A 113,121-nucleotide genomic window follows, 5' to 3' on the forward strand; every position below is an offset into this window, starting at 1 on the left:
ATCGAGGCGATGAAGCTGCTGAACGAAATCGAAGCAGACCAAGGCGGCGTCATCAAGGCCATCCTGGTCGAAAATGGTCAGCCGGTGGAATACGGCGAACCCTTGTTTGTGATTGCTTGAGGAAAGGATTCAGGGACCAAGGATCCGGATTCAGCGAACGAGCGGCTTTGCCGCGCCTTTGAACTCGGCGCGCAGCACCTTCCCTGACCCCGGTCCCCTGGCCTCTAGCCCCTAAACCATGTTTGAGAAAATCCTCATCGCCAACCGCGGAGACCGGCTGCCGTCAGGCAGCGCAGCGGCGAAGCCAAAACGCGCAACGGCCGTAGGCCGTCAGGGCGATTTCGCCGCGGAGAACCAAAATGTTTGAAAAGATTCTGATCGCAAACCGCGGCGAAATTGCGCTGCGCATCCAGCGCGCCTGCCGCGAAATGGGCATCAAGACGGTCGCCGTGTATTCCGAGGCCGACCGCGACGCCAAGTATGTAAAGCTGGCCGACGAATCGGTATGCATCGGCCCGGCGCCGTCGGCGCAGAGCTATCTGCACGTGCCGTCGATCATCGCCGCCGCCGAAGTCACCGACGCCGCCGCCATCCATCCCGGCTACGGCTTCCTGTCGGAAAACGCCGACTTCGCCGAGCGCGTGGAGTCGTCCGGCTTCACCTTCATCGGTCCGCGTCCCGACAATATCCGCCTGATGGGCGACAAGGTCGCCGCCAAACAGGCAATGCTCGAGGCCAAGGTGCCCTGCGTGCCCGGCTCCGACGGCGCCCTGCCGGACGATCCCGACGAAATCGTACGGATCGGCGCCCGCATCGGCTACCCGGTCATCATCAAGGCCGCCGGCGGCGGCGGCGGCCGCGGCATGCGCGTCGTGCATACCGAAGCTGCGCTGCTGAATGCGGTGACCATGACCAAGACCGAAGCGGGCGCCGCCTTTGGCAACCCCATGGTCTACATGGAAAAATACCTGCAGACGCCACGCCACATCGAGATCCAGATCCTCGCCGACGAACATGGCAACGCCGTCCACCTCGGGGAACGCGACTGCTCAATGCAGCGCCGCCACCAGAAGGTACTGGAAGAGGCGCCGGCCCCCGGACTCGATCCCAAGCTCAGGGACAAGATCGGCGAACGCTGTGCCGAAGCCTGCCGCAAGATCGGCTATCGCGGCGCCGGCACCTTCGAGTTCCTCTACGAGAACGGCGAGTTCTACTTCATCGAAATGAACACCCGGGTGCAGGTTGAACATCCGGTGACCGAACTCATCACCGGCATCGATATCGTGCAGACGCAGATCCGCGTCGCTGCCGGCGAGAAACTGCCGTGGAAGCAGAAGGACATCCAGTTCAAGGGCCACGCCGTCGAGTGCCGCATCAACGCCGAGCATCCGACGACCTTCGTCCCCAGCCCCGGCAAGCTGACCAACTACCACGCGCCCGGCGGCCCCGGCATCCGCGTCGACTCGCATGTGTACCACGGCTACTACGTGCCGCCGCATTACGACTCGATGATCGGCAAGCTGATCGCCTACGGCGATACCCGCGACCAGGCCATCGCCCGCATGCGCGGTGCGCTGATGGAAATGGTGGTCGAGGGTATCCACAGCAATATCCCGCTGCACCAGGAACTGATGAACGATGCCGCATTCATCGCCGGCGGCACCAGCATTCATTATCTGGAGCACAAACTGGCGGCGGAGAAGGCTGACAGGTAAGCGGCGAGCGGTGAGCAGCAAGCGGAAAAAACCCTCCCTGTCGCCCTTTACCGCTTACTGCTCACCGCTAACCACTTGTTACCATGCCCTGGCAATCCGTTCGCATCCTCGTCGAATCCAAACAGGCCGAGCCGTTGTCCGACGCGCTGATGGATGTGGGTGCGCTGTCGGTGTCACTGGAAGACGCTGACGCCGGCACAGTGGACGAAACCCCGCTGTTCGGCGAACCGGATCATCCGACTGCCGAATTGTGGCCGCACAGCATCGCGGTGGTGCTGCTGGACGAAAACGCCGACGTGGCGGAAACGCTGGCCGCCGCGGCAAAGCAGGCAGGCATTTCCGTTCCGACCGACTATACGATCGACATCGTGGCCGAGCAGGACTGGGTACGCCTCACGCAATCGCAGTTCGATCCCATCCCGATCTCGCCACGCTTATGGATCGTGCCGACCTGGCACGACGCGCCCGACAGCCGCGCGATCAACCTCAAGCTCGATCCCGGCCTGGCATTCGGTACCGGCAGCCATCCCACCACGCGCCTGTGCCTGCGCTGGCTTGACACGCAACTCGCTGGTAGCGAAACGCTGCTGGACTATGGGTGCGGCTCCGGCATTCTCGCCATCGCGGCGGTCAAGCTGGGCGCCGCGCGCGTCGACGGCGTCGACATCGATAGCCAGGCCGTCGCCGCGTCGCGCGACAACGCTACGCTAAACGAAGTTTCCGCCCATTTCTGCCTACCTGGCGAACTCGCGCCGGGCCAGTACGACGTCGTCGTCGCCAACATCCTCACCAATCCCCTCAAGGGCATGGCGCCGCTGCTGGCCGGCCGGGTGCGCGCCGGCGGGCGGCTGGTGCTGTCCGGCATCCTGGCCGAACAGGCAGACGAGGTCATGGCGGTCTATCGTGATTGGTTTGACTTCGACCCGCCCACAATCGACGAGGGCTGGGTGCGTCTGGCTGGCATCAAGCGGTGAATTACCGCACCACCTGCCCGCACTGCGCCAGCGTATTCCGTCTCGGCGCCGACCAGCTCGACGCCGCGCAGGGCTGGGTGCAGTGCAGCGTGTGCGGCACGGCCTTCGATGCGCGCCTGAGCCTGCTCATGGAAGACGGCTCGCCGCTGCCCCAGCCCGCGCCCGAACTGGTCGAACCGCCTGCGCAGCCTGAAACCCGCCCGCCCGCCGAACAAGAAGCCTCGTCGGCCGTCATCCCGGACACGGCCGACGAGGCGCAACCCGTCGCACCGTCGCCAGAAGAGGATATCGCCGCAGCCGATATCCCGCGCGGGATCGTCCAGCGCGAGACATCGTTCGAGCTGGATTCGATCATCCTGATCGACCCGGACATTCCGGTTCCGGACGACCCCGGCCCACTGCCGCAGATTCACACCGCCCCCAGTTATCCGCCCGAACCCGCCACGCCCCTGCGCCGGCCCACCGCTGCCGAAGCCCCCCCCGCCGCACGCATCGAATATGCCTCCCCGATGCCCGGCAAGGCACGCATACCGTCCTCCCCCCGCCGCACCAGCCCCTGGGTGTGGGGAACGGCCAGTCTGTTGCTGTTTGTCGTGCTGCTGGCACAAACCGCTTATTTTCTGCGCGACACCCTGGTGAGCCGGCTGCCGCAAACCCGACCCGCATTCGAACAAGCCTGCGCAGCGCTCGGCTGCACGCTTTCGCTTCCCAAAAACGTGGCACTGTTGCAGATCGTCGGCTCCGACCTGCAAACCGAGGCCAGCGGGCGCCTCAAACTCACGCTCACCCTGGGCAACCGCGCCAATCATGTCCAGGCCTGGCCGGTACTCGTGCTGACCCTGACCGACCAGCACAACCGTCCACTGGCGCGCCGCAGCTTCGCCCCCAGTGAGTACCTCGGCGACACGCAGCGCATCGCCGCCGGCATCCCCGCACGCAGCGAACAGCCCTTGAGCCTGCCACTGACCGTGCACGACCTGACACCAATGGGCTTCAACCTGCAACTGACATATTGAATAGCGTCAAGCTAGCCGGCCCAGCGCTTCTTCGGTATAGTGCGCTCTCCCGTTGCGGGAGAGCGCACGAATAGCGTGCCGCCGAAGGCGTAACCCACCCGGAATCGCTCAGGCAGAAGGACCGCAACAACCGGAACACTCTGGAGAGCGCAGTCGCGGACTGGATCAGATCCGCGCAACTGCCACCGAAGGGGCAGCAGCCCGCTGGTTCATAGGATCAGCCGCTGTAATCTCTCAGGTACCAAGGACAGAGGGGTGGAGCGCATCCTCGCTTCACCTTTTTTATTTTTGGTGCCCCATGCTCAAACACACCCCGCTCAACGCCACCCACCGTGAACTCGGCGCCAAAATGGTCGATTTCGGCGGCTGGGACATGCCGGTCAACTACGGCTCACAGATCGAGGAACACCACACCGTGCGTTCCGGCTGCGGCCTGTTCGACGTGTCCCACATGCTGCCGCTCGACATCAAGGGCGCCAACGTGCGCGCCTTCCTGCGGCGGCTGGTAGCCAACAACGTCGACAAATTGCAGGTCTCGGGCAAGGCGCTGTATTCCTGCATGCTGAACGAGGCCGGCGGCGTCATCGACGACCTCATCATCTATTTCATGGACGAGTCCTGGTTCCGCCTGGTGGTCAACGCCGGTACCGCAGAGAAGGATCTGGCCTGGATGGAAAGGATGAACACCGACTGGGGCATGGGCCTCACACTGACGCCGCGCCGCGACCTCGCCATGATCGCGATCCAGGGGCCCGACGCCACGCGCGTCCTCAATGAAGCCCTGCCCGGCGTCGACCAGATCACTGCCAGCCTCAAGCCCTTCAACGCCGCCGCCATGGGCGAGATGTTCATCGCCCGCACCGGCTATACCGGCGAGGACGGCTTCGAGGTAATGGTGCTGGCGAAATCGGCGCCTTTCTTCTGGAAGGCGCTGATGGAAGCCGGCGGCAAGCCGATCGGCCTTGGCGCGCGCGACACCCTGCGTCTGGAAGCGGGGATGAATCTCTATGGCCAGGACATGGATGAAACCACCAGCCCGCTGGAATCCGGCCTCGCATGGACAGTGGATCTGAAGACCGCGCGCGACTTCATCGGTCGCAAGGCCCTGGAAGCCAGCGAGGTGACAAAGCAGCTCGCCGGCCTGCTTCTGCTCGACAAGGGTGTATTGCGCGGCCACCAGAAAGTCCACACCAAAAACGGCGACGGCGAAATCACCTCCGGCACGTTTTCGCCTACGATGCAGCAATCGATCGCGCTCGCCCGCATCCCGCTCGGGATCGCCCCGGGCGAGGAAGTCGAAGTCGAGATCCGCGACAAGAAACTGAAAGCCAAAGTGGTGAAATATCCGTTCGTGCGCAACGGCAAAGTTTTGATTTGAATTTCGTCCACGAAGAACCCGAAGGCTGCAAAGCATGTCTTCATGTCCTGCGTGGATAAAACCATAATTTATTTGGAGTAAACCATGAGCATCCCCGCTGACCTCAAATACACCCCCAGCCACGAATGGGTGCGCGTCGAAGCCGACGGCACGTTGACCGTGGGCATCACCCATCACGCGCAGGATCTGCTCGGCGATATGGTTTTTATCGAAAATCCGGCTACCGGCCGCACGCTTGCCAAGGGTGAGGAATGCGCCGTGGTCGAGTCGGTCAAGGCCGCATCCGACGTCTACGCGCCCGTGGCCGGCGAAGTGATTGCTGCCAACGGCGACGTGGAATCCAGCCCCGAGTCCGTGAACAAGGACGCCTACAGTGCCTGGATGTTCAAACTCAAGCCCGCCAATGCCGGCGATGTCGCCGAACTGCTCGACGCCGCGGCTTACCAGAAGCTGGTCGAGTCCGAAGCCCACTGACTTTTTCTCCACGAAGAACACGAAGGACCATGAAATTTTCTTCGCGTGCTTCGTGCCCTTCGTGGACGAGGTTTTTAAGCCATGCCCTTCATCCCCCACACTGAAGAAGACGTTTCCACCATGCTCGGCGCCATCGGCGCCGCCAGCATCGAGGACTTGTTCGATGAAATCCCGCCCGCACTGAAGACCGGCAAGCTGAAGGCCGTACCCGACGGCCTGCCCGAAATGGCAGTAACGCGACTGATGCAGGAACGCGCGTCGCAGGACGGCTTCTGGTCCAATTTCATCGGCGCCGGCGTCTACGAGCACCACATTCCGGCAGCCATCTGGCAGATCACCACGCGCGGCGAGTTCTACTCCGCCTATACGCCCTACCAAGCCGAGGCAAGCCAGGGCACGCTGCAGCTGATCTACGAATACCAGACCATGATGACCCGGCTGACTGGACTCGACGTCTCGAACGCCTCGCTCTACGACGGCGCTTCGGCGCTCGCCGAGGCGGTGCTGATGGCGGTCCGCTCGCACAAAACCTCGCGCCGCGTGCTGGTGCCGAAGACTGTCCATCCGATCTACCGCCGCGTGGTTGACACCACCGTCAGGAACCAGGGCATCGAACTGGTCGAGCTCGACTACGACCTCGCCACCGGCCAGACCGTGCTGCCGGCCGATCCCGGCAGCTTCGCCGGCCTCGTCATTCCGCAACCCAACTTTTTTGGCGTGCTGGAAGACGTGCACGCGTTGACCGACTGGGCACACGACAAGGGCGCGCTGGCGATCGCGCTAATCAACCCGACCACGCTGGCGGTACTGGAAGCGCCCGGCAAATGGGGCACCAAGGGCGCCGACATTGCCGTGGGCGAAGGTCAGCCGCTGGGTGCGCCGATGGCTTCGGGCGGCCCCTATTTCGGCTTCATGTGCTGCCGCCAGGAGTTCGTGCGGCAGATGCCCGGGCGCATCGTCGGTCGCACCGTCGACCTCGACGGCAAGCCGGGTTTTGCGCTGACGCTGCAGGCCCGCGAGCAGCACATCCGCCGTTCCAAGGCCACCTCCAACATCTGTACCAACCAGGGCCTGGTGGTTACTGCGGCGACGCAATACATGTCGCTGCTGGGCCCGCAGGGTTTGGCGAAAGTCGCCGCCAACAGCCACGCCAATACCGTGGCGCTGGCCGACAAGCTGGCGGCGATTCCCGGCGTCACACGTGCATTCGCTTCGCCCTTCTTCCACGAGGTGGTGTTGAAGCTCAACGACAATACCCTGAAGGGCACAAGTGCGAAGGACGTGCTGCGTGCCCTGCGCGCGCAGGGCATCCTCGGCGGCCTGGACCTCTCCGGCTGGTATCCCGAACTCGGTCAGGCGATCCTGGTGTGCGTCACCGAAACCAAGACCGCCGCCGACATCGACCACTACGCGCAACAAATGGAACGTATCCTGTCGAAACGGCGCGAAGCCCCGCCGTGTGCGTACAAGAGCTAATTGGAGTCAAGCATGAGCGATGTACTGCGGGACAAGCAGTTCTGGGATATGACCGACTCGTTCATTCAACTGGCCAATACCCACCTGAACGAGGTGAAGCCCAGCCGGGTCAGCGCATGCGCGCTATTTGCAGCATCGAGATTCAACGCCTTCGTCATCACGGCGGCATCAGAGAGCAAGGAACAGCTGATCGCGGAAAAAGAGGCTGCGATCGCTTATTTTCTGGACCAATACGAAAAAATGCTGCGCGAAAATCTGGATGAGCATCTGGCGCGCTATGACCAGCACGGCAGTTAATTGGCAGGAAATGGATCGGGCGCTATCGTTCTAGTGCCCGGCATTTAATTGATTTATTCAAGGAGAGCAATCATGGCAGTGACTCTAGGCGGCAACCCCATCGACGTCGCAGGCAGTTTCCCCAAAGTCGGCGACACCGCGCCCGATTTCAAGCTGGTCAACAAGGATCTGGCCGACGTCTCGCTGGCCGATTTCGCCGGCAAGAAGAAAATCCTCAACATTGTGCCGAGCCTCGACACCCCGGTGTGCGCGACGTCGACCAAGAAATTCAACGACGCGGCCGTCGGCAATACCGCCGTGCTGATCATCTCGGCCGACCTGCCGTTCGCGATGAGCCGCTTCTGCGGCGCCGAAAGCACCAACAACGTGACCACGCTGTCGACCATGCGCGGCGCCGATTTCATGAAGAACTACGGCGTCGCCATCACCAGCGGCCCGCTTGCCGGCATCACCGCACGCGCGGTCGTTGTGCTGGATGAGAACAACAAGGTGCTCCACGCCGAACTCGTTCCCGAGATCAAGCAGGAGCCGAACTACGATGCCGCGCTGGCTGCACTGAAGTAAACGCAACCCTCCGCGGAGCCATGCCTCCGCGGACACCAGGTTTTGACCATGCTGATATTCGACCATTCCCGTTCCGGCCGCACCGCCGCCGCCCAGCTGCCGGCTGCCGGCGGCAGTCTCGACGACCTGCCTGCTGCGCTCCTCCGTAAGGACAGGCCTGCCCTGCCCGAAGTCTCCGAGCTCGATGTGGTGCGCCACTACACACGCCTGTCGCAAAAGAATTTCTCGATTGACACGCAGTTCTACCCGCTTGGCTCGTGCACCATGAAATACAACCCGCGCGCGTGCAATTCGCTGGCGATGCTACCGCAGTTCCTGGCGCGCCACCCGGCCAGCCCGGACGAGACCGGACAAGGTTTCCTGGCCAGCATGCACGAGCTGCAGGAAATGCTGAAGGACGTGACCGGCATGGCGGGCGTGTCGATGGCGCCGATGGCCGGCGCGCATGGCGAATTCGCCGGTGTCGCGATGATCCGTGCCTACCACGACGCGCGCGGCGACGCTGCGCGGCGCGAGATCATCGTGCCGGACGCGGCGCACGGCACCAACCCGGCCACCGCAACGATGTGCGGCTACACGGTCAAGGAAATCCCCACCGACGCCACCGGCAGCGTCGATCTGGTTGCACTCAAGGCCGCAGTCGGCCCGCAGACCGCGGGCCTGATGCTGACCAACCCGTCGACGCTCGGCGTGTTCGAGAAGACCATCGCCGACATCCAGAAGATCGTCCACGACGCCGGCGGCCTGCTGTATTACGACGGTGCCAACCTCAACGCCATCCTCGGCAAGGTACGCCCCGGCGACATGGGCTTTGACGTCATCCACATGAACCTGCACAAGACCTTCTCCACGCCGCACGGCGGCGGGGGGCCGGGTGCCGGGCCGGTGGGTGTATCGACGCGGCTACTGCCTTTCATGCCGATTCCGCTGGTACTGAACGAAAACGGCTTCTACCGGCTGGCGACCGAGGCCGACCTGCCGCAGTCGATCGGCCGCATGTCGGCCAACATGGGCAACGCCGGCGTGCTGATGCGCGCCTACATCTATGCGCGCCTGCTGGGACGCGAAGGCATGCACCGCGTCGCCGAATACGCCACGCTCAACGCCAACTACCTGATGGCCAAGCTGCGCGAAGCCGGCTTCGACCTGGCCTACCCCGAGCGCCGCGCCAGCCACGAGTTCATCGTCACGCTGAAAAAACTGAAGGACGCCACCGGCGTCTCGGCGATGGACTTCGCCAAGCGCCTGCTCGACTATGGCTACCACGCCCCGACGACTTATTTCCCGCTGCTGGTGCCGGAGTGCCTGCTGATCGAGCCGACCGAAACCGAAAGCCGCGAAACGCTCGACGGCTTCATCGAGGCGATGAAAGCGATCAAGCGGGAGGCCGAGACCACCCCGGATCTGGTGAAGGGCGCGCCCTACAGCCTGCCGGTGCGGCGGCTGGACGACGTCAAGGCCGCACGCGAGCTCGATCTGGCCTACAAACCTGTCGCCTCCGCCCAGGCATGACCCAACCCGTCAGCCCTTACAAGGGCAAGACCGGCCTGCGGCGCGTGCTGAACGCGGCGGGCTATTCGTGGGCCGGTCTCTCGGCCGCATTCCGGCACGAGGACGCATTCCGCCAGGAGGTGTTTCTCGCGCTGCTGCTGATTCCGCTCGCACTCTATCTGGGGGAGACCGGGATCAGCCGCGCACTGATGATCGGCGCAGTCCTTCTGGTACTGATCGTCGAACTGCTGAATTCCGCGCTCGAGGCGGCGGTGGACCGGATTTCCCTCGAACACCACCAACTCATCAAACGCGCCAAGGACATGGGCAGTGCAGCCGTGATGATCGCGCTGGCCAACGTAGTCGTCGTGTGGGCGCTTGTACTATTGGGTTGAGTGAACAACAAAAACCATGCCAATATGGCGCTGCACCCTAAAGTTGTGGCGTTCTTAGCCGGAATAGAGGTGTACACCCCTTATCGTTTTCCGACTGTGTGAACTTCAAAACTGTTTGCCTTCTTCTGAGTCTGTGCCAGGCCGGCTCCGCCGCAGCCTTGGGCATGGGTGATATCGCTGTACATTCGCAGCTGGGCCGATCCCTGAACGCGACCGTCACCCTGCTCGGCGCGACCGCCGACACGATGGCGGATTGTTTCAGCCTCGGCACCAGCGCAAACAACATCGCACCGCCGCTCCGCGCAAAACTGAGTATCGAACGGGCTGGGGATCAGACACGCCTGCTCATCCGTACGTCCTACCCGGTGAACGATCCGATCGTACAGTTCGTGCTGGTTTCGGACTGCGAGGTGCGCTTGCAACGCGAGTATGTCGTGTTGCTCGACCCACCTGTGGCGACGGAAGCCCCTCTCAATGAGAATGCCCCCGCTGCAAGCGCGCAAACCGGACCGGCACCCGCCGCCGCCCCACCCCATCCCGTTTCACCTCGGCGCGCCCATCGACCTTCCCATCGCGCAGCCGCATCCATCGCACGGCCGCCGAACGCGGCTGCGCGGACACCGACCCCGCCCCGGGTGCATGCCGCGCCGAAGGAAAGCGTCCCACGCTTGGTTCTGTCCGGAAAGCACGAGCTATCCAGCCAGAACGATCCGGTGGCGCTGCGTCTCGACACACGCCTACCTGACCTGACGCAGCCGCGCCCCGATGGGCTGACCGCCACCGAACTGTCCGATGAAAACACGGCGCTGGGCCGCAAACTTGCGCACCTGGAGGCCCAACTCGCCGCGCTGCAGCGACGCAATGCCGAACTCGAAGCCGCACGACATGCCACCCTCACGGCGACACTTGCGCCTGCCGCTCCCTCGCAACCCGTCCAGTGGCCGTTATATCTGCTGGCGATGGCGATCGTGGCCAGCTTGATTGCGCTGGCCACCTGGCTGCTGCGCCGCAACCGCTCCCTCCGGCCCACGCTTGGCAACACGCCCTGGACGCAAACAGGAATGCCGGAGAAAACGCTGTCCGAATTGAGCGCCGACATGCCGGCTGACCCGCCGTCCGTCTCCCCGCGCATGCCTGAAATCGCTCCGCCCCAGCAAATCAGCGGCACTGAGGTCAAGGAAGATGTTCTCGACCAGGCCGAGGTGTTCATGGCCTTCGGGCATGGCGACCTGGCCATCCACCTGCTGCAGGAACATCTGCGTGCTACGCCGACCGAGTCGCCGATACCCTGGCTGCTGCTGCTCGATCTGTTGCACCGCGAAGGCGATACCGCCGGCTATGCGGCCGCCAGCGCCGAATGCCGCCGCTATTTCAACGTCAATCTCACCGACCATCCGATTTCCCAGGACAACGAAGTCGGCCAGGGGTTGGAAGCCTATCCTCACCTGCTGGAACAGTTGGTGAAGGTATGGAATACCCCGGATATCGAGGCCTTCTTCCACGATCTAATTTACGACAACCGGGGCGGCACGCGCATAGGTTTCGAGCCGGGCGCCTACCGCGACATCCTGCTGCTGCGCTCGATCGCGCAGGACGCATTGCCGCTCGCGGCCTGAGTAACCACTTCACCAAACCATCACTTCGGCGTCATCTGTTTGTCGCATGGCAGGGGCATGCTGCGCCCTATGGATGCCGCCGAATTCACCTGCCAGACGCTTCCGTCCATGCGCCCGCAGTTGCGCATTGCGGTGGTGACCGAAACCTATCCGCCCGAAGTCAACGGCGTGGCCATGACGCTGGGCCGACTGGTCGACGGCCTGCAGGTGCGCAACCATCAGGTGCAGCTGATCCGTCCGCGCCAGCATTCGGACGACCAGCCGCAGCCCACCGCCACCCTCAGCGAACACCTGCAACGCGGCATAGCGCTGCCGCGCTACGAAGGCCTGAAGATGGGCCTGCCGGCGAAAGCCGCGCTGACCCGGTTGTGGGCCCGGCAGCGCCCGGACGTGGTACAGATCGCCACCGAAGGCCCGCTCGGCTGGTCGGCCCTGGCTGCCGCCAACAAACTGCGCCTGCCGGTGGCGAGCGACTTCCACACCAATTTCCACAGCTACAGCAGCCACTACGGCTTCGGCTTGCTGCGCCGCGCGATCGTCGCCTATCTGCGCAAATTCCATAACAAGGCCGCCGTCACGCTGGTGCCGACCGAGGGCATCCGCCGCGAACTGTTGGCGCATGGCTATGAGAACATCGAGATCATCGGACGCGGGGTGGATACGCAGCTGTTCCACCCCGGTCGCCGCGATGCGGCCTTGCGCGCGCAGTGGGGCGTGGGCGAATACGAGACTGCGGTGCTGTACGTAGGTCGCCTGGCGGCCGAGAAGAACCTGTCTCTGGTGTTCAGCGCCTTCGATGCCATGCATCAGGCACGCCCGGCCACCCGCCTGGTGCTAGTGGGTGACGGCCCGGAACGCGCCGGCTGGCAGGCCAAACGTCCCGATGCGATATTCTGCGGCACCCAGGTCGGCGAGGCGTTGGCCGCGCATTACGCCTCGGGCGACGTGTTCCTGTTTCCCAGCCTGACCGAGACCTGGGGCAACGTGACAATCGAGGCGATGGCCTCCGGTCTCGCAGTGGTGGCCTACGATTGCGCGGCTGCCGAGGAAATCATTCGGCACGACGAAAACGGCCTCAAGGTAGCGCCCGAGGATCAGGCGGCGTTCATTGCCCAGGCGGTATCGCTGGTCTCCGATGTCGCACGGCAACGCCGCCTGGGCACTGCCGCCGCCGCGCGTGCCGCCCAATTGTCGTGGGATGCCATCATCGATAGTTTCGAGCGGGTGCTGCTGCGTCTCGCCCACCCCGAACCCGCGACCGAACCCCAGTTGGATTGGCCTGCCGCCGCCCCGACGGTCCGTTCATGAGGAACCCGCCATGCAAAATCGTCTGAGTCTGGTTGCCCACCACGGCCTAGATCGACTGGCCGCACGCGAACATGCCTGGCTGGAGCGCCTCAACGGCGTGCGCCTGCCCGGCTGGGAGGTCGGGCTGCTGCGACTCGCCAGCCGGCTCGGAGACGGCGTGTTCTGGTATGCGCTGATGCTGGCGTTGATCGCGTGGAACGGATGGGACGCCCTGCCGGCCGTGCTCCACATGATCGCGGCGGGCCTCGTCGGCACGCTCGTCTACAAATGGCTGAAGGGCGCCACCGAACGTCCGCGTCCCTATCAGGCCTGTCCATCGATCTGCTGCCTGACCGCGCCGCTCGACCGCTTCAGCTTTCCCTCCGGCCACACCCTGCATGCGGTGGTCTTCAGCGCGGTCGCTACCGCCTATTATCCGGCACTGGGCTGGCTGGTATGGCCGTTCACGGCGCTGGTTGCGCTGTCACGGCTGGTCCTGGGACTGCACTACGTGAGCGATGTCCTGGTAGGTGCGCTGCTCGGCGGCACGATTGCCGCCCTCTCGCTGGCGTTCTAGACACCCAATCACAGCCCTCAGGCTGCGTTGCGGAAACGCGACTGCACTTCGGCTTCGAATAGATCCCCCGGCAGCGGCAACCGGCATGCCACCAGTTCCGGCGCGTGCGCGGCGATACGTTCGCGTGCCACCGCCACTGGCGGACAATCCGGCAACCAGGCGGGCGCCTCGCCGGCCAGCACCCGGTTCATCTGCGGCAACCGGGCCGTCACTTCCTCGATGTAGTAATCGAAACGCGCCGCAAGCTTGCGATCCAGCACGCATCCCACGCCATGCAGCGCATGGGGCAGGCGGCTCTGCCGCAACAGGCGTTCTGCGCCCGACAGCTGGCGGATCGCACGGCGACTGACAGCAGGCGAGCAATCGAAGTTGCGCGCCACATAGTCAACCAGCCAGTCATCAGGTTTCAGCAAGGGCGCGGCGGATGGTTTGAACAGATGCTGCCCGATGTGGCGGTCCATCGCCCATTCCGCCGCAGCGTGCGTCAGCATCGGCACGTTCCACCACAGATGCTCGTGCGCGGGCACGAAGTGATTGTGCGCAATGATGTCAACCCACAGATGGCTCATCGCACCGACCGCGCAGGCCCGCGACTCGTCGTCGCGCGCCGCATCCAACAGCGCATGGGCGGTCTCCCAGTGGTGGCTTGCATCGAATGCCCGGGTGCCTGCCGTGGTACCCATCAGTGCCAGATCGGGCAGGCAGGCGCCGGCCATCAGGCGCTGCGGAAACCGCCGTACCGCGCGGCGCAGCATGGGATCGGCCAGCGGTATGGCCCAGACGAACAGTTGCGCAAAATACACATGGGTCGTCAGTCCCCATGCCAACGCATCGGCGGCAAACAGGCTTGCCGGAATCGACCACCAGAGAGCGAGGCGCTGTGCATACATGCGCGCAGCATGGCCGCGCTGCGTGAACCTGCGCTGTCAGGTGCATGAATCTTCCGTGAATCCCGGCCAACCGGCTGCGTATAATCCGGGCTGTCGTTTTCATCCCACACCCATCATGCGCACCCTCATCTGCGGTTCCCTCGCCTTCGATTCCATCATGGTGTTCCAGGACCACTTCAAGCACCACATCCTGCCCGACAAGATCCACATGCTGAACGTGTCGTTCCTGGTGCCGGAGATGCGCCGCGAGTATGGCGGCTGCGCCGGCAATATCGCTTACAACCTGAAATTGCTGGGCGGCGAGCCGCTGATCATGGCGACCGTCGGCGACGACTTCGCCGCCTATGCCGAACGCCTCGACGCCTTGGCGATCCCACGCGACTACATCCACCATGTCGCCGGCACCTACACCGCCCAGGCTTTCATCACCACCGACCTCGACGACAACCAGATCACCGCCTTCCATCCCGGGGCGATGAACTACTCGCACGAGAACGACGTACGCCAGGTACCGGACGTCAAGCTGGGCATCGTCGCCCCGGATGGGCGAGACGGCATGCTGCGCCACGTGCGCGGTTTCCACGAGGCCAACGTGCCGTGCGTGTTCGATCCGGGCCAGGGCATGCCGCTGTTTTCCGGCGATGAATTGCTGGAATGCGTGCATAAATCCAGCTACGTCATCCTCAATGATTACGAAGCCGAGCTGCTACAGAGCCGCACCGGGGAAAACCTGGCCACGCTTGCACGCCACGTCGAGGCGCTGATCGTGACGCGCGGCGGCGAAGGTTCGGTGATCCACACGGCTGCCGGACAGATCGACATTCCTGCCGTGCGGCCGGCAGCCATCCTCGATCCCACCGGCTGCGGCGATGCCTACCGCAGCGGCATTCTGTACGGCATCACCCACGGACTCGACTGGGAAACCTCCGGCCAACTGGCGAGCGTAATGGGCGCGATCAAGATCGAGCACCGCGGTGGCCAGAACCACGCGCCAAGCCGGCAGGAAATCGCCGGGCGGTTCAAGATCGCGTTCGGCAAAACGCTCTGAACCACGCCGAAAATCGACGGTCACACCGCCTATAGTGAAACGTGTGCAACTACAGGACCCGCATCATGAAGAACACCCCAACCATCGTTGCCGTAACCCTGATGACAACCAGCTTGGCTTTACTTGGCGGCTGCGCCAGCGGCGTTGGCGGCAAGGACTACAGCCGCGACCAGACCCGGGCCGTCCAGGAGGTCCAGATGGGCGTGGTGGAATCGGTGCGTGAGGTGAATATCGAAGGTACCAAGACGCCGATTGGGGCCGGCGCTGGCGCCGTCGTCGGCGGCGTGGCCGGCAGCACGGTGGGCGGCGGCAGAGGCAGCGTGGTCGGCGCGGCGGTCGGCGCGGTACTGGGGGGACTGGGGGGCGCAGCCGCGGAAGAGGCAACCACTCGCCAGAAAGGCGTGGAAATCACGGTCAAGCTCGATTCGGGGCGGATGCTCGCCATCACCCAGGCTGCGGATGAGGAATTCCGGGTAGGCGATCGCGTACGGGTATTGTCGGGCGGGGGGGCGACACGCGTATCGCATTGAAGCCGGAACAGCCCGGTCTTCTTCGGGGGTATTCCCATGATTCGCAGGTCATCGTTCCGAAACCTGAACGTCACGTCGGGTTAACACCCGATCTCTAAGCTGGGCGCATTTCATCAATGGGAGTGCCCCCATGCTCGACGTTCTCAGCACCCAACCATCCCTCTCTGCCAGCCGCTACCACGTCTCGCTGGCGGTGGACGACAACGAAATCCGCGAAGCGCAGCGCCTGCGTTACAAGGTGTTTGCCGAGGAGATGGGGGCGCGTCTGTCCTCCGTTCTGCCGGGGCACGATATCGATCTGTACGATCCCTTCTGCGACCATCTGCTGGTACGCGATCTGGCCAGCGGCGAAGTCGTGGGCACCTATCGCATCCTGCCGCCCGACGCCGCCAAGCGCGTCGGCAGCTATTACTCCGAACAGGAATTCGACCTGACCCGGCTGCAATTCCTGCGCCCGCGCATGGCCGAACTGGGACGTTCGTGCGTGCATCCGGTGCACCGCAGCGGCGCCGTCATCGCCCGTCTGTGGATGGGGCTGGCCGACTACATGACGCGTTATGGCTACGAATACATCGTCGGCTGCGCCAGCATCGGCATGGCGGACGGCGGCCATGTCGCGGCCAGCGTGTACCGCCAGATCATCCAGCGCCATCTCGCGCCGGTCGAATGGCGCGCCACACCGCGCTACCGCCTGCCCGTCGAATCACTCGACGAAGGCCAGACCGCAACGCTGCCGCCGCTGATCAAGGGCTACACCCGGCTCGGCGCGATGGTATGCGGCGAACCGGCGTGGGATCCCGATTTCAACACCGCCGATCTCCTGATGCTGCTGCCGCTGGCGCAGCTCAACCGCAACTATGCCCGCCGTCTCATCGGATGAGTCTTACAATGAACGGGTGAGCCTTGCCTATTTCCCCCCTTCTCTGCGCCGCGTCCTCCGCATCAGCCTGCTGGCCCTGCACCTGGTCTGGGGCGTCATCCTTGCAGGGCTGATTTTCCCCCTGCTCAACCCTGCACAGCGAGACCGCCGCATCATGGCCTGGGCCCGCCGCCTGCTCCGTGTACTTGGCGTACGGCTGAAGGCGGATGTCGCGCCGCGCCTGCCTGGCGGCGCACTACTGGTATGCAATCACGTGTCGTGGCTGGATATCTACCTGATCTATGCGGCCCAGCGGGTGCACTTCGTCTCCAAGGCCGAAGTGCGCAACTGGCCGGTGGCAGGCTGGCTGGCACACAAGACCGGCACGCTGTTCATCGAACGCGGCCGCCGTGCCGACACGGCGCGCATCAACACCGAAATGCGGGCGCTGATGCAGTCCGGCGCCTGGGTCGCCGTGTTTCCCGAAGGCACCACCGGCGACGGGAAAGGGCTGCGGCGCTTCATGCCGTCGCTGCTGCAGCCGGCGGTCGAGCTGAATTGCCCGATCGTGCCGGCGGCCCTGCGCTACCGCACGCTGGACGGCGAATACAGCGCTGCACCCGCCTACATCGACGACCTCAGCATGTGGCAAAGCCTGAAGCAGATCGTCAGCGAGCCCGGCCTCATCGCCGAACTGCATGTCGGCGAGCCCATCCTGCCCAACGGCCACCGGCGCGAACTGGCGGCGCAGGCGGAAGCCGCCACCGCCAGGCTGTTGGGCCTCAGGATTTCGGAAGCCGAATCTGCGGGCACTGTACCGCATACACCTGCCGGTCCTCCAGCCTGACGGCGGTCAATCTGCCGCCCCACAGACAACCCGTATCCAGCGCGATCAGGTTGCCGCGGTTGATCAGCCCAAGCGTCGACCAGTGACCGATGACGAGGGTCGCCTCGGCGCTCCGGCGTCCCGGCACCTCGAACCACGGCAGCCAGCCGGCCGGCTGTGTGCCCGGCGCGCCCCTGTGGTGGAATTCCATCTCGCCCGCCGCCGAACAGTAACGCAGCCGGGTGAAGGCGTTGACGATCACCCGCAGGCGCTCGACCCCATGCAGCGCCGCATCCCACGCCACCGGCGCATTGCCGTACATCTGCGCGAAGAATTCCCGGTAATGCGGGCTTTGTAGCGCAGCTTCCGCCTCCGCGGCATGCTGCATCGTGTCGTCCACCGTCCAGGCCGGCAGCACGCCCGCGTGCACCATGAGGAACTCGCCATCGCGCCAGGCCAGTTTCTGCTGCCGCAGCCAATGCAGCAGTTCGTCGCGATCAGGCGCATCGAGGATCCCGTCGAGCGTATCGCCCTTGTGCACCCGCCCGAAGCCTTCGGCAAGCGCCAGCAAGTGCAAATCGTGGTTGCCGAGCACACTGATGGCGGCATCCCCCAGTTCCCTGACGGTCCGCAACACCGCCAGCGAATCCGGTCCGCGATTGACCAGATCGCCGACAAGCCACAGCCGGTCGGCGCCCGGGTCGAATCGGATCGCATCCAATAAACGCAGCAGGGACGTGTGACACCCCTGAAGATCGCCAATGGCATAGATAGACATATAAAATACGGCTTCTTTGTGTGCTGTGCTGACCTGCATCATAGCGCGCCCGCCCGAACCTCTTGTGACGCCTGCGCCATGAAACCCCTGATCCGCCTGTTTTTCCGTACCCTGCGCCTCATCCTCGCCCCCTTCATGCTGCTGGGCTACTGGCTGACGCGCCCGAAGGGCATCGTGCGTCCCGCTGCCGCGCAAGCAGTCGTCGACGCGCGCACGCGCAAGCTGGCGCTGTACCATTACCCCACCTGCCCGTTCTGCCTGAAGACCCGGCGCACGATGCAGCGCCTGTCGCTCAACATCGAGTTGCGCGATGCCCAGCACGACGCAACGCACCGCGCTGCGCTGATCGCCGGCGGCGGCAAGCCGCAGGTGCCGTGCCTTTTGATCACCGACGATCAGGGCAAGCAGACCTGGCTGTATGAATCGGACGCCATCAATGCCCGGCTGAACCGCGAATTCGGCGCGGCATGAGTCTGCTCGCCGCATTGAATCCGCCGCAACGCGAGGCGGCGAAATACCTCGACGGCCCCTTGCTCGTGCTGGCTGGCGCCGGTTCGGGCAAGACGCGCGTCATCACCCACAAGATCGCCTACCTGATCGGCGAATGCGGCTACAAGCCGGCCTCAATCGCCGCGATCACCTTCACCAACAAGGCGGCGCGCGAGATGCAGGACCGCGCCGCCAAGCTCACGCAGGGCGTCAACACCAAAGGCCTGATCGTCACCACCTTCCACTCGATGGGCCTCAGGATGCTGCGCGAGGACGCGAAATTCGCCGAACTGAAACCGGCGTTTTCCATCCTCGATTCGGCCGACGCCGCGGGCATCGTCTCGGAAATCCTCAAGACCACCGACAAGCAGGAAATCCGCCGCGCGGTGTCACGCATCTCGCTGTGGAAGAACGAACTGAAGTCGCCCGCCGCCGCGCTCGCCACGGCCGAGGACGACAACGCGCGTGCCTACGCCAAGATCTACGACCGCTACGACGCCACCCTGCGCGCGTATCAGGCGGTCGACTTCGACGACCTGATCCGCCTGCCTGCAGAACTGCTCGACACCCACGCCGAACTACGCGAGAAATGGCAGAACCGCCTGCGCCACATCCTGGTCGACGAATACCAGGACACCAACGTCGCGCAGTACCGTCTGCTGCAGAAGCTCACCGGCGTGCGCGCCGCGTTCACCGCGGTCGGCGACGACGACCAGGCGATCTACGGCTGGCGCGGCGCCTCGGCCGACAACCTGCGCCAGCTGAACGAGGACTACCCGCACCTGCACGTGGTCAAGCTGGAGCAGAATTACCGTTCGAGCGTGCGCATCCTGAAGGCCGCCAACAGCCTCATCGCCAACAACCCCAAGCTGTTCGAGAAGCGCCTGTGGAGCGACCTCGGCCTCGGCGACGCGATCCAGGTGATGCCGACGAAGGACGACGAGCACGAAGCCGAATCGGTAGTGATGCGGCTCTTGTCGCACAAGTTCCAGCACCGCACCGAATGGCGCGACTACGCCATCCTGTACCGCGGCAACTACCAGGCGCGCATCTTCGAGCAGGCGCTGCGCAACGAAAAGGTGCCGTACCAGCTGTCGGGCGGGCAGTCGTTCTTCGACCGCGCCGAGATCAAGGATGTGATTTCCTACCTGCGCCTGATCGCCAACAGCGACGACGATCCCGCCTTCATCCGCGCGGTCACCACACCCAAGCGCGGCATCGGCGCGGCCACGCTGGAAAAGCTCGGCCAGGTCGCCGCCACCCTGCACGTGAGCCTGTTCGAGGCGGTGTTCTCGGCAGCCGCCATGTCCCAGATCGGCGAGCGCCAGCTGGCGCCGCTGGTCGAGTTCTGCAACTTCATCAACCGCATGGAGGAGCGCGTGCCGCGCGAGCCGGCCGGCGAACTGCTGAACGACCTCCTGAAAACGATCGACTACGAGGTGTATCTCTTCGACCAGGACGACCAGCGCGCGGCGCAGAACAAGTGGAACAACGTGCTCGAGTTCGCCGCCTGGATCGCCAAGAAGGGCGAGGAAGACGAGAAGGATCTGCTTCAGCTCACGCAGACCATCGCGCTGATCACCCTGCTGGAAGGCCGCGAGGAGGAAGAGCCCGATGCCGTGCGGCTGTCCACGCTGCACGCCGCCAAGGGACTGGAGTTCGGTCACGTGTTCCTGGTTGGCGTCGAGGAGAACATCCTGCCGCACCGCGACGCGGTCGACGAAGGCCGTCTGGAAGAGGAGCGCCGCCTGATGTACGTCGGCGTCACCCGCGCGAAGAAGTCGCTCACGCTGTCCTACTGCAGTCGCCGCAAGCGCGCCCGCGAAACGGTAGCCTGCGATCCGTCGCGCTTCATTGACGAGCTCGGCGACGATGTCCGCCAGCCGGAAAAACCCTCCAGTGCCGATGCCAAGGCGAGCGGCAGTGACCGTCTGGCGGCGTTGAAGGCCATGCTCGGCTGACGCCGGCCTGACGGCGTTGCCACTTGTCAGGAAACAAAAAAGGGACACCACGGCGTCCCTTTTTTGATTACTGCAATCCGGTGATCAGTTGACCTTGGGATCCAGTTCGCCCTTGTCGTAGCGCTTCTGCATTTCTTCCAGGTTGAAAACCTTCTTGATCTTGCTGGCCTGGCCGGCGGCGCCGAAGGCTTCGTAGCGCGCCTTGCAGATGTCGCTCATGCCCTTGGTGGCTTCCTTGAGGAATTTGCGCGGGTCGAAGTTCGACTTGTTTTCGGCCAGGTGCTTGCGGATCGCGCCGGTGGAGGCCATGCGCAGGTCGGTGTCGATGTTGACCTTGCGCACGCCGTTCTTGATGCCTTCGACGATTTCGCTGACCGGCACGCCGTAGGTCTGGCCCATGTCGCCGCCGTAGCTGTTGATGATGGCGAGCCAGTCTTCCGGCACCGAGGAGGAGCCGTGCATCACCAGGTGCACGTTGGGAATGCGGGCGTGGATTTCCTTCACGCGGTCGATGCGCAGCACCTTGCCAGTGGGTTTCTGGGTGAACTTGTAGGCACCGTGCGAGGTGCCGATAGCGATCGCCAGGGCATCGACCTTGGTCTTGGACACGAAGTCGGCAGCTTCGTCGGGATCGGTCAGCAGGGCGGAATGGTCCAGCACGCCTTCGGCGCCGTGGCCGTCTTCCTCACCGGCCTTGCCGGTCTCGAGCGAGCCCAGGCAGCCCAGTTCACCTTCAACGGACACGCCGCATGCATGCGCCAGCTCGGACACCTTGGCGGTGGTGGCGACGTTGTATTCGTAGGTGGACGGGGTCTTGCCGTCGGTACCGAGCGAGCCGTCCATCATCACCGAGCTGAAGCCGGACTGGATGGAGCGGAAGCAGATGGCGGGCGACGCGCCGTGGTCCTGGTGCATGCAGATGGGAATCTGTGGGTACATTTCGATCGCGGCCAGGATCAGGTGGCGCAGGAAGGGCTCGCCAGCATAGGAACGGGCACCGGCGGAACCTTGCAGGATCACCGGCGAATCCACTGCGGCGGCGGCCTGCATGATGGCATGGACCTGTTCCATGTTGTTGACGTTGAACGCAGGCAGGCCATAGCCGTTTTCGGCGGCATGGTCGAGCAATTGACGAAGGGAAATCAGGGCCATTTACAGTCTCCTAGGTTAAAAATGTGCAGCAAGCTGTTTTCAAAATCAGGATTTTTTCGATCCGCCCACGCGGACGATTTTCATGGTGTTGGTGCCGCCCGACTGGCCGATGGGTTCACCGATGGTCAGCAGGATCAGGTCGCCGTCACGTACCGCGCCACGCCGCCGCAACTCTTCCTCGGCTTCGGCCAGCAACGCATCGCGCTCCTTGCTGGCGGTTTTCAGGTTGATCGGATAGACGCCGCGGAATAGAGTGACTTTTCTACGGGTTTCGACCTGCGGTGTCAAGGCATAGATCGGCACCCGGGTGGACAGACGGCTCATCCACAGACAGGTGTTGCCCGACTCGGTCAGGGCGGCGATCGCCTTGATGTTGAGGTGGACCGACGTGAACACGGCCGACATGGCGATCGCCTCGTCGGCACGCAGGAAGCTGTGGTCGAGCCGCTCCTTGGTGAATCCGGGTTCGGCTTCCTTTTCCGCTTCCAGGCAGACGCGGTCCATGGCCTGCACCGCTTCGACCGGGAACTGGCCCGCCGCCGTTTCGGCCGACAGCATCACCGCGTCGGTACCGTCGAGCACGGCGTTGGCGACGTCGGACACCTCGGCACGGGTCGGGATCGGGCTGGAGATCATCGACTCCATCATCTGCGTGGCGGTGATGACCACCTTGTTGCGTTCGATCGCCATGCGGATCATGCGCTTCTGCAGCGCAGGCACCGCCGCGTCGCCGACTTCCACGCCGAGATCGCCGCGCGCCACCATGATGGCGTCGGAGGCCTCGAGAATCTCTTCCAGATTCTCGATCGCTTCGGTCCGCTCGATCTTGGCCACCAGCTGGCTCTTGCCGCCGGCCGCACGCAGCAGTTCGCGCGCCTGGCGCATGTCGGCGCCGGAACGCGGGAACGACACCGCCAGGTAATCCGCCTTCAGTGCAGCGGCAGTCTTGATGTCTTCGATGTCCTTCTCGGTCAGCGCCGAGGCCGACAAGCCGCCTCCCTTGCGGTTGATGCCTTTGTTGTTCGACAGCACCCCGCCCTGCACCACCTTGCAGATGATCTCCGCGCCCTGGACGTCCTCGACCCAGAACTCGATGCGGCCGTCGTCCAGCAGCAGGGTCACGCCCCGCTTCACGTCATTCGGCAATTCCTTGTAGTCGAGGCCGACGCGGGTCTGGTCGCCCAGCGCGCAGGCGGCATCGAGGATGAAGGTATCGCCCTTGGCCAGCGTGATCTTGCTGTCCTTGAACTTGCCGATGCGGATTTTCGGGCCTTGCAGGTCGACCAGCACGCCGACCGCGCGGCCGCGTGTGCGTGCCAGCGACCGCACCAGTTCGGCACGGTCGATATGGTCTTGCGCAACGCCATGTGAGAAGTTGAGGCGCACCACGTCCAGGCCGGCCTCCATCATGCGATCCAGGGTTTTGGGATCGGAACAGGCGGGGCCGAGGGTGGCGACGATTTTGGTTCTGCGAATCATATGTGGGTGAGCAGTGAGCGGTAAGCAGCAAGCGGTACAGAAACAAAAAACGGTGAGCGTAGTCCGCTCACCGTTTGCCGTTTGCTCCTTAGCCTTTCGCGCGTTCCTCCAGGATCGCCACGGCGGGCAGCACTTTACCCTCCAGGTATTCGAGGAAGGCGCCGCCGGCGGTGGAAATGTAGCTCACCTTGTCGTAGATGTCGTACTTCTGGATCGCGGCGATGGTGTCGCCGCCGCCGGCCAGGGTGAAGGCATTGGTGTTGGCGATCGCCATGGCGATGGTCTTGGTGCCTTCGCCGAACTGGTCGAACTCGAACACGCCGACCGGGCCGTTCCACACTACGGTGCCGGCCTTCATGATGATGTCGGCGAGTTGCTGCGCGCTCTTCGGGCCGATGTCGAAAATCATGTCGTCATCGGCGACGTCGCCGGCGTCCTTCAGCACGGCAGGCTCGTTGGCGTCGAATTTCTTGCCGCACACCACATCGACGGCGATGGGAATGGTTGCGCCACGGGCGGTCATCTTCTCGATCAGCGCCTGCGCGGTGGGAACCAGGTCGTCCTCGCACAGCGACTTGCCGACGTTATGGCCGGTGGCCTTGAGGAAGGTGTTGGCGATGCCGCCGCCGACCACCAGCTGTTCGCATTTCTCGGCCAGCGCCTCCAGCACGGTCAGCTTGGTGGAAACCTTGGAGCCGCCGACGATGGCGACCATCGGGCGCGCCGGGTTGGCCAGCGCCTTGTCGAGCGCGTCGAGTTCTTCGGTCAGCAGGATGCCGGCCGCAGCGGTCGGCGCGAACTTGGCGATGCCGTGGGTCGAGGCTTCGGCACGGTGGGCAGTACCGAAGGCGTCCATCACGAACACATCACACAGGGCGGCGTATTTCTTCGCGGTCTCGTCGACGTTTTTCTTCTCGCCCTTGTTGACGCGGCAGTTTTCCAGCACCACCAGTTCGCCGTCGGCGACGTCAAAGCCGCCGTTGGTCCACTCGCGAACCAGGCGCACATTCTTGCCGAGCTTCTGTGCGATCACGTCGACCACGGGTTTGAGCGAATCCTCTTCCTTGAACTCGCCTTCGGTCGGACGGCCGAGGTGGGAGGTGACCATCACCTTGGCACCGGACTTGAGGCAGTGCTCGATGGTGCGCATCGACGCGGTGATGCGGGCGTCGGAGGTGACCTTGCCGTCCTTGACGGGCACGTTCATGTCGGCGCGGATGAAGACGCGCTTGCCTGCCAGATCGAGATCGGTGACGCGGATGAATGCCATAGCTAGTTTCTCCAGAAAATTAAGCGGTAAGGGTTGGGCAGCGTGCCGCCCAGGCCTTACAGCTCAGTCGGGTGAGCAGTAAGCGGAATCCGCTGGCTGCTCACCGTTTACCGAATTACTTCGCGACGTGTTGCACGAAGCGCAGCATGTTGCAGGTGTAGCCGTACTCGTTGTCGTACCAGGACACGACCTTGACGAAGGTGTCGTCCAGGGCGATACCGGCTTCGGCGTCAAAGATGGAGGAGAAGCCGTTGCCGCGGAAGTCGGTCGAAACGACCTTCTCATCGGTGTAGCCCAGCGTCTTGCTGATGTCGCCGGACTGCGAGGCCTTCTTCATCGCGGCACAGATGTCGGCGTACTTGGCGGGCTTTTCCAGCTCGACGGTCAGGTCAACGACCGACACGTCGGAGGTGGGAACGCGGAACGCCATACCGGTCAGCTTGCCCTTCAGTTCCGGCAGTACCACGCCGACAGCCTTGGCGGCGCCGGTCGAGGACGGGATGATGTTTTCCAGGATGCCGCGGCCGCCGCGCCAGTCTTTTGACGACGGGCCGTCGACGGTTTTCTGGGTGGCGGTGGCAGCGTGCACGGTGCTCATCAGGCCGCGCTTGATGCCCCAGTTGTCGTTCAGCACCTTGGCGATCGGCGCCAGGCAGTTGGTGGTGCACGAAGCGGCCGAGACGATAGCTTCGCCCTTGTATTTCTCGTGGTTCACGCCGTACACGAACATCGGGGTGTCGTCCTTCGAGGGGGCCGATTGCACGACTTTCTTGGCGCCCGCGTCGATGTGCTTCTGGCAGGTTTCCTTGGTCAGGAAGAAGCCGGTGCACTCGATCACGATGTCGGCGCCCACTTCGTTCCATTTCAGATTGCTCGGCTCGCGCTCGGCGGTCAGGCGGATCTTCTTGCCGTTGACGATGAGGTTGTTGCCTTCAACGGCGATGTCGCCTTTGAAGTTGCCATGCACGGAATCGTACTTCAACATGTAAGCTAGGTACTCGGGATCGAGCAGGTCGTTGATCGCGACCACTTCGATATCCTTGAAATCCTTGGCGATTGCGCGGAAAGCCATGCGGCCGATGCGGCCAAAACCGTTGATGCCAACTTTGATTGCCATGAGTCAGTCTCCAGTGAGTTGAAAATCTTTTAGGATTTAGAAACCGGGAGTCGGGGTGAGGGGGAGCGGGCTGAGACCGCACTTCCCCTTCATTCCTGGCCCCTTGGTTCCTCGTCCCTTATATTTACAGAACGCCCTTGACCGCGGCCGCGACGGCCTCGGCGGTGATGCCAAACTCCTTGAACAATGCCGGAGCCGGGGCGGATTCGCCGAAGCGGTCGATGCCGATGACCGCGCCTTCGAGGCCCACGTACTTGCGCCAGAAGTCGGTGACGCCGGCTTCGACGGCGACACGCGGCAGGCCCTTGGGCAGCACGCTGGCCTTGTAGGCGGCGTCCTGCTTGTCGAAGGTGTTGGTCGAGGGCATCGAGACCACACGTACCGCGATGCCTTCGGCAGCCAGCGCTTCCTGTGCCTTGACGGCCAGTTCGACTTCGGAACCGGTGGCGATGATGACGGCCTTGGCACCCACGGCATCCTTCAGCACGTAACCGCCCTTGGCGATGTTGGCCAGCGTCGTGTCGTCGCGTTTCATGAACGGCAGATTCTGACGCGACAGGATGTGGCAGGTGGGGCCGTCGCGGCGTTCGACCGAGGCCGCCCAGCCGACCATCGTTTCCACGGTGTCGCACGGACGCCAGACGTCGATATTGGGGATCATGCGCAGGGTGGCGGTCTGCTCGACCGGCTGGTGGGTCGGACCGTCTTCGCCGAGGCCGATGGAGTCGTGCGTGAACACGTGGATCACGCGCTGCTTCATCAGCGCGGCCATGCGGATGGCGTTGCGCGAGTATTCGGAGAACATCAGGAAGGTACCGCCGAAGGGCAAGAGGCCACCATGCAGCGCCATGCCATTCATGATCGCGGCCATGCCGAATTCACGCACGCCGTAGCTGATGTAGTTGCCGGGGTTGCCGTGGCGCACCGGGTGGCAGCCTTCCCAGTTGGTCAGGTTGGAACCGGTGAGGTCGGCCGAACCGCCGAGGAACTCGGGCAGCGCAGGGGCCAGCGCGTTGATCGCGATCTGGCTGGCCTTGCGGGTGGCGACGGTCTCGCCCTTGGCGTTGATTGCAGCCAGCTTCTCGGCGACATGCGCCTTCCAGTTGGCAGGCAGATCGCCCTTCATGCGGCGCTCGAACTCGGCGGCCTCGGCTGGATAGGCCTTCTTGTACTCGGCGAACTTGTTGTTCCACAGCGTCTCAAGGCCCTGGCCCTTGGTCTTGGCGTCCCAGCCGGCGTAGATGTCGGCGGGGACTTCGAACGCGGGGTGGTTCCAGCCCATGTTCTTGCGGGTGGCTTCGACTTCGTCGTGGCCCAGCGCAGCGCCGTGCACGTCGTGGGTGCCGGCCTTGTTGGGTGAGCCCTTGCCGATGACGGTCTTGCAGCAGATCAGCGTGGGCTTGTCGGTGCTGGCCTTGGCTTTCTGGATGGCGGCTTCGAGGGCGACCACGTCATGGCCGTCGACATTCGGCACCACGTTCCAGCCGTAGGCTTCGAAGCGCTTGGCGGTGTCGTCGGTGTACCAGTTCTCGATATGACCGTCGATCGAGATGCCGTTGTCGTCCCAGAAGGCGACCAGCTTGTTCAGCTTCCAGGTGCCGGCCAGCGCGCAGGCTTCGTGCGAGATGCCCTCCATCATGCAGCCGTCGCCCATGAACACGTAGGTGTGGTGGTCGACGATGGTGTGGTCGGGCTTGTTGAATTCGGCGGCGAGAATCTTTTCCGCCATCGCCATGCCGACGGCATTGGTGATGCCCTGGCCGAGCGGGCCGGTAGTGGTTTCAATACCCGGCGCGTAGCCATACTCGGGGTGGCCCGGGGTCTTGGAATGCAGTTGACGGAACTGCTTGAGATCGTCCACCGACAGGTCGTAGCCGGTCAGATGCAACAAGGCATAGATCAGCATCGAGCCATGGCCGTTCGACAGCACGAAGCGGTCGCGGTCGGCCCACTTGGGGTTGGTGGGGTTATGGCGCATGTGGTGGTTCCACAGCGTTTCAGCGATTTCCGCCATGCCCATGGGGGCGCCGGGGTGGCCGGATTTGGCTTTTTCGACGGCATCCATCGCAAGCGCGCGGATGGCATTGGCCAGGTCATTACGGGTTGGCATTGCGTTCCCTTCTGCTAAGTAAAAAACGGTCGCATCCCCACCCGGGAAAGCCGCGCACAGACAGCTTGGGCAGAATATGCAAAAACCTTGATTATCCGTCAGCAGGGCAGGCTTCCGCAAGCCGAGCCAAAACCGGACAAAATAGATGCCGCGACAAGGACTTAAGCCGACAAGCTCAAGCCATGGCTCATAAATGAGACCCTAAAATCTTTTTATTTACCCGATGCGCCGGCTTATGCGCCTGCCGCCTTCAGCCAGTCGCGCCACAACTCGAACAGTTCGGGGCTGGCCGAGGCGACGACGGAACGCTCCCACACATTGGCGATGTCGAAACTGCCCGACAGGCTGGCCAGCCGTCCGCCCGCCTCCTCCAGAATCAGCGCGCCGGCGGCGTAATCCCATAATTTCTGCCCGCCATGGACATAGATGTCGAAGCGGCCGGCAGCCGTGTAGCACCAATCCAGGGTGGACGCGCCGAAATTGCGCTGCGAGGCATAGGGCGGCCACGAAGCCAGGCGGCCGGCCAGTTCGCGATCGATGCGCTTCATCTCGACGCCGGCAAGCGCGCGGCGTAACTCCGTGGCAGGTGCCCGCAGGGGCAAGGGGGTCCCGTTGAGATGAGCACCGTGCCCGCGTTCGGCGCTGAACATCTCGTCGGCTACCGGGTCGTATACCACGCCAAGCTGGCGCTCGCCCTTGTAGAGATAGGCCACCGACACGGCGAAATAGGGCACGCCGGCGACGAAGTTGGACGTGCCGTCGATCGGGTCGACGCACCACAATCCGTCGCGGCCGGCCTCCCAGGCATCGTGCTGCTGCCGCTCGGTCATCTCTTCGCCCAGCACCGGCACGTTGCGGATCCGGGGCAGCGCTTCTTCCAATGCGGCCTGGGTCGCCGCATCGGCCTCGGTAAAGAGGCTGCCGTCGAGCTTGTGGCTATGCGCCACCTTGAGGAAGCGCGGCGTCACTTCACGCCGCGCCACCTCGCGGACCAGCGCCTCGACCTGTTCAAGCATGGTCAGATCCGCACGCAATAACAGTAGACAAATTCCTGCTCCTTGCCCGCCGGCGTGTGATGGATTTCGGTTTCGTGCCCAAGCAGGCGAAATGGCGCGCCGAATTCGGCGTGCAGCGAGTCGGGGGCATAGCGCACCACGTCCAGCCCAGAACATTGCAGCGGCCCGCCGGGGCCGAATGCGGCCACGACGACATGCCCGCCCGGTTTTACACTGGCCAGAACCTGCGCCACATAGCGCGCACGATCCGCGGGATCGGTCAGGAAATGGAACACGGCCCGGTCGTGCCAGACGTCGTAGCGTGCCGCCGGCAATTCGGCCCGGGTGATATCCGCGACGATCCACTGCACTGACTGCGCGCGCGCGCCAAGCCGCGCGCGACTGGCTTCCAGCGCCGATTCGGCGAGGTCGAGCACGGTCAGGTTGCGGTAGCCGGCATCGAGCAGGTCGTCCACCAGGACCGACGCACCGCCGCCGACGTCGATGATGTGCGCATCCTTGCCGGCGTTGGCTTCGATCAAACGAAGCGACGACGCGGCATGCGGCTGGAACCAGCCGACCTGGTCCGCCGTCTTGCCGCGATACACGTTTTCCCAATGCTGCCGACGGTCAGCCATGTCACGCCTCCTTCCATTTGATCGAACAGCCCATGCTGGGAATCTGCTCTGCAGGTCCATGCTGGGTCGCCGCGATGGCCTTCATCGCCTCGAACAGGTCGCGCCGTACGCCCTCGGGCGCGGTCTCCTTGCGCGATTCGTCGAAGCGGCCGCGATACTGCAGTTCGAAATTACGGTTGAAGCCGAAAAAATCGGGGGTGCATACGGCCCCATAGGCTTTTGCCACGTCCTGGGCTTCATCGATCACGTAAGGGAACGGAAAACCGAATTCGGCGGCCACCTTTTTCATATTGTCGAACGAATCCTCGGCGTACTCGGTCGGATCGTTCGACATGATGGCGATGGCCTGGATGCCATGCGCCTTGAGCTCGGCCAGATCGCGCACCAGGCGCGGGCGGATCGCCTTCACATACGGGCAATGGTTGCAGATGAACATCACCAGCAAGCCGTTCTGGCCCATCGCGTCGCGCAGCGTCCATATCCTGCCGTCGATGCCGGGCAGGCTGAAACCGGGGGCCTTCCAGCCAAAGTCGCATACCGGGGTGGTGAGGGAAACCATGTCGCGCTCCGCAAAATCTCTGGACAACGTCGGCATAATACCAAGATGTCACCGCCACGCTTCTACCTTGACCAGCCGCTTGCACCGGGCGCCCGTTTCAACCTGCCAGCCGGTCCCGCGCGCCATGCCGTGCGCGCGCTGCGGCTGGCGGTGAACGACGCCATCACCCTGTTCAACGGCCATGGCGGCGAATATGCCGCGCGTATCGAACGTATCCAGAAGGATGGGGTGGCCGTCAACGTCACCGGTTTTGTCGATGTCGAACGCGAATCGCGCTTGCGTGTGATGCTGGCGCAAGGCATCTCGAGCGGCGAGCGCATGGACTACACGTTGCAGAAGGCAGTCGAGCTGGGCGTGGTGGCGATCCAGCCGATCGCTGCCAAACGGAGCGTAGTCAAGCTGGCAGGCGATCGCGCCGACAAGCGGGTGGCGCACTGGCAAGGCGTCGTGGCGAGTGCCTGCGAACAGTGCGGCCGCAACCAGGTACCCGTAGTGGCTGCACCGATGTCGCTGGCCAACTGGTTGGGGCAGCATGAGGCCGGGCGCCTGCTGTTTTTGTCCCCGGCGGCCGAAGTGCGACTGGCCGACCTGCCATCATCGACTATCCAGGATTGGCTGGTGGCCGGCCCTGAGGGGGGCTTTGAGGCCGATGAAATCGCTGCACTGCATGCAGCAGGTGCCGTTCCGGTCCGACTGGGGCCGCGCGTGCTGCGTACCGAGACCGCAGCCTTGGCCGCGCTGGCTGCCATGCAAACGCTATGGGGCGACTTTTAGGCGCGTACTGGCATAAAAAACCGGGCAGCTGCCCGGTTTTCAAATCCGCATCCGGTCACGGACGCAGATAGGCATACCCCTGCTGCTGGCGTTGGAGAATTTCCACCACGCCGGCCTTGACGTAGCCGACCTTGGCATTCATGTCAGCCTTGCTGAGCTTCTGGCCGCGCATGGTATTTTCGCACGCCATCACCTGGACGCCCGAATCGACCGCCTCGTCGATGCGGTTGGCCACTTCGGCATCGGCCTTGAGCATGCCGATGCCGGGACCGTATGCCACGAGTTCGAGATCGACGTTGTCCTTGCCCAGATCCTTCTGAACGTTCTTGATGTTGTTCAGCGCCAGATTCCAGGTGGCGGGATTGGCGTCGCTGACCTGGACCACCAGTTTCGCCTTGTCCGCGGCCTGGGCGGCGGTCGGCAGTGCCAACGCACCCATCATCAGCGCACCGCCCAGCAGGGCGCCCATCAATTTGTTCATTTGCTTCATTTTTGCCTCCTTCAGTCGTTGAAACGGTTGCGGTTAATGTTGTCACGCCTTGTTATGACGCCAAGCCTATCTGATTTATTCCATTTATTTCATGCAGAAAAGTCGGCGTCCTCCAGTTTCGCAGGGTTTTCTGTATCCTTCGCCCTAAAGATTCCCCGTTCCAGGCCATGTCATTGAAAGACACTACCCATTTCGTCCACTGGTTCCGCTCGGCCGCGCCGTACATTCACGGTTTTCGCGGCAAGACCTTCGTCATTGCGTTTGGCGGCGAACTGGTGGCGGACGGGGGGTTTGTGCAGCTGGCGCACGACGTCAACCTGCTGAATAGTTTGGGCGTCCGGCTGGTATTGGTGCACGGCGTACGGCCGCAGGTCGAGGCGCGCCTGACCGAGAACGGTACCGCGATCCGCTATGTGAGCGGTCTGCGCGTCACCGACGACGCGGCGCTGGCCTGCGTCAAGGAAGCCGCCGGCACGGTGCGGGTCGAGATCGAGGCCCTGCTGTCGCTGGGGCTCGCCAACACGCCGATGGCAGGCGCCGACATCCGGGTGGCCTCGGGCAACTTCGTTACCGCCAAGCCTATCGGCGTCATCGAAGGCGAGGATCTGCTGCACACCGGGGAAGTCCGCAAGATCGACGCCGCCGCCATACGCAGGCGGCTGGATCAGCACGACATCGTGCTGCTTTCGCCCATCGGCTACTCGCCGACCGGCGAAATCTTCAACCTCAGCCTGGAAGACGTGGCCACCCAGGCCGCGGTCGAACTGGCAGCCGACAAGCTGATTTTCCTGATGGACACCGAAGGCGTGCCGGGCAAGGGCCGTACGATCCACAACGCCCTCACTGTCAACGAGGCGCGACAGGTGCTCGAACAGGCAGGGCACGGCAAGGCCCGCAAATTGCCCGAGGACGTGACCTACTATCTGCCCTGTACGATCACCGCCTGCACGCAGGGCGTCAAGCGCGCCCATCTCATCAGCCGCCACCGCGACGGTGCGCTGCTGTCCGAATTGTTCACCCGCGAAGGCGTCGGCACCCTCATTACGCCGGCGCCGCTGGAAACCCTGCGCGCCGCCACCATCGACGATGTCGGGGGCATCCTCGGCCTGATCGAACCACTCGAACGCGACGGCATCCTGGTGCGGCGCTCGCGCGAGCTGCTGGAAATGGAAGTCGAGCGTTTCCTGGTGCTCGAATCCGACGGCGTCATTGCCGGCTGCGTGGCGCTGTATCCCTTTCCTGAAGAGCAGGCGGCCGAGCTCGCCTGCCTGGCGGTTTCCGGCGAATATCGCGGACGCGGCTTCGGCAATCTGCTGCTGGCCGAAGCCGAGAAAAGGGGAAAGAAGGCAGGATTCAAGCAACTGTTCGTGCTGACCACGCGTACCGAACACTGGTTCGAGGAGCGCGGCTTCGTCGACAGCAGCCCGGATCATCTGCCCCGCAGCAAGCAGGCGTTATACAACTACAAGCGGAGATCCAAGGTTCTGCAAAAAAAACTGTAAACGAGGAAAGCACGCTTGCATCGATTTTTCCCGCGGCCGAGTTTGTCCCGCCTTTACGCCCATGCGCTCGCGCACGTCATCTCCCAACACCTGCCGGGCCGGGCCGTGCACGTGTCGGCGCACGTCCGCGCCATGGGCCACCGCCTCCCGGCCTGGGTGCCGTGGCTCAGGTTTGTAGTCCTGTCGGGGGCGCTTGCCTTCGTGTTGATTGCCGACGCCCATTCAGAAACCGATACGGACACTCCGCTCATATTCGGTGTCTTTCCCAACATGACGGCCAAGCAGACCCTCGAAATCTACCAGCCGCTGGCCCGGGAGATGGAAAAGCGCTTGCGGCGGCGAGTCGCCATCTATAGCGCGCGCGACTTCAAGACCTTTGTCGAACGTACCCGCCAGGGCGACTACGACATCCTGCTTACCGCCCCGCACCTGGCCTGGCTGGCCCGGCAGGATGCCGGCTATCGGCCACTGCTGAAGTATGCCCAGCCCACGCGCGGCCTGCTGGTCGTCAAGAGCACCGGGCCCTATCGGATAGCGGAGGACTTGCGCGACCAAAACATCGCCACCCCCGATTCCATTGCCGTGGCAGCCTTGGCCGTGCAGGCGGATATGGCCGCGTTGGGGCTTCGGCGCGATATCGATTACCAGATCACGGATTACGGCTCCCACCTCAATGCCGTGATGCAGGTCATCAACGGACGCACGGCGGCGGCTATGCTGGGCTTGCATCCCTACAAGCTGCTGCCCGCCGAAATACGCAAACAATTGCGTATCGTCGTCGAGACCGCGCCCCTTTCAAGCCTGATGTATCTGACACACCCCCGCCTGCGCGACCAGGAAGCGAACGCAGTCCGCCGGGCATTGCTCGATTTCGCCACCACTCCGCAGGGCAAGGTATTTTTGCAGCACGGCGGGTACGGGGGATTCGTCCCGGTGGATGGCAATGAATTGCGCGCTTTCCGCCCGTACGCCCTGCAGGCGGAGAAAATGATGCAGGTGGCGCATTGAGGGCCTGGTTCGGGCGCCTCTCGTTGCGCTACAAGCTCACCCTCGCTGCATTGGGTGTGGAAGCGCTGATGCTGGCATTCCTGATCATCAACGGTGTCCACCTCACCAGCGAGGAATTGCAGCAACAGGCCGAGAACCGGGCACACGACATGGGCAAGACCCTGGTTGCCGCCCTGCTGGCCCCGCTCTCGCAGCAGGATGACGCCAGCGTGCGCGACATCGTCGAAACCCTTCAACGCGAAGGCGGCCTGAAAATGATCGAGGTACGCGACAACAACCGGCGTATCGTGCATCAAGCAGGAGCCGAAAGCACCGATGCCGATTTCCGTCTGGTCCTGCCGATCGAGTATGCCGGCCAGCGTTATGGTGAAATCGCCCTGGCTCTGTCGAGCGATTTCATCCAGCACGCGCGCAACCGTTACCTCCGGCAAAGCCTGTTCATTGCGGCAGCGGCCTTGCTGCTGACCGGCATTCTGCTGGCCCTGTCGGTCGGCGGCGTGATCCGCCGCTTCGATGCGCTGACCCGTGCCAGCAAGCGCATGGCACAGGGCGATCTGGACGTGAAACTGACCGGCGCGGGCGAGGACGAAATCGGCCAGCTGATCGACACCTTCAATCGCATGGCCGAGTCGGTACGCTTCAACGTCGACCGTGCACGTGAAAACGAAGCACGCTTTCACGCCATCGCCGATTACACCCACGATCTCGAATTCTGGCTGTCGCCCGACGGCAAGCTCCTGTGGGTGAATCCCTCGGTCGAGCGCATGCTCGGCCATAGTGTCGGCGAATGCATGACGCAGATGAACTTCCCAGCCGACATCATCCATCCGGAAGACCGTACCGCTGCCGAATTCCAGTTGCGCCACGCCCTGCGCGGCACGTCCGGCCAGGGATATGCCTTGCGCATCTGCCGCAAGGACGGCGGCCATTTCTGGGCGGCGGTGAACTGGCAGCCGATTCACGATTACAGCGGCGTCTATCAGGGCATCCGCGCCAGCATCCACAGCATCGACGACCTCAAGGCAACCGAGGCCAACCTGCGTCAGGCCATCAACGAACTGCGCACGGCGGAAAGCCTGCAAGGCCGTTATCTGGAAGAGACCGAGCAGGAACGTGCCCGGCTGGTGTCGCTGCTGTCGGCCATGAATCTCGGCATTCTGTTCGTTGCTGCCGACGGCCGGGTGATCTATCACAATCCCGCGTTCACCCGCATGTGGATGATCGACGAGGAGATCCATCTGATCGGCCTGCCGGTGCATGAAGTACTGGCCAAATCGACCTCGATGCTGGCGCGCCCCGACCATTTCTCCAAGCATCTGCTGTCGGTGCTGGAAACACGCGAACTCTCCGACAGCTACGAAATCCAGATGACCGACGGACGCGTCATCACCGAGCTCGACTACCCGGTACGCGACCGCGAAAACCGCTTCATCGGCCATCTGTGGATTTACGAGGATGTCACCCGCGAGCGCCAGACGGCCGAACAACTGGTGTACCTGGCCGAACGCGACGCCCTGACCGGGCTCTACAACCGCCACCGCTTCCAGCAGGAGCTGGCGCGCACCATGCTGGACAGCGACCGCCATCAGACGCAGTGCGCGGTCATGTTCTTCGACCTCGACGAATTCAAGACCATCAATGACAGCTACGGCCATCGCGCCGGCGATGCGCTGCTGATCCGGGTAGCCAGCGAGATCAGCACGCTGGTGCGGCGCAATGAAGTCCTGGCACGGCTGGGCGGCGACGAGTTCGCCATCCTGCTGCCGTCGGCGCAAGGCAATGAAGCCGAAGTGCTGGCCGACCGCGTGGTGCGGGCGATCGCGCAGATCCCCTTCCGCTTCGAGGGACAGAACCTGCGGCTCACCACCAGCCTCGGCATCGCCTACTATCCCGGACATGCCGCCGACGCCGACGACCTGGTCGCGCGCGCCGACATCGCCATGTACCAGGCCAAGGATGCCGGCAAGAACACCTGGCGCGTATTTCGCGCGGACACCGAGGCCGATACCGAAATGCGCACCCGCCTGTCGTGGGGCGAGCGCATCAGCAATGCGCTCGACAAGGGCCTGTTCCAGCTGCATTTCCAGGGGGTATACCGGGCGGAAGACGGCACCCTGTCCCACCTGGAAGCGCTCATCCGCATGATCGACGAGCGCAATCCCGGCCAGCTCATCATGCCGTGGCATTTCATCCAGCTGGCCGAGAAAAGCGGACGCATCCTCGACATCGACCGCTGGGTGGTCCACGAAACCTTGCGCCGGCTGGCGGAGAATCCGGCGATTCCATCGATCGCGCTCAACCTGTCCGGGCGCTCGCTGTCCGAACCCGGCCTGCCGCAATACATCGGCGACGAACTGCGCCAGGCCGGCGTCAATCCCAGCCGCCTGATCGTCGAGATCACCGAGACCGCGGCCGTGTCCGACCTGCACGATGCGCAGCGCATGATCGAAGCCTTGCGCCAGCTCGGCTGTGGCGTCTGTCTCGACGATTTCGGCGTCGGTTTTGCCTCCTTTGCCTACCTCAAGCATCTGCACGTCGACACCATCAAGATCGACGGCATTTTCATCCGCGATCTGCCCAGCGACCCCGACAACCAGGTGTTCGTCCAGGCCATGGTCAGCGTCGCGCTCGGCCTCGGCAAGTCCGTCGTCGCGGAATATGTCGAGGATGGCCCGACGCTTGCCCTGCTGCGCCAGTTCGGCGTCGACCTGGTACAAGGCTATTTTCTCGACCGGCCGATTCTCGACCACCCGGCGCTGCACGTCTCCACCTAGCTGTGTCCGACAGCCGGCAGGCCGTCCGCCATGATCACGCGGGCGGAATGTTAAAATGCCCGGCTTTGCGTCCCAGGATTTCCGCCGTGCTCACCGCTTCCAGCATCACCCTGCAATTCGCCTCCAAGCCGCTGTTCGAGAACGTCAACGTCAAGTTCGGCGACGGCAACCGCTATGGCCTGATCGGCGCCAACGGCTGCGGCAAGTCGACCTTCATGAAGATCCTGGCCGGCGAGCTGGAGCCGACTGCCGGCAACGTCTCGCTTGATCCCGGCGAGCGCATGGCCTGGCTGCGCCAGGACCAGTTCGGCTACGAGGACCAGCGCGTGCTCGACGTGGTGCTGCAGGGACATGCCGAGATGTGGCGCGTGATGCAGGAAAAGGACGCCATCTACATGAATCCCGAGGCGAGCGAGGAAGACTACCTGCATGCCGCCGAACTCGAAGCCAAGTTCGGCGAAATGGGCGGCTACGACGCCGAGGCCCGCGCCGGCCAATTGCTGCTCGGCGTCGGCATCCCCACCGAACAGCACAATGGACCCATGAGCGAGATCGCGCCGGGCTTCAAGCTGCGCGTGCTGCTGACGCAGGCGCTATTCTCCAATCCAGACATCCTTCTACTGGACGAACCGACCAACAACCTCGACATCAACACGATCCGCTGGCTGGAGAACGTGCTGAACGAGAGCAACGCCACCATCATCGTCATCTCGCACGACCGCCACTTCCTGAACCAGGTCTGTACCCACATGGCCGACCTCGATTTCGGCACCATCAAGGTCTACCCGGGCAACTACGACGACTACATGCTGGCCTCCACGCAAGCCAAGGAGCGCCAAGCCTCGGCCAACGCCAAGGCCAAGGACAAGGTGGCCGAACTGCAGGAGTTCGTGCGCCGCTTCTCGGCCAACAAGTCGAAGGCACGCCAGGCCACCAGCCGCATGAAGATGATCGACAAGATCAAGATCGAGGATTTCAAGCCGTCGTCGCGGCAGAACCCCTACATCCGTTTCGAACCGGAAAAGCTGCTGCACCGCCGCGCGCTCGAAGTCGAAAACCTGAAATTCGGCTACGACGGCACGCCCCTGTTTTCCAACATGAACTTTTCGCTGGAAGCCGGCGAAAAAATGGCCGTCATCGGCGGCAACGGCGTCGGCAAATCGACGCTGATGAAGCTGTTGATGAATGAACTCACGCCCCAGTTCGGCGAAGTGAAATGGAGCGAGAACGCCAGCATCGGCTACTTCTCGCAGGACCACGTCAGCGATTTCGACATGGATCTCAACCTCACCGACTGGATGCACCAGTGGACCCAGCAGGGCGACGACGAGCAAGTGCTGCGCGGCATTCTCGGACGCCTGCTGTTCTCCGGTGACGACGTCAAGAAATCGGTGCGCGTGCTGTCCGGCGGGGAGAAAGGCCGCATGCTGTATGGCAAGCTGATGCTCGGCCGCCACAACGTGCTCGTCATGGACGAGCCGACCAACCACATGGACATGGAATCGATCGAATCGCTCAACCTCGCGCTCGACCTGTTCAAGGGTACGCTGATCTTCGTCTCGCACGACCGCCAGTTCGTCAGCAGCCTGGCCACCCGCATCCTGGAAATCACGCCTGAAGGCGTCGAGTTCTACCTGGGCACCTACGACGAATACCTGCATTCGAAGGGCCTCGAGTGAACGGAGTCGTCGTCATCGGCCTCGGCCAGCTCGGCCGCGTATTCGCCGGCGGCCTGCTGCGCGCCGGCCTTACCGTGGTTCCGGTCAATCGCGGTGACGACATGGCAGCCGTGGCGCAACGCCATCCCGCGCCGGAACTCGTCTTGATCGCAGTTGCCGAAGCCGATCTGCACACGATACTGGCCGCGCTGCCCGATGCCTGGAAGCCGCGTGCCGCGCTGATCCAGAACGAACTGCTGCCGCGCGACTGGGAAGCCCACGGCTACGTCGACCCCACGGTGATCTCGGTCTGGTTCGAAAAAAAGAAAGGCACCGACGCCCGGCCGCTGATCGCCTCGCCGGCGGCCGGGCCGGGCGCCGGCCTGCTGTGCAGGGCACTGGCGGCCATCGATCTGCCGTGCCGCGAAGTTTCCCCGGGCGGCGCATTGCTGTTTGAACTGGTGCGCAAGAACGTCTACATCCTCACCACCAATATCGCCGGTTTGAAAACCGGCGACACAGTTTCACAGCTGTGGGCGCAGCACGAAGCATTCGCGCGCCAGGTGGCGAACGAGGTGATGGACATTCAGGATGCGCTGACCGGCGTCGTGCACGACCGCAACGCACTGATCGCCGGCATGCTCGAGGCTTTCGACGGCGATCCGGATCATGGCTGCACCGGCCGGTCGGCGCCGGCACGGTTGGCGCGCGCGCTGCATCACGCCGACGCATTCGGGCTAAGCGTCCCCACCCTGCGCTCCCTGGCGGGCTGACCCTTCCTGGATGGGCCTCTGCCGCCCCGGTCAGACTGCGTGGCCCTGGGGCTTCTCCTTGTCGCCACCATACACGCCCGCATGGTCGAACGGCACCCAGTTGGGCGAGCGGTCGGTCTTGAGCCGGCCGTGGATGCGATAAGGGACGCCCGCCTTCAAGGATTCCGGCGACAGGCTCTCGATCTGCCGGATCAGATCCTTCGACTGCGTGATGGCATCGATCCGCAGCAATGTGCTGGAGGTCGCCGCAATCCGGGTCGAGGTCTGCGACAAGCCGCTGGCGAAGGGTTGCCCGTTCACCTCCAGTTCGAAATCCAGCGCCTCGATCGTCAGGTCGAAATCGTTCGGATTGCTCACGCGCAAACCGACATCGAAATGCTGTTCGAAGAAACCAAGACGGCTGACCGCAACATCCGCCACGCTCACCTTGGGTGCGACCGCATTGAACGGCAAGCCGGAACAGGCGACCAGGCCCAAGGCGAAGAACAGGACGAGCAGACGCTGCAGCATGGAAAACCTATCGAATCTGCGCCAGCAGCTGGGCGGTCATGCGCGCGGCCTGCGTTGCATAGCCGCCGCCGAACAGATTGGCGTGGTTGAGAATATGGTAGAGATTGTAGAGCGTTTTACGCACGGCGTAGCCTGCGTCAAGCGGCCACGCCTCGCGGTAGGCCGCGTAAAAATCCGGCGCGAACCCGCCGAACAGTTCGCTCATCGCCAGGTCGCTTTCGCGGTCGCCGAAATACACCGCCGGATCGAAGATCACGGGCGTTCCGTCGGCCAGATAGGCGTGGTTGCCGCCCCACAAGTCACCGTGTAGCAGCGAAGGGACAGGCACGTAGCTGTCGAAAAAGGCGTCGAGACGGGCAATCAGGGATTCGCCGTCCCGCTGTAGCGCGCCGCCGTAGCCATTTTCGGCTGCACGCTGCAGCTGGAACCCGAGCCGTTGCGTGCGCCAGAAGCCGACCCAGTCGTCGTGCCGGGCATTCGGCTGCGGCGTAGCGCCGATCCAATTGTCGCGCGTCCAACCGAACTGTGCGGCGCTGACACGGTGTTGTTGCGCGAGTTGCCGCCCCAGTTGCACGGCGTCGCCCCGCGCACCCAAGGACAGATAGTCGAGTACCAGATATGCCTGCCCTGCGGCCATGCCATGACAGATCACCTGCGGGACCCGCACGGCGTTCGCGGCCGCCAGTTCGGCAAGCCCGGCCGCTTCGGTTTCGAACATCGCGAGCCCGGCAGCAGGCTGGATCTTGACGAACACGCTGCGTACCCCGTCGCTGAGCTTGAAAGCCTGGCTGATGTCTCCGCCATGCATGGCCTGTGCGCCGGATACCACGAATGGCAAGCCCGTGGCGTGGCCGATGGCCGTGGCGAGTTCATGATGGAAGGTGTTCATGGCGCGAGCAAAGGCTGGACGCGAACGGTGAGCGCCGCATGGGCGGCCCGCAGGGCATGTTCGGCCGCCTGCGGCGTGGCGGCACGGCTGAAGATGAAGCCGAGATAGCTCGCGCCCGCGGGCGGCGGCGCCACCAGCTGACCGGCCCGGGCAGTGATTTCGATGCCGCTGACATGCGGTACGTCGCGTGCCGCGTCGAGGCCGTCGACGCCCTGCAGGATACCGCTCGTCGGCACGGGGACCATCATCACGCCTGCCGCCTCCTTGCCCGCCTGCGCCGGCAGCGGCAGGCCCACTGCATGGCGCAGCACAATTTCGGCCGACGCCATGCCCAGCGTTGCGTTCAGCACGCGTCCGCATAGCCCGCCGATGCCGCGCGGCGCGATTTCAAGCAGCCACACGCCGGCGTCGTTGATGCGGGCTTCGGCATGGATCATGCCCTCGGCCACGCCGCTCGCCGCACAGGCGCGCTGCACGGCGGCGATCAGTTCGGCCTGCGTGGCCCCAGGTAGCCGCGAAGGCGTGATGAACAGCGTTTCCTCGAAGTAGGGCCCATCGAGCGGATCGGGTTTGTCGAACACGGCAAGAACCTGCAATACGCCGTGGACCAGTATGCCGTCGAGTGCGACTTCGGCACCCGGGATGAAACGCTCGACCAGTAGGCCTGCACCGGCGTCGCGCTGGGCGTGCGCCTGGATGCGCCGAACCTGTCCGAGCGCACGCCTGAGTTGATCGGCATCGTCCACCCGGATCACGCCGCGGCTGGCGTTCAACCGGCGCGCTTTCACCACCAGCGGAAAACCCAGTGCAAGCGCGGTGCCCATGTCATCGTCTCCGACTTCGACAAATGCAGGGCAGGGCAATCCGATCGTTTGCTGCTGTCTGCGGAAGCGCAGCTTGTCGGTCAGCGTCGCCACGGCCTCGGGCGGATTGCCGGGCAGCTTGAGTGCCACGCGCAGCTGCGCGGCCAGGGCCGCACCGTGATCGTCCACGGCCAGCACCGCATCGACGATCTGCGTCAAGGCACACAAAACCTGGGGCACGGCGATGTCGGGCTGATCGAAGGGTACGCTCATCAGCGGCGGCAGGCCCCAGCCCGGCGCAAGCCGATGACAATAGTCGGCGCAGGCGACGAGTTCGATGTCCAGCCGCCTGGCAGCGGCGATGAAGTCCTGGTTGGCATAGCCCGCGGCGGGGAGCAGCAACAGGAGGCGCGGCATGGTTAGAAGCTGGCGAGTTGGGTTTCGGTCGGCTCGGCGCAGCAGTACCAGGGCTCGGAATGATGCGCGATGGTCTCGCCGAATTGCACGGGATCGAGCGGCGGCGGCGTCTCGCCCAGGGCAGCATGGGTGCGCATCCAGATTCCGGCGAACACGTCGGCACGCGGCAGTCCATTTTTCTCGGCGTCCATCACCCAGGCCATGATCTCGCTTTGCAAGGCATCGACAAGCGCATCGTCGGCCTGCCACGGGTAGCCCAGCATGGCCTCGTCGAAGGCGCCGACGCGCGCCGCGAAATCCTGAAGCTGCAGCAGATGCGAGCCCTGCGGCACCAGCAGGCGGATCGCCAGCTGCACCGGCGGCACGGCCTCGACCAGATGCAGCCGCAGCAGGGTGGCGAGCAGCTCGCGATAGCCTGCCAGCGTAGTCCACGGCGTGAACGGCACGAAGGTGGGGGCCAGCGCGATGCCGAGCGTGCGGCAGTGCGCCAGTACCGCTTCGAAATCGGCGCGGGTATGGCCCTTGGCGAGCCGGTCCAGGATCGCGTCGTCGACCGATTCGACCGCGGTGACGATGAACAGCAGGCCACGTTGCTTGAGGCGTGGCAGCAGATCTGCGTGATTCAGCAGGTGCTCGACCTTGATCGTGGCATCCCAGCTCAAATCGGGGAATTGCGCGTGCAAGGCCTCGGCCACTTTCAACGCATGCGTCGGCCCATTGAGAAAATCGGGATCGCCAAAGCTGATGTGCTGCGCACCCACTTCGACCTGCTGCGCGATGTCGGCCATCACCGTCTCCACCGGGACGATGCGGAATTTCCCTTCGTACACCGGCACCACCGGACAGTGGCGGCACAAATGTTTGCAACCGCGGCTCGCCTCGGCGAAACCGGTGATTTTTTGCGTGCCGTCGGCCAGGATCAACTTGGCGTAGCGCTGCAGATCGGGCAGTCCGCGTCGTTCGGGCAGCAGGAACGTGATCTTGTCGCGCCGCACCAGGGTGTCGGCCGGTGCAATCCCCGTTCGCACCCAGTCCAGCAGGTCGGGCTCGGATTCGCCGCCGAAGATCGCGTCCACGCCCAGCGTTTTCAACCATGCGGCGTTGACCGGCGCATACAGGCCGAAGGCGGCGATGCGCGCACGCGGAGCGAGCGAGCGGATTTTCGGCAGCGCCGCAGCGGCAATCCGCGTGGCGGTATGCATGCCCAGGTAAATCGCCACGTATTCGGCATCGGCAAAAGTGGCAGGGTCGAGTTTTTGCTGCGACAGGTCGACGCAGGCGGCGGCAATGTGTTCGCGCGCGAACCACGCGGCAGGCTGCGCCAGGTTGAACGGCTGTCGACCCAGTTCGTACGGGCTCACCAAAACAACACGCGCCCCGGAAGGCGCGTGTGTGGGTACGGCACAGGAATTGCCCATGACAGGCTACTTGGCCTTGGGGCGCTGCTCGAACATCTTGGCGATGCCGGGATCGCGCGAGGCGCCAGCGGCGTCCATGCGTTTGAGATACTCGTCCCATAACGCAGCCTGGTTGGTGCCCAGATCGTAGAGATATTCCCAGGAATAGATCCCGGTGTCGTGGCCGTCGGAAAAGAAGAAGTTGATGCCGTACAAGCCTACGGGTTCGGCGGCATTGATCAGTACTTCACGTTTGCCGACCTGCAGCACTTCCTGCCCGGGGCCGTGGCCACGCACTTCGGCGGACGGCGAATAGACCCGCAGAAGCTCGAACGGCAATTCGAAACGGGCGCCGTCGCTGAAGGCGATTTCCAGCTTGCGCGAAACCTGATGCAACTTGATGTCGGTCGGGGTGGGATGGGCCATGTTGTAACACTCGAAATTGAACGCCAGCACGAAGTTTAAACCCGTCATGCGAAGTTTAAACCCTTGAGGGACAAGGGGCTGAAGCCGATGGGGTATCGGGAAAACTGGCGCGCCCGGCGCGATTCGAACGCACGACCCCTGCCTTCGGAGGGCAGTACTCTATCCAGCTGAGCTACGGGCGCTAGGAGCCGCGAAGCATAGCCTTTTTGCCACGTGGCGTCCATCCGCCGGGCGCAACGCCCTTTCCTGTCGGGGTGGCTTTCCTTATAATCGCCGCTTTCGATGCCACCCCCCAAGGAACCTTTCATGGCCGATTCGCACGCCAAGATGACTCAAGCCACCCCGCAGGAGATCATCATTTCCGTTCTTGCCGGATTGTTTGCGCCGCTGCTGGCGATTTTCCTGATCGTCATGCTGGTGCTCAGCATTCAGGACAAGCACCTGCCCGACACCACCAGCGAAGCTGCCCAGAAAGCAACACTCGACCGCATCAAGCCTTTCGCCCATCTGGTCGCGCTCGACGCCAATGCGCCCAAGGTTGAGAAGTCCGGCCAGGAAGTCTTCGATGCCGTGTGTACCACGTGCCACACGCCCGGCGCGCTGGGCGCGCCAAAGTTCGGCAACAAGGGCGACTGGGGGCCACGTATCAGCCAGGGCTATGAGACCCTGATCAAGCATGCCCTCGAAGGCATCCGCCAGATGCCGCCGCGTGGTGGCGACGGCGACTTGTCCGACACCGAAGTGGCTCGCGCAGTGGCCTACATGGCCGATGCAGCCGGCGCCAAATTCAAGGCACCGGAAGCTGCGGCACCGGCGGCTGCCGCAGCGTCGACCGCCAAACCTGACCCGTCCAAGGGCAAGGCTGTCTACGAAGCCAATTGCGCCGTCTGCCATGCCACCGGCGTGGCCGGCGCCCCCAAGATGGGCGACAAGGCAGCCTGGAGCCCGCGCGTGAGCCAGGGCTATGCGACGCTCTACAGCCATGCGCTGAATGGCATTCGCGGCATGCCGGCCAAAGGCGGCAACGCCGGTTTGTCGGAAGCCGATCTCGCCAACGCGGTCGGCTTCCTCATGACCCAGGGAGGCGGCAAGCTGTAAACCGGGATTGCGCGAACGGGCTTCGCCCGAACGCGCATTGGGAGACGAGGAGGCAGCCGCCATGAAATACGTCACGTTGCTGACCATGCTGGCTCCCCTGTCGCTCGCAGCCTGCGATCAATCCGGCATGACCCCGGCGGGAATGGGCATGGCATCCACCCAGATGCAAACCGGGCCTCGCGCCATGCTCCCGCCTGAATTGCCCGCCGCTTCCGCACAACCCGCTCCGACCGCCGTCCCCGGCAGCGACGGCGGCGTCTCTCCTGCAATCCAGTCCGACCTCGCTCACGGCCTGCAGGTCTATCGCCAGACCTGCGCCTTCTGCCATGACAAGGGCATCGCGGGCGCACCGATCATCGGTGAAGCCAGCGATTGGCGTCCCCGCCTGGCCCAAGGCATGACCGCCCTCTACGCCTCGGCCCTGCAAGGCAGGAACGCCATGCCGGCCAAAGGCGGCAATCCGTCGCTGGCGGATGCCGACGTCCGGGCGGCGGTCGATTACCTCGCCGGGCAGGTACATTGATGGCCCATCTACCGCACATCTGTCCCCAATGCGGAAGCGACAAGATTCGCAGCGGTTCGCTGCATGCCCATGACGGGATCCGCCACCTCCTGCTGCACACGCCCCTGCGCTGCCGCGATTGCCGCCATCGCTTCTGGGTTTTCAATCCCCTGAAACCGGTGCTGCTGCTAGCGACCGTCGGTGCGCTGGTCGCCATCACCGCCTGGTTTGCCATCGACCCGCGCGACACCATGAGCGCCGCACAGGAGCCCATCAGCGTGCCGCACGCCCGGGCCGAGAAAGGCGATCCCGAGGCCCAATTGCAATTGGGCATGCGCTATGCCGAGGGCGACGGTGTAATCCAGAACGACAAGGAAGCGGCCCGCTGGTTTGCTCTGGCCGCCCAGCAGGGCCTGCCCGAAGCGCAATATCGTTACGGCCTCGCCTTGCTGAAGGGACGCGGCGTCGTACAGGATTACCGCGCAGCCTTCAGCTGGATCGAGAAACCCGCGAAACGCGGCTACGCCAAGGCTCAGTACAGTCTGGGTGAACTCTACCGCTATGGAACCGGCACGGCGATCGACAAGGCGCGTGCCTATCTCTGGTTCAATCTCGCCGCGGCGCAAGGGATCGAGGCTGCCGCCAAGGCGCGCGACAGCCTGGTATGGCAGCTGAAGCCCGAACAGATCACCGCGATGCAGGAAGAGGCCCGGCGCATGAGCCCGACGCCCTCGCCGCCCGCTTCGGCCCGCCCGGAGCAGGCGCCCGCCCCTGACACGCCCTGAACGAGGGCGGTCTCGGCTTGACGCCCCGTTTTACGGATGTGCGTGCTCGCTGTCCTGGTCCGCAGCCACATCGAGCGGCCACAATCTATGGGCGTCCAGCTTCAATCGGGCATCTGCCGCCAACGCAGCGAATTGCGCCTGCTGGGCGTTCAACTGGCCTTCCAGCGCCAGCCGACGGTTGAGCAACACCTGATCCAGACTGCCTTCGCCCAGGCTGTAGGCACGCGCCGCCAGGCGCGCCGCTTCAGCCAGCGACTGGGCGGCATGGTCGGCCTGTTGCCAGTTCGCCACCTGGGCCATCGCCGTCTCGAAATCCGCGCGCGCCTCCTGGCGCAAGCGTTGCTCCAGCCGAATGGCTGCCTCCTCTGCGGTGGTACTGAGCTGCTCGGCGGCCTGCTGGTCGGTACGCCGCGCGCTGCCCGGCAACGTCAGCCCGACGCTTACGCCCAGTTGGTGCTCACTGCCGCCCAATTCGTTTTTGTAGAACACGCCGACAGTGGGGTCGATACTGCGGCGGCTGGCCAGTTGTCGGGCTTCGGCCCGCAACACCTCGGCCTGGCGCCGCGCGCGGAACAGTTCGTGGTTGTGTGCCAGCACGGCGCTGACATAGTCCTCGGCCGGCCCGGCTGGCTCGACCGGCAACGGCAACGTGTCGTCCGCCGTCACCGGCAGGCCCGGGTATTGCGCCATGAGCCGGCTGCGCGCCCGCTGCTCGCGCGTGGCCGCCTGCTGCTGCTGCAGACGCGCCTGCGCCAGCGCCGCTTCCGCGTTGACGCGCTCGGAGCGCGGCGCCTCGCCCAGGCGAATGCGCGCATCCACGGTAGCGAGCTGCTGTTCGGCCAGATTCACCTGCGCCAGCCACAGCCTGGTCTGGCCGGCTTCGTTCAGCCAGTCGAACCAGAGCGCAAGCAGTTGCCGTCCGCTTTCGTGCATCGCTTCACCGTAACTCGCTTCGGCGTGGGCGGTCAGCGCACCGGCAAGCACGCGGTCTGCCGCGGCGCGCCCGGGCAGACGCAGCGGGCGCGACAGCGCCACCCCCCACTCCGCGAAACGATCCTGCGGCGTATCGATCCGGCGTTGCAGGGCGTCCGCACCCAGCACCCACTCTTCGCGCCCGCGGCGCAGGCTCTCGCTTCGCAGCGATTGCGCGGCAAATTCGCCGCGTGCCTGCGCCACCATGGACGAGGCTCGCAGAGCGGCTTCGGCGGCAGCCGGATCAGGCAGATAATCGGCGTGCGCCATCGCGGAAAAAACCGGCGCGGCAAACGCCAGTGCCAGCGCAAGGGTCAATGTATGCACGGCACTCATGCGCGCACTCCTTTCAGAATGAATTGACGGTACAACAGCGGCAGCATCACCAGCGTCAGCAGGGTGGCGCTGACCAGGCCGCCGATGACGACGATGGCGAGCGGGCGCTGGATTTCGGAACCGGGCCCGGTCGCGAACAGCAGCGGCACCAGGCCGAACGCGGCGATGCTGGCGGTCATCAGCACCGGGCGCAGGCGCCGCAACGCGCCGTCACGCACCACGGCGTCGCCCTGCAGTCCCTGTGCACGCAACTGGTTGAAGTGGCTGACCAGCACCACGCCGTTCAGCACCGCGATGCCCAAGAGCGCAATGAAGCCGACCGAAGCGGGCACCGACAGATACTCGCCCGACGCCCACAGCGCGAAGATGCCGCCGATCAGTGCCAGTGGCACGTTCATCATCACCAGCAGCGCCTGGCGCGCATCGCCGAAGGTGACATACAGCAGGAAGCCGATCAGCAGCAGCGCCACCGGCACCACGATCATCAGGCGTTTCGCGGCACGCTGCTGGTTTTCGAACTGGCCGCCCCAGGTCAAGCTGTAGCCAGGCGGCAGCTTGACCTGTGCGGCCACGGCAGCTTTCGCATCCTCGACGAAGCTGACCAGATCGCGCCCGGCGACGTTGCTCTGTACTACGGTGAAACGGGCTGCGTTTTCGCGCTTCACTGCCACCGGACCGTTGGTGCGCTTCAGGTGCGCCACCTGGTCGAGGCTGATCTCGCGGCCGTCAGCCAGGGTCAGGCGCAGCGCCTGCAGGGCATTGGGCGACGCGCGCAAATCGGCGGGCCCGCGCAATTGCAGTGGGATGCGCCGCCCCTGTTGCTGGATCGTGCCGATGACTTCGCCCTCGAGTTGCGTACGCAACAGCATGGCGATATCGTCGGCACTGAGACCGAAACGGGCAGCCGCATTCCGGTCGACTTCCGCCTGCAGATACTGCACGCCCGCGTTCTGCTGGGTATAGACGTCGGACGCGCCGGGGACTTTTCCGACCACGTTGAAGATCTCGCCGGTCAGCCGGTTGAGCGTGGCAAGGTCGGGGCCGAAAATCTTGATCGCGACGTCGCCGCGCGAGCCGGTGAGCATTTCCGAGACCCGCATGTCGATCGGCTGGGTGAAAGTGTAGGCGATGCCGGGAAAGCCTTCGACCACGGTTCGGATTTCCCCGATCAGCCATTCCTTGTCCGGACGACGCCACTCGGTCATCGGCTTCAGCACCAGGAAGGAATCGGTGTCGTTGAGCCCCATCGGGTCGAGCCCGAGCTCGTCGGCGCCGGCGCGCGCAACGATTCGGCGGATCTCCGGCACATTCTTCAGCAGCGCCTGCTGCACCCGCAGATCCTGCGCGACAGCCTCTTCCAGGCTGATCGAGGGCAGTTTTTCCAGTTGTACCAGGATATCGCCCTCGTCCATGGTCGGCATGAAGGTTTTACCGATCAGCGGATAAACGCCGACCGCCGCCAGCATCAGTACACCCGCAGTGACGTAGACGAGCTTCGGTCGCGCCAGCGCGCGATCGAGCAGCGGCGTGTAGAGGCCTTGCGCCTTGCGCAGCAGCCACGGATCGGTGTGCGCGCCCTGCTTCAGCAACATCGAGGCCAGCACCGGGATCACAGTGAGCGCAAGCAGCAGGGACGCCGCCAGGGCGAACACGATGGTCAGCGCGACCGGCGCGAACAGCTTGCCTTCCAGGCCTTGCAGCGTCAGCAGCGGCAGGAACACGATGGCAATGATGGCGATGCCCGAAGTCACCGGGCGGGCGACTTCCTGCGTCGCCCACAGCACGCGCTGCGGCGGCGTTTCGCTGGTGTCTTCCGGATCGTGCGCCAGATGCGCGACGACGTTCTCCACCACCACCACCGCTGCATCGACCAGCAAGCCGATCGCGATGGCCAGTCCGCCCAGGCTCATCAGGTTGGCGGACAACCCGAACTGGCGCATCAGCACAAACGTCGCCAGCACCGACAACGGCAGGATCAAGGCCACCACGATGGCCGCGCGTAGATTGCCAAGGAACAGCAGCAGCAGGATGACCACCAGCACCGCCGCCTCGAGCAGCGCCTTGCTCACCGTACCAACGGCGCGGTCGACCAGTTGCGCGCGGTCGTAGAACGGCGAAATCGTCACACCTTTGGGCAGGGTGGCCTGGATTTCTGCGAGCTTGGCCTTGACGTTCTTGATGAGCTCGCCCGCATTGACGCCTTTCAGGCCGATGACCAGGCCTTCCACGGCCTCGCCCCGGCCGTTTTGCGTCACGGCGCCGTAGCGGGTCATCTCACCCAGTTCCACGCGCGCGACGTCGCTGACGGTGACGACCACGCCGCCCACTGTCTTGATGCCGATGTGCCGCAAATCCTCCAGCGAACCGATGCCGCCGTTGACGCGCACCACCCAGGTTTCCTCGCCTTCGTTGACACGCCCGGCGCCGTCGTTACGGGTGTTGCTTTCCAGCGCCCTGCGCAATTCGTCATAGGTGATGCCACGCGCGGCCAGTGCCGCCGGGTCGGGACTCACCGCGAAGGTGGCGACGCGGCCACCGAGCGAATTGACGTCGGCCACCCCGGGAATCGCCCGCAATTGCGGGCGCACCGTCCAGTCGAGCAGGGTGCGTTTTTCCGACAGCGACAGCGGCCCTTCGAGGGTGAACATGTAGAGTTCCGACAGTGGCGTGGAAATCGGCGCCAAGCCGCCCGATACGTTGGCAGGCAGATCGCCCTTCACGTTGGCGAAGCGCTCCGCCACCTGCTGACGCGCCCAGTAGATGTCCGTGCCTTCGGCAAAATCGACGGTAATGTCGACCAGAGCGTTTTTCGACTGGCTGCGCAGGATGGTCTGTTTCGGAATGCCCAGCAGTTCGGTTTCGACCGGTTGGGCGATGCGCGACTCCACCTCTTCCGGCGTCATGCCCGGCGCCTTCAGGATCAGCTTGACCTGGGTGGTCGAGACATCGGGGAAGGCATCGATGGGAATCTGCTGGAACGCGCGCACGCCCAGCCCAGCCAGCACCAGTGCCAACGCAAGGACGAACCAGCGTCGCGCGAGCGCGGTTTCGATCAGGATGTTCATCATGGATTACTCTCCCAGCCACTGCGCCTTGAGCGCCGCCACACCCTTGGCGGCAACGCGGCTGCCGGTGGCCAGGCCGGTCACTTCGGCCTGGCTGGCATTCTGGCGAATCAGCTGCACCGGTGTCGGCGCGAAGCCCTGCGCGGTTTCGACGAATACATAGGGCAGGCTGGCCTGCCATACCAACGCGGCGGCCGGCACAATCAGGGTCTGGGCCGTCTGTTTGCCCTGCGGGACAGATGTTCCGGCCAGGGCAACCTGAACCGACTGGCCGGGACGCAGCAGCTTGTCGGGATCGACAAGGCTGGCGCGCGCCAGCACGCTTTGCGACGCATTGAGTTGCGGCAGCAGCGCAATGACACGCCCGCTGGCCTTGCTGTCCGCCACCGTCACGGATTGCCCGACCGCCACCTGGCGCGCCTGAATCGTCGACAACGGAATCTCCAGGGCCAGATTCGACAGATCCGCCACCTTCACCAGCGCCATGCCGGCATCCACGCGCTGGCCCGGCTCCGCGACACTCTCCGTCACCACGCCGGCGATCGGTGCGGTCAGCGTGATCGAACTGCCTGTCACCTTGCCCGCGCCCATCATGGACAATGCGGTCTGTGCCGCAACCAGGCTGGCATGCGCCGACTGGGCCTCGGAGCGGGTGGCGCGCAGGCGCGACTCCGCGATCAGGCCCTCGCTGAACAGTTTTTCGTCGCGCGCGGCATTGCTGGTCGCCAGCTGCGATCTCAGCCGCGCCTGTGTCAGGGCATTCTGCGCTTCGGCCAGGCCGGTCATCGACAGGGTGACGAGCGGGGCGCCGCGCTTGACCGTGTCGCCCGCCTGTACATGCAGCTGGGTGACCAGGCCGGCGCCGGCCGCCGCGGCCACACGCACACTGGCAGGCGGCAGGGTCACCCGCGCCGTATAGGCGAGCGCGGGACTGGTGTCTTGCGTGGCCGCAACGACGGTGACGATGCCAAGGTTCTTCTTCTGCGCGGCGGACAAGGGCAGGACGTCGGCTGCGAAAGCCGGGGCGGCGCCGAGCAACGCCAATACGAGAATACGAGTAGAAACATAACCAGCGATCATGCTTGATCTCCATGAGCAAGAAATTCGGGCAGGCGCACAGGCAGGTGCGCCGCGTGGAACGATCAGCGGCGCGGCGGCGCCAGCGCGTGCGGCAGGGCGTGATCGGGGAGTACGGCCTGCAAGGGGGCGACGTCCAGCCAGGCAGGGCCTGGCCTGGCTGCTCTTGCCGCCGACGGCGGAAGCGCCGGTGCCGGGTATGACGCATCGGCATCCGCCACAAACAGCACGGCCTGCCGCAACGATCGTATACCCTGCGCCACCTCGATCTCTGCGCCCTGCTCCCTGTTTTCGGCCAGGTGATAGGCCACGTCGCCAGGCACGCCCGCATGGCCATGCAGCCAACTTGCATGGCTCGCTTGCGCCGATCCCGCATGGGCATGGACGAACGGCGTCATCGCCTGCAAGGCGATGACCAACCAGAGCATCAACAGGCGAAGAAATCGGTTCGGCACGGGGCGAAGTGAATGCGTCGCAAAAGTTAAATTATATGGATGGGCGTCGGCACTGATCCCTCCACCAGGCTCGATGCGCATCCTGCCTGTGAATTCTTAAGACCGCCTTAAGTGGCTGTCCGGCGCGCCTGGCAGGGCGGTCGTTCCATTTCGGACGATGGCTTTCAGCGCATCTGAAACACTTCCTGGTGAAAATCATCCGGCGCCAGGCCATGGACGACGAAATCGTTCCGTATGGCCTAGCCAAATCCCGGCGGACCGCAGAACCAGATGCTCGCCGACTGCCATTGCGGCACGGCTGCGCGAATGCGATCGGCATCGAGTCGTCCATCTTTCCCGCTGACCAGCACATGCAGGCGTACATGGGCCGCCTGGGCATCGGCCGTGAGTTTGTCGATGGCGGCCTGTTCGAAATCCGCCGTCGGATGGAACAGGTCGATCTCCTGTTCGCCGGGCATGCGCGCCAGCTGCTTCATGCGGGCGATGAAGGGGGTGATGCCGATGCCGGCGCCGATCCATATCTGGCGCGAGCGCCCGTCGCGGAAATCGAAGCAGCCATAAGGCCCTTCCACCGTGACGGGCGCACCGATCTTCAAGCGATCATGCAGCTTGCTGGTATGGTCGCCAAGCGCCTTGGTGATGAAGACGATGCGGCGGTCATCGGCGTCCCAGGCCGATGCAATCGTGTACGGATGAGCGCCTTCGCTTTTTCTGGACGTGACAAAGGCAAACTGTCCGGCATTGTGGCCAGGCCAGCCGCTTTCCAGGCGGATAGCCGTTTCGAGTACGCGCAATTCCGGGTAGTAGATGAGCGATTCGATCGTGCCCTGCACTCTGCGGTTGACCCCGACGCGACGCAACAGGACAAGCAGCGCCGCCACGGTGCCGCCCAGCATCAACAGGGCCATGGCCCACCCGACTGGCTGCGACCAGTAGGCAAACTTGAGCAGCACGACGGAGTGATAAACCAGTATCAGATAAACCACCGCCAGCCATTTGTGCGTCTTGGTGAACAGGTGGTAGGGAAAACGCCTGACCAGCGCCAGGACGATCAGCACCACCGCGGCATAAAACGCCCACTCGCCCAGCGATTCAGCCAGCCCGCGCTGGCCGCGCAGCCAGCTCTCGGCCGGCCCCAGCATCTGGCCGGCAGCCGACTTGCGTGCAGGCCTGCTGAGCCATCCCCAGCCCACCATCCACTTGGTTCCTTGCGCCCACCACCAGTGAATGCAGGAAAACACCAGCCCGGTGATCCCCAGCCATTTATGCAAGCGATACATCTTGTCGAGCCCGTCCAGAGGGGGCTCCAGCCATTTTGGCCGCGTGGCCAGCAGCATGGCGACACTCATGGCGCCCATGCCGATGACGCCGGTGTATTGCATCAGTACGGTGCGAAGCGCGAAATAGGTGAAAGGATCGGGCACCCACGTGTCGGCCAGCAACCACAGAGCCGTCAGTGCCAGCAGTAGCGCCCAAAAAACCAGCTTGATGTTCTTCATGCCCAAATCTCGATCCGGTTGATTGCAAATGGCTCCGCGCGATGACTCAAAGTACGCATGTGGACATGCATGTGTTTTTCGACCCACTGTCAGAATAGCTTTTACGCGCGTATTTGGAGAAGGTGAACCCATGCGGCGCCCAGGATTGCCGAATAAACGTTTCTCTTAAGGTGCCCCTAAGCTGGGGCGCATACAGTCTGCTGCATTCCCCTCTCAGGAGACTGCCATGTCACATGCCGCCACCCATCCGCACCGCGTGTTCGACCCCTTGCTGCGCCTGCTGCACTGGGTCATTGCGCTGTCCATCGTATCGCTCATCGTCACCAGCCAACTGGCCGACTGGTTCGAACACGGGCCGTATGAAAAGACACTCTGGAATCTGCACATTCTCATCGGCTACACCCTGACGGCAGGCCTGTTGACACGCCTGCTGTGGAGTTTGGCTGGTCCGGCCAGCGCGCGTTGGCGCGACCTGTGGCATCCCGCCGTGTGGAAGGACAGCGTCAGGAATTTGCGCCTGCCCAAGACCCACCGCGCCGGACACGATCCGCTCGCCAGCCTGGGCTATCTGTTCGCCTATGGCGTGATGACGCTGATGGTCGTCACCGGGCTGGGGCTGGCCGCCAGCGAATTCCAGACGGGCCCGCTCGCCGGCTGGCTGGGCGATGTGGCGTGGCTGGAGGATGTGCTGGGTGAACCGCACGAATTCGGATTCGGCCTGATGCTCGGTTTCATCGGCCTGCATCTGGCTGCGCTGGTGTTTCACCAATGGCGCGGCGAACGGGTGGCGCAAAGCATGGTGACCGGCAAGCAATACCTCGGCACGGGAAACGAGGTGCAGCATGATTAAGCCCCTTCTCTACGGTGGCCTGGCGGTACTCGGCATGGCCTCCGCCATGGCGAAGGCCGACAGCCCTGCCAGTCTGATGGCGCAGTATGCGCAGCAGGCGGGCGTGCCGGTGTCCGGCTTGTCCGCCTCGCGCGGCGCGACCTTGTATCGCACCGAGCACCCGGGCCGCGATGGTCAGGCCGTGAGCTGTGCCGGCTGCCACACCGCCAACCCGGCCCAGGCCGGACGCAGCCGCGTCGGCAAGCGCATCGAGCCGCTGGCGCCGGCGGCCAATCCGCAGCGCTTCACCGATGCGGCCAAGGTCGAGAAATGGTTCCGACGCAACTGCCAGGATGTCCTGCAACGCGAATGCAGCGCGCAAGAAAAGGGCGATTTCATCGCCTGGTTGAGCCAGGCCCGATAAGGAGCACACCATGAATTATCTATTACGCGGAATCGGGGTCGTCGCGGCGGTCGGCGTATTCAGCCTGTTGGCGTTTTCGTTGCCTTCGGGCGATGCGCATGGCGATGGCGGCGGCAATGTCCTGCCACGGACGGCCAACAAGGCCTGGCAACAGGAATGCGCAAGCTGCCATATCGCCTATTCGCCGGCTTTCCTGCCGAAGGCGTCGTGGCGACGCCTGATGAGCGGGCTCGACCAGCACTTCGGTGAAAACGCCAGCCTTGATCCGGCAACCCAGGCTGATATCCTGCGATTCCTGGAGGCCAACGCCGCCGACAGCGGCACCAGCCGGATGGGCAGTCGGGTGATGCAAAGCATGGGAGTCAGTGCGGCACCCTTGCGCATCACCGACACCCGCTGGTTCGTGCGCAAGCACGACGAGGTTTCGCAGGCGACGTGGTCGCGCAAATCGATCGGCTCCGCCGCCAATTGTGCTGCCTGCCACCGCCAGGCGGAACAGGGCGTGTTCGACGAGGACACGGTCAGGATTCCGAAACAATGACCCAAGGATGAACCGGAACGATGCGCATATTGTTGGTGGAAGATGACCGCCTTCTGGGCGACGGCCTGCAGGTGGGACTGACCCAGGCGGGCTATGCCGTCGACTGGCTGCGCGATGGCGAGGCGGCGGTAATGGCCCTGTCCACCGAATCGTTTGCGGCTGTGGTGCTCGACCTGGGGCTGCCGAAACGCGACGGCCTGTCGGTGCTGCAATGGCTGCGTGGGCGCCATGACGCGACGCCGGTGCTGATCCTGACCGCGCGCGACCAGCTGGAGGACAAAGTGCGCGGGCTTGACCTCGGCGCCGATGACTATGTGCTGAAGCCCTTCGACCTCGACGAGATTACCGCCCGCCTGCGCGCGCTGGTACGGCGCGCCCATGGCCGCCCTGAGCCCGTGCTCGCCGTCGGCGAGATCGAACTCAATCCGGCGGCACGCAGCGTGACGCGCGCCGGCCAGGCCGTCGAACTGACCCCGCGCGAATTCGACCTGCTGCACCTGCTGCTGGAAAACACCGACCGGGTGCTGACACGCCGCGCGTTGGAAGAACAGCTCTACACCTGGAACGAGGCCGTCGACAGTAACGCGCTCGAAGTCCACATCCACCACCTGCGGAAGAAGCTCGGCAACGACCTGATCCGTACCGTGCGCGGCGTCGGCTACATGGTGCCGGCGGGCGCGACGCCATGAACCAGCCCTATTCCCTGCGGCGGCGGCTGGTGTGGCTGCTGACCGGCTCGGTGGCGGCGATCTGGCTGCTGTCCGCGCTGGTGGTGTATCAGCGCGCGCACCATGAAGCGGACGAATTGCTCGACGGCCAGCTGACACAGGTCGCCGACACCTTGCTGGCGATCGTGGCGGCCGGCGAAGTCGAGCATTTTGCGAAGGAACTCCAGGATCACAGCCATCACAATCCGGTGCCCATCGCATTCGAGGTGTGGCACGACACTGACGGACGGATGCTGCGTCTGGCCACGTCCATGGGTCACGCCGGGTTTGAATCCGGGATCGGGCCGGGATTCAGCGAGCGCCAGTACGAAGGCGCACGCTGGCGATTCTATGCGGTACAGGATCCCGACGCGGAATATCGGGTCGTCGTCGGCCAGGCCCACGCGGCACGCGAAGGTCTGGCGCGCGAGATTGGCCTGTCTCTGCTGATTCCCGCCGCGCTGGCGCTGCCGCTGATGGCGCTGGCGGTCTGGTGGGGCATCGGCCGCAACCTGCGGCCGGTGGATACGGTGGCGCACCAAGTCGGCGCGCTCGATGTGCAGGCCCTGACGCCACTCGACGAATCGCCCGCCCTGCCCGAAGAAATTGCGCCGCTGCGCGCCGCACTCAACGCACTGATCCGGCGCGTCAACGAAGCCTTCGAAAACGAGCGCCGCTTCACCGCGGATGCCGCGCACGAATTGCGCACCCCGCTGGCGGCATTGAAAGTGCAGACGCAGGTCGCGCTGCGCGCGCAAACGGCTGACAGCCAGCAGCATGCGCTGGCGCAGGTGATCGTCGGCGTAGACCGGATGACGCACCTGGTCGAGCAATTGCTGACCCTCGCGCGCGTCGATCCGGCTACGCAGGGCAGCCCGCCCGCGCCCCTGGATCCCGCAGAAATCGTGGCGACAGTGTGCGAAGAACTTTTGCCCCAAGCGCAACGCCAGGGGCAAACCCTGACGGTCGATGCGGCAGCGGGATGCCGTATCGCCATCACGGCGGCATGGCTGCAGGTCGCGGTCCGCAACCTGCTCGACAACGCCGTTCACTATGCGGGGGAAGGCGCGCGGATCGACGTACGCATCGCGCATCGCGGAACGAGCTGTGCCATCACCGTTGCCGACGATGGCCCAGGCGTGGCCCCTGCGCTGCGGTCGCAACTCAGTGCCCGCTTCGTGCGCGGAGAGGTCGAAAACGAGGGATGCGGCCTCGGTCTTTCCATCGTCGCGCGCATTGCAGCACTCTCACATGCCCAGCTTGAACTGGGGGATGGACTGCAGCGTGCGGATGGCGGCCACGGGTTTGCGGCCACGCTGCGCTTCAACGCAACGACCGTTCCCGCCTAACCGCACGAGGCAACCCGCTAGCGGCGGGAACCGGACCCCATGCCAGAACCCGGTCCCATTCCTGGTCCCATCCCCGGCCCCATACCGGATCCGGGCCCCATGCCCGCAGGCGGCATGTCGGGCAGGGTCTTGCCCTGGGCCTGGGCACGCTCCTGCATCTGCTTGTGATGTTCCAGGCGGAAAGCTTCGCGTTCCTGCTGGGTTTTCAGCGTACGCATGTGATTGCGGTATTCGATCCGCTCCTGCTGTGTCATCAGTTCGGAACCGTAAATACGATCCTGATCCCGTACCTGGGTGCGGTCCTGATCGCGCGCCTGATCGGCGGCGTATACCGGCATGATGCCCGCCATCCCCAAGGAAAGGGCAAGGGCGGCTATTGATATGCGTGATATGCGTTTCATCTCTGTCTCCTTAGCGAAATAAATGTCCTCACACGCGATATTGCGCCTGCTCGACATTGTTCATTTCCAATCTAGTACAAACGACCTGCTTATCCTAATGTTGGATGCTTCATGCCTGAATGACCCTCCGCGGTTCGCCAGATCCAGGTCTTGTCCGCTATTGCGCAGGCTGGATCGCGGTGACGGTCAGGGTATCGTCGATGCTCTCGGCATGAAATTTCACTACATCGCCCACTTTGAGGCCCTTCATCAGTTCCGGAGGCTGCACCCGGAACACCATGGTCATGGCGGGCATATCGAGGTTGACGATCGGCCCATGTCGCAGGGTGAGCTTGCCGTTGGCGGCATCCACCCGACGCACGACGCCGTCGGTCATCACATTGGCCTGCGCAGCCGGCGGAGCCGCAGGTTCGGCGCGTAGCGGGGAAACGATCGCCAGCGCGGCAAGCAATGGAATCCATGTCTTCATTTCAGCTCCTTCATGTATCGCTATCGATAGCGTTCAATGACCGGCGTGGCCGGTGGGTTTGCGCACAGTCACTTCGACGTCGCCCGGCATGCCCTGGGGCGAGGCGGCTTGCGGCGCGCGCACGGCCGGCTCGGCCGACGCATCGAGGACTTCGCGCGCCTGCGTGCCAGGTGGCTGCTTGTACCAGCCAGAGTCGGAATAGTCGCCGCGTTTCTGTCCGCGCCGCACCTTCATGACACTGAACATGCCGCCCATCTCGACCGAGCCGAAGGGGCCTCGGCCGGTCATCATCGGCAGCGTGTTGTCGGGCAGCGGCATCTCCATGTTGGCCATGTCGGCCATGCCGCGCTCGCCCATTGCCATGTAGTCGGGAATGAGCTTGTTGATCTTGCTCGCCAGGCCGCTGTAATCGACGCCGATCATGGTTGGCACCGCATGGCCCATTGCATTCATGGTGTGATGGCTTTTGTGGCAGTGGAAGGCCCAGTCGCCTTCCTCGTCGGCGACGAATTCGATCTGGCGCATCTGACCGACCGCGATGTCAACGGTCACCTCCGGCCAGCGTGCCGATTTCGGCACCGGACCGCCATCGGTGCCAGTCACCTCGAAATCCACGCCGTGCAGATGCATCGGGTGGTTGGTCATGGTGAGGTTGCCCATGCGGATGCGCACCCGATCGTTCAGTCGCACATTGAGCGTGTCGATGCCCGGAAAGGCACGGCTGTTCCAGGTCCACAGGTTGAAGTCGAGCATGGTATTCACCGAGGGCGTGGCGCTACCGGGGTCGATATCGTAGGCGTTGATGAGGAAGCAGAAATCGCGGTCGACCGGTTCGATCAAGGGGTGTTTGCCTTTGGGATGCGTCACCCAGAAACCCATCATGCCCATCGCCATCTGCGTCATCTCGTCGGCGTGCGGGTGGTACATGAAGGTACCGGGGCGGCGCGCGACGAATTCGTAGACGAAGGTCTTGCCCGGCTGGATATGGGGCTGGGTCAGCCCGCCAATGCCGTCCATGCCATTGGGCAGGCGCTGGCCGTGCCAGTGGATGGTGGTGTGTTCGGGCAGGCGGTTGGTGACGAAAATACGCACGCGATCGCCTTCCACCACTTCTATCGTGGGGCCGGGGCTCTGGCCGTTGTAACCCCACAGATGCGCCTTCATGCCGGGCGCGATCTCGCGCACCACCGGCTCGGCGACGAGGTGGAACTCCTTCACGCCATCTTTCATGCGCCAGGGCAGCGTCCAGCCGTTCAGCGTCACCACCGGATTGTAGGGACGGCCGTTGGGCGGCAGCAGCGGTGGCTGGGTATCGGGCTTGTCCATGCTGATCACTTCAGGAAGGACCGCCAGGGCAGCCGGGCTCACCGTAGCGACGGCTGCTGCTCCGCCGAGTTTGAAAAAATCACGTCTTGAGGTCATGGAAAATCCTTTCAGTGTCCACCCGTCGCATCGGCAGACGCGGGCGGGAGAGAGGTGACCGGGGTTTTACCCGGCGTGCCGGCCAGCGCCATCTGCATGTCGGCGTCGGCGAGCCAGAAATCGCGCTGCGCCTCGATGGCAGCGTTGACCGACGCGATCTGCGAACGCGCATCGGCCAGCAGTTCGAACACGCCGATCAGCATGCCGTTGTAGCGATACTGGTTTTCCTCGGAGATGCGCTGTTTCAGCGGGACTATCTCATCGCGCAGGTGTCGTGCGATGGCGTACTGGCTCTGCTGCATGGCATAGGCCTCGCGCACCTCAGAACGCGCGTTGACCGCGGTCTCGCGTGCGCGCTCGAGCGCCTGGCGGTAGCGGGATTCGGCCTGCACCACCCGGGTCTGCCCCCAGTCGAACAGCGGCAGTTCGAAGCTGATTTCGTAGCCGCGCTGCAAAGGCACTTCGTTCGAACTGTTGCTGATGGCGCCCAGTTCCAGCACGTTGACGAAGCGCGTGCGACGCGTGAGGCCCAGGTTCTTGGCCAGCGCCTCGGTTTGCAGCCGGGTTGCCTGCAGATCCAGGCGTGAATCCATGGCCTGCTGTTCGACATCCGGCAGCGCGGGCAGGGTTGCAGGCAGATCCGGCAAGCGTTCGGGCAATTGCAGCGCATCGCCAGTGGACAGGCCCAGCAGCCGGACCAGGCGTTCGCGCGCCTGCAGCTTCGTCTGTTCGGCACGCGCCACCGCCAGTGCGGCGTCCGCATAGAACGACTGCTCGCGCGCCTGTTTCAGCTTGCTCCAGTTGCCAACCTGCGCCATGCGGCGCGCCAGTTCCGCACCGGCTTCGGCAGCATCCATCGTCTGCTGCTGGTAATGCGCGGATTGCTTCGCCGCCACCGCGACAACCCAGGCCTTGCGGGTGTCCGCCGCCAGCCGCAGGACGTTCAGAACCAGTTCGCGCCGGGTCTGCTCGAACAGCCGCTGCTCGATGTCGATGCGCATCGGCATGGTCAGCAGCCGCATCAGGTTGAGATGCAGGCTGCGCTCCCATTCCACCTCGCTGCCCCGTGTGAGACGTCCGATGGAAACACCCGGATTTGGCAGGCGCTGCGCCGCAATCCAGTCGGCCTCTGCAAGGCCGAGCGCGTTGAACGCTGCCTGCAGCCGGGGATTGTTGAGAAGCGCGATCTGCACTGCGTCGTCCGCTGAAAGCGGCTTCGCCAGCAGCGCATCGATGCGTGCCTGGGTCTGCGTGCGGCTGGCTTCGTCGCGCGCCCAGACGACATCCTTCTGGATGCGCGACTGGGTGGCAGACTGGACCGCGCCGAAGCCGCCGTCAGCCGAAAAGCTCGCGCAACCGCCCAGCAGGACGACAGACAGCACGGCGAGAACCAGCGTACGCGGCGTAAGAAAAGTCGGAGGCATGGTCTTCCCCTCAGTGTGCATGGTGTGCCTGCCCAGTCTGATCCGGAGCCTCGCCGGTTTGCTGCGACTCGCGCAGATAGGTACGCCAGCCGCCGATTTCGCCCACCCGGTCATTGGCTTTGCGCCAGTCCTGCAATGCGTCCTCGCGCCAGGCCTGATAGTGCGCGAAAGGATTGGATACCGCCGGCGGAGAGGCCGGAGCTTCGGCAGCCTGTGCGGCGGGCAACGCTGCCAACCACGCAGCCCCCGTAAGGCCAAGCAGCGATGCGTGCGCCACCGGCGCCGCATGGCATAAGAAAAATTTCAACATGATCGTCCTCGCAAGTTCACGGCAGGATCGCCGCGCGCAAAACGGAACCGCGCGTCGTCGCGCGGGGCTCAGGCGAGGGCGGTTCGGGGGGGACGGTCGAGACTGTCGGGAATGAAGCCGCTGAACGATGCGGCGGGCTGCGGAGCGAAGCGGTGTGCGATCGGGACGGCCGGCGTGCGGTCGGCGAACCCGACCGGTATGGCCGTGGCCAGTGCGCAGGCGGCGCAGAACTTGCATTCGTGCTGGCCGGACGGAGGCTGCGGCTGGTCGGACGTGTGGCAGTCCGCCATGATCGTGGCTTCGTCGGGCATCGCCATCTGTTCCATCGCGGCATGGTCCGGCAGGATGCAGACCTGCATGGCGGAATAGGCGAACGCCTGCGCCGGCAGGGTCAGCATCAACAACAACAGCAGGAATCGTCGGAGTCGTGTGCGCACGCGGAAAGTGTAATCAAAAAGCGAAAGCTGACAAGTGGCCGGGCGCAGCGACCCGGGTTCCCGCGCCGCTCATGGGCGACGCTTGCGCGGTTCGTAGTGCACCACGGCTCGCATGATCTCGGAATAGGGGAAATCGGCAATGTCGCCGAAACGCGCCCGCCCCTGCAGCACGCTGGTGGCAATGTCGGTCGCCTCGTCGGTCGGGCCATCGAGCGCGGCCGACAGCCCGCGCACGCCGCCGCATTGGGCACGGATCTCCTTGCCGAACGGCCATGGCGCATCGGGGTTGATCCTGAGCGCGAACTGCGCGTTCTCGTGCAGGTCCTGGTAAAACGTCAGGCAATGCTCGCGTACCGTGGGATCGCTGCAGGCAATCGCCTCGCGCTCGGCAAGATTCAGCTTGCGCGAGCGGTCGCAGCTCACGCAGCGCGACAACAGGGCCCGCTCGAATGGGCAGCTGTACTCGATGTAGGCTTTTCTAGCCAGCCGATAAGCGTCTTCGTTGTATTCAGCCATCGCAGCTTAATCAGAGTTGATCAGAAACCGCCGGCCGCGTCCCGGACGACAGGTCGCGACAGTGGGTGAGCAACTTTACCAGTCGTCGCCCGACAAGCGCTGATCCAGTTCCCGCTCCGCCATCAGCGTGTCCTGGGCGGCGATCTCGTTCTCGGCGAAGATCATCTTGTATTTGTCGCCGGTCTTGGGATCGAGCGTCTTGCGCAGTTCGTTGGTGTGGGCCTTGGCTTCCTTGAAGCTCGCCCATTCGCCCTGCTTTTCCAGCACTTTGAACATTCCCAGACGAAAAACGTAGTAGGGCATGGTGAGTCCTCAGTTCAACCGGCCGTGGCACTGCTTGTACTTCTTGCCCGAACCGCACGGGCAGGGATCGTTGCGGCCGACCTTGGGATAACCTTCGCCCGCATCTGCCTCCTGGTCGACTTCGGCGAAGTCCTGCGCCTCGTCGTACTCGGTATGCTGGAATTGGACGTTCAATGGCTCGTGCGGCTCGACCGCCTGCACATCTTCGGGTGCGCGGATCTGCACGGTGGTGGTGATCTGCGTCACCTCGGTCTTGATCGCGGTCAGCATGGCGGAGAACAGTTCGAACGCCTCGCGCTTGTATTCCTGCTTCGGCTGCTTCTGCGCATAACCGCGCAGGTGAATACCCTGGCGCAGATGATCCAGTGCCGACAGATGCTCGCGCCAGTGGGTGTCCATGCTTTGCAACATCACCGCACGCTCGAACTGGCGCAGGCCGTCGCTGCCGACCTGGGCTTCCTTCTCCCGATAGATCGCGTCGGCGGCCTCGAGGATCTTCTTGCGCAGGCCTTCCTCGTTCAGGGTCTTGTCCTCGTCCAGCCACTGCTGCAGCGGCAGATCGAGCGAGAACTGCGCCGCCAGCGACTTTTCGAGGCCCGCCACGTCCCATTGCTCGTCCATGCTGCCCGGCGCAATGTGCAGGTTGACGGTCTGGTCCAGCACGTCGTCACGCATGGCGCGGACGGTGTCGCCGATGTCGGCGCTCGCCAGCAGTTCGTTGCGCTGCTCGTAGATCACCTTGCGCTGGTCGTTGGAGACGTCGTCGTATTCGAGCAGCTGCTTGCGGATGTCGAAGTTGCGCTGTTCGACCTTGCGCTGCGCGTTCTCGATCGCGCGCGTCACCCACGGATGCTCGATCGCTTCGCCCTCTGGCATCTTCAGTCGGTTCATGATTGCAGCGACGCGGTCGGATGCGAAGATGCGCAACAACGGATCTTCCAGCGAAAGGAAGAAACGGCTGGAGCCGGGGTCGCCCTGGCGTCCCGAACGGCCGCGCAGCTGATTGTCGACGCGGCGCGACTCGTGGCGCTCGGTGCCGATGATGTGCAGGCCGCCCGCCGCCACCACGGCGTCGTGACGCGGCTGCCAGTCGATCTTCAGCGCGGCGATGCTCGCGTCCTTCTCCGCGTCGGACAGCGTCTCGTCGGTGCGGATCGCGTCGATCTCCTTCTGGATACTGCCGCCCAACACGATGTCGGTGCCACGGCCCGCCATGTTGGTGGCGATGGTGATGCCGCCCGGCATGCCCGCCTGCGCGATCACCTCGGCTTCGCGGGCGTGCTGCTTGGCGTTCAGCACGTTGTGCTGCAGTCCGGCCCGGGTCAGTTCGGCGGACAGATGTTCGTTGGCCTCGATCGACGTGGTGCCGACCAGCACCGGCTGGCCGCCGGCATTGCGCGCGCGAATGTCGTTGATCACCGCCTGGTCACGCTCCTTGGCGGTCCGGTAGACCTGGTCGTGCTCGTCCTTGCGGATCATCGGCCGGTGGGTCGGGATGACCACGGTTTCCAGGCCGTAGATGCTCTGGAATTCGAAGGCTTCGGTGTCCGCCGTGCCGGTCATGCCCGACAGCTTCTGGTACATGCGGAAGTAGTTCTGGAAGGTGATCGACGCCAGGGTCTGGTTTTCCTTCTGGATCGCCACGCCCTCCTTGGCTTCCACCGCCTGGTGCAGGCCTTCCGACCAGCGGCGGCCGCTCATCAGGCGGCCGGTAAACTCGTCGACGATGATGACTTCGCCGTTCTGCACCACGTAGTGCTGGTCGCGGAAATACAGCGCGTGCGCGCGCAACGCGGCGTACACGTGGTGCATCAGCATGATGTTGGAGGCGTCGTAGAGACTGCCGCCAGGCAGCAGCAGCCCCATCTCGGTGAGGATTTCTTCGACCTTTTCGTGTCCGGTTTCGGACAACAGGACCTGGCGCGACTTCTCGTCGACCGAGTAGTCGCCCTCGGATTCTTCGTCCTTCTGGCGGGTCAGGCGCGGCGGCACCAGGTTGACCTGCTGGTACAGCGCGGTGTTCTCTTCCGATTGCCCCGAAATGATCAGCGGCGTGCGCGCCTCGTCGATCAGGATCGAGTCGACCTCGTCGATGATGCCGAAGGCCAGCGGGCGCTGCACCTTCTCGCTCATCTGGTAGACCATGTTGTCGCGCAGGTAGTCGAAGCCGTATTCGTTGTTGGTGCCGTAGGTGATGTCGGCGGCATACGCGGCCTGCTTTTCGTCATGCGGCATTTGCGACATGTTGACGCCGGTGGTCAGACCGAGAAAGCCGTAAAGCCGGCCCATCGACTCCGCATCCCGGCTGGCCAGGTAATCGTTCACCGTCACCACGTGCACACCCTTGCCCGCCAGCGCGTTCAGGTAGGCCGGCAAGGTCGCCATCAGCGTCTTGCCTTCGCCGGTGCGCATCTCGGCGATCTTGCCGTCGTGCAACACCATGCCGCCCACCATCTGCACGTCGAAATGGCGCATGCCAAGCACCCGGCGGGAAGATTCGCGCACCACGGCAAAAGCTTCCGGCAACAGCTTGTCGAGCGTCTCGCCATTTTCCAGCCGCGACTTGAACTCAGCCGTCTTGCCTGCCAGTTCGGCGTCGGATAATTTCTCCATCGCCGGCTCCAGCGCATTGATCGCTTTCACCTTTTGCAGGTATTGTTTGACCAGCCGGTCGTTGCGGCTGCCGAAGACTTTCTTGAAGAGGGATTGCAGCATGAGGAATCCGAAATGCCCGCAGGACGCGGTAAACCGTTGAATCTTAACATAGCGGGGCCGGCATCCCGTGACGCCGGCGTGTCACGCCCATGAGCGCCTCGAGCCTGGCCGACCTGCTCGCCAGCCAACTGCCGAACGGCCTGGCCATACGCGCCCGTACCCTGCTCAAGACCCAGGCTGCCCTCGATCGTTCCCTGCCTGCTGCGCTGGCCGGACACGTTCGCGTCATGCTGCTGGATAATGAGGTATTGAGCCTCGCCTGTGACAGCGGGGCCGTCGCCAGCCGCCTGCGCCACCAGACCGACGTGCTGATCGCCAGCCTCGGCAAGCACGGAATCGTGGCGACGGCAGTACGCGTCAGCGTCAACCCCGAGTTGCTTGCGCGTTATGTCCATCCCGTCGAAAAAACCGGCTTGCCGCCCGCCGCATTGGAGGGACTGGCGCATCTCAATGCGGAAATCGAGGATGGTCCGCTAAAGGACGCCCTGGACAAGCTATTGCGCCACCATCGGAAAACCTGATCAAACTGGCTTGGCCCGCCAGCCGTGCCCGTTCTATTGCACGTTGAACTAAATATTGCACGCTCGCCGAAAACCACCCGGTCGATGTCATACTGCCTTCATTGACCCCATGTCCTGCATGGGTGTTTGCTAAAATCGCGCGCGCCCTGTTTTTTATATATGTACTCTGCACAACGCATTTTCAAGCGGCAGCGCCTGCTTCTGTGGTTGAGCATCCTGTTGGCAGCCGGTTTCTTCGCCACCACGCTCAGCAGCTACTACGTGTCGAAACAGGCGATCCTGAATGCCATCGTCGCCCAGGAACTGCCGCTCACATCGAGCAATATCTATTCGGAAATCCAGAAAGACCTGGTGCGGCCCATTCTCATCTCGTCGACCATGGCGCACGACACTTTCCTGCGCGACTGGGTTGTGGGTGGGGAGCAGGACGTCGACGCCATGGTCCGTTATCTGCAGGAGATCAAAACGCGCTACGGCGCATTCAGCAGCTTCTTCGTGTCCGAGCGTAGCGCCAACTACTACACCGGCGAGGGCATCCTGAAGCAGGTGTCACCGAAGGCATCCCGCGACGTCTGGTACTACCGGGTGCGCGCCATGTCGGAACCCTACGAGATCAATGTCGACCCCGATCTCGCCAACCGGGATGCACTGACCATCTTCGTCAACTATCGCGTCTTCGACTTCGACGGCCGCTTTCTCGGCGCTACCGGCGTCGGGCTCACTGTGGATGCCGTGCGCCACCTCATCTCGAATTACCAGCAGCGTTTCCAGCGCACCATCTATTTCGTGGATGCCCACGGCAAGACCGTCCTGTTCGGCAACCAGTCCGGACGCCAGGAAACCGACCTGCGCGCGACGCCGGGCCTGCGCGACATCGTCGACCACGTCCTGCGTGAAAAATCCGGTTCCTATCAGTTCAGGGACAGCCACGGCCTGCATCTGCTCAATGTGAACTACATCCCCGAACTCAAGTGGTATCTGTTCGTGGAAAAAGGCGTGGATGCCGCGCTGGCCGACATCCGTCAGACTCTCTACGTCAATCTCGCGGTATGTCTGGGCATTACGCTGCTGGTGCTCTTCCTGACTCATATCGCGCTCGCGCGGTACCAACAGCGCATCGAGGACATGGCCGCCACCGACAAGCTCACCGGCCTGCTCAACTGCCAGGCCTTCAGCATCCTGATCGACAAGACCTTTGCCGAATACCGGCGCGACCCACGCCCGATTTCCATTCTGCTGATCGACATCGATCACTTCAAATCGATAAACGACCGGTTCGGGCACATCGGCGGCGATCGCATCCTGAGCCAGGTCGCAGTCTCGCTTCAGAAAGGGCTGCGGGCGTCGGATATCGCCATCCGTTGGGGCGGGGAAGAGTTTCTCGTCGTACTCAAAGGCAGCACACTCGAACAAGGGCAGCATGTCGCCGAACAGTTGCGCCTGAAAATCGAGCAGACGCAGTTCACCGTTGACACGCAGCCGGCCTCGGTCAGCATCAGTATCGGCGTCAGCCAGTATGATGGTGCGGAGTCCTACGAGCAGGCCATCAGCCGCGCGGACGCCGGCCTCTATGCGGCGAAGCATGGCGGCCGCAATCGTGTCTGCGTGGCGCCGCGCGCCTAGGGCCATCATTGATTGCCCACGCGGACGCGGATTCGAGACGGCCGCTTGCGGTCGCCTGGCAAGCCATCCTCGAACCGCGCCTGTTTCCTCTGCCCATGAAAACAAAAAGGCCGCATCCGTAGATGCGGCCTTTCCGTGTACAGCAGCGATGCTGCGTTTACTTGACGACCAATTCCACGCGGCGGTTCTTGGCGCGGCCTTCGCGCGTCGTGTTGCTGGCGATGGGCTTGGTCTCGCCATAGCCCTTGGTGGTCAGCCGGTCGGCGGCGATGCCTTTGTTGATGAAATAGTCGTACACCGACTTGGCGCGGCGCTCGGACAGGCCCTGGTTGTACTGCTTGGTACCGGTGCTGTCGGTGTGGCCGACCACGTCCACGCTGATGTCCTTGCGACGGTTCAGCACGGTCGCGGCCTCGTCGAGGATGGTGATGGCATCCGGGCGCAGGCGGGCGGAATCAAACTCGAAATTCACGCCTTCCAGGATCACCACCACATCGCCTGACTTGGCTTGATCGAGTTGCTGCGCCTGCGGGGTCGTGAGTGCCGCTGCGGCAGGCTCTGGCTGCACGACAGGCGCAGGTGCGGGGGCAGGCATGGGAGCGGGAGCGGGCTCAGCAACGGGTGCGGGTGCGGGTTCCGACTTGGGCATGGGCTGGGCTTTCTGGCCCAGGGCGAAATTCAGGCCGACGCTGATGATCGCGTCTCCGAAATCATTCGCCCCGAACGCCTTGGTGGAGTTGCCATCCATGCGGTAGCGCGCGTCGGCACGCAGGGAAATGTTGTCAGTCAGACGCTTCATGATGCCGAAGCCGATATTGCCCATCAGGCCGGTGTCATGCTTGCCCGGAATGTCGGTATACAAGGCGCCCAGGCCCACCACGCCATAGGGCGTAAAGTCGGCATTGCGGTTGAAGAGATAAAGCGCGTCGACCCCCAGTCCCCACAGGTCGTATTTGCCGCTGCCAGTCTTGTAGTCAAGCGAGCTGCCCGTCAGCGACAACTCCATGTTCAGGTGCTCGGTAATGGGTTTGCCGAGCGCCAGGCCGCCGCCCCAGCCGTCGTCGGCGTGGCGATCGTTGTCGGAGAAGGTGTAGTTCACGGTCGGCGCGACGTAGAGGCGGTCGTCCGCCGCGTGCGCCTGCAGGGCCGTGCCGGCAAGGGCGATGAGGGCTGACAGGGTCTTGATACGCATAGGGTTACTCCTTGGGATCTGTGGGATTCAAAATGGGCGGACCTTCAACAATAAGCTAGCGCCTCCCACCAACAAGAGGGCGGTCTGGCGCAATGTTACTCCTCCAGGGTTTTGTATGGATAGCCTCGGCGACCTTGTAAATACGCCATTCCACCCTGATTTTCGCAAGCGCCGTCGCGAATGCGCCTTGCTTAGTACTCGATATGGCCCGCACGTTTCGTTGTTTTATAGCATCAATTCCATGCCTTTGCTGTGGCTTTCCACATCGTCGCTCATCTCAGCACCAGGCGTTCCACCACAAACAACAAAGCGGCAACAAAGCCGAAAACGATCGCGAAACGCAGCACGCGGCCCATATATCCGAGATATTTCCTATTGCCGGTGAACAGCCAGGCCAATCCGAGCGCAGCCACCGCAATGAGCAGGGCGACAATCAGTAGCCGGATGACGATCATCAGGTCGTGAGTGGATGCAGGCGCAGGAAGGCGGCCGGCACTTCCTCTTCATGCGCGAAGCTGACGAATTCCCAGGACTCCCGATGCTGCAGCAACTCACGCAGCAGCGCGTTGTTGAGCGCATGGCCGGATTTGTAGGCCTCGAAGGCACCGATGACAGGGTGTCCCAGCAGATAGAGATCGCCAATGGCGTCGAGCACCTTGTGTTTGACGAACTCGTCGTCGTAGCGCAGACCATCCTGGTTCAGCACGCGGTATTCGTCCATGACGATGGCGTTGTCGAGCGAACCGCCCAGCGCGAGTCCGCTGTTGCGCAAGGCCTCAACCTCGTGCATGAAACCGAAGGTGCGGGCGCGCGCGATTTCCTTCGTGTAGGCCGTGTCGGCGAAATCGATGCTGACGGTCTTGCCGCTCTTGTCGAACACGGGGTGTTTGAAGTCGATGGTGAACTCGACCTTGAAGCCGTTGTGCGGAACGAAACGCGCCCATTTGTCGCCGTCCTTCACCTCGATAGGCTGCATGATGCGCACATATTGCTTTGCCGCATCCTGCTCGACGATGCCGGCGGACTGCAGCAGGAACACGAACGGCGCCGAGGAGCCGTCCATGATGGGAATCTCCGGGCCGGTCAGGTCGACCAGCAGATTATCGATCCCCAGGCCGGCGAGCGCCGACATCAGATGCTCGACGGTCGACACCTTGGCCGGACCGGACTCGAGCATCGAGCACAGCCGGGTGTCGGTGACCAGATAGGGGTCGGCCTTCAGGTCGATCGGCGGCTTGAGGTCCATTCGCCTGAACACGATGCCGGTATTGGGCCCGGCAGGGCGCAGGGTCATCTCGACCTTGACGCCGGAATGCAGGCCGACGCCGGTCGCCTTGACGGGCGTTTTAAGAGTACGTTGCTTGATCATTCCGTCATTTTAACCGGTCGCGCGACAGGCAACCCTATGAATAGAACGGGAATAGACCCGGTTCCATGCGGGCGAGTTCACCCGGCATGGGATTCCCCACGCAAAAGACTCCGATCCACGATGGGCGGAAGCCCATCGTGGAATCGTGTGCGGCAACAAGCTCGTTCAGTCCGCCTGGCGACGCAGGAAGGCTGGGATGTCCAGGGTGTCGATGCCGGAATCGGTCATCGCCTGAATGGTCCGGCTGCGACGGCTGGTCATCACGCTGGGCAGTTCCTCGCCGTTGCCGTTCACCATCATCGGCGTATCGTCGGTGCCGGTGCGGATGATCTGCATCGGCTTCTGGCTCTGCCGGGCGACCGGGTTGCCCAGGCCAGTGGCGACCATGGTGACGCGCAGCGAGTCTTCCATCGTGTCGTCCAGCACCTGACCGACGATGACGGTGGCTTCCTCGGCGGTGAAACCCTTGATGGTGTTCATCACTTCGTGGATTTCCTTCATCTTGACGGTCGACGAAGCGGTGATGTTGACCAGTACGCCGCGCGCGCCGGCGAGGTTGACGTCTTCCAGCAGCGGACTGGCGACGGCCTGCTCGGCAGCGATGCGCGCACGGTTTTCGCCGCTAGCCTGGGCCGACCCCATCATCGCCATGCCCATCTCGCTCATCACGGTGCGCACATCGGCAAAGTCGACGTTGACCAGACCAGGGCAGTTGATGACTTCGGCGATGCCGCCGACAGCACCATGCAGCACGTTGTTGGCAGCCTTGAAGGCGTCGAGCATGGAGACGTCGTCGCCCAGCACCTGCATCAGTTTCTCGTTCGGAATGATGATCAGGGAATCGACATGACGCGAGAGCGCCTCGATGCCGGCGTTGGCCGCACGCACGCGCTTGCCTTCGAACATGAACGGCTTGGTGACGACCGCAACCGTCAGGATGCCGAGTTCCTTGGCGACTTCGGCGACGACCGGTGCCGCACCGGTGCCGGTGCCGCCGCCCATGCCGGCGGTGATGAACAGCATGTCGGCGCCGTCGATCAGTTCGGCGATGCGCTCGCGGTCTTCCAGTGCGGCTTCGCGGCCGACATCCGGATTGGCGCCGGCGCCCAGGCCCTTGGTCACGCCATTGCCCAGTTGCAGCTGCAGCTTGGCCTGATTGCGCTTCAGTGCCTGCGCGTCGGTGTTGATGGCGATGAACTCCACGCCATTCAGCCCGGAGCTGATCATGTGATCGACCGCATTGCCGCCACAACCGCCCACGCCGATGACCTTGATCACTGCGTCCTGGGTGTCTACATCCATCAGTTCAAACATATTGCTTCCTCCTTTTTTGCCCAATCAAAAACCACACTCGAAAATCCTTTGGCGTGTTTGCCTCGATGTACCGATACACCCGACACCACCGCCAAATACCGTTTCAACGTCGTTTGCACGGCGTCAAAAATTCCCCTTGAACCAGCTCTTCATGCGTTCAAAAATGTCCTTGAAGTTGCCGCTGGACAACTTCGGCGCATCGCGTCCGCGCGCTTCCAGACCTGCCATCAGCAGGCCCATGCAAGTGGCATAGCGCGGATTGCGCATGACATCCGACAGGGCACCCTCATAACGCGGCCAGCCCATCCGCACCGGCATGTGGAAGACCTCCTCGCCGAGTTCGACCATGCCCTGCATCGCCGCCGAACCACCGGTAATAACGATGCCGGACGACAGCAGTTCCTCGAATCCGCTGCGGCGCAATTCGGCCTGCACCAGCGAGTACAGCTCTTCCATGCGCGGCTCGATGAACTCGGCCAGCGTCTGGCGGGACAGCGTGCGCGGCGGACGATCGCCGATGCCGGGCACCTCGATCATGTCGCGCGCGTCGGCCAGCTGTCGCAAGGCGCAGCCATACTGCACCTTGATGTCCTCGGCCTCTTTCGGCGGCGTGCGCAGCGCCACCGCGATATCGTTGTTGACCTGGTCGCCCGCCACCGGAATGACCGCGGTATGGCGGATCGCGCCGTTGGTGAACACGGCGATGTCGGTGGTGCCGCCGCCGATATCCACGAGGCACACGCCGAGCTCCTTCTCGTCCTCGGTCAGCACCGCCATCGCCGAGGCGAGCGGCTGCAGTACCAGGTCGGCGACTTCGATCCCGCAACGGCGTACACACTTGATGATGTTCTGCGCCGCCGATACTGCGCCGGTGACAATGTGCACCTTCACTTCCAGGCGCACCGCGCTCATGCCGAGCGGGTCGCGTACGTCTTCCTGGCCATCGACAATGAATTCCTGCGGGATGGTGTGCAGGATCTGCTGGTCGGTCGGGATGTTCACCGCGCGCGCGGTGTCCACCACGCGATCGACATCCATCTGGCTGATTTCCTTGTCCTTGATAGCGAACATGCCGTGCGAGTTGAAGCTCTTGATGTGGCTGCCGGCGATGCCGGTGTACACCTCGCGGATCTTGCAGTCGGCCATCAGCTCGGCCTCTTCCAGCGCACGCTGGATGGCGTTGACGGTGGCTTCGATGTTGACCACCACGCCACGGCGCAGGCCGCGCGACGGATGCGTGCCCATACCGATGACCTCGAGCAGACCTTCGTCGTTGATTTCCGCAACGATGCAGACGATCTTGGACGTACCGATGTCGAGACCGACGACGAGGTTTTTGGGATCTCTTGGCTTACTCATGTTGCGGTGCACTCATGTTTCACTCGATTTGAAAGGGGTCACGCCGTTCGGCATGCGCACGGCGAAGCCGTCGGTGTAACGTAGGTCGACCATCAGCGGGACGGGGGGGGCAGCCGCAACCTGTCTGTCCTTTGCCGGCTGCCGGCCGAACAGACGCGGATACAGGGCGACGAAACGCGCCAGCCGCTTGTCGGTCTGCATCCGCCCAAGCGCCAGCTGCATGCCGTTGTCCAGGCGCAGGCGCCAGGCGCGGCGCGGCGACAGCCGCAATTCGTCTATCGTCATGCCCAGGGGCGCCAGTGCCGCCTGATAGCGGCGATAGGTCGCGACCACCTCGGTGCTGCTGCCATCCGGGCCGACGAGACGCGGCAGCTTGGTGGACACGGCGGCGCCAAACACTTCGCCGGTCTCGCTCACGAGGGCGTCGTCGTTCCAGCGGGCGAACGGCACATGCTCGGTGAGCGAGACCACCAGGGTGTCGGGCCAGCGGCGCTCCACGCGCGCTTCGCGCACCCAGGGCAGTTTCTCCAGGCTGTTGCGCACATGCTCGAGATCGACAGTGAAGAAGGTCCCGCGTACCTGACGCTCGGCCACCAAGCGGATCTGCGCCTCGGTGACGTGCGCCACCGGCGTTTTCACCTCGATGGTGTGCAGGGCGAACCACGGCTGCGCCGCCACCCAGCTGGCCGTGCCGTAGGCCAGCAGGCCGAGCGCGCCCCAGGTCAGCACGCGGGCGACCTGCGACAGCGGATGGGCGGCGAGTTCCGGGGACGTCACAGCGTCTGCTCCAGTATCTTCATGCACAAGGCGTCGAAATCCAGGCCGGCGACGCGCGCAGCCATCGGTACCAGGCTGTGATCGGTCATGCCTGGCGAGGTGTTCACCTCCAGCAGGTAGGGATTGCCGAGGCTATCCAGCATGACGTCGACCCGTCCCCAGCCGCGCCCGCCGACCAGACGGAAAGCATCGAGCGCCAACTTCCGCAGCGCCATTTCCTGTGCCTCCGGGAGTCCCGCCGGGCAGTGGTATTGGGTGTCGTTGCGCAGGTATTTGGCCTCGAAATCGTAGAAGGCCTTGTCTTTCGCGGGCTCCAGCCGGATCAGCGGCAAGGCGGCCTCGCCGAGAATGCCGACGGTGAATTCGGCGCCGTCGATGAACTTTTCGGCCAGCACCAAGGTGTCGTGTTCGGCGGCGGCCTCGTAGGCGGCCTTCAGCATGCCGGACTCGGTCACCTTGCTCATGCCGATGCTCGATCCCTCGCGGGCGGGCTTCACGAAAATGGGCAGGCCCAGCTTTTTTTCCACTGCCGCAAAATCGCTGGCGGCGGTCAAGATGTCCCAGTCCGCCGTCGGCAGCCCGGCGGCGCGCCACAATAGCTTGGTACGCCACTTGTCCATGCCGATAGCCGACGCCATCACGCCGCTGCCGGTATAGGGAATGCCCAGCAACTCGAGTGCGCCCTGCATGCACCCGTCCTCGCCATAGCGTCCATGCAACGCGATGAAGACCCGGTCGAACTCGCCAGTGATGAGATCCCCAAGATTGCGGTTCGCCGGGTCGAACGCGTGCGCATCGACGCCCTGCCGGGTTAGCGCGGCCAGCACCGCTGCGCCGCTATTGAGCGACACCGGCCGTTCCGCCGACGTGCCACCCAGCATCACGGCGACTTTTCCGAATACCTTCGCCGATTCGATCGTGCTCACTGACGTTCTCCAATAATTCTCACTTCGCGGATCAATCGCACATTGGTGCGCGTCTCCACGGTCTCTTCCACATGCTCGATCAGTCGCTCGATGTCGGCCGCCGTGGCGTTGCCTGTATTGACGATGAAGTTGGCATGCTTGGTCGACACCTGCGCACCCCCGATCCTGAAACTCTTGAGGCCACAGCTCTCGATCAGCCGGGCCGCATAGTCGCCAGGGGGGTTGCGGAACACTGAACCGGCGTTGGGCATATTCAGCGGCTGCGAGGCAATGCGCTTTTTCAGCAAGTCCTTGATGGTTTCGCGCGAGGCCGCGCCATCGCCGCGCGCCAGGCGGAACCAGCCACCGATGAACCATTCCTGATGCGGAAGCTTCAGCGCGACATGGCGGTAGCCGGTCACATATTCACCCGGCAACCGCTCGTTCAGCTGGCCCTCGCGATCCAGGGTTTGTACCTGCACCAGCTTGTCCCAGGTTTCGCTGCCGTAGCAGCCGGCGTTCATGGCGATGGCGCCGCCGACGGTACCGGGAATGCCGGCCCAGAATTCGCCGCCGACGAGATCGTGGTTGGCGGCAAAACGCGCCAGCTTGGGCGAGGCAACGCCTGCCTGGGCATACACCAGGGCCGTGTCGGCATCCGCCGGCGCCGGCGGCAACCCATGCGTACGGCTTTCGATGGCCAGTTTTTTCAGCACGCCGTGCAACAAGATCACCACGCCGGCGACCCCGCCGTCACGTACCAGCAGATTGCTGCCCAAACCCACCATGTGGACGCTTTCGTGCACCGGGACCGAGCGGATCAGCCAAGTCAGATCCTCAAGGTCGGCCGGAATGTAGACGCGTTGCGCGGCACCGCCTGCCCGCCACGACACATGCTTCTTCATCGGTTCGTTGTAGAGGAAATGTCCGCGCAGGACGGGTGCGCCGCCGCCCGCCATATCGACTTCGCTCATGCGATAGTCATGCCGCATGGTTTGTCCTCCCGGCGGATTCCGAACCCAGTGCGGGCGCCACCTGGCCGATACTGCCGGCCCCCATCACCAGCACCACGTCGCCCGTCTGCGCGAGATCGCGCACCGTGGCAGGCACATCGGTCACGTTTTCCACGAACACCGGCTCGACCTTGCCTGCCACGCGTACCGCGCGCGCCAGCGCACGGCCGTCGGCCGCCACGATGGGGGCCTCGCCGGCCGGGTACACCTCGGTCAACACCAGTACGTCGGTTTCCGACAGGACTTTCACGAAATCCTCGAAGCAGTCGCGCGTGCGCGTGAAACGATGCGGCTGGAACACCAGCACCAGGCGCCGGCCGGGAAAGGCGCCACGCGCTGCGGCGAGCGTGGCAGCCATCTCGACCGGGTGATGGCCGTAGTCGTCGACCAGGCAATACTTCCCGCCATCCTTCGCGGACAACTCGCCGTAGCGCTGGAAGCGGCGTCCCACGCCATGGAACTCGGCAAGCGCCTTGACGATGGCGGCATCGTCGGCACCGACTTCGCTCGCCACGGCAATCGCAGCCAATGCATTCAACACGTTGTGCATGCCCGGGTGGTTCAGCATCACGTCGAGATCGGCCACGCCCTCGCGCTTGACCGTGAAACGCATCTGGCCGCGCTCGAAGCGCGGATTGACCGCACGCACCTGCGCCGTCTCGTCGAAGCCATAGGTGGTGATCGGCTTGGTGATGCGCGGCAGGATCTCGCGCACGTGCGGGTCGTCGATACACAGCACCGCCATGCCGTAGAAGGGCAGGCGCTGGCAGAAATCGACGAAGGCGGTTTTCAGGCGCTCGAAGTCATGGCCATAAGTATCCATGTGATCGGCGTCGATGTTGGTGACGATGGCAATCACCGGCGTCAGATAGAGGAAGGACGCGTCGGACTCGTCGGCTTCGGCCACCAGGAAATCGCCCTTGCCGAGCCGCGCGTTGGTACCGGCGGCCGTGAGCTTGCCGCCGATGACGTAGGTCGGATCCATACCGGCTTCGCCGAGGATACTGGCGACCAGGCTGGTGGTGGTGGTCTTGCCGTGGGTGCCGGCGATCGCAATGCCGCGCTGCAGCCGCATCAGCTCGGCCAGCATCAGTGCGCGCGGCACGATGGGAATTTTCTTCTCGCGCGCGGCGATGACCTCGGGGTTGTCTTCCTGTACTGCGGTCGAAGTGACGACAGCATCGGCGTCGACGATATTCTCCGCCGCATGGCCGCGATGGATGCGCGCGCCCAGGCCGGCCAGCCGCTGCGTCACCGCGTTGTCGGCCAGGTCCGAGCCCGACACGCTATAACCCAGATTCAGCAGCACTTCGGCGATACCGCTCATGCCGACTCCACCGATGCCCACGAAATGGATGTGCTTGACGGCGTGCTTCATCAGCCGCGGCCTCCCTTGCCGCCGCCCGACGTGGGCATCCGGCGCCCCTCGCGGCCGCTCGCATCCCGCAAGCGGGATCCCTGCTCCCTGCTCGGATCGATCATGCCCACGAAATGGATGTGCTTGGCGGCGTACTTCATTTGGCAAGTGCCTCGCAAATATCGGCGACGCGAGCCGTGGCATCGGGCTTGGCCAGTTGCCGGGCTTTGTCCGACATGACGGCGAGTGTGGCGCGGTCGAGGCTTCCGATCAGCGCGGCCAGCTTTTCCGCACTCAGGTCCTTTTGTTGCATCAGCCAGGCCGCGCCGGCATCGGACAGAAACTCGGCGTTGCCGGTCTGGTGGTTGTCCACCGCAAAAGGGAAGGGCACCAGCACCGCTGGCACGCCGGCACAGGCCAGTTCCGCGACGGTCATCGCGCCAGCGCGGCAGATCGCGAAATCGCAGTCGCGATAGGCGGCAGCCATGTCCTCGATGTAATCGCGCACCTCGGCCTCGACGCCGGCGGCAGCATAATTCGCACGCAGCGCATCCAGGTGCTGGCGGCCGGACTGATGGACGACATGTGGACGCTTGCCGGCAGGCAGCAGGGCCAGTGCCTGCGGGACCCGTTCATTCAGGGCCTGCGCGCCGAGGCTGCCACCGACCACCAGCAGACGCAGCGGTCCGCTGTGCGCCACCGGCGTGGCGACGGCAATGTCGCTCCGGACTGGGTTGCCCACCCATTCGGTTGTCACGCGACGACATGGAATCGGTTTGTCGTGCGCATGGGTGAACACCTTGGGAAAGGCCGTCAGTACGCGGTCTGCAAGACAAGCCAGCACTCGGTTGGTGAGGCCGCCGATCGAATTCTGTTCGTGGATGACCAGCGGTTTGTTGAGCAGGCTCGCCATCATGCCGCCGGGGAAGGCGGTATAACCGCCCATGCCGAGCACGACATCAGGGCGGCGCTTGAGGATGGCGACGAGGCTCTGCCAGAAGGCGACCAGCAGGGTGGCCGGCAACAGCAGCTTTTTTAACACGCCCTTGCCACGCACGCCACCCATGCTCACCCATACCATGTCGATGCCCGCCGCCGGTATTACCCGCGCTTCCAGCCCCGCCCGCGTGCCGAGCCAGAATACCTCCCAGCCGCGCGCGCGCAGCGCGTCGGCCACCGCAAGCGCCGGGTAGACGTGACCGCCGGTGCCGCCGGCCATGACCATGAGCGTACGGTTCAGGGCGGCCATCAGAACGTTTTTCCTCGCATCATCTGCCGATGTTCCCAGTCGATGCGCAACAGGATGGCAACCGCCAGGCAGTTGGCGATGATGCCGCTGCCGCCGAACGACAGGAAAGGCAGCGTGAGGCCCTTGGTCGGCAAAAGGCCGACGTTCACGCCCATGTTGATGAGCGCCTGCACGCCGATCCAGATGCCGATGCCTTGCGCTACCAGTGCGCAGAAATTGCGCTCGAGCTGGGCCGCGCGGTGGCCGATCAGGAAGGCTTTGACGATGAGCCAGGCGAACAGGGCGACCACCACGACCACCCCGACGAAACCGAATTCCTCGGCAATCACCGCCATCAGGAAATCGGTGTGCGCTTCAGGCAGATAGAACAGCTTTTCGATACTGCCACCCAAACCTAGGCCCAGCCATTCGCCGCGGCCGAAAGCGATCAGCGCATGCGACAGCTGATAACCCTTGCCATACGGATCGGCGAACGGATCCATGAAACCGAGCACGCGCTGCAGCCGATATGGCGACGTCAGGATCAGCAGGACGAAGCCGATCAGCAGCACCACCACCAGACCTGCAAACACTTTCCAGTTGAGTCCGCCGAGGAACAGGATACCCATGGCGATCGACACGATGACGACGAAGGCGCCAAAATCCGGCTCGCGCAGCAGCAGCGCGCCGGCCAGCATCATCACCGCGGCCATCGGCAGGAAACCCTTCTTGAAATCGTGCATGAAGGCAGCCTTGCGCGTGGTGTAGTCGGCGGCATACAGCACGGCAAGGAACTTCATCAGTTCCGAGGGCTGCAGGTTGGCAAAGCCGAGCGGAATCCAGCGCCGGCTGCCGTTGACCTCGCGCCCGATATGCGGGATCAGCACGACCACCAGCAACAGCAGGCCGGCAAGAAAGAGATAGGGAGCCGCCTGCTGCCACACCCGCATCGGCACCCGGAACGCGGCCATGCCGACTCCGACGCCCATGGCGATGAAGATGCCCTGCCGCAGCAGATAGTACTCGCCGTTGTGGTGGGTATAGCGGGCGGCTTCGGCGATCGCGATCGACGCGGAGTAAACCATCACCAGGCCGATCGCCAACAGGCCCATGGCCAGCCACAACAGGCTGAAATCGAGCTCGGCACTGGGTTTGGGCGCGCGCGCGGCGTAGAGCATCAGTTCGCCGCCCGTTCAGCCGCCAGCTTGTTCACGGCGGCGACGAACACTTCGGCGCGATGAACGTAGTTGCGGAACATGTCGAAGCTGGCGCAGGCGGGCGACAACAGGACGGCATCGCCGGGATGGGCGAGACGCTGCGCCTGGCCCACTGCATCGGCAAGGCTGGTAGCCGCATACACGTCGACGCCACAGCCTGCGATGGCCGCATCGATCAGTTGCGCGTCGCGTCCGATCAGCACCACGGCTCGGGCATTGGCTTCCACTGCCGCCTTGAGTGGACTGAAATCCTGCCCCTTGCCGTCGCCGCCCAGGATCACCACTGCCTTGCGATTGCCCATGCCATACAGTGCGGCCTCGGTGGCGCCGACATTGGTGCCTTTCGAGTCGTCGTAGTAGGTCACGCCCTCGATCTCGACAACTTTTTCCACCCGGTGCGGCAGCCCCTTGAAATGCAACAGGCCACGCAACAAGGCCTCCATCGGCAAATCCAGCGCGCGGGTCAGTGCCAGGGCTGCCAGGGCATTGGCCGCGTTGTGCAGGCCGGCCACCGGCAGCGCGGACAAGGGCATCAACATGTCCCCGCCCAAGCAGAGCTCGTCCTCGCACAAACCGAAGTTCTCGCCCTTCGGGCAGCGATCCAGACCGAAGCTCACCACGTGGCGGCCGGATCGTGCCATGGCGAGGCTACGTGCATCGTCGCGGTTCACTACCTGCACGCCATCGCCGTCATAGATGCGTGCCTTGGCGGCAACGTAAGCGTCCATGTCAGGATAACGATCCATGTGGTCTTCCGACACGTTGAGCACTGTGGCGGCATCGGCGTTGAGGCTGGTGGTCGTCTCGAGCTGGAAGCTCGACAATTCCAGCACCCACACCTGAGGCGCAGGGGCGATGCCCTGTTCGATTTCGACCAGCGCATCCAGCACCGGCAGGCCGATATTGCCGGCCACACAAGTAGTCAGCCCAGCCGTGCGACACATGTCGCCACACATCGAGGTGACAGTGCTCTTGCCGTTGCTGCCGGTGATGGCGATCACCCGCATCGGACCACTTGAATCGGTCGACGCGGCACGCTCGGTGTTGAGTGCATGGATCGCCCGGGCGAACAGTTCCACATCACCTACCACCTCGACGCCTGCAGCGACGGCACGCGCGACAGCCGGTTCGGCCAGCGGCACGCCCGGGCTGAGCACCAACATGTCGGCCGCCTGTAGACGGGCATCGTCGAACGGACCGGTAAAGAGCGGCACCTGCGGCAGCCATTCCACCAGGCGCGCAGCATGCGGCGGCGTCGCGCGGCTGTCGGCCACGCTCACCCGCGCGCCGCGCGCCGCCAGCCAACGAACGCATGACAGCCCGGTGTCGCCGAGGCCGAGCACCAGGACCTGCTTGCCGGAAAGGTTCAGACTGTCGTAGTTCATCTCAGTTTCAGGCTCGACAGGCCGATCAGCACCAGCATCATGCTGATGATCCAGAATCGCACGACGACCTGATTTTCCTTCCAGCCCTTCAGTTCGTAGTGGTGATGAATCGGCGCCATGCGGAACACGCGTTTGCCGGTGAGCTTGAACGAGGCGACCTGCACCATGACCGACAGGGTTTCCACCACGAACACGCCGCACATGATGAAGAGGATGATCTCCTGCCGTACGATGACGGCGACCACCCCAAGGGCGGCGCCCAGCGCCAGCGCACCGACGTCGCCCATGAAGACTTCCGCCGGATAGGCGTTGAACCACAGGAAGGCCAGCCCCGCCCCCGCCATCGCCGAACAGAACACCGCGAGCTCGCCCGCACCGGGCACGTGCGGCAGGCCGAGGTATTTCGAGAACACCGCGTTGCCCGCGACGTAGGCAAAGATCGCCAGGGCGGACGCCACCATCACGGTCGGCAGGATCGCCAGGCCATCGAGGCCGTCGGTGAGGTTGACCGCGTTGCTGGAACCGACGATGACGAAATAGGTCAGCGCGATGAAACCCACCGCCGACAGCGGGACCGTGGCGTGCTTGAGAAAGGGAATGATGAGTTCGGTGTGCGCGGGCAGGCTGGCGCTGTGCCACAGATAGGCCGCGACCGCGAGGCCGATCACCGACTGCCAGAAGTACTTCCAGCGCGAGGGCAGGCCGCGCGAGTTCTTCTCGACGACCTTGCGCCAGTCGTCGACCCAGCCGATGACGCCGAAGCCCAGCAGGGTGAGCAAGGCCACCCAAACATAGTCGTTGGACAGGTCCGCCCACAGCAGCGTGGTCACGGTGACCGAGACCAGGATCAGCGCGCCGCCCATGGTCGGCGTGCCGGCCTTGACCAGATGGGTTTGCGGGCCGTCGCTGCGCACCGACTGGCCGATTTTCAGAGCGGTGAGCTTGCGGATCACGGCCGGGCCGACGATGAAGGAGATCGTCAGCGCGGTGAGCGTGGCCAGCACGGCACGCAGCGTCAGGTAATTGAAGACGTTGAATGCCCGAACGTCCTGGCCCAGATGCTGAAACAGCCACAGGAGCATGTCAGTGTCCCTCGCGCCCCGGCTGCGTAGCTGCCGGGTCTTCCATAAAACTGTTGACCACGCGTTCCATCTGCATGAAACGCGAGCCTTTCACCAGCACGGTGGTGTCGGGCGTGAGTGCGTTTTCGAGTTCGGCAAGCAGTTCCTGGATACGTTCGAAATGCATGGCGCCGGCGCCGAAGGCCCCGACGGTTTCCTTCGTCAGTTCGCCCAGCGCCAGCAACCTGTCCACCCCTGCCGCGCGCGCCGCCAACCCAATCTCTGCATGCATCGCTACGGCGGCGCTGCCCAGTTCGCCCATGTCGCCCAGCACCAGCACTTTCTTGCCAGCCTGTTGCACCAGCACAGCCAATGCGGCCTTAACCGAGTCGGGATTGGCGTTATAGGTGTCGTCGATGAAGGTGCTGCCGTGCAGTGCAGGCTTCTTCTGCAGACGGCCCTTGACGCCGCCGAATCCCGATAGCCCGGCGACGATGCTGCGATGACTGATGTCGAGCGCGAATGCAGCGGCCACGGCGGCAAGCGCATTCATCGCGTTATGCTCGCCCGGCACCTGCAGGGCGACGTCCAGGGTCGCATTGGGCAGCGTGAGGGTGAGCGTCGAGCCGAAATCGCCGGGTTGATAATGGCCGCGTACTACGGCCGGCTGCTTGAGGCCGAAGTCGATCACGCAGCGACGCGCATTGGCTTCGCGCCACAACCAGGCATGCGGGTCATCGGCGTTGAATACTGCGATACCGGCATCCGACAGGCCATGGAATATCTCGCCCTTGGCACGCGCGATATTTTCAATCGAGCCGAGGAAGCCGATATGCGCGGACAGGGCGTTGTTGACCACCGCCACATCGGGCGCGGTCAGGCGCGTCAGGTAGTCGATTTCGCCTGCATGGTTCATGCCCATTTCCAGTACGGCGTATTGGTGCGACTCGCGCAGGCGCAGCAGCATCAGCGGCAGGCCGATGTCGTTGTTGAGATTGCCTTCGGTATGGAGCACGGCGGCGTCCGCCCCGGCTTCCGCCCGCAGAATCGCCGCCAGCATTTCCTTGACCGTGGTCTTGCCGTTGCTGCCGGTAATGGCGACCACCGGAACGGCGAAGCGCTGGCGCCAGGCGGCAGCCAGCTTGCCCAATGCCAGGCGGGTATCGTCGACACGGATGGCGGCGGTTACAGCAGGTGCCTGGGCCTGGTCGAGCACCACGCCGGCCGCACCCTGCTGCAGCGCCTGGGCGGCAAACCTGCCGCCGTCGAACTTTTCGCCGCGCAACGCGATGAAGAGATCGCCCGGCCGGATCGTCCGGCTGTCGGTGGAGATGCGCAGCACCTCGGCATCCTCACCCGCAAACGGTACGCCCAGCATGGCAGCGACTTCGGAAAGACGCATCATGTCCACGCCTCCAGTGCCTTCTTCGCTACGGCCACGTCGGAGAATGGCAGGCGCTCGCCCGCAACTTCCTGGTAATCCTCATGACCCTTGCCGGCGATCAACACCACATCGCCTTGATGCGCGCCGCCGATGGCCTCGAAGATGGCGCGCGCGCGGTCGGGCTCGACATGCGGCTTGCCGTTCATCCCGGCGAGAATGTCTTGAATGATGTGATGCGGGTCTTCGTTGCGCGGGTTGTCGCTGGTGACCCAGATTTCATCCGCGCCTTTGGCGGTGGCCCGCCCCATCAACGGACGCTTGCCCTTGTCGCGATTGCCGCCGCAGCCGAAGACGCAGATCAGGCGCCCGCCGCCGGCGATTTCACGTAGCGTGGCAAGCACTTTTTCCAGCGCATCGGGCGTATGGGCATAATCCACGACTACCAGCGGATGCACATTGCCGCCAAGTGTCTGCATCCGCCCCGGCGGCGGCGTGACATGTGCCAATGCCTGGCAGGCATCGTCCAGCTTCACGTCCGAAACCAGCAAGGTGGTGAGCACGGCCAGCAGATTGGCTGCGTTGAAACGCCCCAGCAATGGCACATCGAACTCGACGTTGCCCCAGTCGGTATGAACCCGCAGGTGCAAGCCGGCTTGGGACAGATGTAATTTTTCCCCTACCACCGCACCGCGCTGGAATCCGTATCCGGCGACGCGCGCGGGCCGGGTTTCGCTTTCCAGCCGCCGCCCGAATTCGTCGTCGACATTGACCACCACCCATTGCAGCCCGGGCCAATTGAACAGCCGGGCCTTGGCATCGGCATAGTTCTCCATGTTGCCGTGGTAATCGAGGTGGTCGCGCGACAGATTGGTCAGCACGGCGACATTGAAACGAGTCCCGTTGACGCGTCCCTGTGCGAGCCCGTGCGACGAGACTTCCATCGCACAGGCAACCGCGCCCTGTTGCCGGTACGCCGCAAGGCGTTGCTGCAACTCGATGGCGTCGGGCGTGGTGTTGAGTGCGGGCGTCAGCGCCCCGGGCATGGCCCCGACCGGCGGGAAGCCATTGCCGACGGTGCCGACGACAGCCGTCTTGCGTCCCAGTTGCGTGAAGGCCTGCGCCACCCAGTGTGCCACCGAGGTCTTGCCGTTGGTGCCGGTGACGCCGACCATGTGCAGCGCGTGCGAAGGCTCGCCATATACGTGCGCGGCGATTTCGCCGATACGGGTCTTCAGCCCGACCACGCCGGCATTGGGAATGTCCAGCGCCGGATCCCACTGAAAGTGGTCCGCTTCCCACAATACGCCGTCGACACGCCGCGCCACGGCTTGTGCAATGAAATCACGCCCATCGCACGCCTCGCCGGGATAGGCGGCGAACACGGTGCCGGGCGTGGCCTTGCGGCTGTCGCTGGTGAGTTCGCCGACGGCAATCCCGAGCCGCTCCAGAATATGCGGCACCGTTTCGTGGATAGCCTGGGATGCGGCCGGGCCGGAAACGGTATGCGAGCCGGCAGCCGCCATCACGCCCCCCCCCTGGCCGACACGGCATTTTCGGTCATCTTCGTTTCGGTTTCCGGCGCATCGGGCGGCAGCCCGAGCAGGCGCAGGCTCGCTGCCATGACCTGCGCGAAGACGGGCCCTGCGACACTGCCGCCGTAATACACGCCATCCGACGGCTCGTCGATCGTCACACCGATGATGAGGCGCGGATTCGACGCCGGCGCCATGCCGACGAAGGAGGCCAGATATCGATCCGGCGCGTAATGGCCATTGACGAGCTTGTGTGCGGTACCGGTCTTGCCGGCCACGCGATAGCCCGGCACCCGGGTCAATGTCCCGGTACCGCCTTCCTGAGTCACGGTCTCCATCATCGCGCGCACTTCCCGTGCAACGGTCGGAGAGAACACCCGTTCGCCGACGATCTCCTGCGGCTCACGCTTGAGGAAAGACAGCGGCATGACTTCGCCGTCGTTGGCAAACGCCATGTAGGCCCGGGTCAGTTGCAGCAGGCTGACCGACAGTCCGTAGCCATAAGCCATAGTGGCCTGCTCGACCGGCTTCCAGGTCGCCGGATCGCGCAGCCGCCCGGCAGTCTCGCCCGGGAAGCCCGAGCCCGGCAACTGCCCGAACCCGGCACGATGCAACACTTCCCAATGCTGTTGCGGCGTCAGCGTCATCGCCATCTTGGCTGCGCCGACATTGCTCGATTTCTGGATGATCTCAGTCACCGTCAATTCCGGGTGGTGATGCTCGTCGTGTACCAGCTTGTTGCCCACACGGAAATTGTCCGGCGTCTCGATCACGCTGTCCGGGTGGAACAGGCCTCGTTCCAGCACCGCTGCCGCGACAAAGGGCTTGACGGTCGAGCCCGGTTCAAAGGTGTCGATTACTGCGCGGTTGCGCATCAGGTCAGGCTTGTAATTCTGGCGGTTGTTGGGATTGAAAACCGGTTGATTCACCAGCGCGAGAATCTCGCCGGTCTTGGCGTCGAGCACCACGATGCTGCCACCCTTGGCTTTGTGCTTCTCGATCGCCGCCGCCAGTTCACGGTGTGCCAGATACTGGATCTTGAGATCGAGCGACAGGGTCAGGTTGCCGCCCATCTGCGCAGTCTTGATCGGTGCCAGATCGCGAATGGTGTTGCCGTGGCGGTCGCGCAGAATCTGGCGTTCGCCTGCCCGGCCGGCCAGCCAGTCCTGGTAGGCGCGCTCGACGCCTTCCTGTCCTTTGTCGTCCACATTGGTGAAGCCCACCACCTGGGCAGTGACCGCACCCGCCGGGTAGTAACGACGGTATTCGCGCTGCAGCGTCAGACCCGGCAACCCCATGGCGGCAATCTTGACGGCCTGCTCCGGGGTAACAGGACGCCGCACGCTGAATTCGCCGCGCGTTTTGCGCGTCAGGGTTTTTGCCAACTCCGCTGGCGAGATATCGAGCACCCTGGCCAGGTGCACGCGCTGGTCTGCCGACAGATTGAGGTCGGCTGCGCGCGCCCACAGGGACTCGACCGGCGTACTGATCGCCAGCAGCTGGCCATAACGATCCGTCACCTGTCCGCGGTGCGCCGGCAGGGTGAGGTTGCGATTGGACACCGCGTCGCCCTTGCCCTGCAGATAGTCGGTATTGAGCCCCTGCAGATAGAAGGCGCGCCCGGCCACCACCGTCAATCCGGCAAGCAGCAGGCCGCCCACCGTCGCCATGCGCCAGGGAGCGAGATTCAGCTTGAGCAGTTTGCGCGAGTGGTAGTTCATGGCGCGTTCGTCAGCGTCTCGATGCGCACGCGGTCATGCGGCGGAGCGATCAGGCCCAGCCGGGTCCTTGCAAGCGTGTCGACCCGTGCCGGGTTGGCCCAGGTGCCCTGTTCCAGCTGCAATTGCCCCCACTGCTCATCCAGCACGCGCGCTTCTTTTTTCAAGCGCTCCAGCTCGACAAAATATGTGCGCGCGCGGTGCTGCGCCTGGATTACCGCCAGCGCACACGCCACCAGCACCAATGCAAGGACGACGTTGAGGCGGCTCATATCGCCTCGCCCATACGCTCTGCCACCCGCAATACGGCGCTACGTGCTCGCGGGTTGGCTGCGATTTCGGCATCGCTCGCATGCTGGGCGCGGCCCACGCGCTTCAGGCGCCCCGGTTTCAGCATGGCGGCCGGGATCGGCAACCGGCGCGGCGCCTGTTCACCCTGCGACTCGTCGCGCATGAAACGCTTGACGATGCGATCTTCGAGCGAATGGAAACTGATGACGACAAGCCGACCGCCGGGTTGCAACCTGTCCACGCATTGCGGCAACACGATGCTCAGCTCTTCAAGCTCGCGGTTGATATAAATCCGTATAGCCTGGAAGCTGCGGGTCGCCGGGTGTTGCCCCGGTTCGCGTTTTTTGACCGTTGCGGCGATGAGATCCGCCAGTTGCCCGGTGCTGCGGATGGCCTCCTTTTGCCGTGCCGCAACAAGCGCGCGCGCAATCGATTTAGCAAACCGCTCTTCCCCATAGGTGCGGATGACTTCACTGATCTCCTCCTCTGCCGCTGTTGCCAGCCAGTCTGCAGCCGACAACCCACTCCCCGGATCCATGCGCATGTCGAGCGGGGCATCGAAGCGAAAACTGAATCCGCGCGTCGCATCGTCGAGTTGCGGCGACGACACGCCAATATCCAGCAAAATTCCGTCCACCTGCCCTACGCCCAATTCATCCAGCACCGCGCTCAAGCGCGAAAACGTACTCTGTACCAGCGTCAGCCGGGCGTCCTTCAGGGTGCGGCCAACGTGAATGGCATCGGGGTCGCGATCCAGCGCGACCAGACGCCCCCGCGCACCCAACTGCGCCAGGATCAGTCGGCTGTGGCCGCCGCGTCCGAACGTCGCGTCGACATACACGCCATCGGGCCTGATCGCCAGCGCCGCCACCGCCTCCTGTGCCAGCACCGGCACATGGGCGGGCTCCATCACAACGTAAATCCCTCCAATTCGGGCGGCAGCGCGTCGTCGCTGAAACTCAGCGCCTGCGACACCTGCGCTTCCCAACGTGCCTCGTTCCACAACTCGACCTTGCTGCCCTGCCCTACCAGCACGACGTTCTTGTCGAGTTCAGCGAACTTGCGCAGCATGGGCGGCAGGAGCACACGTCCGGCGCCGTCCATGTCCATGTCGTGCGCATAGCCGACGAGCAGTTGTTTGAGGCTGCGGGTACGGGGATTGAAATCGGACAAGCCGTTGAGCTTCTTCTCGATCGGCTCCCACTCGGGCAAGGGATAGAGCAGCAGGCACTGGCTGGGATCGGCCGTGATCACCACGCGACCACCCCCGTTCACCAGGAGGGCGTCGCGATAGCGCGCCGGCACCACGAGCCGGTTCTTGCTATCCAGACTGACCGTTGCGACCCCCCGAAACATGCTTCCCCCAGTTTATTGAAACCCAATCCGGCTGAATTTGATTGTGATTGGACGGGCGCATTCTCCCACAACTTCCCACCAATCACCACTTGCACCCACTATAGGGGATAGTTTTGGGGGGGTCAAGCTGACGGGCACAAAAAAACCCCTACGCCTCAAGGACTTAGGGGTGGTTTTGGGTTGTGGATAAGTTTCTGGAAAAACCGACGCTTAGCCGCTATTTCTGTCCTTTGTTTTAGAAAGAAAAGCTAAGTGATTGAATTGAATGAAAAGTGGAAAAGCGGGCCGATAAGCCGGGTTCTGTCGTGGGCAACCATTCCTCTAGGCCGGCCATTGCTGGCCGGCTCAAGCCACCTACCCGCAGACTCAGCGAGCCGCTTCATCGCCTGCCTATTTGGTGTTGCTCCGGATGGAGGTTACCGCGTTTCACCGTAACTGAATACGCTCGTCTCTGTGGCCCTATTCCTCGCCTCGCGGCGTCCGGCCGTTAGCCGGCATCCTGCTCTGTGGAGCCCGGACTTTCCTCTCCCCCCACGCCCAATGGACATGAGGACAGCGGTTGCCTGACCCGCTTTTCCATTTCGAATTATAGAACTTTAACTTGACTGCATCCGCTAATTTGCTAATCCAAGATATCAGGGGACAACCTTGCCCCCGTCAGGAGAGCCATCATGAGAAGACGACTGTATTTCATGGTGCCGGACGTGGCGAGCGCCCGACAGATCCACGACGAACTTCTGCTGGCCCGGATCGAGAATGGCCATATTCATGTTCTGGCCCGGGATGGCGTTTCCCTGCCCGGACTGCACGAAGCCTCGATCCTGCAGAAAACCGATTTTGTCCACGGTGCCGAAACGGGATTGGCGGTCGGCGGAGGCATCGGCATTATCGCCGGGCTGGTTGCTGTGGTGTTTCCGCCTGCGGGCGTGGATCTGCAACTGGTTACCATTCTGCTCACGGCCTTGATCGGTGCAGCGTTCGGCGCCTGGGTCGCCAGCATGGTGGCCAGCGCCATCCCCAATTCTCGACTGAAATCCTTCGAGTCGGCCATTGCCGCAGGGCGCATTCTGATGATGGTCGACGTACCGTCCGGGCGGGTCGATGAAATCAAGAAACGGATCGCCGCGTACCACCCCGAAGCCTTGAGCTCCGGTATCGAACCCACCATCCCGGCGTTCCCGTAACGCCTTCCTCCCCGCGCGCAGCGCAATGCTGCGCGACACCTGGAAGCAGTCAGCAAGCCAACGCTGACGGGCTTCCGCCGCGGCAGACTTCCCCTGGTCTGCCGTTTTTTTGTCAGGCCACGCGCCAGCGGATCGTCTCGCCGGCGCGCAGCGGGATCAACGCCTCGTCGCCCAGCCCGAGACGGGCTGGGGCTGTCCAGCTCTCACGGCGTAGCGTGATCGTGTCGGCATGGCGCTGCAAGCCGTAGAAATCAGCGCCGTGGAAACTGGCGAAGGCTTCCAGGCGGTCGAGCGCACCGGCATCCTCGAACGCCTCGGCATACAACTCGATCGCGGCATGCGCCGAATAGATACCCGCGCAACCGCATGCGGCTTCCTTGGCGCCGACCGCATGCGGTGCGGAATCGGTGCCGAGAAAGAATTTCGGGTTGCCCGAGATGGCCGCGGCAACCAGTGCCTGGCGATGCTGTTCGCGCTTCAGTACCGGCAGGCAGTACATGTGCGGACGGATGCCGCCCTTGAACATGGCGTTGCGGTTGTACAGCAGGTGGTGCGCGGTGATCGTCGCGGCAACATTGGCCGGCGCCGCTGCAACGAATTCGGCAGCCTGACGCGTGGTGATGTGCTCCAGCACGATTTTCAGGCGCGGAAAATCGTTCATGAGCCGTATAAGGTGGCGTTCGATGAACACCGCTTCGCGGTCGAACACGTCGACCTCGGCATCGACCACTTCGCCATGCAACAGCAGTGGCATGCCCACTTCCTCCATCGCCGCGATCGCCTGATAAGCCTTCGCCAGTTCGGTGACACCAGAATCGGAATTCGTCGTCGCGCCGGCCGGATAGTATTTGACGGCGTGCACGAAGCCGCTGGCGCGCGCCCGGCGGATTTCGTCAGGCTGGGTGTTGTCGGTGAGATAAAGCGTCATCAAGGGATCGAATGCGGCGGCGCCTGCCGCTGCGAGCAGACGGTCGCGGTAGGCCGCGGCGTCGGCCACGTTCACCACCGGCGGTTTCAGATTGGGCATGGCGATGGCGCGGCCGAACACGCGCGCGGTGTCGGGCAGCACGCTCTGCATGGCCGCCCCATCGCGGAAATGGATATGCCAGTCGTCGGGGCGGGTGATCGTGAGGGTGTCGGTCATTCTGCGTCCTGCGGGTGCGGCTTGAGTGCCAGCGACATTTTATAGAGTTCGGCCTTGCTGCGCCCGGTGATCTGCGCCGCCAGCTTGGCGGCAAGCGTCGGCGGCAGCGCGCCCTGCAGAATGTCGAGCACGCGCATCGCTTCCGCATCGACCGCCACCTCGGTCGCCGGCGGGTGCACGATAACGACGAATTCGCCACGCACATTGTTCGTGTCAGCGGCGAGCCAGGCCGGCGCATCGGCAAGCGGCAGCGTGACAATGGTCTCGAATCGCTTGGTCAGTTCACGCGCCAGGGTCACCCGGCGAGCACTGTCGAACACGGCCGCCATGTCGGCCAGCGTCTCCTCGATGCGGTGCGGCGCCTCGTAGAACACCAGCGCCGCCGGCAGCGCGGCGAGCGATTGCAACTGGGCACGACGCGCACCCGGCTTGGGCGGTAGAAAACCATGGAACAGCCATGCCCCCGATTCCACCCCGGCCGCCGACAGCGCCGTCGTCACGGCCGACGCGCCAGGAATCGGCACCACCTTCAGCCCTGCCGCACGCACCGCTGCCACCAGCCGCGCACCGGGGTCCGATACGGCCGGCGTACCCGCATCCGACACATAGGCGACCGTCTCGCCGGCAGCGATCCGCCCGACCACGCCAGCAGCGGCTTCGCGCTCGTTGTGCTCGCGGATGGACATCAGCGGTTTGGAGATATTGAAATGCGCCAGCAGCTGCCCGGATACGCGGGTATCCTCGGCCGCCACGCGATCCACGCGCTGCAGGATGTCGAGCGCACGCAGCGTGATGTCGCCGAGGTTGCCGATTGGCGTGGCAACGACATAGAGCGCGGGAAACAGAGGCGTATGATGCGGACTTTCACTCATCCCTGCATTGTCGCAGATGTTGAAATCCCTGCTCGGCCAATCCGCCGAATCGCGCGCCGCAGCCTTCCTGCAGACCCGGGGCCTGAAGCTCGTGGCGCGCAACTGGCGCAGTCGCTTCGGGGAAATCGACCTCATCATGCAGGACGATTCGACGCTGGTGTTCGTCGAGGTGCGGCTGCGCAGTCGCAGCGATTTCGGCGGCGCTGCCGCCAGCGTGACCCCAGCCAAACAGAAGAAGCTGCTGGCCACTGCGCGTCAATATCTGGCCACGCTGAAAACGCTGCCGCCGTGCCGTTTCGACGTGGTCGCACTTTCCGGCGACGATGCGCCCGACTGGATCAGGAACGCCTTCGACGATATGGGATAATCGCGCCCAACATGCCTTTACACGACAGAATTCTCGGCCATTTCAAGGCCTCGGCGCAGACCAAGCTGGATGCTGCCGAAACGCTTGTCCCAACGATCGAGGGCGCGGCACGCCTGATGGTGCACAGCCTCGCCCAGGGCGGCAAGATCCTCGCCTGCGGCAACGGCGGCTCGGCAGCGGATGCCCAGCATTTCGCGTCCGAGATGATCAACCGTTTCGAGCAGGAGCGCCCGGGTCTCGCGGCCATCGCACTCACCACCGACACCTCGACCTTGACCTCGATCGCCAACGACTACGCCTATGACCAGGTGTTTGCGCGGCAGGTGAAGGCGCTCGGGCATCCGGGCGACATCCTGCTGGCGATTTCGACCAGCGGCAATTCGCCCAGCGTGTTGCAGAGCGTGGCCGCTGCCCACGCCCGCAACATGCATGTCATCGCACTGACCGGACGCAGCGGCGGCGGACTGGCGGAACAAATGCAGGAGGACGACGTCTTCCTGTGCGTGCCCGCCGAATCCACGGCGCGCATTCAGGAAGTCCATCTGCTGACCATCCATTGCCTGTGCGATGCGGTGGACAGCGTTTTATTAGGAGTCGAGGAATGAGCAAACTAATCCGTGTCGCGCTGATCGGCGCAGTCCTGTCGCAATTGGGCGGTTGTGCCGCCGCCGTCGTGGGCGGTGCCGCCGTCGGCACCTCGGTCGCACTGGACCGCCGCACGGCAGGCGTGTATGTGAGCGACCAGGAAATCGAGCTGCGTGCGCTGGCGCGTCTGCGTGAAGTCTTCCCGCAAAAGACCGACAACATTTCAGCCACCAGCTATAACCGTCAGGTGCTGCTCACCGGGCAGGTGCCGGACGAGGCTACCCGCTCGCGGGCAAGCGACGTGGTCAAGGCCATTCCCGACGTACGCGCGGTATTCAACGAGCTGACCGTATCCGGGATCACCTCGCTGACCTCGGACGCCAACGACGTCGCCCTGACCAGCCAGGTCAAGGCACGCATGTTGCGCGACGAGCGCGTACCCGGAACCAAGATCAAGGTGGTCACCGAAGCCGGCGTGGTCTACCTGATGGGGCTGGTGACGAAAACCGAGGCCGAAGCCGCCACGGATATCGCGCGCACCACCTCGGGCGTGGCCAAGGTCGTCACCCTGTTCGAATACCTCAACTGACCACCCGGCCGCAATCGATGCACGCACCCGCATTCGAGCGCAAGCTGTGCGGCCCCGCCGACCTGGCCGAACGGGTCGCACAGCTGCCGCAACCGCGGGTGTTCACCAACGGTTGCTTTGACATCCTGCATCGCGGACATGTGACCTATCTGGCCGAGGCGCGCGCGCTTGGCGCCTCGCTCATCGTCGCGGTGAATTCGGACGCATCGGTGAAACGCCAGGGCAAGGGCGGCGACCGCCCGATCAATACGTTGGAGAACCGCATGGTCTTGCTGGCGGCGCTGGAGTCGGTGTCGCTGGTCACCTGGTTCGACGCCGACACCCCGCTCGACCTCATCCTCGCGATCCGTCCTGATGTGCTGGTGAAAGGCGGCGACTGGACGCCTGATCGGATCGTCGGCGCGGCGGAAGTGGCGAGCTGGGGCGGCAGCGTGCACTCGATCCCGTTCAGGCACCACACCTCGACCACCGCGCTCCTTCAACGCATCCGTTCATGATCGGCCATCCATGATCTATCACGACCTGCGCGACTTCATTGCACAACTCGAGAAAATGGGCGAACTGAAGCGCATTGCCGTCGGAGTCGACCCCAGACTGGAAATGACCGAGATTGCCGACCGCGTGCTGCGGGCCGGCGGCCCGGCGCTGTTGTTCGAAAGGCCCAAGGGGCACAACATGCCCGTGCTGGCAAACCTGTTCGGCACGGTCAAGCGCGTGGCGCTCGGCATGGGCGAGGACGACCCGAGCCGGCTGCGCGAAGTCGGCAAGCTGCTGGCCTACCTGAAAGAACCCGAGCCGCCGAAGGGCCTGCGCGACGCCTGGGACAAGTGGCCGGTTCTCAAACAGGTCTTGAACATGGCGCCCAAGGAAGTGAAAAGCGCGCCATGCCAGGAAATCGTGTGGGAAGGCGCGGATGTGGATTTGTCGCGCCTGCCGATCCAGCACTGCTGGCCGGGCGACGTGGCCCCGCTGATCACCTGGGGATTGACCGTTACAAAAGGTCCGCACAAGAAGCGGCAGAACCTCGGCATCTACCGACAGCAGGTGATCGGGCCGAACAAACTTATCATGCGCTGGCTGGCGCATCGCGGCGGCGCGCTGGATTTCCGCGAGCACACGCTCGCGCGCCCGGGCGAGCCTTTCCCGGTGGCCGTCGCCCTCGGCGCCGACCCGGCGACCATCCTCGGCGCAGTCACGCCGGTACCGGATTCGCTCTCGGAATATCAGTTTGCGGGTCTCCTGCGTGGCGCCAAGACCGAAGTGGTGCAGTGCCTCGGCAGCGAACTGCAGGTGCCGGCCTCCGCGGAGATCGTGCTGGAGGGCGTGATTCATTCCGGCGAGACCGCGCTGGAGGGGCCCTACGGCGACCACACCGGCTACTACAACGAGCAGGAAACTTTCCCGGTCTTCACCGTCGAGCGCATCACGATGCGGCGCGACCCGATCTACCACAGCACCTACACCGGCAAGCCGCCTGACGAACCGGCGATCCTTGGCGTGGCGCTCAACGAGGTCTTCGTGCCTCTGCTGCAGAAGCAGTTCCCCGAGATCGTCGACTTCTACCTGCCGCCCGAAGGCTGCTCCTATCGCATGGCGGTCGTGAGCATGAAGAAGGCCTACCCTGGCCACGCCAAGCGCGTGATGTTCGGCGTATGGAGTTTTCTGAGACAGTTCATGTACACCAAGTTCATCCTCGTCACTGACGACGACGTCGACGTGCGCGACTGGAAAGAGGTCATGTGGGCGCTCACCACGCGCGTCGATCCGGCGCGCGACACGTTGCTGGTGGAAAACACGCCGATCGACTATCTCGACTTCGCCAGCCCGGTGTCCGGACTCGGCAGCAAGATGGGCATCGACGCCACCAACAAGTGGCCGGGCGAGACCACCCGCGAATGGGGCACGCCGATCGTGATGGATGCCGACGTCAAGGCGCGCGTCGATGCGCTGTGGCAAGACCTGGGCCTGTAATCATGGCCGCCCAGAACATATTCCTCGCCCGCCAGCCCATCCTCGATCGCAACCAGCGCATCGTCGCGTACGAGTTGCTGTTCCGCGCCGGCAACACCTCCGGCGCCGCAGTCACCGACGACATGCAGGCGACCGCGAGCGTCATTCATCATGCGTTCAGCGAAATGGGCGTCCAAACGGTACTGGGGGCGCAGCTGGGGTTCATCAACGTCAGTACCGACATGCTGCTGTCCGACATGATCGAACTGCTGCCCCGGGCCCAGGTGGTGCTCGAACTGCTCGAAACCATCCGCGTCGACGATGCCATCGTCGAACGCTGCCGCGCCCTCAAGCAACGGGGGTTCACGCTGGCGCTGGATGATTTCGTCTTCGATGAGAGCTATCGTCCCTTGATGACGCTGGTCGACATCATCAAGGTCGATCTGTTGCTGCATGACCAGGACCAGCTGCGTGCGATCGTCAAACAGCTCAAACACTGGCCGGTGAAGCTGCTGGCCGAGAAAGTCGACAGTGCCGAGCAGGCAGCTTATTGCCATTCCCTCGGATTCGACCTGTTTCAGGGCTATTACTTTGCGCGGCCATTGGTGCTCTCCGCCAAGCGGGCGGACTCCAGCCAGATGGCGCTCATCCAGTTGCTGGGGCTGGTACTGAGCGACGCCGACACCGTTCAGATCGAGCAGATCTTCAAGCAGCACCCCAATCTCACCTACAACCTGATGCGACTGGTGAACTCGGTTGCAAGCGGCGCCCACCGCAGCATCACCTCGGTCTCGCAGGCCATTCTGGTCCTGGGGCGCAAACAATTGCAGCGCTGGCTGCAATTGTTGATGTTCACCCTGCAAAGCGGCCCGGTCTACCCCAGCCCCCTGCTGCTGCTCGCCGCCACGCGCGGCAAGATGATGGAAGTGCTGGCGGTCAAACAGCAACGCAATGCCGACTATTGCGATGAGGCCTTCATGGCTGGCATCCTGTCCCTGATCGAAAGCCTCATCGACAAGCCACTGACCGATATCGTGCACGAGCTCAATCTGGGCGAGCGCCTTGCGGCAGGCCTGCTGCACCGCGAGGGCGAGATGGGCGTCCTGTTGCAACTGGTCGAAAGCGTCGAGCATCTGGACCTGGACTACACCAACGCATTGCTGGCGCAGGCCGGTGGGCTCACGCTTTCGGATCTGACCACGGCAGAGATCGAAGCCATGGCATGGGCCAACCAGGTAGCAGACAGCCCTGCCTGAACCGCCCCAACCCGCCACGACGCCACCACCATGACAGACAAGCCCTTGGGCAAGCGAACCTGCCTCTACACCACCCAGCAACTCGACACCATCGTCGACGACATGGCACGCCAAGCCGCGGGTTTGCTGACAGGACGCACCCGCGTCGCGCTTGTCGGGATCCTGCGCCGCGGTGCGCCATTGGCCGACCGCCTGCACGCATGCATGCAGGCGCACTACGGCCTCGCCGATTGCGTACGTCTCGATCTGCAGATCACCCGCTATGCCGACGATCTCACCCTGTTGTATCCCGAAACCCGGCTGACGGAAAACCCGCTGCACGCCACCCTGGACCTCACGGGCTACACCGTGCTGGTGGTGGACGACGTGATGTATCGCGGGCATTCCATGCTGCGGGCAGTGGAATACCTGGCCCGCAAGCAGCCCGATGAAATCCGCACCGTGGTGCTGGTGGACCGCGGGGCGACGAAGCTGCCGGTACGCTCGGACATCGTGGGTGTCCGCCTCGATGTCGCGCCGCCGGACGTCATCGAATGCAACGTACCGCCATACGAAGCCGGCTTCAGGATCGATTTGCTGCAGCCGGACTGACCAGTTTTGCGGAAACGTACCTTGAGTTGAACTATCATCTGAATTGAAATTCAGTGACCTTATTGCAACCTTCCTGGAAAAATCATGAATAAATCCATGCTGACAGGCGTCGTACTGGGTGCAATCGCCGTGACGGCGATTGGTGGTGTAGCGGGCTACAAAGCCCTGAATCCGAAGCCGGAATTTGCCGAGGTCCTGGCCGCCAAGCCTGTGACCGAAACCGTCAAAACGCCTCGGCAGGTATGCCATGACGTCGTCGTCAACGAGCAGGCGCCCGTCAAGGACAGCAACCGCATCGCCGGCACGGCAATCGGCGCGGTGGCAGGTGGACTGCTCGGCCACCAGATCGGCGGCGGTACCGGGCGCACCCTGGCCACCGTCGGGGGTGCCGCAGCGGGGGGCTACGCGGGCAATCAGATACAGAAGAACCTGCAGGAAAAGGACACCGTCAGCCGGACCGAGACGCGCTGCAAGACCGTCTACGAATCACATACCAAAACGATCGGTTATGACGTGCGCTACCGCCTGGGCAAGGAAGAAGGCCACGTACGGATGGATCATCAACCCGGTTCGCGCATTCCGGTCAAGGACGGCCAATTGCAACTGGACGCGCCCGCCGAACCCTGAGTCAAACCAGTCTCAGGCTTCGGGCGGCCAAGCGGTCAGTGTCGCCTCCCAGTCGAGCGGCGGCGCACTTTGGCCCAGCCGCACGATGCGCCCGACCTCGTTTTCGTACCAGCCCTTATCCTGCTTGTTGGGCTCGGCTTCGTAGGCCCACCAGGCCCCATCCGCATCCTGTGCCAGCCACGCCGCCCATGCGGGCACCTTATCGAACGTCATTCCCGTTCTCGCCATTCAAAGACATCTCCGACTGCACCCATTCCAGTAACGCACGCTGCGCCGCCTCACTACGGCTTGCCTTGGCGTGGTTCACCAGCATGACGAAACTCACCCGCCGCCCGCTCGCCGTGTCCACGTAGCCCGCCAGTGCGCTGACGTCGCGCAGGGTGCCGGTCTTGAGATGTGCGCTGCCGGTCAGGGTACTGCCCTTGAAGCGGCGCTTCAGGGTGCCATCGGTCGCGACAATGGGCAGGGCCGATTCGAATTCGGCGAACAGCGGGCTCCGATAAGCCGCGCGCAACAACTGGTTCAATGCGCCCGCACTGATGCGCTCGATGCGCGACAGGCCGGCGCCGTTTTCCAGCACCAGCTTCCGCGTTGAAATCCCGCGCTGCACCAAGTCTTCGCGTACCGCGCGCGCGCCCTTGTCTGGCGTCGCCGGCGCGCCATAAGCTTCCGCTCCAAGCGTCAGGAACAGATTGCGCGCCATCAGGTTGTTGGAATACTTGTTGAGACGGGTAAGCGCATCGGTCAACGGAAGTGATTCGAAACGCAAGAGAGGCGGCGTTTCCGGTGCCATGCCGGGCACGGTCTGCCCGCCAAGCGTGCCACCCGTTTCCGCCCATAGGCCGCGAAACAGGAAATCGAAGGTCATCGCAGGTTCGAACAGGTTCAGCGACAAGGCCTGTTCACCGCATCCGCGCGGATAGCGACCACCAATGACCAGCTCTCTTCGTCCGGGATCGGGAATGCTCGGCGCCAAGGCCTCCTTCCAGCCATTGCATGTGACATTGTCGGTCAATGCAATATCCGAGCGAATCGCGACCCCGGGCAGTGCAATATCCGGCTCGATCCCGATGGCGTTGCCATCGGGCTTGAGACGCAATGTCGTTGCGTTGAAATTGGCAACCAGTGCGCCGGGGGCGGCGTTGTACAGGGCCAGCGGCTCGCCATCGAATGCCCCCGGATCGCTGGCCGGCAGCTCGAAGTCGCTCAGGTCGAGCACCAGATTGCCCCGGATGTGGCGTACGCCGCGTGCCCGCAGCTCGCGCTGCAGCAGCCACATCCGTTCCAGCGTCAAGGTGGGATCGCCGTAGCCCTTGATGACCAGGTCTCCTTCGAGCACACCCTCCCGGATCGGCCCCTCCGCCCAGACATCGGTTTTCCACACATAGTCCGGGCCCAACTGATTCAATGCCGCAAAACTGGTCACCAGTTTCATGACGGATGCGGGATTCAGCGCCGCATCGGCATTGTGGCTGACCAGCGGTTCGTCCGCATCCAGTGGCTGCACCACCACCGCCACGTGGTCGAGCGGGATACCCGCCTGTTGCAGCGCAGTTGTGAAGGCCACGGGGAGCGATTCGGCATGCGCCGCGACGGACAGGCCCGCAAACAGCAGACCAGACAGGAAACAGGGCACGATTCGGAAAAACGGCATGGCGACATTATGCCGAATTCCGAAGCGGCGGCCGGAACGGCAACCGCCGACGCCCCAGGCGGGACCTACAAGGATTGCCGGATCGCCAATACTGCCTGATTGCGCAAGGACTTGAGCAGGGACAGTTCTTTCTCGGGGATCGTGATATCGCCGGCATGCAGCCGGTCGGCATAGATCAGACCAACCGGCTTGCCTTTCACGATGATGGGAAACAGCACGAAGGTGTGCGCAGGAACATGCTTGCGATACCAGGCCGGAATCCGCGTGGCGATCTTGGAATCGTCGATGTCGGAAATCAGGATGTCGGCATTGTTCTGCAGCGCGACGAGGAAGACATCCGGCTGGCCCGCCAGGGAAAAATCGAATGCCTTGACCAGGCGCTGCACGTCGTCGCCAAAACCGAACTTGCCGCACATCGCGTTGCGGCGCCCATCCTTGATGCACAGCACCACATGTTCGAATCCCATGCCGGTATACATGGCCTCGAGGATCATGCGCAGGATATCGTTGATGGAAATGCTGTCGTCGATCAGCGAGTTGCCGACATCCTGCAAGCCAGAGGCCAGGATGGATTGAATCTCCTCCGGCGTGCGTTCCTGTTTGTCGCGGACGACAGCGCCCTGTTCGATAGCCGGTGCGGCCTCGTGCAACACATTGGCATCCAGTGCCGCCATGGCATCCGGCACGGCGTCGGCCATGCCGGTGTTCGCTTCCTGCTGTGCCGACGTCTGGCCCGGCGGTGCCGCCAGACCCGCCCATTTCGACGCCTGCCGGGCAAAATCGCTGTGCTTCAGGTTCACATTCACCACCCGCGCGAACTGGCCGATGTCCTGCATCGATTTTTCCATCATGCCGGACAGCTGTTCCGCCGTCACCGGCACGGTATCGCCGAACCGCGTCGTGAGCCTGCCCAGGGCCTTGCTGCGGTCTTCATCGGGCGTCTCGAGGATGATTTCGCACAATTCGTTGGCGAACCCTGCCAATGCACGCAGCCGTTCGACGTTGCTGGCGCTTTTTCTGATCTTCCCGTCCGGCAGCTTTTTCATGCTCTGTACCAGCTGATCGGGAAACCCCCAGCTGCGCGCGATGCCGATGCCGAGGTTCTCGAACGACACGCCCAGCACTTCGGTCGACACCCGGGCGTCGCTCAAGCCCTCGGTTTCGACGCGTTGCAGGACAAGCGCCATCTCCTCGGGGAAATAAAACATCGCCAGCATGCGACCAAGCTTGTGCAGCATGGCGCCGATGAATGCCTCCTCCACATCCTTCACCTGCGCATTGCCCGCCATCTCGCGTGCCAGCATGCCGGCATACAGCACCTTGACGAATTCCTCTTTCAGGTGCTGCGCATGCGCCTTGTTTTCCAGATTGTCGAACAGGATCAGGCTCAACGCGATCGACCGTACCGCATCGAAGCCAAGGACCACCACCGCACGCGAAATCGTGCTGATCGAGCCGCCGCCCACCTGGTTGTAGAAGGCGACGTTGGCCAGCTTCAACAGCTTGTTGGTGAGCGCGAAGTCCTTGAGGATATGGTTGGAGAGTTCGTTGACGCCCTCGCGGTCGGACGAGGCGATACGGTTGATATCGCCGATCGCTTCGGACAGGGCCGGGAAATCGCTCTCGGCCTGCATCCGCCGCAACAGGATATCCAGTGCACTCTGTCCTGCGGCGTCGCTCGGGGTCTGCTCGTCATGCATCGTCATGGTTGAGCCACATCGTTCTTGGCCGCCTGCGCGGCACGCTGCCTGCGTCTGGTACGGACCCGGCACATCGCTCGGCAAACAGCCTCAACTCAGGTCCCGCACATACCAGTCCATCGCTTCGGCCAGGCCTTCGCCAATGCGATGCGTCGGCTCGTAGCCCAGCCGCGTGCGCGCCTTGGAAATATCGGCAAGCGAATGGCGCACGTCGCCGGCACGGAAATCGCGGTAAACCGGCTTGAAATCGGCGAGATGGGGATACTTCGGTTCGAGCAGCGCACGGATGGCCTCGAACAGCTGATTCAAGGTGGTGCGGTCGCCAACCGCGACGTTGTAGACCTGGTTGGCTGCGTCCGCATGCTGGCTGGTGGCGGCAAGCAGGTTGGCCTGGATGACGTTGTCGATGTAGCAGAAGTCGCGACTGGTTTCGCCGTCGCCGTTGATGTAGACCGGCTCGTTGCGAATCATGCTGGCGACCCATTTCGGCACCACGGCCGCGTAGGCGCCCTGCGGATCCTGGCGGCGGCCGAAGATGTTGAAGTAGCGCAGCCCGACCGATTCCATGCCATAGCAGCGGCCGAACACATCCGCATACAACTCGTTCACCAGCTTGGTCACCGCATACGGCGACAGCGGCTTGCCGATGACGTCCTCGACCTTGGGCAGGCCGGGATGGTCGCCATAGGTGGAACTTGACGCGGCGTAAACGAAACGCTTGACCTTCGCATCGCGCGCGGCGACCAGCATGTTGAGGAAGCCGGTATTGTTGGCAGCATGGGTGGACAGCGGGTCTTCGATCGAGCGCGGCACCGAACCGAGCGCGGCCTGGTGCAGGACGTAATCGACCCCCTTGCACACGGTATGGCAGGTGATGAGGTCGCGGATGTCGCCGCGCTTGAAGCTGAAATTTTCCCAGCGTTCGGGCCCGACGCTGGCCTGGACCTGCGCCAGGTTTTTCTCGTGGCCGGTCGCAAAGTTGTCGAGACCGACAACGCGCTGGTTGAGCAACAGCAACGCTTCCACCAGATTGCTGCCGATGAAGCCGGCAGCCCCGGTGACGAGCCAGGTGCCAGGCTCGGCTTCGAGCGTTTTCTTCAGCGCATCGAATGCGGACATCACAACCTCCAGAGGGTGAAGCCCGCCGCTTTCACCGCAGCCGGATCGTAGGCCGCCTTGACGTCGGTAAAGGCGCCACCCTTACTCAGCTTGGCGGTCAGTTCGGCAAACGATTTTTCCAGATACGCGCTATGCGATACCGCTGCGATGATGGCATCGCATTCAGGCAGGTCGCTCCATGCCGTGAGACGAATGCCGTATTCGTGCTCGGCTTCCTTCGGCTCGCCGAGCGGGTCGTGCACGTGCACATCGCAACCGAAGGACTGCAGTTCGCGGATGACGTCGACCACCTTGGAGTTGCGCAGGTCGGGGCAGTTTTCCTTGAAGGTGAGGCCGAGCACGTTGACCTTGGCGCCCTTCACCTGCACGCCGTTGGCGATCATGTTCTTCACCGTTTCCTGGGCCACATAGGCACCCATGCCGTCGTTGATGCGGCGGCCGGCGAGGATGACCTGCGGGTGATAGCCCATCATGTCGGCCTTGTGCGTGAGGTAGTAGGGATCGACGCCGATGCAGTGGCCGCCGACCAGGCCGGGACGAAAGGGCAGGAAGTTCCACTTGGTGCCGGCCGCCTTCAGCACCTCCAGCGTGTCGATGCCGATGCGGTGGAAGATCAGCGAGAGCTCGTTCATCAGCGCGATGTTGAGGTCGCGCTGGGTGTTCTCGATCACCTTGGCGGCTTCGGCCACCTTGATCGAGCTGGCGCGGTGAACGCCGGCGGTGATGATGGAACCGTATAGCGCGGCGACCTGGTCGAGCGTGGCGGCATCGTCGCCCGACACCACCTTGACGATCTTGGTGATGGTGCGTTCCTTGTCGCCCGGATTGACGCGCTCGGGTGAATAGCCGACATGGAAGTCCTGCAGCCATTTCATGCCGGAATTCTTTTCCAGGATCGGAATGCAGACCTCTTCGGTGGCGCCGGGGTAGACTGTGGACTCGTACACCACGGTCACGCCCTTCTTCATGTATTTTCCGACGGTGGTGGAGGATCCCACCAGCGGCGAGAAATCGGGAATGTGCGCCGCGTCGACCGGGGTCGGCACTGCCACGATGATGAAGTCGGCTTTCGCCAGCTCGGACGGATCGGTGGTCACCGTCAGCTGGGTCGCCGCCTTGAGGTCGTCCGTTGATACTTCGCCGGTGGGGTCGCAGAATCGACGGTAGTGCTCGACTTTTTCAACCGAGAGATCGTAGCCGATGGTGGTCACCTTCTTGCCGAATTCCACCGCCAACGGCAGGCCCACATAGCCCAGCCCGACAACCGCAACAACGCTCATGCTTGGATTCCCCTATGAATATAAAGTCTTTGCTGCCGCCCGGATTGTATCGAATTTACAGGTCCTTGCCCGGCTACATCCAGCGGCTGGGCGCTTCATGGACGAGCAAGCCGCGTACCAGCTGGGCCGTGATCGCGCTTCTGCTGGCCACGCCAGTCCATGCCGATGTGGCCGACATGCTTCCCAGCATCAAACCGGGCGTAGTCGGCGTCGGCACCTTCAAACCCACCGGCCGCCCGCCCGCCAACCTGCTCGGCACCGGCTTCGCAGTACTGGACGGGCACTACGTCGTATCGTGCGCGCATATATTCAGCAAGCAGCTGGATAGCGAGAAGAAGGAAATGTACGCCGTGTTCGTCGGTCGCGATCAGAGGATATCGGTCCGCGCTGCGGAACTGATCGCCAGCGACAAGGCGCGCGACCTGGCCTTGCTGAAAATCGCGGGCGAGCCATTGCCTCCTCTGAAACTCGGCGATTCCAGCCTGGTGCGCGAAGGTTGGCAGCTCTATTTCACCGGCTATCCGATCGGCTCGATACTGGGCCTCAATCCCTCCACGCATCGGGCCGGGCTGGCCGCCATCATTCCCATCTTCACGCCTGTCGCAGCCGCGTCCCAGTTGAATGCGCATGTCATCAAACAGGCCGTCTCGCCGTATGAAGTATTCGAACTCGACGCCGTGGCCTATCCCGGCAACAGCGGCAGCCCGGTATGGCACCCCGATACCGGCGAGGTCCTGGGCGTGGTCAACTCGGTGTACGTACGGGGCACGCGCGAATCCGCGATCTCCGCGCCCAGCGGGATCAGTTACGCCATTCCGGTCAAGTACGTGCACCGCCTGCTGGAGGAGGCGCTGCCCCACGCGCCCTGAAGATTACATACCCTCGGTCAGGCTGACGCCGAGACCCAGGGACTGCTGTCGGTGGTTGTAGTCGATCAGCGATTCGCCGTAGCCGTTGAAATATTGCACGTAACCTTTCAGACGCCCGACCAGAGGGAAGCTCCAATTCAGCTTCAGCGCACCCCGGTTGTCCGGGCTCTTGAGATTATTGCGTAGCAGGAGCGAATAGGCGTTGCGGCCCTTGCTGTAGACCGCCAGCAGATCGCCATGCCCCATGTAGTCTTCAATATCGGGGTTATCGTCGTTTCCCCGGTTTTCATGGATACGGATCCAGGGCCGGACCAGCAAGGCCAGATTGCCGCGTTCGAACCCGAACTGCGCATAAACCCGGTTCCAGCTGCGCGACAGATCTTCGCCGCGCCCGTTCGACTGGTGTGACAGACCGAGGTTGATGAAGCGACCGCGAAAACCGGCCAGGGCGTAATTCGTACGGAACACCAGCATCGCCTCCGGCTCGTAGTTGGTCTCGCGAAAGGGCGCGGAAATGCTGTGGTTGTAGGCCTGCCAGAATGAGGTCGTGGTGTAGCCGAACCACAGATCGACATTGTCGTGTCCGAATACGCCCTGCATGCCCTTGATCTTGAAACTCAGCTGCAACTCCGTCTCGATATTTTCGAGGCCGAGGTCCGGCTGGGTAAAGACATCCCGAAACGGCGTGTTGTTGGGCGCGTTGCTGTACTTGATGGGCAGGAAATAATTAGGATGATGGGGCCGGAACAGGAAAGCGCCCTGCTTGGCTTCGTCGTCCAGCTCCCAATGGCGCGACAGCGCCGACAGCAGCTTCGGCTCCGGCGGCACGGCTTGCGCCGCGGCGGGTGCCTCGGCAGGGCGCGGCTCAGGCCCGGCCGAGGCCGGCGGAACCGCTTCGGACTGCGGGCGCCCGGACAGGCGGTCATAGCAGGCCAGCCGTTCGGCATCCGCCGGAATCGCGCTGCACCCTTCCCAGTCGGCCGGCGAAGTCGCCCGCGCATGCCCCGTCAGGCCACCCCCCAGCAAAGCCAGCAACAGGAGGCCGGATGACGGACAGGGAAAATTCATCGGCACGGGCTCATTCGAGGATGACGCTATGACCCGGCGCCGGCGCCATCGCATTCCAGTCGAACTGCGTCTTCAGGTCGGCGGCAAAACCCTTCGCCACCGTCTCCTCGCCATGTACGACGAACACCTGGCGCGGCTTGCTGCGAAAGTGACCCAGCCAAGCGAACAGGGCAGTACGGTCGGCGTGCGCCGACAACCCACCCAATGTATAGAGATCGGCACGCACCGGAATATCCTCGCCCAGCAGGCGGACGCGCTTGGCGCCGTCGACGAGGCGGCGACCGAAGGTGCCGGCAGCCTGGAAACCGGTGATGAGGATGGTCGATTCGCGGCGTGCCAGGTTGGCGCGCAGGTGGTATTTGATGCGGCCGGCCTCGCACATGCCGCTGGCCGAGATGATGACGGCGCCACCCGTGACGCGGTCGAGCGCCTTCGATTCCTCGACATCCTCGACGAATTCGAGCTTGCGGAAATATTGCGCACCGCCATGTCGCCCCATCAACGCGTGGGTTTCGGCATCAAGCAGTTCCATATGCTTGAAGGTGATTTCGGTGGCCGCAGTGGCCATCGGCGAATCGACGAAGACGGAAAGCTTGGGAATGCGCGCCTGCCGGGTCAGGTCGGCCAGCAGGTAGAGCATGTCCTGCGTGCGCCCCACCGCAAAGGCGGGAATGATGACGTTGCCGCCCTTTCGCTCGATGGTGTCGTTGATCGCTGTGACCAGTTCGTCCTGCGTCGCTTCCATGCTCTTGTGGTCGCGGTTGCCGTAGGTCGACTCGACCAGCAGGTAGTGGGCGTCGAAGATCGGCGTCGGATCGCGCAGCAAGGGCCGTGCAGGCTGGCCCAGGTCGCCGGAAAACACGATTTTGCGGCGGCGCGGTCCTTCGCCCACCCAGACTTCGACGATCGCCGAACCGAGAATATGGCCGGCGTCGCGGAAGGTGCAGCGCACCTGCGGATGCGGCGCGATTTCCAGATCGTAATCGACCGGATTGAGCTGTTTGAGCGAGGCCTGCGCTTGCGCCACGGTATACAGCGGCGCCGTGTCGCGCGGAAACGAACCGCGTGCCGCGTCGCGCCGGGCCATCCCCTGGCGGAAGCGATGAAGGTTCTGGTATTCCGCTTCCTTTTCCTGGATATGCGCCGAATCGGGCAGCATCACCGCCAACAGGTCGCAGGTCGCACGCGTTGTGTAAATGCGGCCTTTGAAACCGAGCGCGACCAGCCGCGGCAGCAGCCCGGAGTGATCGATGTGCGCATGCGTCAGGATGACGAAATCGATCGTTCGGGGATCGAAGCTGAAGGCGCGGCAATTCTTGTCGCGCGCTTCGCGCCCGCCCTGGAACATGCCGCAATCGACCAGAAAGCGCACGCCGTCGGCTTCCAGCAGATAGCTGGAGCCCGTCACTTCGCGCGCTGCGCCAAGAAAGGTCAGTTTCATATCGCGCGTCCTTCGCCCGCTTCTTCGTAAGTCTTGCCGTCGCGGATATGGTAAATGCGTTTGAAGGTCGGGATGATTTTTTCGTCGTGGGTGACGACGATGATCGCGGTGCGGAATTCCTGCGCCAGGCGGTTGAGGATCTTCACCACGGTGAGGGCGCGTTCGCTGTCGAGCGGCGCGGTCGGCTCGTCGGCAAGAATGATCGGCGGCTTGTTGGCAAGCGCCCGCGCGATCGCCACACGCTGCTGTTCGCCGCCCGAGAGTTCGGCAATGCGCGCCTGCGCGCGGTGCTGGACATCGAGGGCGCCGAGCATCTCCAGCGCGGTTGCACGCGCCTGGGGATTGGGTACGCCGGCCAGCATCGGCAGCAACGCGACGTTGTCGGTGGCATCGAGGAACGGGATCAGGTAGGGCGCCTGGAACACGAAACCGATGCGGTCGCGACGCAGCGCGCGCAGGTCACCGGTCTTCCAGCCGCCGTCGAAGATCATTTCGCCGCCGAGGGTGAACCGGCCGGCGGTCGGCTCGATCACCGCCCCCAGGCATTTCAGCAAGGTGGTCTTGCCGGAGCCGGACGGCCCGATCAGGCCGACCACCTCGCCGGGCCAGACCGTCATGTCGACGCCTTTCAGCGCATCGACTGCCGCGCTGCCGCTGCCGTAGCGCTTGGTAAGGCCCTCGATGAGAATCGCGGGCCGGATTGAAGCAACGTCAGCCACCGATCGCCTCCGCCGGGTCGATCTTGAGTGCGGCGCGTATCGCCAGCACCGAGGCCAATGCGCACACCACCAGGGTCAGCACGAAGGCGCGTCCTGCATCACCGGTTTCAAGCAGCACGTATTTGGGGAAGGCCGGCGCCCACAGGGTGGCGGCGAACTTGCCGACGAAGAAACCGATCACGCCCAGCCCCAGCGCCTCCTGCATGATCATCGCGGCGATGGTGCGATTCCGGGTGCCGATGAGTTTCAGCACGGCGATCTCCTTGATCTTGCCGAGCGTCATCGTGTAGATGATGAAAGCGACGATGGCCGCGCTGACCACCGCCAGAATCGCCAGGAACAGGCCGATCTGCTTGGCTGCGGTGGCGATCAGCTTGGCCACCAGGATCTCTTCCATGTCGTCGCGGGTATATGCAGTGAAGCGCTGCCAGCGCGCAATCGCGCCGGCGACGGCGCGCGCATCGGCCCCCGGCTGCAACCGCAGCAGCACGGCATTGACCTTGTGGCTGGACGTCTGGATCGCCTGCACCGCATCGAGCACGCCGGGTTGGCCGGGGCGGTTGATCGCCGGATTGGCGGTCAGGCGTTGGCGATCCTCCACGATGGCGTCGTTGTCCTTGAGAAACTGCGCTTCCTGCGCGTCCTTCAAGGGGATGAACAGCATCGGATCGCCGTTGGACGACACCATGCGCCGCGTCAATCCGACCACGGTGTAGTCGTTGCGACGAATGCGGACCACGTCGCCCACCCGCAGGCCGGTCTTGGCATCGGCCACGGCTTCGTAATGCGCACGGGCGATCGGGCGACCGGCCACCAGAAACGCCGGTCCGCCCGGCTTGCCCGGCTCGAACCCGGCCACCATCACGCGCTGCGACTTGCCTGCGTGCGACACCTGCATGGTGAGGTAGGCGACGTTTCCCGCCTGTGCCACGCCTGGCAACCCCAGCAACGCGCGATAGAGGTCGTCTGGCACGGAGGAGGGCTCGGCGAACGGGCCAAGGGTATCCTGCTGCACCACCCAGACGTCGGCGTCGACCGCACGCAACAACACCTTGGCGTCGTCGACCATGCCGCGATACACGCCGGCCATGGTCAACGTCACTCCGATCAGCAAGCCCAGCCCCAGCCCGGTCAGCAGATAACTTTTCAGGTGGTGGGCGATGTCGCGCCCGGCGAGATTGATCATGGGCGGAACAGCTCAGCGCGTCATTAATTGCTGTTCGCGCACCCGCATGCCCTCGTCGAGCTGCCGGGCACTGTAAACGATGACGCGCTCGCCCTCGGCCAGGCCGGAGACGACTTGCGCACGATCCGCGGTTTGCACGCCCAATTGCACCGGCTTGAAGCGGGCGCGGCCGTCGACTGCCTGCCACACGCCGCTCCGATCGTTGCGCAAGCCGATAGCAGCACGCGGCACCGCCAACGCGTTGCGCGTACCCGGCAGGTGCAGCGTCACCTCTGCCAGCTCACCCAGATACAGACGGTCAGGCACCGGATCGAACGCCACATCGACGATCCGCTCCTCGGTCACGGCATCGCTTTGCAGTTCGATCCGCGCCACCTTTCCCGGCAGGGCCATCTCGGGCGCAGAACGCATCGTGATATCCGCCGCCTGCCCCACCCGTATAGCCTGCGCACGCGCCTGATCGACCCGCGCGCGCACCCACAGATGTGCCGGATCGGCCAGCCGCAGTACGGCCTGCCCCGCCACCACCGTCGTGCCGGGTTCGGCCTCCCGCGTCGTGACCACGCCCGTGATCGGACTCAGCAATCGGAGGCTGTTGCGCAGTTGATCGACGCCCTGCCGCTCGGCTTCGGCCCGCCCGATCTCGCGCTGCGCGGCTGCGGCATTGGCGCGCGACGCGGCCAATGCCGCTTCGGCCGCCGCCGCTTCGTGCAGGCGGCTGTCCACCATTTCCTTGGCGACGAAATTCTGCCGATACAGCGCCTGGTAGCGCGCCAGATTGGCTTGTGCCAGACGCGTCCGGCTTTCGGCTTCGGCCACCTGCGCCAGCGCCGCCTCGGCTGCCTGCCGGGCGCGTGCGGCCGCGCTCACCGCCGCGTCGGCGCGCTGCCGCAGATCCACCGGATCGATCTCGGCCAGCACCTGGCCAGCCTCGACCCGGTCGCCCTGATCGACCATCACCCGCAACAACCGGCCGGCCTGGATCGGACCGACACTGTAGGCACGCTGCGCCTCCACCGTGCCAATTCCGTACACGCCGGGATTGAGATCGGCACGCGTGACGGCGGCCTGCTCGATGCCCGCCGGCGCCAGCGGCCCGCGTGTCGCGAGCAGCCAGACGAAAGCCGCGGCAAATGCCAGGAAACCGGCAGCCAGGAACAGATTACGTCGATTGATGAACGAGACTGCGCGGTGCGTCATACGGGCCTGCTCAATGCTTGTCGTCATTCAGCGGGCTGCGGATTTGATAAGCCGCATGGCAGCTCACGCATTTTTGCAGCGTGGCGGACATCTGGTTGAGCGTGTGGCTCACATCTTTCAGGCTGTCGGCATCCATTGCGATCTGATCGAAATCTCGGTGCACCGAAAAACCCAGCTGCCTGAATTCCATGGGCAACTTGGCCCGCAATTCGGGCGGCACCTCGTGCACCATTTTCATCCCCATCCCGCGTGCTGCGGCCGCCGTCGCCTGCATGTCCTGCTTGCCGAGCGCGCCGGTCATGGTGCCGACGCCGTCGAGGAAGAGGCGCATTTCTTCCAGGATCATGGCGCGTTCGTCCGGGGACAAGGCCAGGATCACGCGATTGTCTGCGGCAGGCGCATGGGCATGGGAGAGCACCATGTCCTGCGCATGGGCGGTGGCCAGATTCATGCACAGGCAGGCTGCGAGCGGTATCGAGAAATATTTCATCATGGGTGCGTTCCTTGGGTGGGTGAGGGCGTACAGACCGCCGCGAGAAAAACCGGTAAGGTGCGGGCGGCTTCGGCAGCCAGCGTGCGCTGACCACGCAGAATGGAAGTTTGCAGAACCAGGCCCTGGATCATGCCGATATAGAGCGTGGCCGCGGCCTGCGTATCGAGATCGAGGCGAACTTGCTTCTGTACTTGGCCATCCCGCAGCAGATGGGCGATTTTCGCCTCGTACGCCAGCATGATTTCGGTCACGACCTGACGCAGCACCGCATTGCGACCATGCAGATGTTCCGAGGTGAGCACACGCGGAATGGCCGGATGGCCGGCGATGAACGCGATATGGGCAAAAAACATGCGCTGCAGGGAATCCAGCGGATCGCGGCCTTGTGCGGCCGCACGCGTCAACACCGCCATCATGCGGTCGCGCACCCACAGCATCACCGCCATCCAGATGGCGTCCTTGCTTGGAAAATGCCGGAACACCGCGCCCTGCGTCACTCCCATCGCCTGGGCCATGTCCTGGGTGGTCACGTCGTCGACGCCCTGCCTGGCAGCCAGTTCGAGTGTCACGCGGATGATTTCCTCGCGCCGTTCGTCGGCACCCAACCGTTTGCGCACAGCCTCGGACATGAACGCAGCCCCTAGATAGTTATTGATCACTATCTTATGATCGGGCTCGACACGCGTCAAGCCGGCGAGGTGCCCATTCAGATATTCGAGTTTTTAAGACAGGCCAGCAGGGTCGCCGCCAGGATGCGCATATCGTCGGCGCTTGTCACATAGGGCGGCATGACATACACCGTATTGCCGATCGGACGAATGAACACGCCTTGTCCCAGCGCCGCCTGGTGCAGGCGGGCGGAGAAACCGGGCTGTGCCTGCGCCACGTCGAACGCCCAAATCATGCCGCGCTGCCGAAAATGGCGTACCCGCGGGTGCATCGCCACGTCCGCCAGCAATCCCGTGAATTCCTGCGCCTTGACGCGGTTGGCGGCAATGACCTGATCGGCCTCGAAAATATCCAGTACCGCCAGCGCCGCCCGGCAGGCGAGCGGGTTGCCGGTGTAGGAATGCGAATGCAGGAAGCCGCGCGCCGTGGCGTCGCCGTAGAACGCGGCATAGACTTCGTCGGTCGTCAGCACGGCCGACAGCGGCAGGTAACCACCCGTGATGCCCTTGGACAGACAGATGAAATCGGGGCGTATGGCGGCCTGCTCAAAGGCGAACATGGTGCCTGTGCGGCCGAAACCCACGGCAATCTCATCGACAATCAAATGCACTCGATATTTCGTGCACAGCTCCCGGGCCCGCTTGAGATAGATCGGGTGATACATCGCCATCCCTGTCGCGCCCTGCACCAGCGGTTCGACGATGAAAGCGGCCGTTTCGGCGGCGTGCTCGACCAAATGCGCTTCCAGTGCATCCGCACAGCGCAGGGCAAATCCCTCAGCCGTTTCGCCTGCTTCGGCCAGGCGCGCATCCGGCGTCGGCACCTGCACCGTGTTCCGCAGCAGAGGGGCATAGGTGGCCTTGAACAGCGGAATATCGGTTACCGACAGCGCGCCGACGGTTTCGCCGTGATAACCGTTCCTGAGGCTGACGTAGCCGTTTTTCTCCGCCTGGCCAGCATTACGCCAGAAGTGGGCGCTCATTTTCAGTGCGATCTCGGTGGCTGACGCACCGTCCGAACCATAGAACGCGTGTCCCAGGCCGGTCAGTCTGGCCAGCCGTTCTGAAAGCGCCACGACCGGTTCGTGGGTGGCGCCGGCCAGCATCACGTGCTCGATCTTCCCGAGCTGGTCGACGATAGCGGCATTGATACGCGGGTTGCAATGGCCGAACAGGTTGACCCACCAGCTGGAAATCGCGTCGAGGTAGCGCCGTCCCCCCGTATCGACGAGCCACGGCCCCTCGCCACGCGCGATCGCCAGCGGCGGCGTGGCTTCCAACGCTTTCATCTGGGTGCAGGGGTGCCAGACGGCGGCGCGGGTGCGGCTGATTAAATCGTCCATGGACTTGAAATTGAAACTCTCCGCCCCTACTATTAGCACTCAACGGCGACGAGTGCTAACAACACCTTCGCCGCTTCCTCATTTTTCGGGCAGCTCCGGCTGCCTTATATCAACGTACCGCAATGGAGACTTTGCAATGAAAATCCGTCCTCTGCACGACCGAGTGATTGTCAAGCGCATGGAAGAAGAGCGCAAGACCGCTTCCGGGATCGTGATCCCCGACACCGCCACCGAGAAGCCCGACCAGGGTGAAGTGATCGCCGTCGGCGCCGGCAAGAAAGACGACCAGGGCAAGCTGATTCCGCTGGACGTGAAAGTCGGCGACCGCGTGCTGTTCGGCAAGTACGCCGGCCAGACCGTCAAGGTCGAAGGCGACGAACTGCTGGTGATGCGCGAAGAAGACATCATGGGCGTGGTCGAGCAGTAATCGAACGCCGTACGCAAATCCAAATCGAATTCAAAATTTAGGAGTTAAGCAATGGCTGCAAAAGACGTACGTTTTGGCGATTCCGCGCGTCACCGCATGGTGGCTGGCGTCAATATTCTGGCTGACGCTGTCAAGGTGACTTTGGGCCCGAAAGGCCGCAATGTGGTGCTCGACCGTTCCTACGGCGCGCCCACCGTGACCAAGGACGGCGTGTCGGTCGCCAAGGAAATCGAGCTGAAGGACAAGCTGGAGAACATGGGTGCCCAGATGGTCAAGGAAGTCGCTTCCAAGACCTCCGACATCGCGGGTGATGGCACCACCACCGCCACCGTGCTGGCCCAGTCCATCGTCAACGAAGGCATGAAATACGTGGCCGCCGGGATGAACCCGATGGACCTCAAGCGCGGCATCGACAAGGCCGTGATCGCCATCACCGCCGAGTTGAAGAAGATTTCCCAACCCTGCAAGACTTCCAAGGAAATCGCCCAGGTCGGCTCCATTTCCGCCAACTCCGACTCCTCGATCGGCGACATCATCGCCGCCGCGATGGACAAGGTCGGCAAGGAAGGCGTCATCACCGTTGAAGACAGCTCGGGCCTGGAAAACGAACTCGACGTCGTCGAAGGCATGCAGTTCGACCGCGGCTACCTGTCGCCCTACTTCATCAACAACCCCGACAAGCAGATGGCGATCATGGAAGATCCCTTCATCCTGCTGTTCGACAAGAAGATCTCCAACATTCGTGACCTGCTGCCCGTACTGGAGCAAGTCGCCAAGGCCGGCAAGCCGCTGATGATCGTCGCCGAAGACGTCGACGGCGAAGCGCTCGCCACCCTGGTGGTCAACAACATCCGCGGCATCCTCAAGACCTGCGCCGTCAAGGCCCCGGGCTTCGGCGACCGCCGCAAGGCGATGCTGGAAGACATGGCCATCCTCACCGGCGGCACCGTGATCGCCGAAGAAGTCGGCCTGTCGCTGGAAAAGGCTACCCTGCAGGATCTGGGCCGCGCCAAGCGCATCGAGATCGGCAAGGAAAACACCACCGTCATCGACGGCGCCGGCAATCACGACGCGATCAAGGGCCGCATCAGCCAGATCAACAAGCAGATCGAGGAAGTCACCAGCGACTACGACCGCGAGAAGCTGCAGGAGCGCAAGGCCAAGCTGGC

At 63.7% G+C, this 113,121-nt stretch carries 113 protein-coding genes, 1 tRNA gene, 1 other RNA gene and 2 riboswitches (2 of these 117 running past the window's edge); of the genes, 48 read left to right on the top strand and 67 right to left on the bottom strand.

Going from position 1 to position 113,121, the window contains the following annotated elements:
- The 14 genes from accB to B058_RS0113895 all read left to right on the top strand — a co-directional run.
- A protein-coding gene (gene accB, locus B058_RS0113830; protein WP_018509087.1) for an acetyl-CoA carboxylase biotin carboxyl carrier protein crosses the window boundary here: on the top strand, positions 1-120 show its end. The gene continues 327 nt to the left of window position 1, outside the view; 120 of the gene's 447 nt are visible here — the last part of the coding sequence; its start codon lies off the left edge, out of view; it ends in the stop codon at positions 118-120.
- Between the two features lie 239 nt (positions 121-359).
- On the top strand, positions 360-1,715 hold the full coding sequence (accC, locus tag B058_RS0113835) for an acetyl-CoA carboxylase biotin carboxylase subunit (protein ID WP_018509088.1): 1,356 nt from the start codon (positions 360-362) through the stop codon (positions 1,713-1,715).
- Between the two features lie 83 nt (positions 1,716-1,798).
- On the top strand, positions 1,799-2,689 hold the full coding sequence (gene prmA / locus B058_RS0113840; RefSeq protein ID WP_018509089.1) for a 50S ribosomal protein L11 methyltransferase: 891 nt from the start codon (positions 1,799-1,801) through the stop codon (positions 2,687-2,689).
- Positions 2,686-3,705: a zinc-ribbon and DUF3426 domain-containing protein gene (locus tag B058_RS0113845; protein WP_018509090.1), complete on the top strand. Its 1,020-nt coding sequence runs from the start codon at positions 2,686-2,688 to the stop codon at positions 3,703-3,705. The genes prmA and B058_RS0113845 overlap by 4 nt, the downstream gene beginning before the upstream one ends.
- Positions 3,706-3,750: 45 nt before the next feature.
- Positions 3,751-3,839: riboswitch (glycine riboswitch) on the top strand.
- Positions 3,840-3,966, top strand: a riboswitch (glycine riboswitch).
- A gap of 37 nt (positions 3,967-4,003) precedes the next feature.
- Complete coding sequence (gene gcvT, locus B058_RS0113850; RefSeq protein WP_018509091.1) at positions 4,004-5,083, top strand: glycine cleavage system aminomethyltransferase GcvT; 1,080 nt, start codon at positions 4,004-4,006, stop codon at positions 5,081-5,083.
- A gap of 84 nt (positions 5,084-5,167) precedes the next feature.
- Entirely contained in the window at positions 5,168-5,557 is a 390-nt protein-coding gene (gene gcvH / locus B058_RS0113855) for a glycine cleavage system protein GcvH (protein ID WP_018509092.1), read from the top strand.
- Between the two features lie 81 nt (positions 5,558-5,638).
- Positions 5,639-7,033, top strand: coding sequence for an aminomethyl-transferring glycine dehydrogenase subunit GcvPA (gene gcvPA, locus B058_RS0113860; RefSeq protein ID WP_026240940.1), 1,395 nt, complete (start codon positions 5,639-5,641; stop codon positions 7,031-7,033).
- A 12-nt stretch (positions 7,034-7,045) separates the two neighbouring features.
- Positions 7,046-7,330: a DUF3144 domain-containing protein gene (locus B058_RS0113865; RefSeq protein ID WP_018509094.1), complete on the top strand. Its 285-nt coding sequence runs from the start codon at positions 7,046-7,048 to the stop codon at positions 7,328-7,330.
- Between the two features lie 72 nt (positions 7,331-7,402).
- Entirely contained in the window at positions 7,403-7,894 is a 492-nt protein-coding gene (gene tpx, locus B058_RS0113870; protein WP_018509095.1) for a thiol peroxidase, read from the top strand.
- Positions 7,895-7,942: 48 nt separating this feature from the next.
- Positions 7,943-9,406 carry an aminomethyl-transferring glycine dehydrogenase subunit GcvPB gene (gcvPB, locus tag B058_RS0113875; RefSeq protein WP_018509096.1) on the top strand — a complete coding sequence of 488 codons (1,464 nt, stop codon included), beginning with the start codon at positions 7,943-7,945 and terminating at the stop codon, positions 9,404-9,406.
- Positions 9,403-9,780, top strand: a complete 378-nt coding sequence (locus tag B058_RS0113880; RefSeq protein WP_018509097.1) for a diacylglycerol kinase — start codon at positions 9,403-9,405, stop codon at positions 9,778-9,780. The genes gcvPB and B058_RS0113880 overlap by 4 nt, the downstream gene beginning before the upstream one ends.
- A 164-nt stretch (positions 9,781-9,944) precedes the next feature.
- Entirely contained in the window at positions 9,945-11,396 is a 1,452-nt protein-coding gene (locus tag B058_RS0113885) for a type IV pilus assembly protein FimV (protein WP_018509098.1), read from the top strand.
- A 57-nt stretch (positions 11,397-11,453) separates the two neighbouring features.
- Complete coding sequence (locus tag B058_RS0113890) at positions 11,454-12,704, top strand: glycosyltransferase family 4 protein (protein WP_026240941.1); 1,251 nt, start codon at positions 11,454-11,456, stop codon at positions 12,702-12,704.
- Positions 12,705-12,714: 10 nt separating this feature from the next.
- Positions 12,715-13,260, top strand: coding sequence for a phosphatase PAP2 family protein (locus B058_RS0113895; RefSeq protein ID WP_018509100.1), 546 nt, complete (start codon positions 12,715-12,717; stop codon positions 13,258-13,260).
- A gap of 17 nt (positions 13,261-13,277) precedes the next feature.
- On the opposite strand, the gene B058_RS0113900 is transcribed toward B058_RS0113895, so the two are convergent.
- A complete protein-coding gene (locus B058_RS0113900; RefSeq protein ID WP_018509101.1) occupies positions 13,278-14,150 on the bottom strand; it encodes a zinc dependent phospholipase C family protein in 873 nt (290 codons plus the stop codon).
- A gap of 115 nt (positions 14,151-14,265) precedes the next feature.
- On the opposite strand from B058_RS0113900, the gene B058_RS0113905 reads away from it, so the two are divergent.
- The 4 genes from B058_RS0113905 (at position 14,266) to B058_RS17030 (ending at position 17,434) form a co-directional block, all read left to right on the top strand.
- On the top strand, positions 14,266-15,198 hold the full coding sequence (locus B058_RS0113905; protein ID WP_026240942.1) for a carbohydrate kinase family protein: 933 nt from the start codon (positions 14,266-14,268) through the stop codon (positions 15,196-15,198).
- A gap of 65 nt (positions 15,199-15,263) precedes the next feature.
- Positions 15,264-15,728 carry an outer membrane lipoprotein gene (locus tag B058_RS0113910; RefSeq protein WP_018509103.1) on the top strand — a complete coding sequence of 155 codons (465 nt, stop codon included), beginning with the start codon at positions 15,264-15,266 and terminating at the stop codon, positions 15,726-15,728.
- Positions 15,729-15,858: 130 nt separating this feature from the next.
- On the top strand, positions 15,859-16,608 hold the full coding sequence (locus B058_RS0113915) for a GNAT family N-acetyltransferase (RefSeq protein WP_018509104.1): 750 nt from the start codon (positions 15,859-15,861) through the stop codon (positions 16,606-16,608).
- Positions 16,609-16,624: 16 nt separating this feature from the next.
- On the top strand, positions 16,625-17,434 hold the full coding sequence (locus B058_RS17030) for a lysophospholipid acyltransferase family protein (protein ID WP_018509105.1): 810 nt from the start codon (positions 16,625-16,627) through the stop codon (positions 17,432-17,434).
- Here B058_RS17030 and B058_RS0113925 read toward each other — a convergent pair.
- On the bottom strand, positions 17,370-18,191 hold the full coding sequence (locus B058_RS0113925) for a symmetrical bis(5'-nucleosyl)-tetraphosphatase (protein ID WP_026240943.1): 822 nt from the start codon (positions 18,189-18,191) through the stop codon (positions 17,370-17,372). The two genes, B058_RS17030 and B058_RS0113925, sit on opposite strands and share 65 nt — an antisense overlap.
- Positions 18,192-18,269: 78 nt before the next feature.
- Between B058_RS0113925 and B058_RS0113930 the strand changes: the two genes are divergently transcribed.
- Both B058_RS0113930 and B058_RS0113935 read left to right on the top strand, forming a co-directional pair.
- Positions 18,270-18,662 (top strand): glutaredoxin family protein, encoded by a 393-nt coding sequence (locus tag B058_RS0113930; RefSeq protein ID WP_018509107.1) that lies wholly within the window; start codon positions 18,270-18,272, stop codon positions 18,660-18,662.
- Complete coding sequence (locus B058_RS0113935; RefSeq protein WP_018509108.1) at positions 18,659-20,641, top strand: UvrD-helicase domain-containing protein; 1,983 nt, start codon at positions 18,659-18,661, stop codon at positions 20,639-20,641. Before B058_RS0113930 ends, B058_RS0113935 begins: the two co-directional genes overlap by 4 nt.
- An 84-nt stretch (positions 20,642-20,725) precedes the next feature.
- Here B058_RS0113935 and fba read toward each other — a convergent pair whose 3' ends face one another.
- The 8 genes from fba to B058_RS0113975 all read right to left on the bottom strand — a co-directional run bounded on the left by fba (position 20,726) and on the right by B058_RS0113975 (position 29,961).
- Positions 20,726-21,793: a class II fructose-bisphosphate aldolase gene (gene fba, locus B058_RS0113940; RefSeq protein ID WP_018509109.1), complete on the bottom strand. Its 1,068-nt coding sequence runs from the start codon at positions 21,791-21,793 to the stop codon at positions 20,726-20,728.
- 45 nt (positions 21,794-21,838) lie between these two features.
- Positions 21,839-23,272, bottom strand: a complete 1,434-nt coding sequence (gene pyk, locus B058_RS0113945) for a pyruvate kinase (RefSeq protein ID WP_018509110.1) — start codon at positions 23,270-23,272, stop codon at positions 21,839-21,841.
- 88 nt (positions 23,273-23,360) lie between these two features.
- Entirely contained in the window at positions 23,361-24,542 is a 1,182-nt protein-coding gene (locus B058_RS0113950) for a phosphoglycerate kinase (protein ID WP_018509111.1), read from the bottom strand.
- Between the two features lie 115 nt (positions 24,543-24,657).
- The gene (gene gap / locus B058_RS0113955) at positions 24,658-25,659 is read right to left on the bottom strand and encodes a type I glyceraldehyde-3-phosphate dehydrogenase (protein ID WP_018509112.1); all 1,002 of its coding nucleotides are present in this window, start codon (positions 25,657-25,659) and stop codon (positions 24,658-24,660) included.
- A gap of 124 nt (positions 25,660-25,783) precedes the next feature.
- Positions 25,784-27,769 carry a transketolase gene (gene tkt, locus B058_RS0113960; protein ID WP_018509113.1) on the bottom strand — a complete coding sequence of 662 codons (1,986 nt, stop codon included), beginning with the start codon at positions 27,767-27,769 and terminating at the stop codon, positions 25,784-25,786.
- 233 nt (positions 27,770-28,002) lie between these two features.
- Positions 28,003-28,785 (bottom strand): inositol monophosphatase family protein, encoded by a 783-nt coding sequence (locus tag B058_RS0113965; RefSeq protein ID WP_211208708.1) that lies wholly within the window; start codon positions 28,783-28,785, stop codon positions 28,003-28,005.
- A 2-nt stretch (positions 28,786-28,787) separates the two neighbouring features.
- Positions 28,788-29,402 (bottom strand): class I SAM-dependent methyltransferase, encoded by a 615-nt coding sequence (locus B058_RS0113970; protein ID WP_018509115.1) that lies wholly within the window; start codon positions 29,400-29,402, stop codon positions 28,788-28,790.
- A gap of 1 nt (position 29,403) precedes the next feature.
- The gene (locus tag B058_RS0113975) at positions 29,404-29,961 is read right to left on the bottom strand and encodes a thioredoxin family protein (protein ID WP_018509116.1); all 558 of its coding nucleotides are present in this window, start codon (positions 29,959-29,961) and stop codon (positions 29,404-29,406) included.
- A 45-nt stretch (positions 29,962-30,006) separates the two neighbouring features.
- On the opposite strand from B058_RS0113975, the gene B058_RS0113980 reads away from it, so the two are divergent.
- Positions 30,007-30,735: a 16S rRNA (uracil(1498)-N(3))-methyltransferase gene (locus B058_RS0113980; protein ID WP_018509117.1), complete on the top strand. Its 729-nt coding sequence runs from the start codon at positions 30,007-30,009 to the stop codon at positions 30,733-30,735.
- Positions 30,736-30,790: 55 nt separating this feature from the next.
- Here the strand turns inward: B058_RS0113980 and B058_RS0113985 are convergent, their stop codons facing one another.
- Positions 30,791-31,225 carry a DsrE family protein gene (locus tag B058_RS0113985; protein WP_018509118.1) on the bottom strand — a complete coding sequence of 145 codons (435 nt, stop codon included), beginning with the start codon at positions 31,223-31,225 and terminating at the stop codon, positions 30,791-30,793.
- Positions 31,226-31,398: 173 nt separating this feature from the next.
- Between B058_RS0113985 and argA the strand changes: the two genes are divergently transcribed.
- The 5 genes from argA (at position 31,399) to B058_RS0114010 (ending at position 38,940) form a co-directional block, all read left to right on the top strand.
- Entirely contained in the window at positions 31,399-32,727 is a 1,329-nt protein-coding gene (gene argA / locus B058_RS0113990) for an amino-acid N-acetyltransferase (protein ID WP_018509119.1), read from the top strand.
- 42 nt (positions 32,728-32,769) lie between these two features.
- Positions 32,770-33,735 carry a phosphate/phosphite/phosphonate ABC transporter substrate-binding protein gene (locus B058_RS0113995; RefSeq protein WP_018509120.1) on the top strand — a complete coding sequence of 322 codons (966 nt, stop codon included), beginning with the start codon at positions 32,770-32,772 and terminating at the stop codon, positions 33,733-33,735.
- Positions 33,732-36,509 carry an EAL domain-containing protein gene (locus B058_RS0114000; protein ID WP_026240946.1) on the top strand — a complete coding sequence of 926 codons (2,778 nt, stop codon included), beginning with the start codon at positions 33,732-33,734 and terminating at the stop codon, positions 36,507-36,509. Before B058_RS0113995 ends, B058_RS0114000 begins: the two co-directional genes overlap by 4 nt.
- A gap of 86 nt (positions 36,510-36,595) precedes the next feature.
- Positions 36,596-38,188 carry an ABC-F family ATPase gene (locus B058_RS0114005; protein WP_018509122.1) on the top strand — a complete coding sequence of 531 codons (1,593 nt, stop codon included), beginning with the start codon at positions 36,596-36,598 and terminating at the stop codon, positions 38,186-38,188.
- Positions 38,185-38,940 carry a ketopantoate reductase family protein gene (locus B058_RS0114010; RefSeq protein ID WP_018509123.1) on the top strand — a complete coding sequence of 252 codons (756 nt, stop codon included), beginning with the start codon at positions 38,185-38,187 and terminating at the stop codon, positions 38,938-38,940. The genes B058_RS0114005 and B058_RS0114010 overlap by 4 nt, the downstream gene beginning before the upstream one ends.
- A 30-nt stretch (positions 38,941-38,970) precedes the next feature.
- On the opposite strand, the gene B058_RS0114015 is transcribed toward B058_RS0114010, so the two are convergent.
- From B058_RS0114015 to B058_RS0114040, 6 genes are all read right to left on the bottom strand, one after another.
- Positions 38,971-39,450 carry an LEA/WHy family protein gene (locus B058_RS0114015; RefSeq protein ID WP_018509124.1) on the bottom strand — a complete coding sequence of 160 codons (480 nt, stop codon included), beginning with the start codon at positions 39,448-39,450 and terminating at the stop codon, positions 38,971-38,973.
- Between the two features lie 7 nt (positions 39,451-39,457).
- The gene (locus tag B058_RS0114020; protein ID WP_018509125.1) at positions 39,458-40,339 is read right to left on the bottom strand and encodes a fructosamine kinase family protein; all 882 of its coding nucleotides are present in this window, start codon (positions 40,337-40,339) and stop codon (positions 39,458-39,460) included.
- Positions 40,336-41,559, bottom strand: a complete 1,224-nt coding sequence (locus tag B058_RS0114025) for an ATP-grasp domain-containing protein (RefSeq protein ID WP_018509126.1) — start codon at positions 41,557-41,559, stop codon at positions 40,336-40,338. The genes B058_RS0114020 and B058_RS0114025 overlap by 4 nt, the downstream gene beginning before the upstream one ends.
- A 2-nt stretch (positions 41,560-41,561) precedes the next feature.
- Positions 41,562-42,920: a CUAEP/CCAEP-tail radical SAM (seleno)protein gene (locus B058_RS0114030; protein WP_026240947.1), complete on the bottom strand. Its 1,359-nt coding sequence runs from the start codon at positions 42,918-42,920 to the stop codon at positions 41,562-41,564.
- A 63-nt stretch (positions 42,921-42,983) separates the two neighbouring features.
- Positions 42,984-43,382 (bottom strand): gamma-butyrobetaine hydroxylase family protein, encoded by a 399-nt coding sequence (locus B058_RS0114035; protein WP_040724596.1) that lies wholly within the window; start codon positions 43,380-43,382, stop codon positions 42,984-42,986.
- A 105-nt stretch (positions 43,383-43,487) separates the two neighbouring features.
- Positions 43,488-43,564, bottom strand: a tRNA-Arg gene (locus tag B058_RS0114040).
- A 124-nt stretch (positions 43,565-43,688) separates the two neighbouring features.
- On the opposite strand from B058_RS0114040, the gene B058_RS0114045 reads away from it, so the two are divergent.
- Genes B058_RS0114045 through B058_RS0114055 form a run of 3 tightly spaced genes read left to right on the top strand, consistent with a single transcriptional unit; the run spans position 43,689 to position 45,767 of the window.
- Positions 43,689-44,480 (top strand): c-type cytochrome, encoded by a 792-nt coding sequence (locus B058_RS0114045; RefSeq protein ID WP_018509129.1) that lies wholly within the window; start codon positions 43,689-43,691, stop codon positions 44,478-44,480.
- A gap of 7 nt (positions 44,481-44,487) precedes the next feature.
- Positions 44,488-45,003: a c-type cytochrome gene (locus B058_RS0114050; protein ID WP_169335102.1), complete on the top strand. Its 516-nt coding sequence runs from the start codon at positions 44,488-44,490 to the stop codon at positions 45,001-45,003.
- Positions 45,003-45,767 carry a tetratricopeptide repeat protein gene (locus B058_RS0114055; RefSeq protein ID WP_018509131.1) on the top strand — a complete coding sequence of 255 codons (765 nt, stop codon included), beginning with the start codon at positions 45,003-45,005 and terminating at the stop codon, positions 45,765-45,767. Before B058_RS0114050 ends, B058_RS0114055 begins: the two co-directional genes overlap by 1 nt.
- Before the next feature lie 30 nt (positions 45,768-45,797).
- Here B058_RS0114055 and B058_RS0114060 read toward each other — a convergent pair whose 3' ends face one another.
- The 5 genes from B058_RS0114060 to B058_RS17035 all read right to left on the bottom strand — a co-directional run bounded on the left by B058_RS0114060 (position 45,798) and on the right by B058_RS17035 (position 53,171).
- A complete protein-coding gene (locus B058_RS0114060; RefSeq protein WP_018509132.1) occupies positions 45,798-47,075 on the bottom strand; it encodes a TolC family protein in 1,278 nt (425 codons plus the stop codon).
- Positions 47,072-50,143, bottom strand: a complete 3,072-nt coding sequence (locus tag B058_RS0114065; protein ID WP_018509133.1) for an efflux RND transporter permease subunit — start codon at positions 50,141-50,143, stop codon at positions 47,072-47,074. The genes B058_RS0114060 and B058_RS0114065 overlap by 4 nt, the downstream gene beginning before the upstream one ends.
- A gap of 3 nt (positions 50,144-50,146) precedes the next feature.
- Positions 50,147-51,220, bottom strand: a complete 1,074-nt coding sequence (locus B058_RS0114070; protein WP_026240950.1) for an efflux RND transporter periplasmic adaptor subunit — start codon at positions 51,218-51,220, stop codon at positions 50,147-50,149.
- Between the two features lie 62 nt (positions 51,221-51,282).
- Positions 51,283-51,645: a hypothetical protein gene (locus B058_RS0114075; protein WP_018509135.1), complete on the bottom strand. Its 363-nt coding sequence runs from the start codon at positions 51,643-51,645 to the stop codon at positions 51,283-51,285.
- Between the two features lie 266 nt (positions 51,646-51,911).
- Complete coding sequence (locus B058_RS17035; protein WP_245539316.1) at positions 51,912-53,171, bottom strand: ferredoxin reductase family protein; 1,260 nt, start codon at positions 53,169-53,171, stop codon at positions 51,912-51,914.
- A gap of 226 nt (positions 53,172-53,397) precedes the next feature.
- Here B058_RS17035 and B058_RS0114085 point away from each other — a divergent pair, with 226 nt between their 5' ends.
- The 5 genes from B058_RS0114085 to B058_RS0114105 are packed head-to-tail and all read left to right on the top strand — an operon-like array spanning position 53,398 to position 57,021.
- Entirely contained in the window at positions 53,398-54,021 is a 624-nt protein-coding gene (locus tag B058_RS0114085; RefSeq protein ID WP_018509137.1) for a cytochrome b/b6 domain-containing protein, read from the top strand.
- Positions 54,014-54,424 (top strand): DUF1924 domain-containing protein, encoded by a 411-nt coding sequence (locus tag B058_RS0114090; protein ID WP_018509138.1) that lies wholly within the window; start codon positions 54,014-54,016, stop codon positions 54,422-54,424. Before B058_RS0114085 ends, B058_RS0114090 begins: the two co-directional genes overlap by 8 nt.
- 10 nt (positions 54,425-54,434) lie before the next feature.
- The gene (locus B058_RS0114095; protein WP_018509139.1) at positions 54,435-54,965 is read left to right on the top strand and encodes a diheme cytochrome c; all 531 of its coding nucleotides are present in this window, start codon (positions 54,435-54,437) and stop codon (positions 54,963-54,965) included.
- Between the two features lie 20 nt (positions 54,966-54,985).
- The gene (locus B058_RS0114100) at positions 54,986-55,654 is read left to right on the top strand and encodes a response regulator transcription factor (protein ID WP_018509140.1); all 669 of its coding nucleotides are present in this window, start codon (positions 54,986-54,988) and stop codon (positions 55,652-55,654) included.
- Positions 55,651-57,021 (top strand): ATP-binding protein, encoded by a 1,371-nt coding sequence (locus B058_RS0114105; RefSeq protein ID WP_018509141.1) that lies wholly within the window; start codon positions 55,651-55,653, stop codon positions 57,019-57,021. The genes B058_RS0114100 and B058_RS0114105 overlap by 4 nt, the downstream gene beginning before the upstream one ends.
- Positions 57,022-57,038: 17 nt before the next feature.
- Here B058_RS0114105 and B058_RS0114110 read toward each other — a convergent pair whose 3' ends face one another.
- The 9 genes from B058_RS0114110 to secA form a co-directional block, all read right to left on the bottom strand.
- Positions 57,039-57,422, bottom strand: a complete 384-nt coding sequence (locus tag B058_RS0114110; protein WP_026240951.1) for a hypothetical protein — start codon at positions 57,420-57,422, stop codon at positions 57,039-57,041.
- Positions 57,423-57,579: 157 nt separating this feature from the next.
- Positions 57,580-57,891: a copper-binding protein gene (locus B058_RS0114115; RefSeq protein ID WP_018509143.1), complete on the bottom strand. Its 312-nt coding sequence runs from the start codon at positions 57,889-57,891 to the stop codon at positions 57,580-57,582.
- Positions 57,892-57,924: 33 nt separating this feature from the next.
- The gene (locus B058_RS0114120; RefSeq protein WP_018509144.1) at positions 57,925-59,313 is read right to left on the bottom strand and encodes a copper oxidase; all 1,389 of its coding nucleotides are present in this window, start codon (positions 59,311-59,313) and stop codon (positions 57,925-57,927) included.
- Between the two features lie 11 nt (positions 59,314-59,324).
- Positions 59,325-60,737, bottom strand: coding sequence for a TolC family protein (locus B058_RS0114125; protein ID WP_018509145.1), 1,413 nt, complete (start codon positions 60,735-60,737; stop codon positions 59,325-59,327).
- 10 nt (positions 60,738-60,747) lie between these two features.
- Positions 60,748-61,047: a hypothetical protein gene (locus B058_RS17040; RefSeq protein WP_018509146.1), complete on the bottom strand. Its 300-nt coding sequence runs from the start codon at positions 61,045-61,047 to the stop codon at positions 60,748-60,750.
- Positions 61,048-61,115: 68 nt separating this feature from the next.
- Entirely contained in the window at positions 61,116-61,484 is a 369-nt protein-coding gene (locus tag B058_RS0114135; RefSeq protein WP_157265897.1) for a hypothetical protein, read from the bottom strand.
- Positions 61,485-61,553: 69 nt separating this feature from the next.
- Positions 61,554-62,000, bottom strand: a complete 447-nt coding sequence (locus B058_RS0114140; protein ID WP_018509148.1) for a hypothetical protein — start codon at positions 61,998-62,000, stop codon at positions 61,554-61,556.
- Between the two features lie 75 nt (positions 62,001-62,075).
- Positions 62,076-62,303 (bottom strand): hypothetical protein, encoded by a 228-nt coding sequence (locus B058_RS0114145; RefSeq protein ID WP_018509149.1) that lies wholly within the window; start codon positions 62,301-62,303, stop codon positions 62,076-62,078.
- Positions 62,304-62,312: 9 nt separating this feature from the next.
- Positions 62,313-65,018 (bottom strand): preprotein translocase subunit SecA, encoded by a 2,706-nt coding sequence (gene secA / locus B058_RS0114150; RefSeq protein ID WP_018509150.1) that lies wholly within the window; start codon positions 65,016-65,018, stop codon positions 62,313-62,315.
- 89 nt (positions 65,019-65,107) lie between these two features.
- On the opposite strand from secA, the gene B058_RS0114155 reads away from it, so the two are divergent.
- Both B058_RS0114155 and B058_RS0114160 read left to right on the top strand, forming a co-directional pair.
- Positions 65,108-65,539 (top strand): DciA family protein, encoded by a 432-nt coding sequence (locus B058_RS0114155; protein ID WP_018509151.1) that lies wholly within the window; start codon positions 65,108-65,110, stop codon positions 65,537-65,539.
- A 159-nt stretch (positions 65,540-65,698) separates the two neighbouring features.
- On the top strand, positions 65,699-67,162 hold the full coding sequence (locus B058_RS0114160; RefSeq protein ID WP_018509152.1) for a sensor domain-containing diguanylate cyclase: 1,464 nt from the start codon (positions 65,699-65,701) through the stop codon (positions 67,160-67,162).
- A 157-nt stretch (positions 67,163-67,319) separates the two neighbouring features.
- Here the strand turns inward: B058_RS0114160 and B058_RS0114165 are convergent, their stop codons facing one another.
- The 21 genes from B058_RS0114165 to rnpB all read right to left on the bottom strand — a co-directional run bounded on the left by B058_RS0114165 (position 67,320) and on the right by rnpB (position 88,195).
- Complete coding sequence (locus B058_RS0114165) at positions 67,320-68,354, bottom strand: OmpA family protein (protein ID WP_018509153.1); 1,035 nt, start codon at positions 68,352-68,354, stop codon at positions 67,320-67,322.
- Between the two features lie 272 nt (positions 68,355-68,626).
- Entirely contained in the window at positions 68,627-68,809 is a 183-nt protein-coding gene (locus tag B058_RS0114170) for a hypothetical protein (RefSeq protein ID WP_018509154.1), read from the bottom strand.
- Positions 68,809-69,723, bottom strand: a complete 915-nt coding sequence (lpxC, locus tag B058_RS0114175) for a UDP-3-O-acyl-N-acetylglucosamine deacetylase (RefSeq protein ID WP_018509155.1) — start codon at positions 69,721-69,723, stop codon at positions 68,809-68,811. Before lpxC ends, B058_RS0114170 begins: the two co-directional genes overlap by 1 nt.
- Positions 69,724-69,888: 165 nt before the next feature.
- On the bottom strand, positions 69,889-71,037 hold the full coding sequence (gene ftsZ / locus B058_RS0114180; RefSeq protein ID WP_018509156.1) for a cell division protein FtsZ: 1,149 nt from the start codon (positions 71,035-71,037) through the stop codon (positions 69,889-69,891).
- A 123-nt stretch (positions 71,038-71,160) separates the two neighbouring features.
- On the bottom strand, positions 71,161-72,396 hold the full coding sequence (gene ftsA / locus B058_RS0114185; protein WP_018509157.1) for a cell division protein FtsA: 1,236 nt from the start codon (positions 72,394-72,396) through the stop codon (positions 71,161-71,163).
- Positions 72,397-72,408: 12 nt separating this feature from the next.
- On the bottom strand, positions 72,409-73,173 hold the full coding sequence (locus tag B058_RS0114190; protein WP_018509158.1) for a cell division protein FtsQ/DivIB: 765 nt from the start codon (positions 73,171-73,173) through the stop codon (positions 72,409-72,411).
- Positions 73,170-74,099 carry a D-alanine--D-alanine ligase gene (locus B058_RS0114195; RefSeq protein ID WP_018509159.1) on the bottom strand — a complete coding sequence of 310 codons (930 nt, stop codon included), beginning with the start codon at positions 74,097-74,099 and terminating at the stop codon, positions 73,170-73,172. Before B058_RS0114195 ends, B058_RS0114190 begins: the two co-directional genes overlap by 4 nt.
- Positions 74,096-75,070: a UDP-N-acetylmuramate dehydrogenase gene (gene murB / locus B058_RS0114200; RefSeq protein ID WP_018509160.1), complete on the bottom strand. Its 975-nt coding sequence runs from the start codon at positions 75,068-75,070 to the stop codon at positions 74,096-74,098. The genes B058_RS0114195 and murB overlap by 4 nt, the downstream gene beginning before the upstream one ends.
- Complete coding sequence (gene murC / locus B058_RS0114205; RefSeq protein ID WP_018509161.1) at positions 75,060-76,469, bottom strand: UDP-N-acetylmuramate--L-alanine ligase; 1,410 nt, start codon at positions 76,467-76,469, stop codon at positions 75,060-75,062. The genes murB and murC overlap by 11 nt, the downstream gene beginning before the upstream one ends.
- Positions 76,469-76,609 carry a hypothetical protein gene (locus B058_RS17950; protein ID WP_018509162.1) on the bottom strand — a complete coding sequence of 47 codons (141 nt, stop codon included), beginning with the start codon at positions 76,607-76,609 and terminating at the stop codon, positions 76,469-76,471. Before B058_RS17950 ends, murC begins: the two co-directional genes overlap by 1 nt.
- Entirely contained in the window at positions 76,606-77,697 is a 1,092-nt protein-coding gene (gene murG / locus B058_RS0114215) for an undecaprenyldiphospho-muramoylpentapeptide beta-N-acetylglucosaminyltransferase (RefSeq protein ID WP_018509163.1), read from the bottom strand. The genes B058_RS17950 and murG overlap by 4 nt, the downstream gene beginning before the upstream one ends.
- Positions 77,697-78,854 carry a putative lipid II flippase FtsW gene (ftsW, locus tag B058_RS0114220; protein WP_018509164.1) on the bottom strand — a complete coding sequence of 386 codons (1,158 nt, stop codon included), beginning with the start codon at positions 78,852-78,854 and terminating at the stop codon, positions 77,697-77,699. Before ftsW ends, murG begins: the two co-directional genes overlap by 1 nt.
- Positions 78,854-80,278 (bottom strand): UDP-N-acetylmuramoyl-L-alanine--D-glutamate ligase, encoded by a 1,425-nt coding sequence (gene murD, locus B058_RS0114225; protein ID WP_018509165.1) that lies wholly within the window; start codon positions 80,276-80,278, stop codon positions 78,854-78,856. The genes ftsW and murD overlap by 1 nt, the downstream gene beginning before the upstream one ends.
- Positions 80,275-81,360, bottom strand: a complete 1,086-nt coding sequence (gene mraY / locus B058_RS0114230; protein WP_018509166.1) for a phospho-N-acetylmuramoyl-pentapeptide-transferase — start codon at positions 81,358-81,360, stop codon at positions 80,275-80,277. The genes murD and mraY overlap by 4 nt, the downstream gene beginning before the upstream one ends.
- Before the next feature lies 1 nt (position 81,361).
- Positions 81,362-82,744, bottom strand: a complete 1,383-nt coding sequence (locus B058_RS0114235; protein ID WP_018509167.1) for a UDP-N-acetylmuramoyl-tripeptide--D-alanyl-D-alanine ligase — start codon at positions 82,742-82,744, stop codon at positions 81,362-81,364.
- Positions 82,741-84,246 (bottom strand): UDP-N-acetylmuramoyl-L-alanyl-D-glutamate--2,6-diaminopimelate ligase, encoded by a 1,506-nt coding sequence (locus B058_RS0114240; RefSeq protein WP_018509168.1) that lies wholly within the window; start codon positions 84,244-84,246, stop codon positions 82,741-82,743. Before B058_RS0114240 ends, B058_RS0114235 begins: the two co-directional genes overlap by 4 nt.
- Positions 84,246-85,976 carry a peptidoglycan D,D-transpeptidase FtsI family protein gene (locus B058_RS0114245; protein WP_018509169.1) on the bottom strand — a complete coding sequence of 577 codons (1,731 nt, stop codon included), beginning with the start codon at positions 85,974-85,976 and terminating at the stop codon, positions 84,246-84,248. Before B058_RS0114245 ends, B058_RS0114240 begins: the two co-directional genes overlap by 1 nt.
- Positions 85,973-86,245 (bottom strand): cell division protein FtsL, encoded by a 273-nt coding sequence (gene ftsL, locus B058_RS0114250; protein ID WP_018509170.1) that lies wholly within the window; start codon positions 86,243-86,245, stop codon positions 85,973-85,975. The genes B058_RS0114245 and ftsL overlap by 4 nt, the downstream gene beginning before the upstream one ends.
- Positions 86,242-87,174 (bottom strand): 16S rRNA (cytosine(1402)-N(4))-methyltransferase RsmH, encoded by a 933-nt coding sequence (gene rsmH, locus B058_RS0114255; RefSeq protein ID WP_018509171.1) that lies wholly within the window; start codon positions 87,172-87,174, stop codon positions 86,242-86,244. Before rsmH ends, ftsL begins: the two co-directional genes overlap by 4 nt.
- Positions 87,174-87,620: a division/cell wall cluster transcriptional repressor MraZ gene (gene mraZ / locus B058_RS0114260; protein ID WP_018509172.1), complete on the bottom strand. Its 447-nt coding sequence runs from the start codon at positions 87,618-87,620 to the stop codon at positions 87,174-87,176. The genes rsmH and mraZ overlap by 1 nt, the downstream gene beginning before the upstream one ends.
- A gap of 273 nt (positions 87,621-87,893) precedes the next feature.
- Positions 87,894-88,195, bottom strand: an RNA gene (rnpB, locus tag B058_RS17335) — RNase P RNA component class A.
- Between the two features lie 96 nt (positions 88,196-88,291).
- Here rnpB and B058_RS0114265 point away from each other — a divergent pair.
- The gene (locus B058_RS0114265) at positions 88,292-88,804 is read left to right on the top strand and encodes a hypothetical protein (RefSeq protein WP_026240953.1); all 513 of its coding nucleotides are present in this window, start codon (positions 88,292-88,294) and stop codon (positions 88,802-88,804) included.
- Between the two features lie 112 nt (positions 88,805-88,916).
- Here the strand turns inward: B058_RS0114265 and pyrC are convergent, their stop codons facing one another.
- Positions 88,917-89,948: a dihydroorotase gene (gene pyrC / locus B058_RS0114270; RefSeq protein ID WP_018509174.1), complete on the bottom strand. Its 1,032-nt coding sequence runs from the start codon at positions 89,946-89,948 to the stop codon at positions 88,917-88,919.
- On the bottom strand, positions 89,945-90,820 hold the full coding sequence (gene rsmI / locus B058_RS0114275; RefSeq protein ID WP_018509175.1) for a 16S rRNA (cytidine(1402)-2'-O)-methyltransferase: 876 nt from the start codon (positions 90,818-90,820) through the stop codon (positions 89,945-89,947). Before rsmI ends, pyrC begins: the two co-directional genes overlap by 4 nt.
- Before the next feature lie 16 nt (positions 90,821-90,836).
- On the opposite strand from rsmI, the gene B058_RS0114280 reads away from it, so the two are divergent.
- From B058_RS0114280 to B058_RS0114315, 8 genes are all read left to right on the top strand, one after another.
- Positions 90,837-91,187, top strand: coding sequence for a YraN family protein (locus tag B058_RS0114280; RefSeq protein WP_018509176.1), 351 nt, complete (start codon positions 90,837-90,839; stop codon positions 91,185-91,187).
- An 11-nt stretch (positions 91,188-91,198) separates the two neighbouring features.
- Positions 91,199-91,792, top strand: a complete 594-nt coding sequence (locus tag B058_RS0114285; protein ID WP_018509177.1) for a phosphoheptose isomerase — start codon at positions 91,199-91,201, stop codon at positions 91,790-91,792.
- Complete coding sequence (locus tag B058_RS0114290; RefSeq protein ID WP_018509178.1) at positions 91,789-92,361, top strand: BON domain-containing protein; 573 nt, start codon at positions 91,789-91,791, stop codon at positions 92,359-92,361. The genes B058_RS0114285 and B058_RS0114290 overlap by 4 nt, the downstream gene beginning before the upstream one ends.
- Before the next feature lie 17 nt (positions 92,362-92,378).
- Positions 92,379-92,858, top strand: a complete 480-nt coding sequence (rfaE2, locus tag B058_RS0114295) for a D-glycero-beta-D-manno-heptose 1-phosphate adenylyltransferase (protein ID WP_018509179.1) — start codon at positions 92,379-92,381, stop codon at positions 92,856-92,858.
- Between the two features lie 10 nt (positions 92,859-92,868).
- Positions 92,869-94,332: a 4-hydroxy-3-polyprenylbenzoate decarboxylase gene (gene ubiD / locus B058_RS0114300; RefSeq protein ID WP_018509180.1), complete on the top strand. Its 1,464-nt coding sequence runs from the start codon at positions 92,869-92,871 to the stop codon at positions 94,330-94,332.
- Between the two features lie 2 nt (positions 94,333-94,334).
- The gene (locus tag B058_RS0114305) at positions 94,335-95,567 is read left to right on the top strand and encodes an EAL and HDOD domain-containing protein (protein ID WP_018509181.1); all 1,233 of its coding nucleotides are present in this window, start codon (positions 94,335-94,337) and stop codon (positions 95,565-95,567) included.
- A 30-nt stretch (positions 95,568-95,597) separates the two neighbouring features.
- Positions 95,598-96,158: a bifunctional pyr operon transcriptional regulator/uracil phosphoribosyltransferase PyrR gene (locus B058_RS0114310; protein ID WP_018509182.1), complete on the top strand. Its 561-nt coding sequence runs from the start codon at positions 95,598-95,600 to the stop codon at positions 96,156-96,158.
- Positions 96,159-96,242: 84 nt separating this feature from the next.
- Positions 96,243-96,785, top strand: a complete 543-nt coding sequence (locus tag B058_RS0114315) for a glycine zipper 2TM domain-containing protein (RefSeq protein WP_026240954.1) — start codon at positions 96,243-96,245, stop codon at positions 96,783-96,785.
- A 12-nt stretch (positions 96,786-96,797) separates the two neighbouring features.
- On the opposite strand, the gene B058_RS0114320 is transcribed toward B058_RS0114315, so the two are convergent.
- From B058_RS0114320 to B058_RS0114340, 5 genes are all read right to left on the bottom strand, one after another.
- Positions 96,798-96,998 (bottom strand): hypothetical protein, encoded by a 201-nt coding sequence (locus tag B058_RS0114320; protein WP_018509184.1) that lies wholly within the window; start codon positions 96,996-96,998, stop codon positions 96,798-96,800.
- Positions 96,985-98,439 carry a D-alanyl-D-alanine carboxypeptidase/D-alanyl-D-alanine endopeptidase gene (dacB, locus tag B058_RS0114325; RefSeq protein ID WP_018509185.1) on the bottom strand — a complete coding sequence of 485 codons (1,455 nt, stop codon included), beginning with the start codon at positions 98,437-98,439 and terminating at the stop codon, positions 96,985-96,987. Before dacB ends, B058_RS0114320 begins: the two co-directional genes overlap by 14 nt.
- Before the next feature lie 65 nt (positions 98,440-98,504).
- A complete protein-coding gene (locus B058_RS0114330; protein WP_018509186.1) occupies positions 98,505-100,145 on the bottom strand; it encodes an HDOD domain-containing protein in 1,641 nt (546 codons plus the stop codon).
- An 84-nt stretch (positions 100,146-100,229) separates the two neighbouring features.
- Entirely contained in the window at positions 100,230-101,258 is a 1,029-nt protein-coding gene (locus tag B058_RS0114335; RefSeq protein WP_018509187.1) for an SDR family oxidoreductase, read from the bottom strand.
- A complete protein-coding gene (locus tag B058_RS0114340) occupies positions 101,258-102,538 on the bottom strand; it encodes a nucleotide sugar dehydrogenase (protein WP_018509188.1) in 1,281 nt (426 codons plus the stop codon). The genes B058_RS0114335 and B058_RS0114340 overlap by 1 nt, the downstream gene beginning before the upstream one ends.
- 65 nt (positions 102,539-102,603) lie before the next feature.
- On the opposite strand from B058_RS0114340, the gene B058_RS0114345 reads away from it, so the two are divergent.
- Complete coding sequence (locus B058_RS0114345; RefSeq protein WP_018509189.1) at positions 102,604-103,407, top strand: S1 family peptidase; 804 nt, start codon at positions 102,604-102,606, stop codon at positions 103,405-103,407.
- A 3-nt stretch (positions 103,408-103,410) separates the two neighbouring features.
- Here B058_RS0114345 and B058_RS0114350 read toward each other — a convergent pair whose 3' ends face one another.
- The 8 genes from B058_RS0114350 to bioA all read right to left on the bottom strand — a co-directional run bounded on the left by B058_RS0114350 (position 103,411) and on the right by bioA (position 111,525).
- Entirely contained in the window at positions 103,411-104,475 is a 1,065-nt protein-coding gene (locus B058_RS0114350; protein ID WP_018509190.1) for a phospholipase A, read from the bottom strand.
- A 10-nt stretch (positions 104,476-104,485) separates the two neighbouring features.
- Positions 104,486-105,916: an MBL fold metallo-hydrolase RNA specificity domain-containing protein gene (locus B058_RS0114355; protein ID WP_018509191.1), complete on the bottom strand. Its 1,431-nt coding sequence runs from the start codon at positions 105,914-105,916 to the stop codon at positions 104,486-104,488.
- Positions 105,913-106,635 carry an ABC transporter ATP-binding protein gene (locus B058_RS0114360; protein ID WP_018509192.1) on the bottom strand — a complete coding sequence of 241 codons (723 nt, stop codon included), beginning with the start codon at positions 106,633-106,635 and terminating at the stop codon, positions 105,913-105,915. Before B058_RS0114360 ends, B058_RS0114355 begins: the two co-directional genes overlap by 4 nt.
- Positions 106,628-107,821 carry an ABC transporter permease gene (locus tag B058_RS0114365; RefSeq protein ID WP_018509193.1) on the bottom strand — a complete coding sequence of 398 codons (1,194 nt, stop codon included), beginning with the start codon at positions 107,819-107,821 and terminating at the stop codon, positions 106,628-106,630. Before B058_RS0114365 ends, B058_RS0114360 begins: the two co-directional genes overlap by 8 nt.
- Positions 107,822-107,833: 12 nt before the next feature.
- The gene (locus B058_RS0114370) at positions 107,834-109,048 is read right to left on the bottom strand and encodes an efflux RND transporter periplasmic adaptor subunit (RefSeq protein ID WP_081616812.1); all 1,215 of its coding nucleotides are present in this window, start codon (positions 109,046-109,048) and stop codon (positions 107,834-107,836) included.
- On the bottom strand, positions 109,032-109,514 hold the full coding sequence (locus B058_RS0114375; protein ID WP_018509195.1) for a hypothetical protein: 483 nt from the start codon (positions 109,512-109,514) through the stop codon (positions 109,032-109,034). The genes B058_RS0114370 and B058_RS0114375 overlap by 17 nt, the downstream gene beginning before the upstream one ends.
- Positions 109,511-110,143 (bottom strand): TetR/AcrR family transcriptional regulator, encoded by a 633-nt coding sequence (locus B058_RS0114380; protein WP_018509196.1) that lies wholly within the window; start codon positions 110,141-110,143, stop codon positions 109,511-109,513. The genes B058_RS0114375 and B058_RS0114380 overlap by 4 nt, the downstream gene beginning before the upstream one ends.
- A gap of 77 nt (positions 110,144-110,220) precedes the next feature.
- On the bottom strand, positions 110,221-111,525 hold the full coding sequence (bioA, locus tag B058_RS0114385; protein ID WP_018509197.1) for an adenosylmethionine--8-amino-7-oxononanoate transaminase: 1,305 nt from the start codon (positions 111,523-111,525) through the stop codon (positions 110,221-110,223).
- A gap of 136 nt (positions 111,526-111,661) precedes the next feature.
- Between bioA and groES the strand changes: the two genes are divergently transcribed.
- Together groES and groL are read left to right on the top strand one after the other, a co-directional pair.
- A complete protein-coding gene (groES, locus tag B058_RS0114390; RefSeq protein ID WP_018509198.1) occupies positions 111,662-111,952 on the top strand; it encodes a co-chaperone GroES in 291 nt (96 codons plus the stop codon).
- Between the two features lie 51 nt (positions 111,953-112,003).
- On the top strand, positions 112,004-113,121 hold the 5' portion of the coding sequence (groL, locus tag B058_RS0114395; protein WP_018509199.1) for a chaperonin GroEL. The gene runs 529 nt beyond the window's last position; 1,118 of the gene's 1,647 nt are visible here — the first part of the coding sequence; it begins with the start codon at positions 112,004-112,006; its stop codon lies off the right edge, out of view.

The organism is Thiobacillus thioparus DSM 505 (genome assembly GCF_000373385.1).
Taxonomy (GTDB): Bacteria; Pseudomonadota; Gammaproteobacteria; order Burkholderiales; family Thiobacillaceae; genus Thiobacillus; species Thiobacillus thioparus.

Coding starts and splice junctions, on each gene's coding strand:
- B058_RS0114235 (WP_018509167.1), bottom strand. CDS start 82,744: ATGATGCGTCTTTCCGAAGTCGCTGCCATGCTGGGCGTACCGTTTGCG.
- ftsW (WP_018509164.1), bottom strand. CDS start 78,854: ATGCTCTACGCCGCGCGCGCGCCCAAACCCAGTGCCGAGCTCGATTTC.
- rsmH (WP_018509171.1), bottom strand. CDS start 87,174: ATGGAGCCCGCCCATGTGCCGGTGCTGGCACAGGAGGCGGTGGCGGCG.
- B058_RS0114085 (WP_018509137.1), top strand. CDS start 53,398: ATGTCACATGCCGCCACCCATCCGCACCGCGTGTTCGACCCCTTGCTG.
- B058_RS0113915 (WP_018509104.1), top strand. CDS start 15,859: ATGCTCGACGTTCTCAGCACCCAACCATCCCTCTCTGCCAGCCGCTAC.
- B058_RS0114170 (WP_018509154.1), bottom strand. CDS start 68,809: ATGATCGTCATCCGGCTACTGATTGTCGCCCTGCTCATTGCGGTGGCT.
- B058_RS0113900 (WP_018509101.1), bottom strand. CDS start 14,150: ATGTATGCACAGCGCCTCGCTCTCTGGTGGTCGATTCCGGCAAGCCTG.
- rsmI (WP_018509175.1), bottom strand. CDS start 90,820: ATGAGTGAAAGTCCGCATCATACGCCTCTGTTTCCCGCGCTCTATGTC.
- dacB (WP_018509185.1), bottom strand. CDS start 98,439: ATGCCGTTTTTCCGAATCGTGCCCTGTTTCCTGTCTGGTCTGCTGTTT.
- B058_RS0114350 (WP_018509190.1), bottom strand. CDS start 104,475: ATGAATTTTCCCTGTCCGTCATCCGGCCTCCTGTTGCTGGCTTTGCTG.
- rfaE2 (WP_018509179.1), top strand. CDS start 92,379: ATGCACGCACCCGCATTCGAGCGCAAGCTGTGCGGCCCCGCCGACCTG.
- B058_RS0114335 (WP_018509187.1), bottom strand. CDS start 101,258: ATGTCCGCATTCGATGCGCTGAAGAAAACGCTCGAAGCCGAGCCTGGC.
- B058_RS0114310 (WP_018509182.1), top strand. CDS start 95,598: ATGACAGACAAGCCCTTGGGCAAGCGAACCTGCCTCTACACCACCCAG.
- B058_RS0114120 (WP_018509144.1), bottom strand. CDS start 59,313: ATGACCTCAAGACGTGATTTTTTCAAACTCGGCGGAGCAGCAGCCGTC.
- B058_RS0113980 (WP_018509117.1), top strand. CDS start 30,007: ATGTCACCGCCACGCTTCTACCTTGACCAGCCGCTTGCACCGGGCGCC.
- B058_RS0114065 (WP_018509133.1), bottom strand. CDS start 50,143: ATGATGAACATCCTGATCGAAACCGCGCTCGCGCGACGCTGGTTCGTC.
- B058_RS0113985 (WP_018509118.1), bottom strand. CDS start 31,225: ATGAAGCAAATGAACAAATTGATGGGCGCCCTGCTGGGCGGTGCGCTG.
- B058_RS0114315 (WP_026240954.1), top strand. CDS start 96,243: ATGAATAAATCCATGCTGACAGGCGTCGTACTGGGTGCAATCGCCGTG.
- B058_RS0114115 (WP_018509143.1), bottom strand. CDS start 57,891: ATGAAGACATGGATTCCATTGCTTGCCGCGCTGGCGATCGTTTCCCCG.
- B058_RS0114290 (WP_018509178.1), top strand. CDS start 91,789: ATGAGCAAACTAATCCGTGTCGCGCTGATCGGCGCAGTCCTGTCGCAA.
- groES (WP_018509198.1), top strand. CDS start 111,662: ATGAAAATCCGTCCTCTGCACGACCGAGTGATTGTCAAGCGCATGGAA.
- pyk (WP_018509110.1), bottom strand. CDS start 23,272: ATGATTCGCAGAACCAAAATCGTCGCCACCCTCGGCCCCGCCTGTTCC.
- B058_RS0113865 (WP_018509094.1), top strand. CDS start 7,046: ATGAGCGATGTACTGCGGGACAAGCAGTTCTGGGATATGACCGACTCG.
- B058_RS0113880 (WP_018509097.1), top strand. CDS start 9,403: ATGACCCAACCCGTCAGCCCTTACAAGGGCAAGACCGGCCTGCGGCGC.
- mraZ (WP_018509172.1), bottom strand. CDS start 87,620: ATGTTTCGGGGGGTCGCAACGGTCAGTCTGGATAGCAAGAACCGGCTC.
- B058_RS0114060 (WP_018509132.1), bottom strand. CDS start 47,075: ATGAGTGCCGTGCATACATTGACCCTTGCGCTGGCACTGGCGTTTGCC.
- B058_RS0114035 (WP_040724596.1), bottom strand. CDS start 43,382: ATGGCCCATCCCACCCCGACCGACATCAAGTTGCATCAGGTTTCGCGC.
- bioA (WP_018509197.1), bottom strand. CDS start 111,525: ATGGACGATTTAATCAGCCGCACCCGCGCCGCCGTCTGGCACCCCTGC.
- B058_RS0114020 (WP_018509125.1), bottom strand. CDS start 40,339: ATGAACACCTTCCATCATGAACTCGCCACGGCCATCGGCCACGCCACG.
- B058_RS0114320 (WP_018509184.1), bottom strand. CDS start 96,998: ATGACGTTCGATAAGGTGCCCGCATGGGCGGCGTGGCTGGCACAGGAT.
- ftsZ (WP_018509156.1), bottom strand. CDS start 71,037: ATGTTTGAACTGATGGATGTAGACACCCAGGACGCAGTGATCAAGGTC.
- B058_RS0113970 (WP_018509115.1), bottom strand. CDS start 29,402: ATGGCTGACCGTCGGCAGCATTGGGAAAACGTGTATCGCGGCAAGACG.
- B058_RS0114070 (WP_026240950.1), bottom strand. CDS start 51,220: ATGATCGCTGGTTATGTTTCTACTCGTATTCTCGTATTGGCGTTGCTC.
- gcvH (WP_018509092.1), top strand. CDS start 5,168: ATGAGCATCCCCGCTGACCTCAAATACACCCCCAGCCACGAATGGGTG.
- B058_RS0114355 (WP_018509191.1), bottom strand. CDS start 105,916: ATGAAACTGACCTTTCTTGGCGCAGCGCGCGAAGTGACGGGCTCCAGC.
- B058_RS0114340 (WP_018509188.1), bottom strand. CDS start 102,538: ATGAGCGTTGTTGCGGTTGTCGGGCTGGGCTATGTGGGCCTGCCGTTG.
- B058_RS0114105 (WP_018509141.1), top strand. CDS start 55,651: ATGAACCAGCCCTATTCCCTGCGGCGGCGGCTGGTGTGGCTGCTGACC.
- B058_RS0114110 (WP_026240951.1), bottom strand. CDS start 57,422: ATGAAACGCATATCACGCATATCAATAGCCGCCCTTGCCCTTTCCTTG.
- B058_RS0113905 (WP_026240942.1), top strand. CDS start 14,266: ATGCGCACCCTCATCTGCGGTTCCCTCGCCTTCGATTCCATCATGGTG.
- B058_RS0113965 (WP_211208708.1), bottom strand. CDS start 28,785: ATGCTTGAACAGGTCGAGGCGCTGGTCCGCGAGGTGGCGCGGCGTGAA.
- B058_RS0114055 (WP_018509131.1), top strand. CDS start 45,003: ATGGCCCATCTACCGCACATCTGTCCCCAATGCGGAAGCGACAAGATT.
- B058_RS0113890 (WP_026240941.1), top strand. CDS start 11,454: ATGCTGCGCCCTATGGATGCCGCCGAATTCACCTGCCAGACGCTTCCG.
- B058_RS0114155 (WP_018509151.1), top strand. CDS start 65,108: ATGAGCGCCTCGAGCCTGGCCGACCTGCTCGCCAGCCAACTGCCGAAC.
- B058_RS0114240 (WP_018509168.1), bottom strand. CDS start 84,246: ATGGCGGCTGCCGGCTCGCATACCGTTTCCGGCCCGGCCGCATCCCAG.
- B058_RS0114140 (WP_018509148.1), bottom strand. CDS start 62,000: ATGGCTGAATACAACGAAGACGCTTATCGGCTGGCTAGAAAAGCCTAC.
- B058_RS0114285 (WP_018509177.1), top strand. CDS start 91,199: ATGCCTTTACACGACAGAATTCTCGGCCATTTCAAGGCCTCGGCGCAG.
- pyrC (WP_018509174.1), bottom strand. CDS start 89,948: ATGACCGACACCCTCACGATCACCCGCCCCGACGACTGGCATATCCAT.
- murB (WP_018509160.1), bottom strand. CDS start 75,070: ATGCGGCATGACTATCGCATGAGCGAAGTCGATATGGCGGGCGGCGGC.
- B058_RS0114045 (WP_018509129.1), top strand. CDS start 43,689: ATGGCCGATTCGCACGCCAAGATGACTCAAGCCACCCCGCAGGAGATC.
- B058_RS0114025 (WP_018509126.1), bottom strand. CDS start 41,559: ATGCCGCGCCTCCTGTTGCTGCTCCCCGCCGCGGGCTATGCCAACCAG.
- B058_RS0114375 (WP_018509195.1), bottom strand. CDS start 109,514: ATGATGAAATATTTCTCGATACCGCTCGCAGCCTGCCTGTGCATGAAT.
- lpxC (WP_018509155.1), bottom strand. CDS start 69,723: ATGATCAAGCAACGTACTCTTAAAACGCCCGTCAAGGCGACCGGCGTC.
- gcvT (WP_018509091.1), top strand. CDS start 4,004: ATGCTCAAACACACCCCGCTCAACGCCACCCACCGTGAACTCGGCGCC.
- B058_RS0113925 (WP_026240943.1), bottom strand. CDS start 18,191: ATGTCTATCTATGCCATTGGCGATCTTCAGGGGTGTCACACGTCCCTG.
- B058_RS0113930 (WP_018509107.1), top strand. CDS start 18,270: ATGAAACCCCTGATCCGCCTGTTTTTCCGTACCCTGCGCCTCATCCTC.
- mraY (WP_018509166.1), bottom strand. CDS start 81,360: ATGCTCCTGTGGCTGTTTCAGCATCTGGGCCAGGACGTTCGGGCATTC.
- B058_RS0114245 (WP_018509169.1), bottom strand. CDS start 85,976: ATGAACTACCACTCGCGCAAACTGCTCAAGCTGAATCTCGCTCCCTGG.
- prmA (WP_018509089.1), top strand. CDS start 1,799: ATGCCCTGGCAATCCGTTCGCATCCTCGTCGAATCCAAACAGGCCGAG.
- B058_RS0114265 (WP_026240953.1), top strand. CDS start 88,292: ATGAGAAGACGACTGTATTTCATGGTGCCGGACGTGGCGAGCGCCCGA.
- gap (WP_018509112.1), bottom strand. CDS start 25,659: ATGGCAATCAAAGTTGGCATCAACGGTTTTGGCCGCATCGGCCGCATG.
- B058_RS0113895 (WP_018509100.1), top strand. CDS start 12,715: ATGCAAAATCGTCTGAGTCTGGTTGCCCACCACGGCCTAGATCGACTG.
- tpx (WP_018509095.1), top strand. CDS start 7,403: ATGGCAGTGACTCTAGGCGGCAACCCCATCGACGTCGCAGGCAGTTTC.
- gcvPA (WP_026240940.1), top strand. CDS start 5,639: ATGCCCTTCATCCCCCACACTGAAGAAGACGTTTCCACCATGCTCGGC.
- ubiD (WP_018509180.1), top strand. CDS start 92,869: ATGATCTATCACGACCTGCGCGACTTCATTGCACAACTCGAGAAAATG.
- B058_RS0114075 (WP_018509135.1), bottom strand. CDS start 51,645: ATGCTCTGGTTGGTCATCGCCTTGCAGGCGATGACGCCGTTCGTCCAT.
- B058_RS0114365 (WP_018509193.1), bottom strand. CDS start 107,821: ATGATCAATCTCGCCGGGCGCGACATCGCCCACCACCTGAAAAGTTAT.
- B058_RS0114125 (WP_018509145.1), bottom strand. CDS start 60,737: ATGCCTCCGACTTTTCTTACGCCGCGTACGCTGGTTCTCGCCGTGCTG.
- B058_RS0113975 (WP_018509116.1), bottom strand. CDS start 29,961: ATGGTTTCCCTCACCACCCCGGTATGCGACTTTGGCTGGAAGGCCCCC.
- secA (WP_018509150.1), bottom strand. CDS start 65,018: ATGCTGCAATCCCTCTTCAAGAAAGTCTTCGGCAGCCGCAACGACCGG.
- B058_RS0114305 (WP_018509181.1), top strand. CDS start 94,335: ATGGCCGCCCAGAACATATTCCTCGCCCGCCAGCCCATCCTCGATCGC.
- B058_RS0114160 (WP_018509152.1), top strand. CDS start 65,699: ATGTACTCTGCACAACGCATTTTCAAGCGGCAGCGCCTGCTTCTGTGG.
- B058_RS0114015 (WP_018509124.1), bottom strand. CDS start 39,450: ATGCTGCAGCGTCTGCTCGTCCTGTTCTTCGCCTTGGGCCTGGTCGCC.
- B058_RS0114100 (WP_018509140.1), top strand. CDS start 54,986: ATGCGCATATTGTTGGTGGAAGATGACCGCCTTCTGGGCGACGGCCTG.
- murG (WP_018509163.1), bottom strand. CDS start 77,697: ATGGCCGCCCTGAACCGTACGCTCATGGTCATGGCCGGCGGCACCGGC.
- B058_RS0114280 (WP_018509176.1), top strand. CDS start 90,837: ATGTTGAAATCCCTGCTCGGCCAATCCGCCGAATCGCGCGCCGCAGCC.
- murD (WP_018509165.1), bottom strand. CDS start 80,278: ATGAACTACGACAGTCTGAACCTTTCCGGCAAGCAGGTCCTGGTGCTC.
- B058_RS0113910 (WP_018509103.1), top strand. CDS start 15,264: ATGAAGAACACCCCAACCATCGTTGCCGTAACCCTGATGACAACCAGC.
- B058_RS0114095 (WP_018509139.1), top strand. CDS start 54,435: ATGAATTATCTATTACGCGGAATCGGGGTCGTCGCGGCGGTCGGCGTA.
- B058_RS0114370 (WP_081616812.1), bottom strand. CDS start 109,048: ATGACGACAAGCATTGAGCAGGCCCGTATGACGCACCGCGCAGTCTCG.
- B058_RS0113885 (WP_018509098.1), top strand. CDS start 9,945: ATGGGTGATATCGCTGTACATTCGCAGCTGGGCCGATCCCTGAACGCG.
- B058_RS0114380 (WP_018509196.1), bottom strand. CDS start 110,143: ATGTCCGAGGCTGTGCGCAAACGGTTGGGTGCCGACGAACGGCGCGAG.
- tkt (WP_018509113.1), bottom strand. CDS start 27,769: ATGCCAACCCGTAATGACCTGGCCAATGCCATCCGCGCGCTTGCGATG.
- B058_RS0113950 (WP_018509111.1), bottom strand. CDS start 24,542: ATGGCATTCATCCGCGTCACCGATCTCGATCTGGCAGGCAAGCGCGTC.
- B058_RS0113935 (WP_018509108.1), top strand. CDS start 18,659: ATGAGTCTGCTCGCCGCATTGAATCCGCCGCAACGCGAGGCGGCGAAA.
- murC (WP_018509161.1), bottom strand. CDS start 76,469: ATGAAGCACGCCGTCAAGCACATCCATTTCGTGGGCATCGGTGGAGTC.
- accC (WP_018509088.1), top strand. CDS start 360: ATGTTTGAAAAGATTCTGATCGCAAACCGCGGCGAAATTGCGCTGCGC.
- B058_RS17040 (WP_018509146.1), bottom strand. CDS start 61,047: ATGTTGAAATTTTTCTTATGCCATGCGGCGCCGGTGGCGCACGCATCG.
- B058_RS17950 (WP_018509162.1), bottom strand. CDS start 76,609: ATGAAGTACGCCGCCAAGCACATCCATTTCGTGGGCATGATCGATCCG.
- gcvPB (WP_018509096.1), top strand. CDS start 7,943: ATGCTGATATTCGACCATTCCCGTTCCGGCCGCACCGCCGCCGCCCAG.
- B058_RS0114330 (WP_018509186.1), bottom strand. CDS start 100,145: ATGACGATGCATGACGAGCAGACCCCGAGCGACGCCGCAGGACAGAGT.
- B058_RS17035 (WP_245539316.1), bottom strand. CDS start 53,171: ATGAAGAACATCAAGCTGGTTTTTTGGGCGCTACTGCTGGCACTGACG.
- B058_RS0114145 (WP_018509149.1), bottom strand. CDS start 62,303: ATGCCCTACTACGTTTTTCGTCTGGGAATGTTCAAAGTGCTGGAAAAG.
- fba (WP_018509109.1), bottom strand. CDS start 21,793: ATGGCCCTGATTTCCCTTCGTCAATTGCTCGACCATGCCGCCGAAAAC.
- ftsA (WP_018509157.1), bottom strand. CDS start 72,396: ATGAGTAAGCCAAGAGATCCCAAAAACCTCGTCGTCGGTCTCGACATC.
- ftsL (WP_018509170.1), bottom strand. CDS start 86,245: ATGAGCCGCCTCAACGTCGTCCTTGCATTGGTGCTGGTGGCGTGTGCG.
- B058_RS0114165 (WP_018509153.1), bottom strand. CDS start 68,354: ATGCGTATCAAGACCCTGTCAGCCCTCATCGCCCTTGCCGGCACGGCC.
- B058_RS0114090 (WP_018509138.1), top strand. CDS start 54,014: ATGATTAAGCCCCTTCTCTACGGTGGCCTGGCGGTACTCGGCATGGCC.